The sequence below is a fragment of the Ekhidna lutea genome (assembly GCF_900188325.1).
Classification (GTDB): Bacteria; Bacteroidota; Bacteroidia; order Cytophagales; family Cyclobacteriaceae; genus Ekhidna; species Ekhidna lutea.
In genome coordinates, this window is record NZ_FZPD01000002.1 from 461,371 (window position 1) to 576,713 (window position 115,343).

103 protein-coding genes (2 of these 103 only partly in view) are annotated in these 115,343 nt (G+C 40.7%); 60 read left to right on the forward strand and 43 right to left on the reverse strand.

Annotation, left to right across the window (positions count from 1 at the left end; all coding sequences use genetic code 11):
• Positions 1 to 806 carry the end of a TonB-dependent receptor gene (locus tag CHB71_RS05815; RefSeq protein WP_179213321.1) on the forward strand. It extends 1,564 nt beyond the left edge of the window, so 806 of the gene's 2,370 nt are visible here — the last part of the coding sequence; its start codon lies beyond the left edge, outside the window; the stop codon is at positions 804 to 806.
• A 70-nt stretch (positions 807 to 876) separates the two neighbouring features.
• Complete coding sequence (locus CHB71_RS05820; RefSeq protein WP_245811224.1) at positions 877 to 1,473, forward strand: hypothetical protein; 597 nt, start codon at positions 877 to 879, stop codon at positions 1,471 to 1,473.
• Between the two features lie 71 nt (positions 1,474 to 1,544).
• On the opposite strand, the gene CHB71_RS05825 is transcribed toward CHB71_RS05820, so the two are convergent.
• The 3 genes from CHB71_RS05825 to CHB71_RS05835 form a co-directional block, all read right to left on the reverse strand.
• A complete protein-coding gene (locus CHB71_RS05825; RefSeq protein WP_089355959.1) occupies positions 1,545 to 3,188 on the reverse strand; it encodes an AMP-binding protein in 1,644 nt (547 codons plus the stop codon).
• A 163-nt stretch (positions 3,189 to 3,351) separates the two neighbouring features.
• A complete protein-coding gene (locus tag CHB71_RS05830; protein WP_089355960.1) occupies positions 3,352 to 4,341 on the reverse strand; it encodes a YceI family protein in 990 nt (329 codons plus the stop codon).
• Positions 4,342 to 4,426: 85 nt separating this feature from the next.
• Complete coding sequence (locus tag CHB71_RS05835; protein WP_089355961.1) at positions 4,427 to 5,584, reverse strand: AraC family transcriptional regulator; 1,158 nt, start codon at positions 5,582 to 5,584, stop codon at positions 4,427 to 4,429.
• Between the two features lie 139 nt (positions 5,585 to 5,723).
• Between CHB71_RS05835 and CHB71_RS05840 the strand changes: the two genes are divergently transcribed.
• Positions 5,724 to 7,073: a lanthionine synthetase LanC family protein gene (locus tag CHB71_RS05840; RefSeq protein WP_089355962.1), complete on the forward strand. Its 1,350-nt coding sequence runs from the start codon at positions 5,724 to 5,726 to the stop codon at positions 7,071 to 7,073.
• Here the strand turns inward: CHB71_RS05840 and CHB71_RS05845 are convergent.
• Positions 7,070 to 7,543 carry a hypothetical protein gene (locus CHB71_RS05845; RefSeq protein ID WP_089355963.1) on the reverse strand — a complete coding sequence of 158 codons (474 nt, stop codon included), beginning with the start codon at positions 7,541 to 7,543 and terminating at the stop codon, positions 7,070 to 7,072. The two genes, CHB71_RS05840 and CHB71_RS05845, sit on opposite strands and share 4 nt — an antisense overlap.
• Positions 7,544 to 7,633: 90 nt before the next feature.
• Between CHB71_RS05845 and CHB71_RS05850 the strand changes: the two genes are divergently transcribed.
• The 6 genes from CHB71_RS05850 (at position 7,634) to CHB71_RS05875 (ending at position 12,403) form a co-directional block, all read left to right on the forward strand.
• Positions 7,634 to 8,038 (forward strand): winged helix-turn-helix domain-containing protein, encoded by a 405-nt coding sequence (locus CHB71_RS05850; protein WP_089355964.1) that lies wholly within the window; start codon positions 7,634 to 7,636, stop codon positions 8,036 to 8,038.
• A gap of 98 nt (positions 8,039 to 8,136) precedes the next feature.
• A complete protein-coding gene (locus CHB71_RS05855) occupies positions 8,137 to 9,192 on the forward strand; it encodes a bestrophin family protein (protein ID WP_089355965.1) in 1,056 nt (351 codons plus the stop codon).
• A 153-nt stretch (positions 9,193 to 9,345) separates the two neighbouring features.
• Positions 9,346 to 10,860 (forward strand): FG-GAP repeat domain-containing protein, encoded by a 1,515-nt coding sequence (locus CHB71_RS05860; RefSeq protein ID WP_089355966.1) that lies wholly within the window; start codon positions 9,346 to 9,348, stop codon positions 10,858 to 10,860.
• A 48-nt stretch (positions 10,861 to 10,908) separates the two neighbouring features.
• Positions 10,909 to 11,490, forward strand: a complete 582-nt coding sequence (locus CHB71_RS05865; RefSeq protein ID WP_089355967.1) for a Crp/Fnr family transcriptional regulator — start codon at positions 10,909 to 10,911, stop codon at positions 11,488 to 11,490.
• A gap of 90 nt (positions 11,491 to 11,580) precedes the next feature.
• Entirely contained in the window at positions 11,581 to 11,934 is a 354-nt protein-coding gene (locus CHB71_RS05870; RefSeq protein WP_089355968.1) for a nuclear transport factor 2 family protein, read from the forward strand.
• A 13-nt stretch (positions 11,935 to 11,947) separates the two neighbouring features.
• Positions 11,948 to 12,403 (forward strand): DoxX family protein, encoded by a 456-nt coding sequence (locus CHB71_RS05875; RefSeq protein ID WP_089356338.1) that lies wholly within the window; start codon positions 11,948 to 11,950, stop codon positions 12,401 to 12,403.
• 83 nt (positions 12,404 to 12,486) lie between these two features.
• On the opposite strand, the gene CHB71_RS05880 is transcribed toward CHB71_RS05875, so the two are convergent.
• On the reverse strand, positions 12,487 to 14,268 hold the full coding sequence (locus CHB71_RS05880; protein ID WP_089355969.1) for an acyl-CoA dehydrogenase: 1,782 nt from the start codon (positions 14,266 to 14,268) through the stop codon (positions 12,487 to 12,489).
• Positions 14,269 to 14,450: 182 nt separating this feature from the next.
• On the opposite strand from CHB71_RS05880, the gene CHB71_RS05885 reads away from it, so the two are divergent.
• The gene (locus CHB71_RS05885) at positions 14,451 to 15,617 is read left to right on the forward strand and encodes a PIN domain-containing protein (protein ID WP_089355970.1); all 1,167 of its coding nucleotides are present in this window, start codon (positions 14,451 to 14,453) and stop codon (positions 15,615 to 15,617) included.
• A gap of 153 nt (positions 15,618 to 15,770) precedes the next feature.
• Here the strand turns inward: CHB71_RS05885 and ispG are convergent, their stop codons facing one another.
• The 4 genes from ispG to CHB71_RS05905 are packed head-to-tail and all read right to left on the reverse strand — an operon-like array spanning position 15,771 to position 18,946.
• A complete protein-coding gene (gene ispG / locus CHB71_RS05890) occupies positions 15,771 to 17,714 on the reverse strand; it encodes a (E)-4-hydroxy-3-methylbut-2-enyl-diphosphate synthase (protein ID WP_089356339.1) in 1,944 nt (647 codons plus the stop codon).
• A gap of 10 nt (positions 17,715 to 17,724) precedes the next feature.
• Positions 17,725 to 18,012: a type II toxin-antitoxin system RelE/ParE family toxin gene (locus tag CHB71_RS05895; protein WP_089355971.1), complete on the reverse strand. Its 288-nt coding sequence runs from the start codon at positions 18,010 to 18,012 to the stop codon at positions 17,725 to 17,727.
• The gene (locus CHB71_RS05900) at positions 18,002 to 18,220 is read right to left on the reverse strand and encodes a hypothetical protein (RefSeq protein ID WP_089355972.1); all 219 of its coding nucleotides are present in this window, start codon (positions 18,218 to 18,220) and stop codon (positions 18,002 to 18,004) included. The genes CHB71_RS05895 and CHB71_RS05900 overlap by 11 nt, the downstream gene beginning before the upstream one ends.
• A 12-nt stretch (positions 18,221 to 18,232) precedes the next feature.
• Positions 18,233 to 18,946: an SDR family oxidoreductase gene (locus CHB71_RS05905; RefSeq protein ID WP_089355973.1), complete on the reverse strand. Its 714-nt coding sequence runs from the start codon at positions 18,944 to 18,946 to the stop codon at positions 18,233 to 18,235.
• A gap of 69 nt (positions 18,947 to 19,015) precedes the next feature.
• Here CHB71_RS05905 and CHB71_RS05910 point away from each other — a divergent pair, with 69 nt between their 5' ends.
• The 4 genes from CHB71_RS05910 (at position 19,016) to CHB71_RS05925 (ending at position 25,498) form a co-directional block, all read left to right on the forward strand.
• Entirely contained in the window at positions 19,016 to 19,759 is a 744-nt protein-coding gene (locus tag CHB71_RS05910) for an MlaE family ABC transporter permease (protein ID WP_089356340.1), read from the forward strand.
• Positions 19,756 to 20,505: an ABC transporter ATP-binding protein gene (locus CHB71_RS05915; RefSeq protein ID WP_089355974.1), complete on the forward strand. Its 750-nt coding sequence runs from the start codon at positions 19,756 to 19,758 to the stop codon at positions 20,503 to 20,505. The genes CHB71_RS05910 and CHB71_RS05915 overlap by 4 nt, the downstream gene beginning before the upstream one ends.
• A gap of 107 nt (positions 20,506 to 20,612) precedes the next feature.
• Entirely contained in the window at positions 20,613 to 24,470 is a 3,858-nt protein-coding gene (locus CHB71_RS05920) for a PKD domain-containing protein (protein ID WP_089355975.1), read from the forward strand.
• Complete coding sequence (locus tag CHB71_RS05925; protein WP_089355976.1) at positions 24,467 to 25,498, forward strand: PorP/SprF family type IX secretion system membrane protein; 1,032 nt, start codon at positions 24,467 to 24,469, stop codon at positions 25,496 to 25,498. The genes CHB71_RS05920 and CHB71_RS05925 overlap by 4 nt, the downstream gene beginning before the upstream one ends.
• Here CHB71_RS05925 and CHB71_RS05930 read toward each other — a convergent pair.
• From CHB71_RS05930 to CHB71_RS06025, 20 genes are all read right to left on the reverse strand, one after another.
• Positions 25,495 to 28,953 (reverse strand): hypothetical protein, encoded by a 3,459-nt coding sequence (locus CHB71_RS05930; RefSeq protein WP_179213323.1) that lies wholly within the window; start codon positions 28,951 to 28,953, stop codon positions 25,495 to 25,497. The genes CHB71_RS05925 and CHB71_RS05930 overlap by 4 nt on opposite strands.
• The gene (locus CHB71_RS05935) at positions 28,871 to 32,287 is read right to left on the reverse strand and encodes a sensor histidine kinase (RefSeq protein ID WP_089355978.1); all 3,417 of its coding nucleotides are present in this window, start codon (positions 32,285 to 32,287) and stop codon (positions 28,871 to 28,873) included. Before CHB71_RS05935 ends, CHB71_RS05930 begins: the two co-directional genes overlap by 83 nt.
• A 37-nt stretch (positions 32,288 to 32,324) precedes the next feature.
• Positions 32,325 to 32,675 (reverse strand): DUF983 domain-containing protein, encoded by a 351-nt coding sequence (locus CHB71_RS05940; RefSeq protein WP_089355979.1) that lies wholly within the window; start codon positions 32,673 to 32,675, stop codon positions 32,325 to 32,327.
• A complete protein-coding gene (locus tag CHB71_RS05945) occupies positions 32,644 to 32,895 on the reverse strand; it encodes a hypothetical protein (RefSeq protein WP_089355980.1) in 252 nt (83 codons plus the stop codon). Before CHB71_RS05945 ends, CHB71_RS05940 begins: the two co-directional genes overlap by 32 nt.
• Positions 32,896 to 33,480 (reverse strand): DUF420 domain-containing protein, encoded by a 585-nt coding sequence (locus CHB71_RS05950; RefSeq protein ID WP_089355981.1) that lies wholly within the window; start codon positions 33,478 to 33,480, stop codon positions 32,896 to 32,898.
• Positions 33,458 to 33,883, reverse strand: a complete 426-nt coding sequence (locus CHB71_RS05955) for a hypothetical protein (protein ID WP_144017341.1) — start codon at positions 33,881 to 33,883, stop codon at positions 33,458 to 33,460. The genes CHB71_RS05950 and CHB71_RS05955 overlap by 23 nt, the downstream gene beginning before the upstream one ends.
• Positions 33,884 to 33,887: 4 nt before the next feature.
• Positions 33,888 to 34,217: a cytochrome C oxidase subunit IV family protein gene (locus CHB71_RS05960; RefSeq protein WP_089355983.1), complete on the reverse strand. Its 330-nt coding sequence runs from the start codon at positions 34,215 to 34,217 to the stop codon at positions 33,888 to 33,890.
• A gap of 20 nt (positions 34,218 to 34,237) precedes the next feature.
• Positions 34,238 to 34,981, reverse strand: coding sequence for a cytochrome c oxidase subunit 3 (locus CHB71_RS05965; RefSeq protein ID WP_089355984.1), 744 nt, complete (start codon positions 34,979 to 34,981; stop codon positions 34,238 to 34,240).
• An 18-nt stretch (positions 34,982 to 34,999) separates the two neighbouring features.
• Positions 35,000 to 35,575, reverse strand: coding sequence for a cytochrome c oxidase subunit 3 (locus tag CHB71_RS05970; protein ID WP_089355985.1), 576 nt, complete (start codon positions 35,573 to 35,575; stop codon positions 35,000 to 35,002).
• Positions 35,572 to 36,462 carry a heme o synthase gene (gene cyoE / locus CHB71_RS05975; RefSeq protein ID WP_089355986.1) on the reverse strand — a complete coding sequence of 297 codons (891 nt, stop codon included), beginning with the start codon at positions 36,460 to 36,462 and terminating at the stop codon, positions 35,572 to 35,574. Before cyoE ends, CHB71_RS05970 begins: the two co-directional genes overlap by 4 nt.
• Positions 36,459 to 37,478: a COX15/CtaA family protein gene (locus CHB71_RS05980; RefSeq protein ID WP_089355987.1), complete on the reverse strand. Its 1,020-nt coding sequence runs from the start codon at positions 37,476 to 37,478 to the stop codon at positions 36,459 to 36,461. Before CHB71_RS05980 ends, cyoE begins: the two co-directional genes overlap by 4 nt.
• Complete coding sequence (locus tag CHB71_RS05985; RefSeq protein WP_089355988.1) at positions 37,462 to 39,324, reverse strand: cytochrome c oxidase subunit I; 1,863 nt, start codon at positions 39,322 to 39,324, stop codon at positions 37,462 to 37,464. Before CHB71_RS05985 ends, CHB71_RS05980 begins: the two co-directional genes overlap by 17 nt.
• 6 nt (positions 39,325 to 39,330) lie before the next feature.
• Positions 39,331 to 40,419: a cytochrome c oxidase subunit II gene (locus CHB71_RS05990; protein WP_089355989.1), complete on the reverse strand. Its 1,089-nt coding sequence runs from the start codon at positions 40,417 to 40,419 to the stop codon at positions 39,331 to 39,333.
• Between the two features lie 17 nt (positions 40,420 to 40,436).
• Positions 40,437 to 41,795, reverse strand: coding sequence for a quinol:cytochrome C oxidoreductase (locus CHB71_RS05995; protein ID WP_089355990.1), 1,359 nt, complete (start codon positions 41,793 to 41,795; stop codon positions 40,437 to 40,439).
• Positions 41,796 to 41,802: 7 nt separating this feature from the next.
• Positions 41,803 to 42,429, reverse strand: a complete 627-nt coding sequence (locus CHB71_RS06000) for a c-type cytochrome (protein ID WP_089355991.1) — start codon at positions 42,427 to 42,429, stop codon at positions 41,803 to 41,805.
• 2 nt (positions 42,430 to 42,431) lie between these two features.
• Complete coding sequence (locus CHB71_RS06005) at positions 42,432 to 42,959, reverse strand: DUF3341 domain-containing protein (RefSeq protein WP_089355992.1); 528 nt, start codon at positions 42,957 to 42,959, stop codon at positions 42,432 to 42,434.
• A gap of 10 nt (positions 42,960 to 42,969) precedes the next feature.
• Positions 42,970 to 44,346 (reverse strand): NrfD/PsrC family molybdoenzyme membrane anchor subunit, encoded by a 1,377-nt coding sequence (gene nrfD / locus CHB71_RS06010; protein ID WP_089355993.1) that lies wholly within the window; start codon positions 44,344 to 44,346, stop codon positions 42,970 to 42,972.
• Entirely contained in the window at positions 44,346 to 47,450 is a 3,105-nt protein-coding gene (locus CHB71_RS06015) for a TAT-variant-translocated molybdopterin oxidoreductase (protein ID WP_089355994.1), read from the reverse strand. The genes nrfD and CHB71_RS06015 overlap by 1 nt, the downstream gene beginning before the upstream one ends.
• 22 nt (positions 47,451 to 47,472) lie before the next feature.
• Complete coding sequence (locus tag CHB71_RS06020) at positions 47,473 to 48,765, reverse strand: cytochrome c3 family protein (protein WP_245811225.1); 1,293 nt, start codon at positions 48,763 to 48,765, stop codon at positions 47,473 to 47,475.
• Positions 48,766 to 48,916: 151 nt separating this feature from the next.
• Positions 48,917 to 50,200 (reverse strand): serine hydrolase domain-containing protein, encoded by a 1,284-nt coding sequence (locus CHB71_RS06025; RefSeq protein WP_089355996.1) that lies wholly within the window; start codon positions 50,198 to 50,200, stop codon positions 48,917 to 48,919.
• 31 nt (positions 50,201 to 50,231) lie between these two features.
• Between CHB71_RS06025 and serA the strand changes: the two genes are divergently transcribed.
• The 4 genes from serA to CHB71_RS06045 all read left to right on the forward strand — a co-directional run bounded on the left by serA (position 50,232) and on the right by CHB71_RS06045 (position 54,773).
• Positions 50,232 to 52,124: a phosphoglycerate dehydrogenase gene (gene serA, locus CHB71_RS06030; RefSeq protein ID WP_089355997.1), complete on the forward strand. Its 1,893-nt coding sequence runs from the start codon at positions 50,232 to 50,234 to the stop codon at positions 52,122 to 52,124.
• Between the two features lie 75 nt (positions 52,125 to 52,199).
• On the forward strand, positions 52,200 to 52,586 hold the full coding sequence (locus tag CHB71_RS06035; protein ID WP_089355998.1) for a monothiol bacilliredoxin BrxC family protein: 387 nt from the start codon (positions 52,200 to 52,202) through the stop codon (positions 52,584 to 52,586).
• Between the two features lie 59 nt (positions 52,587 to 52,645).
• Entirely contained in the window at positions 52,646 to 53,716 is a 1,071-nt protein-coding gene (locus CHB71_RS06040; protein WP_089355999.1) for an aminotransferase class V-fold PLP-dependent enzyme, read from the forward strand.
• 148 nt (positions 53,717 to 53,864) lie between these two features.
• Positions 53,865 to 54,773 (forward strand): universal stress protein, encoded by a 909-nt coding sequence (locus CHB71_RS06045; RefSeq protein ID WP_262485920.1) that lies wholly within the window; start codon positions 53,865 to 53,867, stop codon positions 54,771 to 54,773.
• Here CHB71_RS06045 and CHB71_RS06050 read toward each other — a convergent pair whose 3' ends face one another.
• Positions 54,774 to 55,223, reverse strand: coding sequence for a MarR family winged helix-turn-helix transcriptional regulator (locus CHB71_RS06050; RefSeq protein WP_089356001.1), 450 nt, complete (start codon positions 55,221 to 55,223; stop codon positions 54,774 to 54,776).
• Positions 55,224 to 55,359: 136 nt separating this feature from the next.
• Between CHB71_RS06050 and CHB71_RS06055 the strand changes: the two genes are divergently transcribed.
• The 11 genes from CHB71_RS06055 (at position 55,360) to lepB (ending at position 66,101) form a co-directional block, all read left to right on the forward strand.
• Positions 55,360 to 55,896, forward strand: coding sequence for an RNA polymerase sigma factor (locus CHB71_RS06055; protein WP_089356002.1), 537 nt, complete (start codon positions 55,360 to 55,362; stop codon positions 55,894 to 55,896).
• A 35-nt stretch (positions 55,897 to 55,931) separates the two neighbouring features.
• Positions 55,932 to 56,354, forward strand: a complete 423-nt coding sequence (locus CHB71_RS06060; protein ID WP_089356003.1) for a hypothetical protein — start codon at positions 55,932 to 55,934, stop codon at positions 56,352 to 56,354.
• A gap of 2 nt (positions 56,355 to 56,356) precedes the next feature.
• Positions 56,357 to 56,833 carry a hypothetical protein gene (locus CHB71_RS06065; RefSeq protein ID WP_089356004.1) on the forward strand — a complete coding sequence of 159 codons (477 nt, stop codon included), beginning with the start codon at positions 56,357 to 56,359 and terminating at the stop codon, positions 56,831 to 56,833.
• Positions 56,834 to 56,851: 18 nt separating this feature from the next.
• Entirely contained in the window at positions 56,852 to 57,949 is a 1,098-nt protein-coding gene (locus CHB71_RS06070) for a hypothetical protein (RefSeq protein WP_089356005.1), read from the forward strand.
• A gap of 65 nt (positions 57,950 to 58,014) precedes the next feature.
• On the forward strand, positions 58,015 to 59,634 hold the full coding sequence (locus CHB71_RS06075) for a CTP synthase (RefSeq protein WP_089356006.1): 1,620 nt from the start codon (positions 58,015 to 58,017) through the stop codon (positions 59,632 to 59,634).
• 10 nt (positions 59,635 to 59,644) lie between these two features.
• Positions 59,645 to 61,462 carry a membrane protein insertase YidC gene (gene yidC, locus CHB71_RS06080; protein ID WP_089356007.1) on the forward strand — a complete coding sequence of 606 codons (1,818 nt, stop codon included), beginning with the start codon at positions 59,645 to 59,647 and terminating at the stop codon, positions 61,460 to 61,462.
• Between the two features lie 156 nt (positions 61,463 to 61,618).
• Complete coding sequence (locus CHB71_RS06085) at positions 61,619 to 62,395, forward strand: ParA family protein (protein WP_089356008.1); 777 nt, start codon at positions 61,619 to 61,621, stop codon at positions 62,393 to 62,395.
• Between the two features lie 7 nt (positions 62,396 to 62,402).
• Positions 62,403 to 63,293, forward strand: a complete 891-nt coding sequence (locus CHB71_RS06090) for a ParB/RepB/Spo0J family partition protein (RefSeq protein WP_089356009.1) — start codon at positions 62,403 to 62,405, stop codon at positions 63,291 to 63,293.
• Positions 63,294 to 63,352: 59 nt separating this feature from the next.
• Positions 63,353 to 63,931 (forward strand): DUF5683 domain-containing protein, encoded by a 579-nt coding sequence (locus CHB71_RS06095; protein ID WP_089356010.1) that lies wholly within the window; start codon positions 63,353 to 63,355, stop codon positions 63,929 to 63,931.
• Between the two features lie 3 nt (positions 63,932 to 63,934).
• Entirely contained in the window at positions 63,935 to 64,645 is a 711-nt protein-coding gene (gene dapB, locus CHB71_RS06100) for a 4-hydroxy-tetrahydrodipicolinate reductase (protein WP_089356011.1), read from the forward strand.
• Between the two features lie 4 nt (positions 64,646 to 64,649).
• Positions 64,650 to 66,101: a signal peptidase I gene (gene lepB, locus CHB71_RS06105; RefSeq protein WP_221406681.1), complete on the forward strand. Its 1,452-nt coding sequence runs from the start codon at positions 64,650 to 64,652 to the stop codon at positions 66,099 to 66,101.
• 78 nt (positions 66,102 to 66,179) lie between these two features.
• Here lepB and CHB71_RS06110 read toward each other — a convergent pair whose 3' ends face one another.
• On the reverse strand, positions 66,180 to 67,652 hold the full coding sequence (locus CHB71_RS06110) for a S41 family peptidase (RefSeq protein ID WP_089356012.1): 1,473 nt from the start codon (positions 67,650 to 67,652) through the stop codon (positions 66,180 to 66,182).
• A gap of 59 nt (positions 67,653 to 67,711) precedes the next feature.
• A complete protein-coding gene (gene ung / locus CHB71_RS06115) occupies positions 67,712 to 68,374 on the reverse strand; it encodes a uracil-DNA glycosylase (RefSeq protein WP_089356013.1) in 663 nt (220 codons plus the stop codon).
• Between the two features lie 66 nt (positions 68,375 to 68,440).
• Here ung and apaG point away from each other — a divergent pair, with 66 nt between their 5' ends.
• From apaG to CHB71_RS06205, 18 genes are all read left to right on the forward strand, one after another.
• Positions 68,441 to 68,827, forward strand: a complete 387-nt coding sequence (apaG, locus tag CHB71_RS06120; protein ID WP_089356014.1) for a Co2+/Mg2+ efflux protein ApaG — start codon at positions 68,441 to 68,443, stop codon at positions 68,825 to 68,827.
• A gap of 38 nt (positions 68,828 to 68,865) precedes the next feature.
• A complete protein-coding gene (locus CHB71_RS06125; RefSeq protein WP_179213324.1) occupies positions 68,866 to 69,603 on the forward strand; it encodes an O-methyltransferase in 738 nt (245 codons plus the stop codon).
• A 45-nt stretch (positions 69,604 to 69,648) separates the two neighbouring features.
• Positions 69,649 to 70,578 (forward strand): coiled-coil domain-containing protein, encoded by a 930-nt coding sequence (locus tag CHB71_RS06130; protein ID WP_089356016.1) that lies wholly within the window; start codon positions 69,649 to 69,651, stop codon positions 70,576 to 70,578.
• A 126-nt stretch (positions 70,579 to 70,704) separates the two neighbouring features.
• Positions 70,705 to 71,073, forward strand: coding sequence for a 30S ribosomal protein S6 (gene rpsF / locus CHB71_RS06135; protein WP_089356017.1), 369 nt, complete (start codon positions 70,705 to 70,707; stop codon positions 71,071 to 71,073).
• Positions 71,070 to 71,321 carry a 30S ribosomal protein S18 gene (gene rpsR / locus CHB71_RS06140; protein WP_089356018.1) on the forward strand — a complete coding sequence of 84 codons (252 nt, stop codon included), beginning with the start codon at positions 71,070 to 71,072 and terminating at the stop codon, positions 71,319 to 71,321. Before rpsF ends, rpsR begins: the two co-directional genes overlap by 4 nt.
• A gap of 8 nt (positions 71,322 to 71,329) precedes the next feature.
• Positions 71,330 to 71,773 (forward strand): 50S ribosomal protein L9, encoded by a 444-nt coding sequence (gene rplI / locus CHB71_RS06145; protein ID WP_089356019.1) that lies wholly within the window; start codon positions 71,330 to 71,332, stop codon positions 71,771 to 71,773.
• 69 nt (positions 71,774 to 71,842) lie between these two features.
• Positions 71,843 to 72,775: an endonuclease/exonuclease/phosphatase family protein gene (locus CHB71_RS06150; RefSeq protein ID WP_179213325.1), complete on the forward strand. Its 933-nt coding sequence runs from the start codon at positions 71,843 to 71,845 to the stop codon at positions 72,773 to 72,775.
• A 31-nt stretch (positions 72,776 to 72,806) separates the two neighbouring features.
• Positions 72,807 to 73,760, forward strand: a complete 954-nt coding sequence (locus tag CHB71_RS06155; RefSeq protein ID WP_179213326.1) for a GSCFA domain-containing protein — start codon at positions 72,807 to 72,809, stop codon at positions 73,758 to 73,760.
• Positions 73,757 to 75,826, forward strand: a complete 2,070-nt coding sequence (locus CHB71_RS06160; RefSeq protein ID WP_245811226.1) for a thioredoxin domain-containing protein — start codon at positions 73,757 to 73,759, stop codon at positions 75,824 to 75,826. The genes CHB71_RS06155 and CHB71_RS06160 overlap by 4 nt, the downstream gene beginning before the upstream one ends.
• A 10-nt stretch (positions 75,827 to 75,836) precedes the next feature.
• The gene (locus CHB71_RS06165; protein WP_089356022.1) at positions 75,837 to 76,028 is read left to right on the forward strand and encodes a hypothetical protein; all 192 of its coding nucleotides are present in this window, start codon (positions 75,837 to 75,839) and stop codon (positions 76,026 to 76,028) included.
• Entirely contained in the window at positions 76,016 to 76,303 is a 288-nt protein-coding gene (locus CHB71_RS06170; protein WP_089356023.1) for a type II toxin-antitoxin system RelE/ParE family toxin, read from the forward strand. Before CHB71_RS06165 ends, CHB71_RS06170 begins: the two co-directional genes overlap by 13 nt.
• A complete protein-coding gene (priA, locus tag CHB71_RS06175) occupies positions 76,300 to 78,762 on the forward strand; it encodes a replication restart helicase PriA (protein ID WP_089356024.1) in 2,463 nt (820 codons plus the stop codon). The genes CHB71_RS06170 and priA overlap by 4 nt, the downstream gene beginning before the upstream one ends.
• A gap of 11 nt (positions 78,763 to 78,773) precedes the next feature.
• Positions 78,774 to 79,484 carry a hypothetical protein gene (locus tag CHB71_RS06180; RefSeq protein WP_144017342.1) on the forward strand — a complete coding sequence of 237 codons (711 nt, stop codon included), beginning with the start codon at positions 78,774 to 78,776 and terminating at the stop codon, positions 79,482 to 79,484.
• On the forward strand, positions 79,453 to 80,109 hold the full coding sequence (locus CHB71_RS06185) for a DUF6048 family protein (protein ID WP_089356026.1): 657 nt from the start codon (positions 79,453 to 79,455) through the stop codon (positions 80,107 to 80,109). The genes CHB71_RS06180 and CHB71_RS06185 overlap by 32 nt, the downstream gene beginning before the upstream one ends.
• 62 nt (positions 80,110 to 80,171) lie before the next feature.
• Positions 80,172 to 80,882 (forward strand): hypothetical protein, encoded by a 711-nt coding sequence (locus CHB71_RS06190; protein ID WP_089356027.1) that lies wholly within the window; start codon positions 80,172 to 80,174, stop codon positions 80,880 to 80,882.
• Positions 80,883 to 81,611, forward strand: a complete 729-nt coding sequence (locus CHB71_RS06195; protein WP_144017343.1) for a sulfotransferase family protein — start codon at positions 80,883 to 80,885, stop codon at positions 81,609 to 81,611.
• 184 nt (positions 81,612 to 81,795) lie between these two features.
• The gene (locus CHB71_RS06200; RefSeq protein WP_089356029.1) at positions 81,796 to 82,656 is read left to right on the forward strand and encodes a hypothetical protein; all 861 of its coding nucleotides are present in this window, start codon (positions 81,796 to 81,798) and stop codon (positions 82,654 to 82,656) included.
• Positions 82,577 to 83,527 (forward strand): hypothetical protein, encoded by a 951-nt coding sequence (locus CHB71_RS06205; protein ID WP_144017344.1) that lies wholly within the window; start codon positions 82,577 to 82,579, stop codon positions 83,525 to 83,527. Before CHB71_RS06200 ends, CHB71_RS06205 begins: the two co-directional genes overlap by 80 nt.
• Positions 83,528 to 83,531: 4 nt before the next feature.
• Here the strand turns inward: CHB71_RS06205 and CHB71_RS06210 are convergent, their stop codons facing one another.
• The gene (locus CHB71_RS06210) at positions 83,532 to 83,780 is read right to left on the reverse strand and encodes a DUF6899 family protein (RefSeq protein ID WP_089356031.1); all 249 of its coding nucleotides are present in this window, start codon (positions 83,778 to 83,780) and stop codon (positions 83,532 to 83,534) included.
• 78 nt (positions 83,781 to 83,858) lie between these two features.
• Entirely contained in the window at positions 83,859 to 85,913 is a 2,055-nt protein-coding gene (metG, locus tag CHB71_RS06215) for a methionine--tRNA ligase (RefSeq protein ID WP_089356032.1), read from the reverse strand.
• A 98-nt stretch (positions 85,914 to 86,011) separates the two neighbouring features.
• On the opposite strand from metG, the gene typA reads away from it, so the two are divergent.
• From typA to CHB71_RS06240, 5 genes are all read left to right on the forward strand, one after another.
• Positions 86,012 to 87,829, forward strand: coding sequence for a translational GTPase TypA (gene typA, locus CHB71_RS06220; RefSeq protein ID WP_089356033.1), 1,818 nt, complete (start codon positions 86,012 to 86,014; stop codon positions 87,827 to 87,829).
• Positions 87,830 to 87,993: 164 nt separating this feature from the next.
• Positions 87,994 to 89,838: a M61 family metallopeptidase gene (locus tag CHB71_RS06225; protein ID WP_089356034.1), complete on the forward strand. Its 1,845-nt coding sequence runs from the start codon at positions 87,994 to 87,996 to the stop codon at positions 89,836 to 89,838.
• A 44-nt stretch (positions 89,839 to 89,882) separates the two neighbouring features.
• Positions 89,883 to 91,229 (forward strand): efflux RND transporter periplasmic adaptor subunit, encoded by a 1,347-nt coding sequence (locus CHB71_RS06230; protein WP_089356035.1) that lies wholly within the window; start codon positions 89,883 to 89,885, stop codon positions 91,227 to 91,229.
• 2 nt (positions 91,230 to 91,231) lie between these two features.
• Positions 91,232 to 92,602 carry an ABC transporter permease gene (locus tag CHB71_RS06235; RefSeq protein ID WP_089356036.1) on the forward strand — a complete coding sequence of 457 codons (1,371 nt, stop codon included), beginning with the start codon at positions 91,232 to 91,234 and terminating at the stop codon, positions 92,600 to 92,602.
• A complete protein-coding gene (locus CHB71_RS06240; RefSeq protein WP_089356037.1) occupies positions 92,595 to 94,037 on the forward strand; it encodes a TolC family protein in 1,443 nt (480 codons plus the stop codon). Before CHB71_RS06235 ends, CHB71_RS06240 begins: the two co-directional genes overlap by 8 nt.
• Here CHB71_RS06240 and CHB71_RS06245 read toward each other — a convergent pair whose 3' ends face one another.
• The 5 genes from CHB71_RS06245 to CHB71_RS06265 all read right to left on the reverse strand — a co-directional run bounded on the left by CHB71_RS06245 (position 94,038) and on the right by CHB71_RS06265 (position 101,193).
• Positions 94,038 to 96,074 carry a lamin tail domain-containing protein gene (locus tag CHB71_RS06245; protein ID WP_089356038.1) on the reverse strand — a complete coding sequence of 679 codons (2,037 nt, stop codon included), beginning with the start codon at positions 96,072 to 96,074 and terminating at the stop codon, positions 94,038 to 94,040.
• Between the two features lie 180 nt (positions 96,075 to 96,254).
• Positions 96,255 to 97,181 carry an SDR family oxidoreductase gene (locus CHB71_RS06250; protein WP_089356039.1) on the reverse strand — a complete coding sequence of 309 codons (927 nt, stop codon included), beginning with the start codon at positions 97,179 to 97,181 and terminating at the stop codon, positions 96,255 to 96,257.
• A 168-nt stretch (positions 97,182 to 97,349) separates the two neighbouring features.
• Positions 97,350 to 99,101 carry a sodium:solute symporter family protein gene (locus tag CHB71_RS06255; RefSeq protein WP_089356343.1) on the reverse strand — a complete coding sequence of 584 codons (1,752 nt, stop codon included), beginning with the start codon at positions 99,099 to 99,101 and terminating at the stop codon, positions 97,350 to 97,352.
• 75 nt (positions 99,102 to 99,176) lie between these two features.
• On the reverse strand, positions 99,177 to 99,848 hold the full coding sequence (locus tag CHB71_RS06260) for a hypothetical protein (RefSeq protein ID WP_089356040.1): 672 nt from the start codon (positions 99,846 to 99,848) through the stop codon (positions 99,177 to 99,179).
• A 76-nt stretch (positions 99,849 to 99,924) separates the two neighbouring features.
• On the reverse strand, positions 99,925 to 101,193 hold the full coding sequence (locus CHB71_RS06265; protein ID WP_089356041.1) for a hypothetical protein: 1,269 nt from the start codon (positions 101,191 to 101,193) through the stop codon (positions 99,925 to 99,927).
• A gap of 331 nt (positions 101,194 to 101,524) precedes the next feature.
• Between CHB71_RS06265 and CHB71_RS06270 the strand changes: the two genes are divergently transcribed.
• Positions 101,525 to 103,894 (forward strand): ABC transporter permease, encoded by a 2,370-nt coding sequence (locus tag CHB71_RS06270; RefSeq protein ID WP_089356042.1) that lies wholly within the window; start codon positions 101,525 to 101,527, stop codon positions 103,892 to 103,894.
• A 164-nt stretch (positions 103,895 to 104,058) separates the two neighbouring features.
• Here CHB71_RS06270 and CHB71_RS06275 read toward each other — a convergent pair whose 3' ends face one another.
• A complete protein-coding gene (locus CHB71_RS06275) occupies positions 104,059 to 105,420 on the reverse strand; it encodes an NAD-dependent succinate-semialdehyde dehydrogenase (RefSeq protein ID WP_089356043.1) in 1,362 nt (453 codons plus the stop codon).
• An 83-nt stretch (positions 105,421 to 105,503) separates the two neighbouring features.
• Here CHB71_RS06275 and CHB71_RS06280 point away from each other — a divergent pair, with 83 nt between their 5' ends.
• From CHB71_RS06280 to CHB71_RS06305, 6 genes are all read left to right on the forward strand, one after another.
• Positions 105,504 to 106,640, forward strand: coding sequence for an FAD-dependent oxidoreductase (locus tag CHB71_RS06280; protein ID WP_089356044.1), 1,137 nt, complete (start codon positions 105,504 to 105,506; stop codon positions 106,638 to 106,640).
• A gap of 83 nt (positions 106,641 to 106,723) precedes the next feature.
• Positions 106,724 to 107,851, forward strand: a complete 1,128-nt coding sequence (gene hppD, locus CHB71_RS06285) for a 4-hydroxyphenylpyruvate dioxygenase (protein ID WP_089356045.1) — start codon at positions 106,724 to 106,726, stop codon at positions 107,849 to 107,851.
• A gap of 164 nt (positions 107,852 to 108,015) precedes the next feature.
• Complete coding sequence (locus CHB71_RS06290) at positions 108,016 to 109,209, forward strand: DUF4268 domain-containing protein (RefSeq protein ID WP_089356046.1); 1,194 nt, start codon at positions 108,016 to 108,018, stop codon at positions 109,207 to 109,209.
• A gap of 79 nt (positions 109,210 to 109,288) precedes the next feature.
• Entirely contained in the window at positions 109,289 to 109,948 is a 660-nt protein-coding gene (locus CHB71_RS06295) for an FISUMP domain-containing protein (RefSeq protein WP_089356047.1), read from the forward strand.
• Positions 109,949 to 110,000: 52 nt separating this feature from the next.
• On the forward strand, positions 110,001 to 110,330 hold the full coding sequence (locus CHB71_RS06300) for an antibiotic biosynthesis monooxygenase family protein (protein WP_089356048.1): 330 nt from the start codon (positions 110,001 to 110,003) through the stop codon (positions 110,328 to 110,330).
• A gap of 105 nt (positions 110,331 to 110,435) precedes the next feature.
• On the forward strand, positions 110,436 to 111,029 hold the full coding sequence (locus CHB71_RS06305) for a fibrobacter succinogenes major paralogous domain-containing protein (RefSeq protein ID WP_089356049.1): 594 nt from the start codon (positions 110,436 to 110,438) through the stop codon (positions 111,027 to 111,029).
• A gap of 197 nt (positions 111,030 to 111,226) precedes the next feature.
• On the opposite strand, the gene CHB71_RS06310 is transcribed toward CHB71_RS06305, so the two are convergent.
• Positions 111,227 to 111,661 carry a MarR family winged helix-turn-helix transcriptional regulator gene (locus tag CHB71_RS06310; RefSeq protein WP_089356050.1) on the reverse strand — a complete coding sequence of 145 codons (435 nt, stop codon included), beginning with the start codon at positions 111,659 to 111,661 and terminating at the stop codon, positions 111,227 to 111,229.
• A 130-nt stretch (positions 111,662 to 111,791) separates the two neighbouring features.
• On the opposite strand from CHB71_RS06310, the gene CHB71_RS06315 reads away from it, so the two are divergent.
• Positions 111,792 to 114,479 (forward strand): hypothetical protein, encoded by a 2,688-nt coding sequence (locus CHB71_RS06315; RefSeq protein WP_089356051.1) that lies wholly within the window; start codon positions 111,792 to 111,794, stop codon positions 114,477 to 114,479.
• Here CHB71_RS06315 and CHB71_RS06320 read toward each other — a convergent pair.
• Both CHB71_RS06320 and CHB71_RS06325 read right to left on the reverse strand, forming a co-directional pair.
• Complete coding sequence (locus tag CHB71_RS06320; RefSeq protein WP_089356052.1) at positions 114,469 to 115,014, reverse strand: dihydrofolate reductase family protein; 546 nt, start codon at positions 115,012 to 115,014, stop codon at positions 114,469 to 114,471. The two genes, CHB71_RS06315 and CHB71_RS06320, sit on opposite strands and share 11 nt — an antisense overlap.
• A gap of 10 nt (positions 115,015 to 115,024) precedes the next feature.
• A protein-coding gene (locus tag CHB71_RS06325) for an MATE family efflux transporter (RefSeq protein ID WP_089356053.1) crosses the window boundary here: on the reverse strand, positions 115,025 to 115,343 show its final stretch. 1,088 nt of this gene lie beyond the right edge of the window; only the last 319 of its 1,407 coding nucleotides appear in the window; its start codon lies beyond the right edge, outside the window; its stop codon occupies positions 115,025 to 115,027.

The window sequence follows — 115,343 nt, forward strand, 5'->3', positions numbered from 1 at the left end:
ATATCGGAACGGCATGGCGAGCGCCAAACATCAACGAGCTATATAGCTTTGGGAAGCACCAATCCGTATTTGAATTTGGGCTTTGGAGGTATCAGATATATCCGGAAAATGATAGCATTTCTACCAATATTGTGCTGACAGATCTGACCAAAGCGGTCAAAAGCGAAAAAGGGTTAAAGTGGATCACCTCGTTTAGCTATACTAAAAACGGGCTAGGTTTCGAAGTAACCCCATATGTGAATTGGATTCGTGACTACTTCTTCCTCAGACCTCATGGAATCACAGAGACGGTTAGAGGAGCATTCCCTTACTTCATTCATGACCAAACGGATGCGCTTTACTCAGGTGTTGACCTGGATTTTACCAATCAATGGAGTGATTCATTTACTTCAGAACTAAAAGCCTCCTATGTCTATGCGAAAGATACAAAAAACAATCAGCTTTTCGTTGGCATCCCTCCTCTTAATATCATGCTAACACTTGAGAAAAAGATTGGCCTTTTCACTATGTCGTTAAGCCCGGAGTTTGAAGCAAGACAAACGCTCACTCCAGATGTAATAGAACCTGATGCTTTTGCACAAGATGATTTTTCATTCGATCGGTCGGGTACATTTGATTTCATGGATGCACCCAGTTCTTTTTTATTGATGAATGCTTCCATCAACTATCAAAAAAATGACCTCAGCATCAAACTAAAAGGTGAGAATTTGCTAAACAACAGCTATCGAAGATACACAGACAACCTGCGATATTTCGCTGATGATCTTGGTGTCAATGTAGGACTCTTTGCGAGCTACACTTTTTAGTTTTTACAACATTGTTGCATTTAAATAATATCTTATTATACTTGCAATAGTATTGCAAAAACAAAATCAAATGAACGCATTTAAAAATCACTTTCTAATCGGACTAATTTCAACGAGCATGGTAGCCATCAGCTGTAGCGACGATGATGTACCGCCGGAGGAAAACGAAGAAGAGATCATCAACGAAGTAACACTAACCTTTACTCCGGCAGGTGGTGGAGATAATGTAATTGCTACCTATGTGGATGCTGATGGCGAAGGAGCCGGCAACCCTGTTTTATCAGAGATAGAACTTGCAGTCGGAACTACCTACACTCTGGCTATCACCATGGCTAACACCATGGAATCACCAGCGGAAGACATTACTGAGGAGGTGGAGGAAGAGGGTGAAGAGCATCAGCTATTCTTTTCATGGACAGATGGTGTGTTTTCTGATCCATCAGGAACGGGAAATATTGGCGCTTCCGGAACGGTCAATTACAATGATCAGGATGATAGCGGAAACCCTATAGGTCTGAGTACAACATGGACTGCTTCACAGCGTGCCGGTACAGGTGAATTTAGAGTTGTGCTAAAGCATCAACCAGACCTAAAATCAGCTACTTCAACTTCCAATGATGGTGAAACAGATGTAGACATTACCTGGACAATCAATATCAACGAATAGCCAATCTCATTATAGTATTAGGTTAAATATTTTAGGTTGGTTAGAATCCACTCTTATTGGAGTGGATTTTTTTATTCCTCATAAATAACCCTACCCGGATGATCAAACCAGGTAACATACATGGGTTGATGAATGGCTTCTACCCTCGTTCGTCTGATCTTCATGGATGGGGTCATGAGTCCGTTTTCCACGGTCCAGTCTTCCTTCATGATGATTCCCTTAGCTAATTTCTCATGACTTGGAAGTGAAGGGTTTAAATCTGCAATTGATTTAGTGACGGACTCACTGAGTTCTTCTTTACTTTTTGCTCTGCCTGCCTCTGAAGGAACAATCAGTGCCATCGGTTGGGCGATACCCATACCAACCACACAGACATGCTCAAAATCCAGGTTCTTGGCCAGGTTCATTTCGATACCTGACGGAGACACATATTTACCTTTATCCGTTTTAAACTGATCTTTGATTCGTCCGGTAATTGAGAGATAGCCATCGTGATCAAACTCACCAATATCTCCGGTCTTGAGAAAACCATCTTCGGTAAACATTTCTTTGGTTTTCTCAGGCTCTTTATAATAGCCCACCATTAGGCAATCGGATTTCACCTGTATTTCTCCTTCCGCAGATAGCCGAGACTCAACACCCGGTAAAGGCCTGCCTACCGTTCCGAATTTGTTGGTTCCGGGTAAATTGAAATGAGACAATATACAATCCTCTGTCATTCCGTAGCACTGCTTGATCTCTATCCCCAGTATATTATACCATTCCAATTGACTTACTGAAAGTGGTGCTGCACCGGAGAAACAAATAGCATTATTAAGTCCTAGTTTCTTTCGGACTTTCTTCTTAATAAGTCCTCCGATAATAGGCAAAGGCAGCAGTTTATCGAGCTTCTTTTGAGGCAGCTTTTCCAGGATTTTTTCCTGAAACTTCTGCCAGATTCTTGGTACCGCCAGAAAGACATCTGGCCCAACATTTGAAAGATCTTCAGCAAAGGTGTCAAGCGATTCCGGAAAGCTCACACAACCACCTTTGTAAATTGATCCCATTTCGATCCCAATACGTTCGGCAATATGAGAGAGTGGCAGATAAGAAAAGAACTTACCCCTAAGTGGCAATTCCAATGCCTCTGTTCCAATGCTGGTCACCCCGTTGAATGATTTTACCAAATGCATCACTCCTTTTGGGTTGCCGGTAGTACCGGAGGTATACATGATCGTCATCAGGTCATCAGGATTTTGAATGTGTGGGGTGAAAGACTCATCTGACTTTTCAGACAGCTTTTCCCACGAGTGTTGTTCTTCTATACCATAAAGCTCAACGCCAACCCTGATGATGTCCGGGATGCCGGATTTCTGAGCTGAATAGTCATCCAGTTTGCCAATGATGACTGCTTTGCATTCACTATGAATCAGGATTTCATTTATGCTTTTCGCATCCAATGACGGATACAATGGCACAGAAACAAATCCGCCAAGCATCATGGCAAGATCAGCCATAAACCAGTGTGCACAGTTTTTTGAAAGCAATGCAACATGATCTCCCTTTTTCAATCCTTGTGCCTGCAAAGCGGCTGCAACGTTACAAGCCTGTTGGTATGCCTCCTCTCTTGAGTATTCAATGAAGCTTCGATTAATGGGTTGACGAAGAAAAATATATGCAGGCTCTTCCTGCAGCCAGTGCTGGTAAGCCTCCAGTGGGGTATTAAATTTATTCATGAGTTAGGCGATATTAGTGAACTAAGCCCATGAAGATAAGTATTTCTATTCAGACATGCTATCCACAACACTTTCAAGAAGCAAATCAACTCGAATACAGAAAGTATAAGTACACTCTGTATTCGAGATATGATAGTGGGATTTCTATTTACTCAGTAATGGTTCATTTTTCAAGTACTCTTATGATTGCCTTTGCATTCATATTATCCGGATCTAATGCGTAAGCTTTTTGATAATTTTTCAATGCCATTTCGTAATTACCCATGTACAACAGACTTTCCGCATAGGAATCATAGGAATTTGCATCATCAGGAAAAGCTTCAAGATTGCGCTTAAATGCTTTGCTCGCTTCCTCAACCTTTCCTTCTTTCAGAAGCATATACGCTGCAAGGTTTAATGCATTGACGTTTACATTAGATGCTGTATCTGCCAACATCTCATCAAATGCCTTCAATCCTGCTTTTAGTCCTTTATCTTGAATGATACTGTACAGCTTTCCCTGGGGTCTATCCACGTTACTTACCCATCTCCTGAAATTATCTTCGTTTATTCGTTTGCAGAGGATGCTTAGTTCGATATTCACCATATCATCCACTCCTGTGATTCCTTCTTTCACCACACTCCATCGCTCCCCTTTCACGCCATAATCTGTACGATCTATGGTGAGGCTTCCGGTAAATATGACCTGGCTATCACCACGCACGTCCTTCATGATGCCTGATGGTGGATTCATATTAATCACCACCTGCTTTGTAGTTTCCTTTATGGTTAGGTCTCCAGTGATATTGAATCCTTCATTCGTTTTTTCAACGGATGTACTTTCAAAGTACATTTTGGGATACTTCTCCGCATCAAACCAATTATCAGACTTTAAGTCTTTGTCCCGCCATTCGCCATCTGTATCAATGCTCCCCACATCAACAGACATGGTTACACTGGTTTTTTCAATGTCACCGGGATTATACCGAACCGTACCGCTGAAATCCTCAAACCTCCCTCTCACCATGGCATACCCCATGTATTTTATCTGGAAACCGACATACGAATGACTCCTTTCTATGGGGAATATTTCCGTTGGGTCAATCGAATTGACCTGTCCGAATGTTAGTTGAGCGATAAGTAAGCTTGTAGCAATGCTTAATAAATTTTTCATGTTTTTGACTTTTTTGAAGTAATGCTACGATCATTCAAAAAAGAAAACGACAATCCCTATAGGGGTTGCTCAATTATCTGGAATTTTAATTCAATGCAACTTCAATTTGCTTGCGGAAGGCAGACGGGGTTACACCTTCGTGTTTCTTAAAAGCATTGACAAAAGAGGTCTTATTGTTAAAGCCGGAATCAAAGGCTATCCCTAACAATGATTTAAAGTCGGATTCCGACGCGATAAGTTGCTTAGCTCTAGTTACTCTATACCTATTGACATAGTCAAAAAACGTGGTTTTCAGATTATGATTAATGACTTGCGAAAGGTGATGTGGTGGAATTCCAATCGATTCTGCCAAGTCCTGTAAGCGTAACTCATTAATAAGATAAGGCTGCTCATTTTGCATAAACCTTTCTAACTGTTCAGCGTATTTTTTAGCATCACTCGGATCTAAAGATGATTTTTCATATTTAGCCACACCATTGGATGCTCTTGTGGTTACTTGCTTCACATCCGCCATCCGGTAAGCGATGATATACATCAAAACAGCCATCGGAAGTACATACAAGTAATCCATGTGTCTTCGGTAGATTTCCGTGAAAAAGAAGATCAATAGAAACAATGCTACGAAAGCCATGACTATCATTAGGTATATACTAAGGCGTTTTAGCCATTTGGTGTCATGAATTACATGGCCGGAATATTGATTTTTTAATGATTCCTCATGTCTGGAAAGTAGTCGATTACTAACAATCAGATAAGCAATAAAATGGATGAATTGAAAGACAAATAAGTAGGAATAGACATACTGCCAGGTAGAGATTTCCTTATTGTACTGATCAAAAACGGTCAGCATTCCGTAGTGAACCTGGCGGTAGCTCAATATATCGCCGGTCACATTTGGTATGATCAATGTGAAAATCAAAAAAGGAATAGCATGAATCAGGTCTTTTCGGGATAATGAATGCTGATTTACGGTGGCACGGACGAGCCAGTAGAAGAGTGGCCCTAATAGCAGCCATGAGCCGTATCTTGTACCGTAAAAGATACTTACACCCACATCATATGGCCACCGAATGGCCAAAAATTCAAGCTGCAACCAGATCAGAAACAAGATCATTGACAAAAAGAGCCACAAGCTTCCGGATCGCTTTTGTTTCATCACCATAATTGTCATAGTGAATAAGCCTTGTGCTATGCTGATAATGATCAATGTAGACCAAATATTGATGGACGCATCATTTGCCATAAATTAATAATACGTGGATTTTATGGAAATGGCAATGGTCAGGGTAGCTAACCTGTCACCTTTCGTGTAAAAACGTTGGTTTTTGGTTACCCTTTATGGATTTACTCGTTAAGAGCTGAGAACCTACTATTATTTATTCATGCGTCGACACACACTTAACCTCCTATCCTATCTGTTTATTGTCGTTCTAGCCGCATGCTCCTTCACTGACAATACTTCCCTTGAAAAATCTGAAAAAGTAGCGAATTGGTTGAGTCAGCAAAAATTAGCCACAAATAATCATACAATCTGGGTAGATGAGTTAGGTGAAGAAAAAGTCAGTCTTTCTCTCTCATCAGGTGTCTCGGGGAAGGTGCTTTTCTATCTGGATCTGTATTTGTCAACAGGAGAGCAACAATATCTAGATGAGGCCATTATCGGATGCGAATACCTTGTTGACGAACTTCCACAAAATGTTGAGGATGCTAAAAGCATTAGAAATGGTACTAGCCTTTACGGAGACATTTCCGGAAGTGCTTTCATTCTAATGGAAACCTACAAATTAACGCAAGAAGAAAAGTGGAAAACTTCGGTGCTTCATTGCCTTTCATTGCTAGATTCAATGTCCATTCAGCCGGATGGAAGATATTGGAATAACTTTAATGATGTATTGGTAGGAAGTGCCGGGACCGGGTTGCTTCTGCTCTATCTATATGATGAATTAGACGACCCTAAAGCTCTCCAAATAGCGAAAGAAGCTGCTGAGTCACTGGAGCAGAGAGCTGTTCGTAATCAGGACTCAATCTACTGGCACCTTAACCAAAACAACTCATTCAACCTTCCCAACTTCAGCCATGGAGCTTCTGGCATTGGCTACTTCTATGCTCGCCTGTATGAAACAACTAATGATGAGCACTATTTAAATATTAGTAGACAAGTAGCTAAATACCTCGACCTCATTGCATGGAAGCCAGAAAACTCCTTCTTGCTCCCTTATGGATTTCCAGATATCGGCTGGGAACGAGCCTATGACATTGGATGGGCGCACGGACCAGCAGGAACCGCACGGTTTTTCTACAAGCTATGGCAAGTAACAAATGAGGGTGAATGGCTGGAAATAGTGAAGCAATGTGCCAACGGCATACAATATAGTGGAATGCCCGAGCAACCCAATGATCGTTTTGGTGAAGCTCCCTTCCCTATTGATATGCGCTTTGGGACAGGTGGAGTCATTGATTTTTATATCAACCTTCATACTGCTGGACTTATAGAAAATGAAGCGTACATAAATGCATTGTTTATGGAATTGGAAAATCAAGCCGTTCAAGATTCTACGACCCTGTATTGGCCGATCGAGCGATATGGGTTTATGGGCGGAGAAGATGGTTCCATGGCAACATTTACAGGCTACTTTTATGGTGCTGCAGGCTTAGGCCGGCTTTACACCAAAAGGCATAACCTAATCAATGAAAGGGAAAAGGGTATAAAACTTCCCGATGATCCGTTTTAACCAATGGTTTTCTGTACCAAACTCCCATTCCTTACATAGTTGACCAACGTCAGAAAGCACCACACACTAACCCCAAAAGTCAATATGCCGGATAGCTCAAATAGCCAATCGTTGGGAAGCTCATATTTAGGAGGTGGATACATACTCAGCAGGGTTTCCTCAGCAAGTCCGATGAAATAAAGAATATTCTTCAGGATGTGATTGTAAAACCCTTCATATAAACCGATGGCCAGAACAAAGAAGAATCCGGATATAATTGCATAAATCCAACGCAACCAAAGTCGATCCCACCTGATGCATATCAGCAGCAGGACATAGGATACTACCAGCCATGAAGCACCCTGATAAGCAATGTGTGTTCGCCAGGGTGTATCGTACAATACAGCTCCATAAACATGATGAAAAGAGGTGATGAGGTAAACGGCAAGCAGTGTTATGCCTGATCGTATCGCATTTTTATGTTTGTTCATGTGCAACATCTGATTTGATTTCTATTGTCTAATCTACGGCTGACTCGCAACCAAAAGCTGAAAAAAAACCTTGAGAAAACCTTGAGATTTATGGAGCTACATGAAATACATCCGCATTTAAAACTGGACAACACAAAAAATCAACTGGTTAATACAAACACAAACGAGATCATCAAGCTTGAGCCTCGTCTGGTAGAATTACTCCAACACCTGATTGAGGGGCAAGGTAATGTGGTGCCAAGAGAGATACTCATCAAAGCTATTTGGGGGGATTACAATTCCGGAGATCAACTCCTCACCCATTCCATCTCTATCCTCCGCAAAGCGATTGGTTACAACCTTATCAAAACGGTTCCTAAACATGGGTACCTTATTGAAAAGCCATCAAAGAAGTTCACACCTCGAGTTAAATGGAGAATCAGCAACCTCCAGCTTGTCGGATATGTATTGCTGCTCACCTTTGTGATCAAGGTATTGTTCTTCAGTCATCATTAAGATTGACAGCTACCTATTTTCTGATAACCTAACTATCTTAGGTAGTTGAAACCAATCTACCGTTGATGCTTGTTTGAAAGTATCAAAACCACAGACTCATGTACACCCGACGAACCTACAAAGCCTCCGAACTTTTCCTCTGGACCCGATTTGATACGCTGAGAATATTTTTCATCATCACCTTATGGGTGCTGGCGTATTATTTTCTTGATATCGCCTGGCTGCAAATCCCATGGACGCCCATTGCTCTGATTGGTACAGCAGTTGCCTTTATCATCGGGTTTCAAAACAATGCCGCCTATGACCGAATCTGGGAAGGACGCAAAATATGGGGTGGTATTGTAAATACTTCCCGCTCCCTGGGGATGTTTTTGCAAGACATGATCACCAATGAGCATGCGAAAGAAAAGCAAAGCGATGAAGTGCTGAAAGAGGAAGTGAAAACCCTCACCTATCGACATATTGCGTGGATGACTGCTCTCAGGCATGCCATGCGTGTGCCCAAGCAATGGGAAACCACCGTCAACCAAAAGACCAACCAGGAATGGGGCATTCGACCGCCGGAGCATCTCTCAACATTAGAAGATGATCTTAAACCTTATCTAAGCAAAGAGGACATGGAGGATCTTCTGAATAAAGACAATAAGCAGACGGCTCTGTTGTATCAGCAATCACATCACTTGAGGAAGCTCAAAGAGTCAGGACTGATTTGGGAGTTCTCTTTTCTGGAGCTGGAAGGTGTGTTGAAAGACTTATTTGACTTGCAAGGCAAAAGTGAACGCATCAAGAACTTTCCATACCCAAGGCAATTCGCTACACTCAATCATTACTTCATGTGGATTCTGCTCCTATTCCTTCCTGTTGCACTAGTTCCCCAGTTTATGGAGATTGGTGCAGGGCTGGCTAATTCTTATCCAATGATTGGTAACCTGTTTATCTGGTTCGCCATACCTGTGTATACAGCGGTAGGCTGGGTCTTCCACACCATGGAACGCATCGGACGTACTGGAGATAATCCGTTTGAAGGTACTTCCAATGACGTGCCGATCTCCACCATTGCCCGAGGGATAGAAATTGATCTTCGACAAAATCTGGGAGAAGCCAAAGCAGATATTCCGGAGCAGTTTGAGGCGAAGTTCAATGTGCAGTTCTAAGTACAGCATATTAGCACTTAAATACAAAATTTACCTCTAATATGAATAGTAGTTTATAGCCATTATTCACCTATTTTTAGTATCGATCAAATTTCTATAATCATTCCGATTTCGAAAAAATTATAGTCTGACGACAGTTTAAACACAGAAATAATGAAAATCAAACAAACTATATGCCTTTCACTATTGGCGATATTCTTTTCCTGTGGGTCTGATGAGCCGTCAAATGTAGAACCCCTTGATGCTGAAATTATAGCACTAGAGCTGCAAACCGGAGAGGAAACATATGCAACAAGTATTGCTGGGAATACAATTACCACCGAAAACAAAATTTCTTTTTTAGTTTCGGAAGTGAGTATCAAAACCCTTAAGCTGTCGTCCAATGCAACAGCAGATAGAAAAGTGGGTGACAAACTTGTGCTCGATAGTGATCCGATAACGATCACTGTAACAGCAGCAGACCAATCTAAACAAACTACTTATTCCATTGAATTAGTGAAGGATGAGGGGCTTGAACTATCTCCAAATGCAACTATTGAAGTAGGTAGTTCTTATTCATTGCAGACTTCTGATGTTTACGTTGATAGCTGGCAACTTAAAAAAATAGATGGTCTGGAATTTACGCATGCATACGGAGATTTCAATTCAGATGGACACACGGATGTACTTATGGCTGGTGGTAAATTTAAAACGTATGATAGATATCCGATGCATTTATTTCTTGGCAATGGATCTGCAGTAAACGCTGATTATTGTGAGTGTGCCGGAGCGTGCAACACTTCTTGTGATGGTTTTGCGGAATCTACTTCCGCATTTCCGGCAGACTTTGAAGGTATGATCAATGCCCGAAAAATTATAACCGGCGATTATAACAATGATGGATTGCTGGATGCCTTTTCCATTGGACATGGATATGATGACGTACCTTATCCGGGTGAAGCTCCTGTCTTGCTTATGAACAATGGCGCAGGTTTCACACCCACTATCTTCAATGATTTTGTAGGATTCTATCACGGTGGTGCTTCCGCAGACATTGATCATGATGGAGATTTGGACATTATCATGACAGGCTGGCCAATGCCTCAATTCAGCACTGTTATCCTTCTTAATGATGGAAGTGGTAGTTTTTCGACTGCTACCGATCGTATTGACGACTATTTTCTAGATAATGGAGGATACTATACAGCTGAATTTATCGATATAGATAAAGATGGGTTTATCGATTTATTGCTTGCCGGACATGAAGACCCAACTGCTGAAAATGCACCAACACTTATCTTATGGGGGAATAGCTCCGGAAAATATTACCGTGATTTGAGTACCACCTTGCCCACTCTCATTGACTATACTATCGTAGTGGATATTGATGCAGAAGACATAGACAATGATGGGGATCGTGACATTATTTTAAACCGGGTTACGGATGGGAATAAATATGGTTTTTACGAGCGATTTCAACTGCAGGTCATTGAAAATCTAGGAGACCGAACTTTCAAAGATGCTACCTCCGAACGTATTACGAACAATGAAGGTGACACGTGGAGGTTGTGGGTTTATATGCAGGATTTGAATGGTGATGGTACTATTGATCTTTATTATGAACGAGATCATTTTCCTAATTTAAAGTGGATCAATGATGGCAGTGGAAATTTCACGATAGTGAATTAACGTGTGCAGTTTTAGCAAACTATAACTTAGAAGTTAAGGTTAGGAAAAATGGAATTCGAATCTCTAATAAACTATTTAAATCAACACATCGACTTAAGTAGTCATGAGGTTTCCATTTTAAAGGATCAGGCTAAAATAAGGACTTACCTCAAAGGACAATACATTGTTCAGCAGGGAGATATCTGCAAATATGAAAACTTTGTTATTTCCGGTTGCGCCAAGACATTTTTCATGGATAAAGACGGTAATGAACACGTCGTTATGTTCGCACTTGAAAACTGGTGGACTGCAGATCTGGGGAGTTTCATCAGTCAGGAGCCGGCTGATTATAACGTTCAGTGCTTAGAGAAAACAACAGTCATTCAATTTACTCCTGAGGCCCTCGAGCACTTATATTCAGAAATCCCACAACTTGAACGATTCATGCGGATTATCATTCAGAAAGCTTTTGTTGCATCTCAAAAGAGGATTGTTCGCAACCACAGTCTGTCTGCGAAGGATCGGTATTTGCTTTTTAGGGAACAATACCCTGAGATTGAACAACGCGTACCTCAATACCTCATTGCTTCTTATTTAGGAATTACAAAACAATTCTTAAGTAAAATCAGGGCAGAACTAGTGGGTAGTTAATCTAGATTAACCTTCTTTTTACTCCTGGTTGAATTTTTAAGAAAACCCCTTCTCAGAGCTTTGTAGTGTTAAATTTTAAACACAAAGTTCATGAAAAACTTACAAGAAAAAATCAATGATTTAAATGATTTGGTGCTTCAGGGAAAAGCCCTGGATGCATTTGAAAAGTACTATGCTGATGATGTTGTCATGCAGGAAAATGAAGCTGCCCCTACCTTAGGTAAATCTGCAAACAGAAAAAGAGAAATTGAGTTTTTGAACAACATCACTGATTTCAGAAGTGCAATTCCTGCAAAAATCACTGTCGGGGAGAATACCACCATGGTAGAATGGCATTATGACTACACCCATAAAGAATGGGGTGTTCGCAAGTATTCCCAGATTTCTGTGCAGGAATGGGAAAATGAAAAAATCATTAGAGAGAAATTTTACTACAATACTTGAGGGCTCCACAAACATGAAAGAGAAAATATTTAACACAACAGATTCATACGCACCCTTAGCTATTAGAATAATGCTGGGGTTGGTCGTATTTCCGCATGGAGCTCAGAAGCTTTTGGGCTGGTTTGGCGGATATGGTTTTTCAGGTACAATGGGATTCTTTACTGAAACGATTGGCTTACCCTGGATAGTGGGTTTCATCGTAATAATTTTGGAGTCTTTTGGGGCGATCGCTTTAATAGCCGGTTTTGCAACAAGATTGGTTGCTGCAAACTATATTCTGCTAGCACTCGGGATAATCTTTAGTTCCCATATCCAAAATGGATTTTTTATGAACTGGTTTGGGAATCAGGCAGGCGAAGGATATGAATTTTTTCTGCTTTGGATTGGAATGGCTGTCGGCCTGTTAATTACAGGAAGCGGAGCTTATTCTATTGATAAAGATTTGATACTGAAAAATATTGATAATTAATACTTCGGAACTAAGAGCGGTTTAAAAGTGATTCGGCTTTTAAACCGCTTTTTTCAAGTCGAGCCTTGCAAAATTGAGACTACTCAAAACATCTCAGCTTCCATCTTGATCGTGATCTCAGAATCATCACAGATGGTTTTTTGCAATCCTTTGCAACGTGACATCTCATACTTATAGAAGTAGTCCATCGTATGAAGCTTGCTCTGTTTAAAGGCTGCATCCTGATCAAGAGAAGCAATCCCGATCTTCAACCATTGCCAACCAATGACAACCGTACTAAACAAGTCCATAAAAATGGTGGCGTCTGCCAGATAGCGTTCATGGTTTCCTTTCATGGCATGAGGCATGAGGTGTGCCAGACACGTTTCAATCAGCTTTGCTCCTTCTCCCAGACTCATCGCATGCGATTTCAATTCGTTTTTGCTCATAGCCATCTTGATGGTTGATTCAATCTCCCCGGCTAAAAGCTTCAATGCAGCTCCTTCCATCATGGTCACTTTACGACCTAATAAATCCAGAGACTGGATTCCGGTGGTACCCTCATAAATGGAGATGATCCGAATATCCCGCAGGTACTGCTGCAGGATAAAGTCCATCATGTATCCATATCCACCCAACACCTGCAATCCTAAATCCACGGCCTCCTTTCCGGCTTCCGAAGGATAGGTTTTTGCAATTGGAGTAAGAATCTCAGTAAGCAGATGGTAGTTATTCTTTTCCTCTCCTTCAGACACCATTTGCATGTCTACATACCTGGCACACTCAAGGACCAGACTTAAGCTTCCCTCCACGATAGCTTTCTGATGCAACAACATACGCTTCACATCCGGATGATTGATGATTAAAGTTTGCTCCTCGCTTGGATCTTTCTTCCCTGAACTTTGCCGTTTTCTTCCCTGTGGACGCTCCTTTGCATACTGAAGCGAAGCATAATAAGCAGCAGAGGCAATGCCAGTCCCCATGCGTCCCGAAGCGATCCGTGCTTCATTCATCATCTGGAACATGTAGGTTAGGCCTTTGTTTTCCTCACCCACCAAGTACCCAATGCTTTCGCCGCTATCACCAAAAGCCATATGATTGGTGCAGTAACCCCGCTGGCCCAACTTTTCAAACTCCCCTACCACATCCACATGGTTGTAGTCACCCAGACTGCCATCCGCATTTACCCGATATTGCGGCACCAGGAATAAAGAAACGCCTTTGGTTCCGGCCGGTGCACCGTCCACTCGGGCCAAAACCAGATGAATGAAATTATCCGAAAACTGATGATCGCTGGCAGAAATAAAGATCTTTTGCCCTTTGATGGAATAGGTTCCGTCATCGGTTGGTTTGGCCGATGAAGTAATGTCGGAAAGCGAGCTACCTGCCTGCGGTTCTGTCAGGCACATGGTACCGCCCCATTTCATCTCCAGCATCTTTGAAACGTACTTCTTCTTCAGCTCTTCCGTCCCAAAGTTCACAATCAGATTGGCCGCTCCGGCTGTCAGACCTAAATACCCGGTAACGTGGTTGTTGGCTGCTTCCATAATGAAGTACAAGGCATTAAATACCAACAATGGCAGCTGCATCCCACCGTCTTTTTCATCCATAAAAGCCCCAATCAGTTCCATCTCTCCGGCTTTTTGAAAGATGGGCCCAAACTGGTCATGCACGATCACTTTCCCGTCTTTAAAGAAGCATGGCTTTTCATCCATTTCTTTCACGAATGGGTATAGTGAGCTGTCACTGAAATCCTTCACCGCATCCAGCAGCAGGTCTATGGATTGTTTGTCAAAACCAGCGAAGCGTTCTTTCTTTAATAAATCCTCCAGCTTGTGAACATCATTCAATAAGAAGGCGAGGGTTTGTGGATCATAATATTTCATTGGGTGGCGGTTGGGTTAGCCCTTCAAATTAGCAAAAGTGAGGGGAATGGGCAATTGGAGATCCCCACCTATCCCTCCAATGCTTTTATTCCCATATAGCTGGATTAGATGCGAAAACTTATATTTGAAAGTAATTCGGTATAATGTCATTATTCAGATGTTAAAGATAATTTTCACCACCAATGGATAAATTCTATCTAAAAAAAGTATTTCCAGAAGCGGAAAAAATCTTTGAATTTCAATTCAAGGAATTCGATCAGATTAAAGATCAGTGTATCTATGTTTTTGATACCAACGTCTTGTTTGTTCCATTCCTAATTAGTAAGCAAGGTCTTAAGGATTACAAAAAGATTTTTAAAACTCTAAAGACAAAAAAGAGACTGTTCATCCCTTCACGAGTTGCTAGAGAATTTGCAAAAAACAGAGGCGAGAACATTAAATCAATATTCAGGAAACTTCATGAAGCAAGAGATAGAACTAATAAAGGTGGTTTTGATTTAAGCAGCCTCCCAATTTTTGATGAAGATGAGAGTTATAAGAGAATCAAACAGATCGAAAAAGAAGTGTCGATCCTCAAGGATGAGTACCGGGCCAAAATTGATGAATTAGCTGATCATATCAAGGCTTGGAATTGGAATGATCCAGTGAGCACTTTTTATCGTGAACTCTGGAACAAAGATATGATTATAGAGGTCAAAAAAGATGAAGCAGAACTGATTAAGGATTTAGAGTTTAGACAAAACTATCAGATTGCTCCAGGATACAAAGATTCAAAGAAAACTGACAATGGAATTGGTGATCTTATCATTTGGCAAACAATTCTGGAAATTGCTAAAGACAAGCAAAAAAATGTCGTATTCGTAACGAATGAAGAAAAAAGCGATTGGTTCTATTCTGAATTTAATACTACACTTTATCCGAAATTTGAGTTATTTGATAAATTTAGAAGATATACTGGAGGCCATTCTGTGAGTATTGTAAGTTTTGAGAAATTTCTAGTCTCTCAGAACGCTAGTGAAGAAACAGTAAAAGAAATTAAAGAACTTCGAGCTGAAAGTGGATTCTATATTATTGACCGTGAGAAATTCATCTATGAGCTCCAAAGAAGTTTGAAAGTAGCTAAGGAAAAAGATGGCTTTGTCAGTTCCAGATTTTTTGTTGAAACTCTACTTGCTGACAAATTCTTTGATATTGGCAGTAGCTGGGAACTCTGTAACCGTTTAACTGAAGAAGGAATTATTGAACAATATTCACACGAAGACCCAACTGGACTATATCCACCTGTAAGAGCAATTCGTTTTAGAACAGCTGAATCAGCCAAACAAAAGGAAAATGAAGCTGAAGAATAAAATTGAATACCTACAGAGCCAACACCACCGCTCACATCTTCGGATCAAAAGACTAGATGCTTCATGCCTCAGCCTGTCCGCAGAAGGCGGGCATGACACTGTCGCTAAAGCACTATCTATAATCGGAGTGTCATTCTGAACAGAGTGAAGAATCTAAGCCTCCACTCCTTCCGGCTCTACCCATTTACCATGTTCTTTGATCAAGTCTATTAGTTCGTCCAGTGCACGCTCGGATGGTACGCTTCGTTTCACCACTTCCTGACCCTTGTAGAGCGTGATCTTTCCCTTACCAGACCCAACATATCCAAAGTCCGCATCGGCCATCTCTCCAGGACCATTTACAATGCATCCCATGATCCCGATCTTCACACCTTTCAGGTGGTCAGTTCGTTTGCGAATCATCGCAGTGGTCTCCTGCAAATCAAAGAGCGTTCGTCCGCAAGATGGACAGGAGATATATTCCGTTTTAGTGATACGTGTACGAGCGGCCTGCAGGATTCCGAAAGCTGTATTGTTGTACAATCGTAAGGTGTCAACCGAAGGTTTAAAGTTCGGAGATAGCATAATCCCATCTCCAATTCCATCCACATACAAAGTGCCGGCATCCGTGGAAGCATAGATCATCAATTCGTCTTCGGTCAGCTCAGGGTAGACCTGTTTCAATACGACCGGAACCTGAATATTTCGGTTCATCAGCTCCACCACGAACCTTCGGATGCTTGCTGTGGCATGAGACTGCTCAGAATACAGTATAAGCACGGTATTAGTTGTTTTTTCTAGTAAACCAAAGATTGTTTGGTCGTAGTTATCGGCGTTAACTTCTATAAAGTTTAACTTCTCATGAAATGATTCAACCTTTTGTAAATCAGTGATTAAAGGGAATTTATTTCTTTGATCACTGCACGATTGCCAACCCTCGTAATCCATGACCTCTTTCAGGCCATTCGGCAACATGAAATCTATCGGATTTGAACCGGAATAAATGTAATCTGCACCCAGGTCATTCATCCCCCACTTGTCCAACTCCGGCAAATACGAGTGCCCGATTGCTTTCAAATCTTTGGGTTTTACCTCCTCAACTTTAGAGAAGTCCGCAATGACTCTTGGCACATTTTCATGTCCAAAGTTCAGTACTTCTTCGGTTGATCTTCGATGGTATTCAAACGGATGTATACTGTAATTTTCGATTGATTCGATTTTCGATTGATTCGATTTTTTTGACAATCGGTCTACCATGATCTGTGCAACAGGTGCTTCCACTTCCGGCTCTTCCGTGAGGGAAACTCTTACTGTATCTCCCAACCCATCTTCCAGCAAGGTTCCTATCCCAACTGCTGATTTAATTCGGCCATCTTCCGCCTCTCCTGCTTCGGTCACCCCAAGGTGTAATGGGTATGGCTCCAGTCCTTCTTCGTCGAGCTTATTTACCAGCAAACGATATGCTTGTACCATCACCTGTGGGTTGCTACTTTTCATGGAGATCACCAGATCTTTGTAGTCCATCAACTCACAGATGCGGATAAACTCCAACGCTGACTCCACCATCCCTAGTGGAGTATCTCCATAGCGACTCATGATCCGGTCTGAGAGTGAACCATGGTTGGTTCCGATTCGCATGGCAGTTCCATGCTTCTTGCAGATTTCAACCAGGGGAGAGAATTTATCTTCTATCCTTCTGATCTCATCAGCGTACGTCTGATCCGTATATTCAATCTGCTCAAATTTTTTTTTGTCGGCATAGTTGCCCGGGTTCACCCGCACCTTCTCTACAATCGTAGCTGCAAGCTCCGCAGCATTTGGGGTGAAGTGGATATCTGCAACCAATGGGACATTGCATCCTCGTTTGCGCAGCTCATTCTTGATGTTCTCCAGGTTTTGTGCCTCTTTAATGCTGGGAGCAGTAATTCGCACATACTCACAACCTGCCTCTACCATGCGAAGCGTTTGTTCCACTGACCCCATCGTGTCCATCGTGTCAATGGTGGTCATTGACTGCACCCGGATCGGGTTATTCCCTCCGAGTGGTATGTCACCAATGAACACTTCCCGTGTTTTTCGTCGGGAATATTCTGTGAGGCTATTGCAATAACTAATCATTCTTTGATTTTTAATAATCATGATCAGACCTATTATCTATCAATCCAACAATGTAAATCACATTATCAATTAGGGTATAGATTATAGAAGTCTCCTTACTTAATACAGATTTTCTTAATGCTGGCATTTTCGGCGAAGCTATATGCATTTCGGGAAATCGACTCAGCAGCTTCAACCTATTTGAAAGACTGGATTTAAATCTATTCAAAACTATTTCTGACCAGTTGTCTTTCAGGTAATTTTCAATTTTTTCTAAGTCTTCAACAGCTTCAGGTGACCATCGAATTTTATAATCCATGCTTTTTTGCCACCTCTTCGTGAGACATTGATTTTCCTTCTATTATGCTTTTATACCCTTTTTGAATTCGCTTTTGTTGACTTTCTGACAGTCCATCCCACCAATCAGAAGTTTCACTTTTTCTTAACTGATCCAATAGTAATAGAACATCATCATCTGCCTGAAGTACCCACTCAGCTATCTCCTGTCTTTTTGTGTCCTTAATCATACCATTAAGTTATTAAATATCTCCTAATTGAGGTCTGAGAACCACATCTTCAATCACACTACGTTCACTCAACCGATAACTCGTATAGATGGTTTCGGCGATATCTTCCGGTTTCATAAAACGTTCATCCGGAATATCCACTCCATCCCAGCTCGGTGTTCTCACCGCTCCCGCTAAAATGGATGTCACACGTACACCAAACTCTTTTAACTCCTCCCTGATCGCTTGTGAGAAACCATAAAGTGCAAACTTGGATATAGAATACGATCCCCCATTTGGATAGGCTTTCAAGCTTGCAACTGAACAAAGGTTAAAAATATGTCCGCTTTTATTTTGCTTCATGGCCGGCACAATCGCACGCGTAAGATGGTACGCACTATACAAATTTGTGTCGATCATTTGCTCCAAGGCCCCATCAGCTTCTTCCAGTACTGGTCCTGGATTAAACACGCCCGTGTTATTAACCAGGATTTCTACCGGCTTAGCGATCATCTGCACAAACTCAACAAAGTCTTTAACACCTTCCTTTTTCGAAAGGTCAGCTTTAAAAGTATGTATGAGTGTTTTATGCTTTTCACTAATCTCACCTCGTAATGCGTCCAGATCACTCTCATTTCTTGAACAGGTTGCAACCGGCCACCCTTCTGACGCAAATCGATCGACCAAAGCTTTACCAATCCCCTTTGTTCCCCCTGTTATTACCACCAATCTCTCTGAATTATGCATGATTCTTTTTTGATTATTCCTTAAGGTGTTATGTTTGACAAAGCTAACAATCTTAGCGTTCGCAACTTCATGAAGAGTTTAGGGAAATTCATCATCTTTATAGGCCAGTTGTTCGTCAGGAGAGAATCCTTTAAGACGTATGCTGTCAGGACTGTAGACGAAAGCATAAAGGTTGGATACAACTCTGTATTCATTGTTGTAATTGTTTCTGCATTCATGGGAGCTGTTACCACTGTACAAACAGCATATAACCTCATTTCTCCATTAATTGCTGATCCGATCATTGCGCTGGTGGTTCGTGATATGACGCTTCTGGAACTAGCTCCTACCATTACAGCAATTGTTTATGCGGGAAAGGTAGGATCAAACATTGCAGGAGAGCTCGGTACCATGAAAATAACGGAGCAAGTAGATGCACTAGAGGTGATGGGGATTAATGCTACCTCTTACCTGGTTTTGCCTAAAATCATTGGTTCTGTTCTCATGTTTCCGATTTTGGTTATTCTGGCAGGGTTTGTCTCCATATATGGGGGATATCTAACAGCCCTGGTAACCGGAGTGATTTCAGGAACTGATTATATACTTGGTATCCAAATGACATTTATTCCTTTTGCAGTCACATTCGCTCTGATAAAAGCAGTAGTTTTTGGATTCCTTGTAGCGGCAATCAGTTCATACAAAGGATACTTTACTACAGGTGGTGCACTTGAGGTTGGTCAGTCGAGTACGAATGCAGTAACCAGCAGTTGCATCGCTATTCTTGCCGCAGATTATCTTCTTGCGTATTTACTAGCACCACTACTCACTCCATGATTACGGTAAATAACATATCAAAATCATTTGACGATAAGCAGGTGCTCTTCAATATCAACCTGGAGTTTGAACCTGGCAAATCGAATATGATTATAGGTGCAAGCGGAACAGGAAAAAGTGTCCTTTTAAAATGCATCGTCGGGCTTATTAAACCGGACGAAGGGACCGTAGAGTTTAATGGCCGAAGTTTTGCAAACGCAAGTAAAGAACTACAGACAGAAGTGCGACGTGAAATGGGCATGCTTTTTCAGGGAGGTGCACTTTTTGACAGCTTAACTGTGGAACAAAATGTGATGTTCCCGCTGAATGTACTCACAAAGCAATCCGAAGAAGAAAAGCTGGAAAGGGTGAACTTCTGCCTTGAAAGAGTTGGCTTAGAGAATGTAAATCGTAAAATGCCTTCCGAGATTTCTGGTGGTATGAAAAAACGTGTTGGTATTGCTCGTGCTATTGTAACCAAACCCAACTACCTTTTTTGCGATGAACCTAACTCAGGACTCGATCCTCAAACATCGATTAAAATTGATAACCTGATTCAAGATATCACACAAGAATATGGAATTACAACTGTGGTAGTTTCTCACGATATGAATTCAGTACTTGAGATGGGCGATATTGTGAATTTCATGCATGAAGGGAAAATCCTCTGGACTGGACCGAGTAGTGAAATTGGAGATTCTGATGTACAAGAACTCAACGATTTTGTCTTCGCCGGTCGGCTAATGAAAATGGTGAAGGGGGTATAAGACATTAAAATTCTTTTCCTCATTGTAACAATAATGTAAGGCTCTACGCTTTATTAATATCGGTAAGGTTACATTTAATCTACCTATATTTCTATTTTTGTACTACTATGAGGCTAAATCTATCACTCACCACAGCCCTCATACTTTCTGGAATATTGGCATTTGGCCAATGTAATTTGCTAAGCACTGATATCAGCAAAGATTTCAGTGCCAGCGGTGTATGCGCTCCTGTTGATGTTAATACGTTTCGGGTTGTCTATACGTTTAATGTTGCCCAAAATCCGTCTGACATACAAATCGAGTTTAGATGGAATGACCCTGGCAATACCATTGAGACACTGAGCACAACCACAGCCAATTCAATCAATGTTTCTGGAGGAAATCGAATCTATGAGGCATTTGCTACCCCCTTTATGTACCCCGATTCTGGCGATGAGTGCTTTTACGAAGCACAGGCGTTCATAATCGTTGCTGGAGATGTATGTGAAACGTCAGAAGAAAATCAGTTGATCCCTTCCTGGAACATAGATACTGAGAATGGCGGAGAAATAGCATTTGATCCCGGACAGTATGACATTTGTGAGAATACACCATTGACCAATGTGGTGTTTGATGATGCCTCTACTTTCAACTGTAACATCATCGATAACCCTGACAACCCAAACCAAATATCCAGGTGGACTCAATTTGTTTATGGCACGGATGGTGCTCCTGCGGTTGGAAGAATAAGAGACTTAACCGTCAATGATGGCGGAACTGTGGTAGTAACGGATAATGCTGGAAACCTAAGCTCGCCACAAACCCGTGGTACGGGTGCTGTGACTGTTACAGCTGGTCATTTTGGCCCAGTTGAGGAAGTCCCATTTCCAGCCAATGGACCCATTCATTCAACCTTTCCAATATCTGCTCCTGCAAACCCTGCGAATGTCATTGGGACAACTTTTGAGGTTACCCTATACAATTGGAACACCTGTAATCCCTTTAATGGTGACCAAACCGATCCAAACTATGAGGATGCAGTATCCGAAACGGTACTAATAGAAGTCATCCCACCTCCCGAACCGGATTACATCGCTCGACAAGGAGGTCCCGGAGGAGCTACACCAGCTGAATTTTGCATCAATTCTGACATATATTTTGATAATGAAACCCCTGGAGGATCATATACTTTTCAGTGGGAGTTTTATAATGGACCATCAGATACTGACCCGTTGTTAGGAACGTCCAATGCAACAAATCCCACTTTTTCATTTGGCTCAGGTGGTCAAAAGCTGGTCAGACTTATTGCAACCAATCCCAATGCGGATGGGGTTTGTGATGTGATCTATGATGACCTGGTGACCCTCTCTCCTGCTGCTGTTGCTGATTTCGCCTTTTATGATGCAGGTTTTACTACTACCATCAATCCGGATTTTTGTCAGACAGGAAGTGATGTATTTACAGTAGGATTCAGGGATAACACCGTCGACCAGGCGAATACTGAATTCAGGTATGAATTTTTTGACGAAGGAAATAACCTGATAGGAACAGAACCTGCAGATGGCTCTTATTTACCTGATCCGGTACCTGATTTTACCAGAACCTTTTCGACAGAGGAATACACAATCGTGCGATTGGAGGCTCGTAACACCTCCACCCTTTGTGGGAGTTTCAGTGAGGATACGGTCTTTGTTTATGGGGTGCCTCAACCTGAGTTCACTTCCAATGAAGTTTGTGCAGGCAACCGATCCTCCTTTTCTGGAATAGCTGATCCCTCAAGTCTTACTGTGCAAGTAAACAATGATGTCGTCAATTTATACGAATGGGATTTTAGCTATGATGGCTCCTTCAATGTCGAATTATCCCGAACAGATAGCACGCAGTTTGATTGGTATCTGGATGGAACCGATATCGCTAACGGAGTTGAGCCAGGGACTTCTGTTGCAGGGACATACACCGTGGCACTTCGTATGACTACTGAAAAAGGTAATTGCTCTACGGTTGTCACCGGGGACGTAGTTGTTCATCCAAATCCTGACGCTCAGGTTTCTCATGATGCCTCAAGTGATATATGTCCAGGTGAGGAAATTACGTTCACCAATGGCTCCAACAATCCATCCATTCCTACCAGCTATACCATTGAGATAACACATTCCCCTTCGGGTTTCCTCCTTTCTTCCAGTCTTGTCTCACCAGATACTACGCTCACTTTTGATAACCCGGATGATACTACAAGAACCTTCCAGGTACAGTTGATTGCTGAATCAGATGAAGGATGTATTACTTCGAGTAATTATGAACCATTTCGTGTATCGCCAGACGAAGATGCCGGATTCACAGATCCGTCATACGATTTTTTCAACACCAACTGCTCTCCTTGGAACAGTACCATGGTTGTTGATCAGGAAACACAGGATCTATTCGCTGATTCGTATCGATGGACATTGCTTGATGATACTGGCATCATGAGTGGTTATCCGGTGATCAAAAATAGCAGTGAAGCCAACTTTAATCAACTTGATTATCAGATCATTAATACTTCTTCTGCCATTATGAATTACCGAATGGTGCTGGAGGCTGAAAAATCAGGCGTTTGCATAACCAATGATACGTTCAATATCCAGATTAGCCCACAGCCTGATGCCTCCTTTGTAGTGAATCGATCAGAAGATTGTGATGAAGTGAACTTAATACTAGAAGCCTCTCAAAAAGGATTATCCAACTATGATTGGTCTTTTAACCCGGCCCCTGACATTACTACCGGTACTGGAGATGAAATAATGGTAACCTATTTCAGAGAAGTAAATTCAGGCAATGACTTTAATGCTGAAATCACATTGACAACAACTAACCTCGCTTCATGCAATAGTGATCCTGTTACAGAAATAGAGTTGATAGAAAAGCAACCTCCGGCAACCACTGCTGATTTTACCCTTTCAACAAACGACCTGCAGCTACCCGATAATACGGTAACCATCACAAACAACAGCTCAACAGGAGCTGGCTATAGTTATCAATGGGATTTTGGTGATGGAACTTCATTTTCAGGTTATGATCCGGGAACTCATGAATACAATCAATATGGCTCCTATGATATCATTTTGTATGTTTCTAATAGCGGCTGTACTGTACAAACCTCACAAACACTTACCGTTCACCCGGCAGATCCAATTGTAGATTTTGAAGCAGATATACTAGAGGGATGTGCACCACTTACTGTACAATTCACTAACCTCTCACAGTATACTGAACCAGGGGAATACGTATGGGAATTTGGTGATGGAAATATCTCCAGATCCGATAACCCAACACATACCTACTTTGAAAGCGGATCATTCACTGTAAGACTGAGGGGGCAAAATGAAGTGGGGACAGTTGCTGAAACTGTCAAAGATGATTACATCCAGGTTTACGCCCAGCCATTTGCTGACTTTCTTGTTTCAGCCCGTGTTGTTTACATTCCTGACCAGGAAGCTGTATTTAAGAATCTGAGTGAGAATGCCACTTCGTTTCAATGGAGTTTTGGTGATGGCACCACATCAACGGAATCAGAACCCAGACATGCTTATTCTGAAGAAGGATTTTATGACATTACCCTAATAGCTACTAACGAATTTGGTTGTTCAGACACCCTTTATAGAGCTGCTGAAGTTCAAGCCATTGCAGGTGGACAAATCAAAACCCCAAATGCATTTACCCCCAGCTTAAATGGCCCATCTGGCGGATACATTGGCTCTGAAGGTGGCGATCCTTCCCAGATTAATGACATCTTCTTACCACGAATTGAAGGTGTCGAGCGATTTAGAATGCTTATTTACAATAAGTGGGGAGAGTTAATTTTCGAAAGCAATTCTAAGGATATCGGATGGGACGGATACTATCAAGGCAAACTTGCTCCATCAGGTGTATATGTGTACAAGCTTGAAATCCGCTATTCGGATGGAAGTGATTTTACAACAGTTGGAGACGTGACATTGATTAGATGATGAAAGTAAAGCTATATATCGCCATTCTACTGACTTCATTCTGCATAGCAGCACAAGATGCTCAATACTCACAATTTTATTCAAATCCGCTTTACTTAAATCCGGCGTTTGCAGGTACATCGCCGAACACCCGAGCTGTATTTGTTCATCGGATTCAATGGCCCAATCTTCCACAAGCATTCTCCAATTCAACAGCCTCAATCGACTATAATGCCACCAATCTAAACAGCGGTTTTGGCTTGATAATTAGCTCAGACAGTGAGGGTTCCGGAGGTTTGAGAAATACAACCGGGTCATTTGTGTATAGCTATGAAGCCAATATGAACAATAAATTCATTTTGCGCCCGGCTCTTAAGTTTGGCTACACGGTCAGAAACATAGATCGTAGCAAGCTAGTACTTGGTGATCAGGTGGATTTCGGCGTGGATGGAACTCCCTCGCAGGATCCTCAGGTTAACTCTATCAGGTTAAGAAATCATTGGGATATCGGTGCTGGATTTTTGATTTATTCAAAAAAGAGTTGGTTTGGAATGAGCGTAGATCATCTGACTAAACCCAACAGATCAATGATTGAAGGCAAGGACATTCTTCCTTTCAGGTATTCCTTCCACATCGGTAGCCGTTATCCATTAAAAAGACTTGTAAGTACCGGAACAGTAGCCCCATCCATTGCACCAAGCATCCTTTATCGGAAGCAGGGAGAATTTCAACAATTAGATGCAGGAGCTTCTGTCCACCTACAACCCATCATTATCGGGTTATACTATCGGGGAATGCCTTTCATCAAGAATGACTATGATCGGGTAAATCATGATGCAGTGATCATTGTAGCCGGTGTAGAATACAATAACCTGGAGTTTGGTTATAGCTTCGATCTGAATATGACCAAAATAGATCCTGTTACCGGAGGTGGCGCGCATGAGTTTTCATTGATCTATTATTTCAGTATGGCTGGGAACCCACATAAGACCCGAAATAATCAGAAAAAACTGCAATGCCCGGCGTTTGTAAAAAAGTTGAACAATTAAAAAAAGGCGGTCACCTGCACACTACCCGTGTGAATCGCTTCTACATTTTCAGACTTTCTTCCGTTATACAGTAAGGAGACCTGCATGCCTTTGGAAAGTCGTTGCTGCCAGTTGATCTGCCAGGTTTGATTGGTGCCTGGTTGCAAAGCATCTAACAATAAATAGCCAAGATAGGATGATGGATCACCAGTGAAATCAATCTTTACAACGGAAAAGATTCCTCTCAATGACCCTTTCCCCGCTTGATTCCACGTCAACTCAGTCATGTAAACCTGCGAGGTTGCTGATTCATTGCTGGACTCTGAGAATTCATTCATTTTTACCTTTCGCTCATAGCTACCGATGAGTCTAAGCACATTGGTTGGCTGCCAGATCAGCTGAGGCCGATAGGAATTGGACATGATTTCAAAGTTTCTGGAATCCAAAAAATCGGATTGATTCAATGTTCTTCCTACTGTCGAGGTGATTCGAAGCGTGTATTCAGCAGATAAATCCACTTTCGTATTAAATAACCATTCATCTTTCTCCCGCGTTTCAAAACCCTGAACCAACAACTGCTTTGTGTCTGATGTCTGACGGGTGAAGTCACCAGCAAAACCTCTCCCATTCCGATTGTAAAACAGTGTATAACGCTTGCTATCTTTGGCAGAAATCATATCCGGATTTTCAAGATCAAGGCCGAATGGATTCAATCGATCTGAATAATTCGCTGATGTGGTTTTGAAATTTACATTCAGGTTGATATTAGCTGAAAGCTTAGCTGCCTGCTTCATTATTCCTCCTGAGTTTCTCCACTGAGAAGGAGCTTTCAAATCAATGGTGTGTAAATAGAATGTTTGAAAAGAGGTGATGTAGTCATCCGTTGGTGTGAAAATTTTCACATAGCTTCTTTCGTCCGGGTTGATAGCCTCAAAAAACTCATTCAAATCCTGCACTCCGTCCCCGTTCGAGTCCCTCCAGGTGTGGGTCCCCTCTCCCGTGGAAACGGGTAGATAGATAAACGCTCTCCTCAGCTCTCGGCTGTTTCCGGTGGAGAAAGAAAAATTGGAGCGAATATTCCTCTTTAGGAACGATTGAATCCAATTGATTCGTCCATTGATAACTTCGCTTTGCCCAAGGTGCAGCTCTAAATCGTCTTCCACTCTGCGGTAATTAAAATCAGCCCCAATGCTGCCATGCTCACCATTACGCTGGTAAGAAGCTCGGAAGTTTCTCGAAAACAGGTAATCACGCATTTCACCTTCAACTGGCAGCCGATCCTGTCTCAGCTGATAACCAAACCGATAGGTAGCCTTTGCTGTATCGGTACTGGAAACATAAAACTCATGCGCATTGAAATTCATCAATGTGCTCACCACACTGTCCTGTCTTGATATCTCATTTTCGTCTGCTTCGAACACATACCCGGGCGCCCAGCTCCATTTTCTATAACTCAAATCAGACTTTGATCTAAGCCAGCTTGTGGATTGGTCCAGCTGCTCATTTTGAAGTAGAAAATGTGACGAAACCAATTTAAAATCTCCAACCTCCTGATTAAAATCAGCCGCTTGTTGCCAACCATCAATAAAGCCGGAACGTTTCCGTCTGTTCACAGAAAACTCCAGCCGATTTGCTTCATTTTTCTTCAGCCCCCCTTTCAAAAAAACCATCAAATCATCTGATGTTTCGGAACCTGGCGTATAGTTCCAATCACGATCAAACAGAATCGGACGATACCGATCAATGAACGTAAAATCCTGTTCATCATACTCCATAGATGCTGATCCAACCCATTGATAGCCTGAAAGAAAGGACTGTCTGCCCTGAGTTGAAAGCGATGTGAAGTATCCCTTACTGATATTGTCATTATCCTGAAGGTTGGAATATCGGTTTTGATCTGTATTGGAAAAAGCTATCTCCGTTTTCAAAGTTTCATGATCCGATAAGCTCACCTCTCCGCCTATAGTAAACATTTGTCGACTATTTGGGAGTGGAATAAAAGCCCCAGGTTCATAGTTGCCTTGAGAGACACCTCCCTGCGGAGAAACCCACTCATACACCCTCCCATTGGCAGTTGTTTGACTTAAAACATAATCACCATTCCCAAAACCGACATCCGAAAATGTTGGGCTAAAATGTGTCTCCCCTTCATCAGTCGAGTGCTCAAAAATGGTTTGAGTTACTCCATCCTGATCGATAGTATCCTTCTTAATATAAAGAACCCTATTTTCTGAAAATTGCACTGAGTCAAATCCTGTAATAAATGCCTGATCCACACTATCACCGATGGCTCGAAGCTGGCTCAAATCATTCTCATCCACATTAAACCCCAAAGTAGCATTTGGATTATCTTGTTCTCGATAGTAATTGGTGTAAAGCTTTACCTTCTCATTCGAAACAGCTTGATATGCAGAAATATTTGACCGGCTGTAGAATTGCTCCGCATACTCAAAATCCACCCTGATAATCGTAAATTGTGTAATGACGATGTGATTATTGAATGTGATTTCTCCCAAGTTGTAATCAATCACATAATCCCTGTCAAACCCGCGTTCCATCAGTTTTCCATCGATGAAGACTTTCTCTGAGTTTGCCATTACAATGATAAAACGTTCACCATTTGGCCCTCTCAGCTTATAAGGCCCGGATAGACCATCCACTGGTGTCAATAGTGCAGAGTTGAACTTTCCCTTTGAAAGCGCTCCTGAAACCCTGGATTCATGCGTCCATTCTCCGGTTGATCCTTTGTAGCTGGCCTGCAATCCCTGTACGTTTTTATAATACTTAAGAAAGTATCCGTCATCGGGCTGCTGAATGACAATATCGCCAACCGTAACATCAAACTTATCATTATAGAGCTTGATAAAGACATTATCAAAATCCCTGATTTGCTGTGTGTTCCCTTCCGGTTGATAAGGCACGTTTTGATCTGTGATAACAGCTGAGATGTTTAGGTTTTCGTCAAGCTTTCCATCCATTTGGAGGTTGAGTGAAGAGTTTACAAAAAGACTCTGTCTATTTCCAAAGGATACCCCTCGAGAAATGACTCCATACTTTTGAACCCCACCAAAATCAAACAGCTCTTCCTTTTGCACATTAGGTGCAGGTGTAAGCTGGATCGTAGGATTGCCTGAATCATCATAGTCAGCGAGGCTTCTGTTTTGCAATGACTGGGTAAGAAGGCCGGAGAGCACTCTGTAGCAGAGTTCAACACTTTGCTGATTACTCGTGACTGTAATTATCTGAGTTGAGTCATTCCATTCGTATGCCACACCTACCTGAATCGACCCTGGCTCAATCAAAATAGAATCCAATTTAACCTGTTGATTAGTCGGGATTGTTTTGCACCTTAAGTTTTGGGCTTGTATTGCTAAGCCTGTAAGAAATAGTAGGCTAGCTATCAGCCAGTGGCATGGAAATAAAGAAAGTAGTGCCTTCTCCGTGCTTAGATTCAAACCATATGTTTCCTCCCGCATTTTCAATTCCTTTTTTCGCCAGGGCCAAACCTATTCCACTTCCTTTTGATTTAGTACTAAAATAATTAAGGAAAATCTTATCCTTCAATTCATCCGGCACACCCTTTCCATTATCACTTACGGCCAATAAGCCCTTATCCGCTTTCGTTTCCAGCTTTATAGCTATCTCAGCCGGTTTCTCTTCTACCGCCTGAATGGCATTAAGCACGATATTGTTGAGAATTCTTCTAAAAATATCCTTGTCCGCTTCAATCTGTATTTCAGGTTCTATTTCTATGGTGGTTTCGACATCTTCTGCACTGTACAACTCCACAACCTCTTTCACCAACGTTCCCCAGTCAAAAACCTGATTGTCCGGGGCTGGCATCTCCGCAAAAGCTGAAAATGATTCGGCAATCTGACTTAAAGTATCCACCTGTGTTAATAAAGACGACAGTCGCTCATGCTCTTCTGAACCCTCTTTATGTTTTCTCAACATCTGCTGAATTTTAAGCTGCATGGGTGTCAGCGGGTTCTTAATCTCATGTGCTACCTGCTTGGCTATCTCCTTCCATGCCGTTTCCTTCTGACTTTTAGCTAAAGCCAATTTGCTATCTTCCAGTTTCACAAGCATTTGGTTATAATCCTTGACCAGTGAACCAATTTCATCCGAAGATTCATACTCTATCGGCTTATTTACTTCCTGAAGTGTAACCCTTCTGATCTTAGCTGCTACCATCCTCAAAGGATGAAGTAGGTTATTCAATACAGCATTTCCAAAGACAATGGCAATAATGAAAATGACACCAAAAATGGTAATCAGATTACCAAAAACCTCTATTTGCTGTCTTCTCAAATGATTCTTGGAATCGAAAAACGGCATAGCGATAAATCCAGCCACCTGATTGTCAATTGTATTTACCACCGCATAGCAAACCTTGTAATCAAGACTTCCAACCGATTCTTCCGCAATAATGCTTTGATTCTCTTTCGCCACCAATTCTTCAAAAACCATCGGATTGATCAGATTTCCCTGAAGGTTCAGGTTAAATATCTCAGGCTGTGAAGTAGCCACCAGATATCCCGATTCATTATAAAAACTCAAGTCTGATTGAATATAGCTGCTGATTTCTGCAAGACGGGAAGCACCATTTTCATTATTTACTTCCTCGATCTGATTCGAAAGAATTTCTGAGATATACAGTGCCTGCTTAATGTAACTTCGGTTAATCTCTTCTCTGTAAGAGGTATTGAGGGTATTTAGCAAGGCAAACCCCGTAATCAGTAGTGGGATTACAAAGGCCATACCCAGGTACAACTGAATTTTACTGGTGAAATTCAGCTTAAAACCATGTTCGATGATGGAGCTGAGAATACTGAATACCCCGAATGAAAACAGGAGCAGGAGAAAGAAAAAGGAAAAATTGGTTAGTCGATCCCTTGCTTCATATTTATCTGAAATAATCAGAATAGTACGGCCATCATTTGTTTTTACACCGTAGTAGTGTCGTTCATTTTTTTCTATCCCTTTTCTATACAGCTGCTCCTTTTCAAAGTCTTCTTCCTGAGGCCACTCTCCTTGCCCAAACTTGCTCCGATGAAACAAGATATCATCTCCGGCAAATACCGCATAATCAAAATCATTGGTAACAGAGAAATACTTATTGTCTGTAAGAAGTGCCGGATATACACTGGAAGGTACCCTTTTTTTAATTTGAAGTATGATTAAACCGACCAACTCACCCACATTCACCTTGCAGATGTATTTATAATTAGCTCCATCATCTATGAAATAGATGTTGTCATAATCAGATTGATTTTCAGGCGTAAGCAAACTAAACTCCCGGGTGAATCGTGTGTTAAGTTTCAGTTGTTGGTAATCCTGAAACACAATATCAAGATCATACTTATTAAAGTATGGAGTCAAAAATTCACTTCTTATTTGATCTTCAAGCACCTTTCTACTACGTTCACTTGCTATGAGTGCAAGATTTTCATCTTCTGACAATTTCTTGATTGTTTGATCCAAGTAGTACTCTCCCAATACATCCCTTTTAAGCAAAAGGTAATTGGCAAATTTCTTTTTGGAGTCAAGCACTGCTCCTTCTTCATACTTATATATACAAAAGGCTAATACCGCTGATGTGCCAAGCCCCACGATCAAAATGAACAGCAAGTTGGAGTATGTGAATTCTTTAAACGATCGACCCCATTGATATCGAATGGAAATCAGGAGTATTGAAATATGTACTACGCTGAACGTTATTGATAGTAAATCAAGCACACCCATCATTGAAGCAGCAATCAATGCTCCAGCAGTAGCCTGAATGATATAACCACTCCTTCTTACAAGATTTAAAGTGAGGTAGGTAAAATAGAAATAAGATGTGCTTGCCAACAATATGCAGGCGTATGCAACTGATCGGAGTAGATCAAACTGAATGGATTGTCCTACGTCTAATGAGAGTTGTGAGTGACTGATTATGGTCCATGCAACATGTAGAACAAAACCAGTTAAAATGGTATTTATGGCACTTAGTATTCCAACCCATAAACGGGACTTCCTTAAGTTTTTAAGGTATTTGGCAGTAGCCAGAATAATCAAATTCAACAACAAGCAATTGACCAGCAAATCTCCCAAAGTAGGATTGACAACTGAAGATGTATACATCACCGGATTGAATAGTTCGAATCTGAAAATCAGTTGAAAAGCATCAAATTCCAGTGATAAATACCGTAGCAAAACAAGCAATGCATTTGCCTTCCAAAAAGATTGAATGTGCCGCTGACTGTGTCTCCAATATTCAATCAACAATACCACTAGTATTATCATAGTGACCAGGGTATCTATCAACCGACTTGGCATACCGGCAACCCTATAATAGATCAGGTCATGATAACTGTAGCTTCCTGGCTGTATTCCTAGCTCTTTGATTCCAGTATCTAATAAATCACTAAGTCCCTCATCTAAATACTGATTTGAGATTGAGTACCTCTCCAGAAGTTGATGGCAGGAAATATAGGAGCAGTTACTTTCAGAAATTTGTTGCACAAGAAATATTCCGAGCTTATTCTCAACAACCTGGATGGTATCCTCGGATAAACCTGTCACAAATGGGCGGTTGTCGCTCCACGCTTCAAGACGGCCTCTGCAAACGGTGCGCTTTCGAAACAAATCACTTGATTCGTCGCTATTTTTCCAAGCTTGAAGATCCTGATATTGAAGTGAAACAATCTCATCTAAGCTCTTGTGGGCTTTTCGATGAGAAATGGCTTCCCAGTCCACCCACAGGTGGTTGATCAAAAGTGCTACCAGACATGCAGCTAATAATGCAAACGAAAGCTTCTGATTCACAGACTTGAAGTTACAATATTCAAGCCTTTTACCAGCACTAGCTTTTCCAAATGAGGTAAAGGAAAATAACCCTGGAGTATCTGAAATTGAATGGGAAGAGAATCAGTGCGACTAACAAAATACTAATCAGGTACACATTAAGAGCGGGATCGTTAAAGAAATAGTAGAGGACAAAAGCAGTCACTAAAAAGATTCCCGTGGAGATGCCATAGCTCACATACATCGCTCCATAGAAATTGCCCGGCTCCTTCTCATATTTGAGATTGCAACTTGGACAATTGGCATGCATGGAGGCCATTTTCTTTAAGTTCAGAGAAGAATGAGTGAAAATATCACCCTGCTTGCACCGTGGACACCTAGCCCTTAATACGCTCGTTAAGACTGACATGCTTTTTGATTTTACTGTTTCTATACCAGAAAAAAAAGATAGCGAAAACAACCAGATAAGGAGTGAAAAACAGAAACATGATTCCGTTGTTAAGCCCCTCAGCTACGTTGGTTTCTCCAGCACTTACATTGTTCTTGATTTGCGTCCGGCACATGGCGCACTGTGCCCAGTTTATCAATGGAACAAAGAAAGCTAACGTAAGAATTAATATTTTTTTCATCTACCAGAAGTAATAAGGCTTGATCATAAAGTAAACCACCACACCCGTGATAGAAACATATAACCAAACCGGATAGGTATATTTAACCATCCTCTTATGTCGTTCGATTTGATCTGTAAGCGCATAATAAAATGCAAACAGAACGAATGGGACGACCAATATAGACAGTAAAATATGACTTGCTAGAATAACCAAATAAACGACCCTACTGTTTCCTGCCTGAGCCAATTCTTTTTCATTTAATTCACCATCATAATTCAAATCCCCAAACTTGACAGACTCCACGCTTGAATGATACAGGATATAAGACACCAAAAAGAGTACTCCTAAGAAGAGAGAAGCAAACATAAATGAGCGGTGAATTTTGATGTTGCCATTCTTGATGGCTATCAAAGCAGCAATCAATGTCATTACCGTTAATGAGTTGATTGTAGCATGTAATCCCGGTAGTAACCTCACCCAATCGCCGGCAAATGAAAGCTTAGCAGGAAACAAGATCAAAAATGCGACCACAACAGGTATCAGGATTGAAATCAAATAAATGATCCTTAAATAAACTTTATTATCTGCTTGTGCCTTTGCCATATGATTGCTGAAGTGTTAAAATGTCCAGTTCGGTCAGAAGCTGATCTACCCCTTCCCTGTTCAAATTATATGCGCCCCAGAGTCCTTCCTTATTGATTAAAACCAAATCAGCCTCTGGTTGATTAAGACAATCAAAGTATTCCTGACTGTTGTAAATCAAATTGGCTGAACGCTTGTCTGCGCCATAGATCACCCGATTCATGTAGTTCGTTTCAACAACGCTTAACGAATCATCTTTTGAAGCAATGGTTATCTGCTCATATGCAAGACAGCCTTCAGGAACCGGATTCTGCAACTCCAATGAAAAGTTGTTGCTTCCGAATAATTGAAGGAATAAATACCAGACCACTGGTATCAGGAATACTACGAAGAATGCGAGTCGCTTTAGTCCTTTGCTACGCAATGTTTTAAGTCAGTGCTTCTAAGATCGCTCCACCCTGATAAATCATGATAAAGATGAAGAATACTACGAATAGCATCGGTAACACAATAGACATCTTTAATGACTTCTTCTCATGCCCGAGGTGCATGAACTCTGCCACAATGTAGTAAGCTTTCACAATTGTCAGCGCAATGAAAACGATGATTCGAATCCACTTATGCTCGTGTGGCACAGTGAATGCAATACCGAATTCAACAGCAGTAATTACAGCCAGGTAAATCATTACCTTGATGAAATTCTTAACTTTCGCCTTATTTACCGGCTTTACTTCAACTTGTTGGGTTTGCTGCTCCATTTATATTGACAATTATGCTATTATACTAAGTAAAAGAATGTGAAAACAAAGACCCATACCAGATCCACAAAGTGCCAGTAGAGACCGACCTTTTCTACCATTTCGTAGTGTCCTCGTTTCTCGAAAATACCTACTGTAGCCTGATAGAATATGATGAAGTTGATAAGAACCCCACTGAATACGTGAAAGCCGTGAAAGCCTGTAATGAAAAAGAAGAGTGCGGCAAAGTTGGGAGGTCCGTACGGGTTGGAGGTTAATCCCGCTCCCCATAAGAATTTAGTCCCATCCTCTGCTGTCATTTCAACACCATGAATAAAATGACTCCATTCCCATGCCTGACATCCTAAGAATACCAAGCCTCCAAGAATTGTCCAAAGCATCCATTTCTCTACTCCTTTTCTGTCCATTCGCTCGCCGGCTTCCACAGCCAATACCATGGTCACACTACTCACGATGAGGATGAATGTCATAATACCAACGAAAACAAGTGGAAGCTCAACACCATGTAAAAATGGAACAGCCTCAAAAACCTTTTCAGGAATTGGCCACCATTCTTGTGAGAATGTAAAGTTCTCAACTGTTCCTTCATACGCCTGGTGGCTGAAACGGATCAAACCGTAGGTGATCAATAAAGCAGAGAATGTGAAGGCATCTGACAATAGGAAAAACCACATCATCAGCTTGCCGTAGCTTGCTTTCATAGGTGATACACCGCCACCCCAGATATTCTTCTTTTCTTCTACTATTACAGCCGATTCAGCCATTCGTTTAGGTATTTAGGTTTAATTATTGAAAATCAAAAATAAGTATAAATACAACCAAAGTCCACCAAGAAAATGCCAGAAAGTGGTACACATTTCCATACGAACCATACTTTTGGAATGAACCTTATACTTAAATGCTTTTACAAGGACAATAAAAAGGAAAATGATCGCTCCTGCAAGGTGAACAACATGTAATCCTGTGAATATATAGACAAATGATCCCGCAGGATTCCCAACAAAATGATGTCCATTTTCCACGAGTTGACCCCAGGCATTAAATTGACCAACAATGAAGGCGATTGCCAGCATAGCTGTGATCCCAAGTCCTATCCTAATGTTTTTGATGTTGTTTCTTTTCGCAGAAATATACGCAAAGTGCATACTTATACTACTCAACACGATCACAACCGTTGTATACTGAAACAGCGAGGGGAAATCGATATACACCCAATTTCCAACTGACTTCTTCACAATATATGCGCTGGATAGCGAGATGAATATCATCACTACCGATACCAGAAACAACCACATCGCAAATTTCTGCGGATGCATCGACCTTACCTGATTATTCTTCACTTCCATCTCTCCTGTCATAGCTTATCTAATAAAAATGTTATCTGTACGATCGGCAAGTAAATGAAGGACCCGAACATGATCCTTCGTGCTTTCTGATTCGATGTATCTTTCATCAGGCTAAATGTGGTGGCGAGAAATAACACCCCACAAATAGTCGCAACCACTCCACTGGTCAATCCTGTAAGTCCAAACATGGTGGGTAGTAAGCCCAATGGTAATAAAAACAACGTATAGACCATGATGTTTATCGCCGTATTCAAATCTTTTGATCCCCCTCCCGGAAGTAACTTAAAGCCTGCCTTTTTATAGTCTTCGTCCGATACCCAGGCAATCGCCCAAAAGTGGGGAAACTGCCAGATGAATTGAATGCCAAAGATGATCATCGCCTCATATGAAAGCACACCACTTGCAGCAGCCCACCCAATCATTGGTGGCAGTGCTCCAGGGATGGCACCAACAAATACGGCTATTGATCCCACTCGCTTAAGCGGTGTGTACACAAATGCATATAGAAGCAGTGAAAGCAATGATAATGCTGTAGCCAATATGTTTGTGGCAATGAGCATCATTCCCAATCCGGCGACACCTGTGATGATGCTAAACCAAACTGCTTCTGTATCAGTGATTCGATTGGAAGGTATTGGTCTATTCCGGGTACGATTCATGATCGCATCGTACTTTTGCTCTATTACCTGATTGATGGTGACCGACGATCCTGAAACAAGGAATCCTGCTAATAAAAAGAGTACAAAACTTCCCCAGTTTATTGATGACTGACTTGCTAAAGCGTATCCAAACCCGGATGAAAAAACGACCAAAAATGAAAGTCTTGGCTTGAGCAATTCATAGAAGGCTTTCAGTCTGGTAGCCGTTGTAAGATCGATATGTGAAACAGTTGAATTCACTTCTGAAACTTGAGTCGCAAAGTTAAGTAAAACAGGTAGCTAAATATGCCCACAGCTAAAATTAAATGCAGAGGTTGCAGCCAAAAGGGAAAAGAAAATTTAACCATTCCGATTCCGGCAATCATCGCTAAAAAAACAAGGAATACGTTACCCAGTGTGGCATTTACCAACCAAACCTCCTTGGTTTTACGAGCGTAATAAAAGGAGATAACTGCACCAATCATAATCAACCAGGAATAAGATCTGTGAATCTGAAAGTTGGTTGAAAGTTGATTGACCCAACCCTCTCTTCCAATCGTTGAAACAAGCATTTCATCAATGACTCCACGAACTTCGGTCCCAAGGATCAACTGCGGAATAAACAGCACCAATGTAACTGTGCTGATTAGTTTAAGTGGCTTGTGCGTGTAATGAGGTAATTCCCTAACTCTAACATTCATCCATATTAGCAAGGCCACAATCAACAAGGCCAGTAGCATGTGAAACGTGATGAATCCGTGTAGAAGGTTGGTAGACACCACAAGTGATCCAACCCAACCCTGGAAACCCGTTAGTACAAATATCAATACTCCCATCAATGGAATGAAGAATGACTTCTTTCTAAAAGCAAAGGAAAATATCATATTCAGGAAAACCAGGAAACCAATTAATACGCCCACCAATCGGTTTATGTATTCGATCCAGGCTTTGGTCACATCAAACTCCTGCTCAACCAAAACATCAGGATCTTTAGTTATTTGGTCGCTTAGCTTTTCATATCCGAACCGATCAAACATGTTAGCCAATCGCTCATTTTTAGCAATTCGCTGTTCTCGAAAGATATCTTGATAGTTTTCAGGTAATCCCTCCGCAGTAGTAGGCGGAATATACGAGCCAAAGCATTTGGGCCAGTCAGGGCAACCCATTCCGGCTCCCATCACTCTCACAATGCTTCCCACCAGGATCAGTACGAGTACTGATCCTAGCGTGATTGCATTGATTCTTAGAAAATTCCTTTGATTAATTAACTTTTTCAACTCCTGTCAAATCTTCTTCCTTCGTTAGCTCTTCTTCGTGCTCAAGGTTAGATTCCGGAGTGTGTGAGTAAGGTACGGTCTGAGGGATGAAATCATCCTTCGCGCCCGGCTTACTGTAGTCATATGGCCATCTGAATATTTTCGGAATTGCTCCTACCCAGTTCCCGTGACCAGGGAATCTTGGAGTTGTCCATTCCATCGTATTTGATTTCCATGGGTTTGCAGGTGCAAGCTTCCCTCTAAAAATCGAGTAGAAGAAATTGAAGAGGAAGATAAATTGCGCCGCAAAAGTCAAAATAGCTGCAATACTTACCAGCGCATTCAAGTCACCGTAAATACTGAATGTTTCGAATGATGTAAACGAGTAATATCTTCTTGGAAATCCTGCGATACCGATGTAGTGTAGCGGGAAGAATACCAGGTAGATACCTATAAACGATAGCCAGAAGTGAACCTTACCAAGCTTATCATCCATCATTCTTCCGAACATCTTAGGGAACCAGTGATACACACCAGCAAGCATTCCAAAGAATGATGCACTACCCATCACAAGGTGAAAGTGAGCCACTACAAAGTATGTGTCGTGCAAATTGATATCAAGCACGGAGTTTCCAAGGAAAATACCCGTCAAACCACCCGATATAAAGAAGGATACCAAACCAATTGAGAACAACATGGCTGGCGTAAACACAATATTCCCCTTCCAAAGTGTTGTAATATAGTTGAAGGCCTTAATTGCAGATGGAACCGCAATGATCAGGGTCAGAATAGTAAATACCGAGCCTAGGAATGGGTTCATTCCTGTTACGAACATATGGTGTGCCCATACCACGAAAGATAAGAATCCAATACCAAGAATAGATCCAATCATCGCTTTGTATCCGAAAATCGGCTTACGTGCATTAGTTGCAATAATTTCAGATGTAATTCCCAGTGCAGGTAGAATCACAATGTATACCTCAGGGTGTCCAAGGAACCAGAAAAGATGTTGATATAAGATTGGACTACCTCCTACATTCGGTAAGGCTTCACCTGCTATGAATATCTCTGATAGGTAAAAGCTTGTTCCGAAAGATCGATCGAAGATCAGCAACAAAGCTGCTGATAGAAGTACAGGGAACGAAAGCAATCCTAAAATGGCTGTTACAAAGAATGCCCAGATTGTCAATGGCAATCTTGAGAAAGACATACCATGCGTTCGAAGGTTAATGATTGTTGTGATGTAGTTGATACCACCTAGCAATGAAGAGGCGATAAACAACGCCATGGACACCAGCCACATAGTCATACCTGCTGCAGAACCTTTTATGGCCTGCGGTAATGCACTTAATGGCGGATAAACGGTCCAGCCACCTCCTGCAGGTCCCGTTTCTAAAAACAATGAAATGAACATTACTACACTGGAAGCAAAGAAGAACCAGTACGAAAGCATGTTCATAAACCCGGAGGCCATGTCACGTGCTCCAATCTGAAGAGGAATCAAGAAGTTTGAGAATGTACCACTCAATCCGGCTGTCAATACAAAGAATACCATGATGGTACCATGCATCGTCACCAATGCGAGATAAAACTCTGCATCTAGTTTTCCTTCAGGTGTAATCCACTGACCAAGCATAGGTCTCAACCATTCCAGACTCATTTCCGGGAAGCCCAGTTGTAATCTGAAAATGATAGAAAGTCCACCGCCAATAATTGCCCAGAAAATTCCTGTAATAAGGAATTGCTTAGCAATCATTTTATGGTCTGTCGTGAAAATATACTTACTCACAAACCCCTGCTCATGATGCTCATCGTGATGATCGTCGTGAGCTAAATCTTCCTGAAGATGTATATCCGTTACTGACATATCTAATTATTTTGAACTGCTTGCAGCAGATGTAACCTTTTGTTCGTTCTCAATGTTTTCAATTCCTGCAGCAATTTTAGCCGCTTCCTTCAGTTCCTCCGGAACTTCGCTTAGGTAACCAGGATTTTGCTTTAAGAAAGTGTTTTCCTGTGTCTCTTTATACCATGAATCGTATTCATCTTGCTCCAATACTGTGATAAGTCCTTTCATACCGTAATGACTCTTTCCACAGATTTTGTTGCAAACAAGCTCGTAGTTGAATTCAGGGTTGTCTGTGATCTCTCTCATTTCAGCTGTACTTACTGATGGAGTGAACCAAAACTGAGTTGGCATGCCTGGTACCGCGTTCATCTGCATTCTGAAATGCGGATTGTACACACTGTGTATCACATCGCGACCTCTAATTTTTAGCAATACCGGCTTTCCTTTAGGAAGTACCAGCTGAGTAGGCATGAAATCATCATGTCCTCTCTGGTCTTCCAGGTCAATGCCCATTGAGTTAACTGCATCAATTTTTCTGAAGTCCGAGCTACCTAGCTCACCATCCTTACCAGGATATCTGAATGCCCATGCATACTGATATCCCATCACCTCAATCACTTCTGCATTATCAGGAGCTGGACCAGTAATAACTGACCATTGCTTCAATCCTGAGATAATCAACCATGCTAAAACGATAGCAGGTATGATCGTCCAGATCATCTCCAATTTGTTATTGTGAGGGTAATAATGTGCCTGATAATTCTCCTTATGTCTGTACTTGTAGCTAAAGCCAAATAAGAAAATCTGTGTCACGATAAACACAAACACAGTAATCGCCATAGTGATCCAGAAAAGGTTCTCAGTGATCACAGCATGTTCTGAAGCTATTGGAAGATTGTATGTATCATACTCCTTCATTGAGAAGTAGAAAAACGCAGCGATACCTCCAACAAGGAACAATATCATTAGTACACCCTGAAAGTTATTTCCAGGAGGAACGTGACTATCACTCTTCTTTTTCTTTACAACATCAACTAACGTGGTAACACGGTAGGCTGTGAAAATCACAGCTATAATTAAAACGACCGCTATTACAATAATTAAATTAAGCATAACCTATCCCTCACTTATTAAATATGATGATGCAAACTTTCTTTCAACATTGGGTGATTCTTCGCAAACAAAGGAGCTTTCGACAGTGCATTGAATGTCACATAAAGGAAAGCACTTACGTAAACCAGAATCAACCCTATTTCAAGGAATCCAAATCCCCCATTGTCTCCTACTGTTCCCGGAGAAATCATCAGGTAGAAATCTAACCAGTGTCCAAAGACAACAGCTGGACAAACAACTTTCAATATTCTTGTGTGTCTCTTAGCATCCCTTGTCATTAAAACCAGGAATGGAAAGAAGAAGTTTATAATTAAATTCAAATAGAAAACCGGAGCATAATGATCATCTTTCCATCTATCCAGGAAGTATACAGTCTCTTCCGGAATGTGCGCGTAGTAGATCAATAAAAACTGGGAAAACCATATGTATGTCCAGAAAATGGTAAAGGCAAATACAAACTTTCCTAAGTCATGAATGTGGTTTTCATTCACTACTGAAAGTAACCCTTTGTCCTTCAACATAACCACTATAAACAATGACAATGCCAGGCCTGCTACCCACCAACTGGCAAATGCATACCATCCAAACATGGTGCTAAACCAGTGTACATCGATAGACATGATCCAGTCCCATGCTGCCATCGAAGATGAAACAGCAAAGAACACAAGAAAAATGGCAGAAGTAGATCTCAGTTTATACCATTTAGTCGTACCTCCTTCTATATCTTCAGAGAAAGCAAGACTTCTAAGTTTTCTGAATAGTAAATACCAAACAGCGAAAAAGATCACTAATCGGCCTACCCAGAACAATGGAAATGCTCCTCCTTCAAGTGGCCAGAAGAAATAGGGGGCCTTCCCCTTTACAATATCATCACCGCCCTCTGCCGCATAAAGATCTGCATGTATCCAGTGAAAAAGGTCATGTCCACCAACCATAAATACAACGAGCATCAAAACAAATGCAATAGGAAGCCAGCTTCCAAAAGCAAATGGAATCCGCTTCAAGCCGGCTGACCAGCCTGCCTGTGATGCATACTGGATCGCAAAGAAGAATACTCCGATAATTGCCAATCCGGCAAAGAATACGTTATTAATCCATAGGTTGGATAAAAGTCTTTTTACAGAAGGGCTGCTTCCATGATGGGCTTCCTCTTCCCCATGCTCATCTGACTCTCCATGCTCTTCAGCACTGTAAGGCTCTTCGCCATGGCCATTTTCTACTACTTCAGCGTGATCGTCACCTCCATGGCCAGATCCATGATCGCCAGATCCAAGTGTAAAATACCCTAGCACAGATAGCACTACCCCTACCAGCAACGTGATGATCAGGCGCTTCTTCGCGGTAGCCGTAAATTCATATCTTTCTTCTGATATCATGGTCTACTTAATTCTTCTTTTGCAATTCTTTAACATAACGAGCAATTCTCCATCGGTCATCAGGACTAACCTGTGAACCGTGTGCTCCCATCAAACCTTTTCCAAAAGTGATAACATGGAAAATATGACCTTCAGTGATTTCAAGGTAAGCTGCACCATTCAAGTTAGCAACTCCTGCATAAGCCTCAGCCACGAGTCCATCTCCTGCTCCTTTTTCACCGTGACAATGCTTACAGTAGCTATCATACAGAGCTTTACCCTCCTTTACTACACTTTCATCATCAGCTGCAAATGGACTCTCCAAAGTGGTTGCAGCCGTTTCCAGATCATCAATGGTCATGCGTACAGGTAGAGGCTGACCTCTTCTAACCGTATTGGCTACAGGTTCACGCATGTTCATTTTAAATTCATTGTATGGGTTGCTGTTGTAAAACTCCCCATGACCATCTTCGTCATTTGAATCTAACCAGGAACCTGCGTCCTCATTTTGAATCTGCGTTAAAGGCTCATACGGTGTAGAATGATACATCTGAGGTGCATATTCCAATCCAGTGTCATCCACACCGGCAGCACATGAAGCTACGAGTGCTCCTACTGTGATAATCCCTAAATATCTAAGTGTCTTTAGCTTCATTATCAATCAAACTTTTTGTTGTTAACCTCTGATGCTCCACTACTCTGCAATACTTTCTTAATGTCTGCTTCAGATTTATCATTTCGATCCAAATCGATGGCCATTACATGCTTATCATCGGTAATTCGGATATCGTATATTCTTGGCTTGCCCCATGGCTTCAAATTTGAAATCACGAAGAATGTACCAACCATGCCGAAAGAGGCAAGCAATACAGTCATTTCAAATGTTACTGGAATAAAAGATGGGATCGGAATGTAATCTTTACCTCCAATGATCATTGGCCAGTCGATTCCCATCATACCAATCATCATGGTCAAAGCCAGGCATGTACCTGTAATCCCAAACAAGAATGCGGCAATTGATAACCAGCTTCTTTTATAGCCTAGCACGTCATCGATTCCATGAACAGGAAATGGAGAATAAACCTCTTCGATTTTTACACCGGATTCCCGAACTGCTGTGATGGCATCCATCAAAACATCCTCATCCTCATAGACGCCCAGTACGTAATTCGTTCCTTGAGACATAATCTAATCTTTAATTACCCGACTTAGTCGGCTTTTGTCCAGTTGCTTTAATAATACTCTTTACTTCAGCCATGTTAATTACAGGGAAGAACTTCGCAAATAGGAAGAAAGCTGTAAAGAACAAACCGAAAGTGAACACATACACTCCCACATCATACCATGTTGGGTAGAACATCGCCCAACTTGATGGAAGGTAGTCTCTGTGCAATGAAGTCACGATAATTACAAATCGCTCGAACCACATTCCAATGTTTACAATGATTGAAATGACGAAAGTCGCTGCGATGTTTGTTCTGATTTTCTTGAACCAGAACAGCTGTGGTGAAATTACATTACACGTCATCATTGACCAGTATGCCCACCAATAAGGACCTGTAGCCCTGTTGATAAATGCATATTGCTCCGCTTCAACTCCTGAATACCAGGCGATGAAGAACTCAGTGATGTATGCAATACCTACAATCGATCCTGTCACAATGATGATGATGTTCATCAATTCGATGTGCTGAATCGTGATATAATCTTCGAGCTTGTATGCTTTTCTTGTTACCAAAAGAAGCGTTAGTACCATTGCAAACCCTGAGAAAATCGCTCCTGCCACAAAGTAAGGAGGGAAAATGGTCGTGTGCCATCCCGGGATCACTGAGGTTGCAAAGTCAAACGATACAATGGTGTGTACAGAAAGTACAAGTGGTGTAGCTAACCCTGCCAACACAAGAGAAACGGTCTCGTAATGTGACCATGTTTTCGCTCCACCTGTCCATCCGAAGCTAAGTGCTCCGTAAATGGCTTTTGAAATTTTGTTTGTAGCTCTGTCACGAATAGTGGCAAAATCAGGAATCAGACCGATGTACCAGAACACCAATGAAACAGAGAAGTAAGTTGAGATTGCGAATACATCCCAAAGTAGCGGTGAGTTAAAGTTTACCCACAAAGAACCAAATGTATTCGGAAGCGGCAATGCCCAGTAAAACCCTAACCACGGTCGACCCATGTGAAGAACCGGGAACATAGCAGCACAGATTACAGCAAAAATCGTCATCGCTTCAGATGCCCGGTTAATGGACATTCTCCATCGCTGACGGAATAGTAAGAGTACTGCAGAAATCAATGTACCTGCGTGACCGATACCTACCCACCATACGAAGTTGGTGATATCCCAGGCCCATCCTACTGTTTTGTTAAGACCCCACATTCCGATTCCATCCCAAAGAGTAATTGCTACTGCATACCCTCCGGCAAGGAGAAGTGCCAAAGAGACGGCCATAGCCAGCATCCACGTTACCGTAGGTTTCTGCTCTACTCTTCCAGCAATATCCTCAGAAACATCGTGGAGTGTCTTTCCACCCGTTACTAAGGGTATCCGTACTTCTGATTCTGCGTGCATTATGCTTCTATTTTATCGTTTTTGTCTTTATTTCTTACTTTGGTCATGTACCACACATTCGGCATCACTCTCAACTCCTCCAATACGTGGTATGCTCTATCCTCAGTCGCCTCTACGCTCTTCTCGCTGTACTTCAATTTCAATGTTTTCGAAATTCTGCTTTCCGGATCTTTCATATCGCCGAATACCAAAGCATCCGTAGGACATGATTTCGCGCAAGCCGTTTGAATCTCTCCATCTTGTGGTCTTCTGCCCTCTTTCTTGGCATCAAGTTTACCAGACTGAATTCGTTGCACGCAGAACGTACATTTCTCCATCACCCCTCTAGCTCGTACCGTCACATCCGGATTCAATACCATCTTACCCAGATCGTTGTTCATTGGAGTATTCATGTCAAACTTCGCATTGTCATGATACTTGAACCAGTTGAATCTTCTTACTTTATATGGACAGTTGTTCGCACAATACCTTGTACCGATACATCTGTTGTAAGTCATTTGGTTAAGACCTTCGCTTGAGTGTGTAGTCGCAGCAACCGGGCAAACCGTCTCACATGGAGCATTGTTACACTGCTGACACATCATAGGCTGGAATGTTACTTCCGGATTCTCAACCGCTGCAAGTTCCTTCTGCTTCACCTCCATGAGGTTCTTATCATCAGAAGTCAGCTCATTTTCAGGTCTTTCGCTATAGTATCTGTCGATTCGAATCCAGTGCATCTCTCTTCTGTTCAGCACTTCTTCCTTACCAACAACAGGGATGTTATTCTCTGTCTGACAGGCCACTGTACATGTTCCGCAACCTGTACATGAGTTCAGGTCTACGATCATTCCCCAGTGGTGATTCGGATACTCATGTCCTTTCCAAAGTGAAACAGCATGAGGACGTACCTTGCTACCATCTGCCTTAGAAATCATCGGGAAGTTTCTTCCTGCCTGAGGATCTTTTTGGTACTCACCAAGAGTAGTCTCCTGAATGACCGTCTCACGGCCCGCATACGTCTGGCTCGTTTGTGTTTGAGCAACTTTCTTAACCTCACCGGTCAGGTCTAGCGTGGCATTTTTAGCTGAATAGCTCAACCCATTGTCAGAGCTTCCTACCAAAGTGTATGCATTTACTCCAACACCATTTCCTACTTTACCTGCTTTTGTTCTACCGTATCCTACAGCTAAACCAACAGTGCCATACGCCTGTCCTGGCTGAGGGATTACGGGAGCAGTAACTGACTTTCCGTTTACGGTAAGAGTAGCAACCTTGTAATCCATGTCGCCACCTTTCACGGCCCAATCGTTTTCACTTGCCTGCCTTAGGTTAACTGTGAAGTAGTTATCCCAGCAAGCTTTCGTAATTGGATCCGGCATCTCCTGAAGCCACGGGTTGTTGGCTTGCGTGCCGTCTCCTACTGAGTAGTTGGTGTAAATAGCTAGCTCAAGTCCACTTGGCTTAGCTGAATATCCTTTTAGATTACCTGCCACTACAACAGCATCAACCGAAACAGTCTTATCTGCTGCTGGTGCATCTACATTATAAAACCCATCATGCAGACACTTATCGAAGAAGCTGGTCACATCTCCATCAGCAAATGGCTGCCATCCTTCTTTTATGAACTCATAATAAGAAGCGTCATTATCCGCCCATCGTAAGAAAGACTCCTGTGCCTGACGTGTATTAAAAATGTTTTTAATTGTAGGCTGTGAAAGGGTGATGTGACCGGTCACAGGCTCAAAATCATTCCAAGATTCAAGGTAATGGTGATCCGGAGTGATGTACTTAACCGAGCTGTTGGTTTCATCCATTCTATCCGATGTAGAAATGGTTGTTTTCACCTTTCCAAGTGAGCTTACCAATTGAGCACCCATTGGGTGGTCATAAGCCGGATTACAGTTGTAGAATATAACAGAACCAACAGCCCCTCCTTTAACATCACTTACCAACTGAGCAAATGAGTTATCATTCCCTTGTCTTGTATTAATGCTCTTGGACAAATCAATAGTTGATCCGTAGCTCTGAAGCAAATCATTGATTGCGATTACAAGTAGTTGAACGTTCTTATCATTAGAACCACTTACTACCAATGCTTTGCCTCTTGACTTCCAAAGATCGTTTGCTGCTTTTTCAAGCATCACTGTATCTTCTAATCTGGAAGCTCCGATTGTAGCAGCTCCAGCTTTTTGTGCTACCAAATTGTAAAGATTGGCAACAACCAGTCCTTCTTGTGAAGGAGCAATTGGGGATCTGTAATCAGCATTTGACCCTGTCAAAGATAGGTTTGACTCAAATGCATAAAGTCTGGACATCTCTTTCTTGTCCGGACCTAATTTTCTTGTGGAAGCAAATTGCTTGTTGTTCAATGCCTGATTTGGCCATGCGCCTAGGAAATCAGCAGAAATTGAAACGATAGTGCTTGCCTTTGAGAAATCGTGCATTGGGAAGCTTCTAGCTCCGGTTGCATCTCCATAAGCATCTAATAATCCACTTACAGAAACTGGGTCATATTGAATATGCTCAACATCACCATACTTATCTCTTAGTGCTTGAATAGCACGTGCTGTGCTAGGGCTACAGTTGGAATAAGAAACAATAGAAACTTTACCAGCGTTAGCAGCTAGCTCAGTTTTGATTCGACCATCAATTGTTTCCCAATCTGTATCTTCTCCGGCAATTTTAGGGTTTTGAAGTCGCTCACCATCATAAAGAGAAAGCACTGAAGACTCAACCTGAGTGGTTGTTCCACCTTCACTGATCATTGAAAGGTCATTGCCTTCAATCTTGATTGGTCGACCTTCTCGTGTTTTTACAACAACGGAAGCAACGTCGTTACCCATTGCATAGGTGGATGCATAATAGTTTGCAACACCTGGATCAACATCCACAGGCTTATTTACATAAGGAATAGCCTTACGAATAGGTGCCTCACATGCAGCTAAAGAAACTGCTGCTACACCAAAGCCCATCATTTTAAGGAAATCTCTTCGCGACGGATCGCCGTTTTCTCCACCATTGATAGGTAAATATTCCGGGAATTCTTTTGAAGCTCTATCTTGGAAATCCGCAGTGTTTTCCAGTTGCTCCACCCCTTTCCAGTATTTCTTGGTTTCTTTCATTATTAGATCAGCTTTTCGAATATTAATAGTGACACTTCGCACATTCCAGACCACCGATATCTTCCACTTTCATCGGTTCCTTGCTTTGCTCCGAATGAAGCTTCACAAGCTTGTCATAATATTCGTTTCCTTTCGTATTTACATCCGTATCTCTGTGGCAATTGATACACCAACCCATTGTAAGGCTGGAGTATTGATAAACCACTTCCATTTCTTTGATCGGCCCGTGACAGGTTTCACACTCAAGATCAGCTACGTTCACGTGCTGAGAGTGATTGAAGTAAGCCAAATCAGGTAAGTTGTGAATTCTCACCCATTCGATTGGCTTGGTGTTCGTGCCATATGTTTTTGTCTCAGGATCGTAATCGATCGCTGCGTAGATTTTCTGAATTTCTTCTGATTCCGTCTTTACCTGCGTATGACAATTCATACAAATATTAGGTGATGGAATGTTTGCCGATTTTGACTTATTCACACCCGTGTGACAGTACTGGCAATCGATCTCATATTGTCCTGCGTGAATCTCGTGCGAGAACGCAATTGGCTGCTCAGGTTGATATCCTTGCTGCACACCAATGGTGAAGGCACCATCTATTAGCGTCTTCAGCACAAGGATAGTGAAGACAAACACCACGAGTCCAACGAAGTTGTTGCTCTTTAAGAAAGCAGAAACGTCAAATTGTTGTGATACAACTTCTTGTTCAGCTTCATCCAGACCCTTAGCATCTTTCAGATGTCTGACCAGTGTACGTGCAGCAATTATTAAAGCCACAACAGCAAGTCCAAGCACTACAACAAGAATAATGATGATTGACATTAAGTAAGAGGATGAAATTGAATCACCCTCACCTTCAGCAGTTGTAGCAGTTGTATCTTCTGCTGGTGGACCTTTAGCTGTCTCTGCCTTTATATAAGCAAGGATTTCCATGACCTGATCGTCACTGAATGGAAATGCTTGCATCAATGTTTTGTCATATTCCTCATAGAGCGCTACAGCTTCTTCATCACCAGAGGCGATCAAAGCCTGGGAGTTTTTAATCCATGAGTTTAACCACTCAACGGATCGACGCTCGGATACACCGTTAAGTGCAGGTCCAATACGCACTTCCCATATCCTGTGACACTGGGTACAGTTTGCATTGAAGGTTGCTTCGCCGGCCGCTACTACGCTTTCGTCTGTGGGAATTTCCTGAGCATTTAAGCTCATGGTTGTAAAAATTCCAAAGGCAATGCCCAGGAAGATTTTGGTTAGATTCGGTGTTGTTTTAAACATGTATTCCGATGACTTGAGATCAAACGCGTACAAAAGTAACATGGGGTTGCTGTTTTTCAAAGGTAGGCTATAAACCTACCTAACCCTATCTGGTTACTCTTTCGTAACCTAATGAAATTCAGCATATTAAGAATGAATAAAATCGTATAAATGAGCTTATTTAGAATTATTTTAAATAAGTAAAAGCAATTGTTTATTTGGTGTTTCCGACAGGGTCAGTATAAACACTTATTTCAGTGTTGAGGTAATCACTTAGCAATTGATGGATCGTTGGTCTAACATTAAGTTGATAGAGGGCTCGATGTGTTCGGTCAGGGTATACTCGGTTGGTAAGAAAAATAAATACCAGCTCACTATCCGGATCTGCCCAGGCTAATGTGCCTGTATATCCGGTATGTCCGTAGCTTTCGAAGCTGGCGTCTTTTGCAACACTACTTCGAATCGAATCATACTCTAATAATGGCTTATCAAAACCAAGTCCTCTTCGGTTTTCATTATTTGGATATTGAGATGTAGTGAAAAGCCTTATCGTTTGAGGAGATAATATTTGAAGGGTATCGTACTTTCCATTATTGAGAAACATCCGAAATACCTTTCCTAAATCAGTGGCGTTACTAAACAAACCTGCATTTCCTGAAATTCCTTTCATCATAATCGCTCCTTCATCATGTACCTTTCCATGTATTGGGTGCATGCGAAAGAACGTATCTATTTCTGTAGGCACGATCTGGCTTAAGTCATATTTTTTAAGTGGGTTAAAAGTGAGTGTTTCTGCACCCAGTTTATCATAAAAGTGAACATTCAAATAATCCTTATATAAAGTATCCGTAAGACTGTGAACCAGTTCAGGAATCAAATAAAAAAACAATCCTGAGTATCTATATTTCTTCACATCCGAAACGTCACTCTTCCGAATCATCTGCTTGATTTTGTCATAAAAGTCGCTGTGCAAATACAAGCTATCGGAAATGGGGTACCCATAGTCCTCATCTAATTCATTAGTTACCGTATTATTTTTCCATTTACCACTTTTCCGCTTAACCTCAGAATAGTATGGAATCCACGGATACAATCCGCCCTGATGAGCAAGTGCTTCTCGAAAGGTCACCTTCCCAACCTTCCTCCCTATTTTATTAATGTAGTCTCGAATTTCGTCATCCAGATCATAGTGACCATCCTCATATAACTTCATCATAGCAAGCGTACCGCCCACCACCTTCGTTATGGAAGCGATATCGTAAATATCATTTACGGCTACTCTCCTGGATGAGTCATACGTATGAAACCCGTAAGATTTCAATAAAAAAACACTATCCCCTTTGCTAGCATAAATAACACAACCTGGAAAAGCTTCCTCTTCTATTGCATTTGAAACGATACTATCGATTGCCAATTGTAGCTTTTCTATAGACTGGCCTTTTGTGCAAACGATTGCAAAAAAGAAAAGAACTGATAACGTATGTTGAAGCTTTCGCATGTTCTATTTTTGACCCTTATCCGAATTATATATGGAGCAAACCAAGTATTTCATTATTGATTTCGACAGCACATTCACTCAAGTGGAAGCACTGGATGTATTGGCAGAAATCTCTCTCAAGGATAATGAAAATCAATCGAATGCCATTGCTGATATCAAGACCATTACGGATCAGGGTATGGAAGGAGGCATGTCTTTTCGAGAATCATTAAAAAAACGAGTGGATATTCTTCAGGGAAACAAAGAACATTTACCTGAATTGGTAGATCGATTGAGCTCGTTGGTTTCGCCCTCCTTCAAGCGGAATACAGAGTTTATCAATAAGTATAAAGATCAGATTTACATCGTCTCGAATGGCTTCAAAGACTTCATTGTACCGATCGTAAGCAAGTTCGGAATAAAGGAGGAAAATGTCTTTGCCAATGAATTTACCTATGATGATACCGGTAATATTATAGGGTTTGATGAGGGGAACATCTTGTCAGAAAACAATGGAAAGCCCAGACAAATTGAAAGTCTTGGATTGAAAGGTGAAGTGTTTGTGCTTGGAGACGGCTTTACTGATTTTGAAATAAAGAAGGCTGGCCTTGCGCACAAGTTTTATGCATTTACAGAAAATGTGAGAAGAGAAAAAATTCTCAATGAGGCTGATCACGAGGCACCTTCCTTAGATGAGTTTCTGTTCACACAAAAACTAGAGCGCGCCCACTCCTACCCTAAAAACAGAATTAAAGCTTTGCTACTGGAAAACATTCATGAGGGAGCAATCAAGCGACTCAAGGAAGAGGGTTATCAGGTAGACGTTCATCCTGCTGGAATGACCGAAGATGAACTCGCAGAAGCTATTAAGGATGTGAGTTTGCTTGGCATTCGGTCCAAGACCATGGTCACCGAAAAGGTATTATCAAAAGCAAAGAGACTGTTGTCAATTGGGGCTTTTTGTATTGGTACGAACCAAATAGATCTTTCTGCGGCATTGAAAAAGGGAGTGGCAGTTTTTAACGCTCCATTCTCTAATACGCGATCTGTAGTAGAGCTTGCACTGGCAGAAATCATCATGCTGATGCGAAACCTACCTGATAAGATGACTCAAATGCATCAGGGTAAATGGAATAAATCAGCAAGCGGAAGCTTTGAGATAAGAGGAAAAACACTCGGCATTATTGGTTATGGCAAAATTGGCTCTCAGCTATCCGTATTGGCTGAATCCATTGGGATGAATGTGCAGTATTTTGATATAGAAGAAAAGCTTGCTTTAGGTAATGCGACAGCCTGCCCAAGTTTAGAACACTTATTAATGTCATCCGACATCATAAGTATTCATGTAGATGGAAGGCCAGAAAATGAATTTATGATTGCTCATCATGAGTTTGAGCAAATGAAACAGGGTGTGGTCTTTATCAACTTAAGCAGGGGTCACATTGTAGATATTGATGCCTTGGCGAAAAACATTGAAAATGGTAAGATTCATGGAGCCAGTGTGGATGTATTTCCTGAGGAACCATTGAGCAATGATCATCCGTTCAAATCACCGCTGATGGGAATGAAGAACACCATTTTGACCCCACATGTAGGGGGTAGCACATTGGAAGCTCAGGAAAATATTGCAGATTTTGTTCCTTCAAAAATTATTGAATACATCAATACCGGATCCACCACCAATAGTGTGAATTTTCCAAACATTACGCTACCAACATTAAGTCAGGCTCATCGGTTTATTCATATTCATAAAAATGAACCCGGCATTTTGGCTGAGATTAATAATGTACTGGCAAAACATGGCATTAATATTGGTGGACAATACCTTAAAACCAATGATTTGGTGGGGTATGTTATTACGGATATAGACAAGAACTATAAAGAAGAAGTAATAAAAGACCTGAAAATGGTCCGAGGTACCATAAGATTCAGAGTTTTATATTAAGTTTAAACCAAAATAAAGTTAACACCACCCAACCTAGAGAGCTTATTTTAACGTTTATAAGCTAAATTGTAAAGAATGAGTTATCCGCTTAATTGGAAATCGCTTGATACTATAGAGGAGTTCGATCGCCTAGTTGAAACCTCCAGGGATAAACCTGCGCTTATATTTAAGCACAGACCTTCATCTCCTGAAAGTACACATGCATTACAAACGCTGGAAGCCGATTGGTCTATATCTCCTGAAAATCTTGACCTCTACATGGTCGATGTGATGAAAGATAAAGATGTGGCTGAGGCTGTTACAGATATGGCTGGTGTCATTAATGAGTACCCCCAAGTATTATTATTTGCTGACGGTGTTACCATGTATGACGAGTCCAGGGAGATGATCAGTGTGAAGAAGATAAAGCTTGCACTTAAAATCATCAACAGGACATTTAAGTGGATGGAAACAAGGGTTTAAGGAACTAAAATCCGAGTTTAAAAATTATACTTGCTCTTTGACTTCAAAGAGCTTTTTTTATGCCTAATAAAATCTATTTCACTCCAGGGCCCGCACAGCTTTTCTATACATTTGAAGAACACCTGAAAAAAGCCCTTTTTCTGGATATCCCTTCCATTTCTCACAGAAGCAAGACCTTCATTAAGGTTGTAGAAGAGACCAATGAAGCATTGAAAGAACTTCTGGAGCTACCGAATGGCTATGATATCTTCTTTCTAAATTCGGCGAATGAAGCCTGGGACCGAATTATTCAAAACCTTGTCATCAATACATCGCATCATTTTGCTAATGGATCATTCAGTAAGAAGTTCTATGACTTTGCCATTGATCACAATAAGAAAAGCGCAATAACTGAGTCATCCGCAGGAAACCCATTCCAGTCAATGAAAGTGTCTGAAGAGGCGGAACTTATAGGTATTACTAAAAATGAAACAAGTGTTGGTTATACTTTCACAGAGGATGAAATAGCTCAACTGAGGAAAGAAAATCCGGATAAGCTCATTGCCCTTGATATTGTTAGCGCCTCCCCTTCTTTGCCTGTAGATTTCAGTCAGGTAGATACAGCGTATTTCTCCGTGCAAAAGGGATTCGGTATGCCGCCTGGGCTAGGCATTTGGATCACAAATGAAAAATGTCTGGAAAAAGCTGAAGAAAAAGCGAAAACTACCTCACTTGGATCTTATAGGGCGTTACCTAATTTAAAGAAATTCGGTGCGAAAAATCAAACGCCGGAAACCCCTAATATGCTTTTCATTTATATCCTTGGCAAGATTGCGCAGGATATAATTAAGGCTGGTGCGACCAGAATGCGCAACGATACCACCTATAAAGCAACACTTTTGAATCAAGCGATTGAAAATCATCCTTTACTCGATCATTTCGTTTCTTCACAGAAACATCGCTCAAAAACGACAGTCGTAGCTAAAACATCAGAAACTGAAAAGATTTTGAAATTCTTCGAAAGTAGAGGACTTGTCTTAGGAACAGGATATGGAAGTTTTAAGGAAAACCACATAAGAATTGCTAACTTCCCTACTCACTCTAAAGAATCCGTTGAAATGGTGTGTGATTTGATGAAAAAAATAGAATAATCTTCGGTTTGAGTGAAACAATTTCATTGAAATCAGAGTATTTCAGTAAAACTTCACTATTTGAAGAAAAAATATTTTGAAAAATAGAATTTAAGTTATGAAATGATCTTGAATCAATCATAACTTTGCATCTCAAAACACCAGAAAATTGATCGCACCGCTGAAAAAAATTATTGTTTGTCTTGACCATACATCTATGGATCAAGGATTGATTGAAAATGCCTGCTCATTAAGCAAAGTTGCAGGCACTACACAAATCACCTTTTTAAATGTTATAAAGGACTTCAATCTTCCTGACCCTGTCCTAAAGGAATTTCCGGACTTACTTGAAAAAGCTTTGGCAGAAAGAGAAGATGAAATCAAAGGCTTGCTTAAAAAACACTTTAAATGTGATGTGTCTACCAAAATAAGGGTGAGACAGGGCGGTGAAACGAAGGAAATCCTGAAGGCTGCAAGTGAGATTAAATCAGACTTGATTATTCTAGGACGTAAAAAGGTAAGTGATTCGGTACTAAGCACAAGAGTAGCTCGTCGCTCGCCATGTAATCTTTTGCTTATTCCAGAAGGTACAAAGCTGAAATTTGACAACATCTTTATTCCTGTTGATTTTTCAGATTACTCTTCATTATCCCTTAGAAGGACTCTTCTTCTTACAAAAGAACTTAAGTCAAAGATTTACCTTCAAAATGTCTATACAGTTCCTTCCAGCTATAGATACTCAGGAAAGAGCTATAAAGAGTTTTCAGAAATCATGAAGGGTCATGCCAAAAAGGATCTGGAAGTGCTGATTAAAAAAGCCGAAAAACAATCTCAAGAGCTGGTTCCGGTAACCACCCTCGATGAGCATGGCAAGGTTATCGATTTAATAATGACTGAAGCGAGGAAGAAAAAGGTAGACCTGATTGTCATGGGAGCTAAAGGGCGAACAACCGCATCAGCGCTATTTATTGGCAGCAAGTCTGAAAGGATGATTAGAATCAATGAGGACATTCCTTTGATGATCATTCGAAAGAAGGGTGCGGTAGCAGGAATTTTAGAAACCTTAAAAGATCTCTGATTATTCTCTAATCTTATCTAAAAGCGTATTAAGAGTTGAAGCTTCCTGTTCAGTTAGATTGATATTCGAAGCTTGCCACTCTCCCATTTTAATGTCCATTTCGTCTAGTAGTTGAAGTCCCATGTCAGATATAAGAACATCAACTGCTCTTCGATCTTTTGCACATTGACTCCTTTTTACAAGTCCTTTTTGTTCCAATCTATCCACGATTCTGGACGCATTAGAACTTTTGTCAATCATCCTATCAATTAATAAATTAACAGTTGCAGGATTAGGGTGTTGGCCTCTCAAGATTCTTAAAATATTATATTGTGGGGTTGTTAACCCACTTTCTTTAAAAAGTCGAACGTGCTGTTGATTGAGCCAGGAATTCGTGAAAATGATATTCACGATTGCCTTTTCATATTCACTTTTAAACTTCTCCTGCTTGATCTCTTCAGAAATTCCCATGCTACAAATTAAATACGATTACATTAAATGTAACAACACCCTCTAAGAATAGGTGCAAATCCATCAAAATTTCAAACGACATTAAACCATCAGCTATCTTTAGCATCTAAGAGTCAATACCCACCTGAATAGTAAATTGGAAGAGCTGATTATAGAAAAAATCCGTGAAGATGAAACTCGCAACTATGGGTTCAACCTGTTGGTACGTGAATATCAGGAGCGAATTTATTGGCATGTGCGAAAGATGGTTATTGATCATGATGATGCAGATGATCTTTTACAGGAAATTTTTGTTAAAGTCTGGAAGAACCTTTCAACGTTTAGAGAGGACTCCAAACTATATACCTGGGTTTATCGGATAGCTACAAACGAGTGCCTTAATTTTCTAAAGAAGAAAAAAAGAAGGTTTTTCATGCCTATCCATGATTTGGAAGGTGAGTTAACGGAGAAACTTACAAGTAGCATGGAACCAACAGGTGACGAAGTGCAAATGAATCTTCAAAAAGCATTGCTAAAGCTACCCGATAAACAACGAATGGTTTTTAATATGAAGTATTATGATGACATGAAGTTTACTGACATTGCAGACATCACAGGAACTAGCGTAGGTGCATTAAAGGCTAGTTATCATCATGCGGTGAAAAAAATTGAAAATTTTATTAATCCTGATTAAACCATTCAGAGGAATGATTGTCTAAAGCAAACGAGATGAAATACAAACTTGACGATATTGACAAAAATGAGGTTTTCAAAGTCCCAGACGGTTACTTTGAAGACCTGCCTTTAAAGATTCAAAATAGAATCCAGGTAGAGCCACCTGTTAGCCGAAGCAAACGGGCTGTGTGGAGTCTCGCGATGGCAGCATCAATGGCCCTTATAGTCACTTTTGTTTTTATAAATCCAGGTGACGATCCTACAGCAGAGGAATTACTAGCAGAGGTTTCACAAGATGAATTGATTGCTTACCTGGATTATGTTGAGTTAGATGAATACGACATTGCAAGCACTTTTGAAGGAGAGGATGGGATGTTTGAGTTTGAAGACAGTAATGTTTTAGACGGAATAGACTTAGACAATCAGGCACTTGACGATGTGCTACTAGAATACGATTTAGAAGACGAATATTTATAACAATGAAAAAGCTTTTAATAATCATGCTAATGATTGCCAGTGCAATGGCATATGCCCAGAGCCCTGAAGCAATGAAAAAAATCGAAGCTGCAAAAATCGCACTTATTACAGAGCGTTTGGAGCTTAGTCCTCAACAGGCAGAAAAATTCTGGCCTATTTACCGCGAGTTTGGTAATAAGCGACTTGAAATAAGGAGAGAGTTTGACCAGGCAAGAAAAACCTTTGACTCTAATAAAGCCACGGAAGAAGAAAACAAAAAAATGCTTGAAATGGCCAATCAGGTAAAGGAGCGACAATTAAAACTCGAGCGAGCCTATTCTGAGCGAATCCTGAATGTTATCACAACCAGGCAATTAAATAATCTGAGAAAAGCGGAGAATGATTTTAAAGAAATGCTACTCAAGCGAATAAGAGCAGAACAAATGAAACGACAAAAACAACGGAGAAACGATGGAAGACTAAACGATCGACGTAACTAAACCAACCTACCCTACCTGATGCGTCGAACAGTCACTATAGCAATTTTGCTAAGTACGGCTTTTTTATCTTTTTCTCAAGATACTTTAAGCTATGCTGAGCAATTAAGAGCCATTGAAGAGGAGATGGATTCATTATCCATCTTCAATCTGATTGATAGTCTGTTCAATATTGAGACATCTATTTCAAATGAACTTAATGTTCGGGTCGGAGTGACAACCAGTGTGACAAGCGCGGGACGGGATTATAACCTCAATCAATCTGGCGTTTCATCCGGTATTACTTTCTATCATAAAAAAGGATTTTACGGCGACTTGTCTGGCTATTGGAACAGCGGAGTGGAACCGCATTACAATCCTACGGTGCTATCTATAGGTTATCTCGGAAACATTAATCCTAAATGGAGCTATTCCTTTGACTATGAAAAGTGGTTTTTTAACCCTAATGACTCTTCCGAAAATCCATTAAGACATTCTGTAGCTAGTTCGTTAAGCTATGATTTCAATTTTGGATACGCCAGCATTGATTATTCTTTTCTCTTTGGTAGCGAAACAGCACATCGATTGATTGGCAACCTAACAGGAACAATTAATTTAGGAAAGTGGTGGGTTTTTAGGAGTGTTAACATTTATCCCAGTTTCAATATGATGTATGGGAATGCTGATATTACTCAGCTAAGAGTTACACGGGAACAGCTATCTGATGAAAATAAAAAGCGACTTCAATTGCTGATTGAATTTAGCGAGCTCACAAGAGAGCAAAAAATTAAGCTTTGGAATTCCGTAAATGAAGCGTTTGAAAACGGGAGAATAACTGAGCGAAAAAGAGATCAATATAGAAATTTGCTAATAAACTCCAATCAACTAACCGAAGAGGAAAAACAAGAACTTCAGACACTCATAGAAGATGGAATTGAGTATGATGAATATCTGGATGGCAATCAGTTTGGATTACTTAACTATGCTTTTACAATCCCAATATCTTTTTCTACAAATCGCTGGAACATTCTTCTGAGCTACACCTACAGCATTCCTGTAAAGCTTCCTGATGAGTTTTTTGAGGTAGATCCAATCGGATACTTTGGTGCATCAGTTTCCTATAGAATACCTTTCAAATAATCAACGGTATAAAGAATAAAAGCCTACCTTTGCGTCCCGTAACAAGAAATAGGTAAACACTCTTCATGTCTAAAACGAAATACATCTTTGTTACGGGCGGTGTAACATCATCCCTCGGAAAAGGAATCGTCGCAGCTTCGCTCGGTAAACTACTACAAGCCAGAGGCTTATCCGTAACTATTCAGAAATTTGACCCATATATTAATATTGATCCGGGTACATTAAATCCATACGAACATGGTGAGTGTTATGTAACTAACGATGGTGCAGAAACCGATCTGGATCTGGGACATTACGAACGGTTTTTGAGTATTGAAACCTCTCAATCAAACAATGTCACGACTGGTAGGATATACTATAACGTAATTCAAAAAGAACGCAAAGGAGAATTCCTAGGTAAGACCGTACAGGTCATTCCACATATCACCGATGAAATCAAGAACAACATCTACAAGCTGGGGGAAACCGGAAAATACGATGTGGTTATTACTGAAATTGGAGGGTGTGTTGGTGACATTGAGTCCCTCCCATTTATTGAAGCAGTTCGTCAGGCTAAATTTGAACTTGGCTCAAGCAATAGCATCTCTATTCACCTAACCCTTATTCCCTATCTCAAGGCCTCCGGTGAATTAAAAACCAAACCCACACAACATTCTGTAAAAGAATTGTTAGAAGCAGGAATTCAGCCCGACATATTAGTTTGTCGATCTGAGTATCCAATCACACAAGAGATTAGAAAGAAACTAGCCCTTTTTTGCAACGTACCAATCAATTCGGTCATAGAGGCGCTTGACGCACCAACAATCTATGATGTGCCAATTCTCATGCGAAAAGAGAAACTTGATGAGCGTGTGCTTACCAAGTTTAAGATGCCTTATAAGAAGGAACCGAAAATCGAAAAATGGAAAGAGTTTCTTGGTCGCCTTAAAAACCCAACAGATTCTGTAAATATCGGGTTGGTTGGAAAGTATGTAGAGCTACAGGATGCATATAAGTCGATTGCAGAATCATTTATTCATGCAGGTGCAGCCAATGAATGTAAGGTGAACCTGAAATGGATTCACGCGGAAGAATTGGATGGCGACAATGTACAGAAAGAACTTTCAGGACTTGATGGTATTCTTGTTGCTCCCGGTTTCGGTGAGCGTGGCATTGAAGGAAAAATTTATGCAGTGCAATATGCCCGTGAAAATAAAGTACCATTTTTCGGTATTTGTCTTGGTATGCAATGTGCGGTTATAGAGTTTGCCAGAAACGTCATTGGAAAGAAAAAAGCAAACAGTGCTGAAATGGGAAAGACATCCTATCCTGTCATTGATCTGATGGAAAGTCAGAAAAACATCAAAGATATGGGCGGAACCATGCGTCTTGGGGCTTATGTTTGCGAGCTCAAAAAAGGCAGTAAAGCCTATTCAGCATACGGATCAAAGAAAATAATGGAGCGTCACCGACATAGATACGAGTTTAACAATAAGTATCTGGAGGATTATGAAAATGCAGGCATGATTGCAACGGGTATCAACCCGGACACCAATCTTGTGGAAATAATGGAAATTAAAGATCACCCATGGTTTGTCGGTACCCAATACCACCCTGAGTTGAAATCTACAGTGATGGATCCTCATCCACTTTTTGTAAAATTTATCAAAACATCTCTTGATCTGAAGAAGAGTCAGGAAATATAATTCATACTACATGGACAGAAATCAAATTATAGGTCTAACCCTAATGTTTGCCTTATTGGCTGTTTACTTTACCTGGTTCGCGCCTGACGCACCTCAGCCAGAAGAGCTCACCACTCAGCAAGAACCCGCTACTGAGACTATTCAGGAAGCAACCCCAACTGACAGTGTCACTACACTACCAGTAGTTTCAGATTCTGAACAAAACTCACTGAACACCCAGAAATATGGGGCGTTTGCTTTCGCAGCATCCGGAGATGAGTCCATTCAAAAAATAGAAAATGAAGAGCTGATAATCAACCTATCTAATAAAGGGGGAAGAATCAAAGATGTGATTCTTAAAAATCACAAAGATTACCTTGGAAATGACCTGGTTTTGGTTGACGGCTCGAAATCAAAAAGTGATCTTGTAGTTGATCATAACGGCAGAAAAATCAACCTCTCTGAGTTAGCGTTTGCTCCAACGACAAAAAAAATTGGAGATACTACACAAATTTCATTTGTGCTTACGGATGGTAATTTCTCTATCATTCAGAAATACCTAGTCCCTCCAAAAGGATTTGAGATTGCATACAGTATTGAAAGCAAAAACCTGAACACTATCCTGAATCCAACTGATGTCAACTTCAACTGGAATCATGCGATCAATCGAGCAGAAGCTCATTTGGAAGATGGAAGAATAAACAGTAACGTTCGTTATCTTCTTGCAAATGGCGATTATGATGAGCTGTCTGAAAGATCTACAGAATTTGAAGATGAAACTTTGGGGAGTCAGGTAAAATGGGTCTCATTCAAGCAAAAGTTTTTTACGGCTGCCATCATTGCTAAAAATGCTTTCCAATCAGGCTATGTAAATCAAACGGTTGATTTTGGAGATACCACATCTGTTAAGAATCTTTCCATGCAGATGCTGATCCCTTATTCGGATTTTGCAAATGAATTTAAAGCCCGATACTTCTTCGGACCAAACAACTACCGAATACTCAAAAAAGTAGCGCCTGACTTTGAAGAGAATCTGGACATGGGTTGGGGGCCACTACCCCTTGTCAATAAGTATTTGATCATCCCTATATTTCATTTTCTTGAAGGATTCCTCTCTAACTATGGAATCATCATCTTGCTAATTGTGATCGTTATCCGTTTGATTCTAGCGCCTCTCACCTGGAAATCGCACATGTCCATGGCCAAGATGCGGGCGATGAAGCCTGAGCTGGATGAAATCAAAGCGAAGCACGATGGTGATATGCAGAAAGCTCAACAGGAGCAAATGAAGCTCTATCAGCAAGTTGGTATTAATCCTGTGAGTGGGTGTATCCCAATGTTGTTGCAAATGCCTATCCTTTTTGCCTTATTCTTTTTCTTTCCAAATGCAGTTGAACTGAGACAAGAGGCATTCTTGTGGGCACACGATCTATCAACATATGATAGCATCATCAATCTCCCATTTGAAATTCCTTTCTATGGGGATCATGTGAGTTTGTTCACGCTACTGATGACATTATCGACCATTCTATATACCTGGAGTAATAGCCAGATCACAACCGTACAGGGACCAATGAAAACCTTGCAGTACATGATGCCAATCATGTTCCTATTTGTTTTGAATAGCTATGCATCCGGTTTGACGTTTTACTACTTTGTTTCTAACATGGTGACATTTGGACAAACACTTCTTTTTAGAAAAATTATTGATGAAGATAAAATCCATGCCTTGTTGCAGGAAAACAAGAAAAAGAATGCGAACAAGAAAAAGTCAAAATTTCAGCAGCGTTTAGAAGATGCTATGAAAGCAAACCAGGAAGCTCAGAAAAAGAGTAAAAAGAAAAAATAGATTGTTGATAACCGCACCAAAAACCTTGATTCTAAGTTATTGAATCAAGGTTTTTCTTTTTTACACAAGTTATTCACAACATGACTATCTTGAGAACAGGTTGGATATATTTGTGTCCGTTACGCTACCTAAAATCACATTTGAAAAGAAAATTATATGGGTAAGATCATTTCTATCGCAAATCAAAAAGGAGGAGTAGGCAAAACAACTACTGCTATAAATCTAGCAGCAAGCCTCGCAGCTCTTGAATTTAAAACCCTCATTGTGGATGCTGATCCGCAAGCGAATGCTACTTCAGGCGTTGGGGTTGATCCAAAAAGCGTAGAGGTGAGTATATATGAATGCATGGTAGATGGCGAAAGTGCTAAAAAGAGCATAGTAGATACCCAGATTAAATTTCTGGATCTTCTACCCTCTCACATAGATTTAGTGGGCGCTGAAGTTGAAATGGTAAACATTGAAGAGCGAGAAGAAAAAATGAAGCAGGCGCTTGCTGAGGTTAGAGATGATTATGACTTCATCATTATTGACTGTTCTCCTTCCCTAGGGCTGATTACGATTAATGCACTTACTGCATCTGATTCCGTTATCGTACCGGTCCAGTGTGAATACTTTGCTCTAGAGGGTCTAGGCAAACTTCTAAATACCATCAAGATCATTCAGACCCGATTAAATCAGGATTTAGAAATTGAAGGTATTTTGCTTACCATGTACGATGTGAGGCTTAACCTAGCCAACCAGGTAGTGGAAGAAGTAAAGATGCATTTCGAATCACTTGTATTCAGCACAATGATTCCAAGAAACATTAAACTAAGCGAATCACCCGGATTTGGCATGCCGGCCATCACGCATGATGCCGACAGCAAAGGGTCTATCAGCTACCTGAATCTTGCCAAAGAGATCATGGAGCGAAACGAGGTAAAAGCAGCTTGAAGAGAAAATGGCGGAGAGTAAATTCAAAAAGAGATCAGGGCTAGGTCGAGGATTGGGTGCCCTGCTGGAAGATTCAGGAGAAAAGGAAAAAATAAGTGGCTCAGGTGCTACTCCAAAAGGTGCGATCAATGAAATTGAAATCTCACAGATTGAAACCAATCCATGGCAACCAAGATCTGACTTTGATGAAGATGCACTAAATGACCTTGCTGAATCTATTAAGGTTCAGGGAATCATACAACCTATTACTGTTCGCGCTTTAAGCGAGAAAGAATTTCAGCTTATTTCAGGTGAACGAAGACTACAAGCATGTAAAAAAGCCGGTCTAAAAACCATTCCTGCATACATCCGCATCGCCGATGATCAGCAAATGCTGGAAATGGCTTTGATCGAGAACATTCAGCGTGAAAACCTGAATGCGATAGAGATTGCATTAAGCTATCAACGACTCTTGGCAGAGTGTGACTTAAAGCAGGAAGAGCTTGGCGATCGTGTAGGAAAAAACAGAAGTACAGTAACGAACTACCTTCGTCTACTTAAACTACCACCTGATATTCAAATTGCCTTAAGAGATGGAAGGCTGAGTATGGGACATGCCCGTGCACTTATCTCTATTGAGGATGTTTCATTTCAACTTGACATTTTTAACCAGATTATAAAGAACGATCTTTCGGTAAGAAAAGTAGAAGAACTTGTTCGTTCAAAAGGTAAAAAGGAGGAAAAAGAATCCAAGCCTTCTGAGATAGATCCGGAAATCAGGAAATTGCAGGGCAAACTTTCAACGCACTTCGGATCTAAAATTGCAATCAAGTCTAACGAGAAAAACAAAGGAGAAATCAAGATTCCATTTGCCTCTACAGAAGATTTAAATCGTATTTTAGAGATTCTAGACATTTAATTAGATATCTACACTACTTTTCATATTTAGGCGCGAACTTTGCGAAGCAATCGCTCAAGATGAAAAAATTATTGTTCGTACTAAGTATTGTCTGTTTAATTGGTGTTCAAGCACAGGACAAGCCAGTTCTGATAGAAGACTCAACTTTTATTAAGGCGCAGGATGATGCTGAATTATTTCAGGAAGTGTCTGAGCTGGATCCACAGCGAGCAGCATTACTTTCTGCAATATTTCCAGGCTTAGGACAAGCATACAATAAGCAGTATTGGAAAGTGCCATTGGTATGGGCCGGGGTGCTCACTTTTGGTCACTTTATCGACTACAACAACAAGGTTTATCATGGATTAAGAAATGCAGCGTTACTAAATGCTCAAAACCCTGAATTAAATCCATACAAATCACTTATTACCAACGAAAGTGCACTCATACGAAACAGAGATGTATTCAGAAGAAACAGGGATATGTTAATTATAGTAGGCTCGGCATTCTACATACTTCAGATTGTGGATGCTCACGTTTCGGCACACCTTGAGGAATTCAAGCTAAATGACAGTCTTGCATTGGGTATTGAGCCATCTATTCAACCAACTCCATTATTTTCGCAGGCTGTAGGAGTTTCATTCGTATTGAAATTTTAGTTGATGAAAATTGCATTGATCGGATATGGAAAAATGGGGAAAGCCATTGAGCAAATTGCTTTAGGGGAAGGTCACACGATCGATTTTATTATAAAATCACCCAAAGACCTGGCTCATTTAGCTCCCAATTCTGTGGACCTTGCAATTGAGTTTACACAGCCTGAATCAGCGTTTCAAAACCTTTCTCACTGCCTAAAGAATCAAATTCCTGTAATTTCAGGAACTACAGGTTGGCTGGATCAGCTTACTGAAATAGAGACTTTTTGCAAAGAAAAAAATGGAACATTCCTCTATGCATCCAACTTCAGCATTGGTGTTAATCTCTTTTTCGAATTGAACAAATGGCTCGCTGAAAAAATGGCTCAACTTGAGTTTAGACCAGCTATTAAAGAAATCCACCATACGGAAAAAAAAGACAGTCCAAGTGGAACAGCAATTACCTTAGCTGAAGGCATCACCGCCTCTCACCCACTGCTAACATCCTGGGTAAACGAAGAATCCACCGATCATAAAAAATTAGGAATAGTTTCAGAGCGAATTCCCAACGTACCGGGTACTCATACCGTAAGCTATTCTTCTCCTTTAGAGTCTATAGAAATAACTCATACTGCCCATAACAGAAGTGTGTTTGCACAAGGCGTAATGAAAGTAGGAGAATGGATTCACAGCAAAAAAGGAGTTTTTACCATGTCAGATTTTATAAACGATAACTAACCATATGTACTTTCACGATTTTAATCCGGTGTTTGTCATCACATTTCTTGTCCTGTGGTATGTCCTACAGGGTACCGCTTATTACAAGTTTTTTGAAAAAGCTGGTAAAGAAGGGTGGAAAGGGTTTGTGCCTGTGCTTAACTATTACATTCATCTGGAAATAGTAGGCAGACCTAAGTGGTGGGTGGTTCTTCTCTTTGTCCCGGTAATCAACTTCTTCGTTGGTCTAACTATGCACCTTGATCTAATGAAGTCTTTCGGCAAGTACACCTATCTGGATCAGGTGTTAGGGGTGATCTTCGCTCCTATTTACATGAACTATATCGCGTGGACGGACACCAAGTACATTGACAAAGCAACTGAGATTCCTAAGCCTAAGAAATCATTTGGCAAAGAATGGTTTGAAGCAATTGTTTTTGCAGTATTCTGCGCTACGTTCGTTCGCTGGATTTTCATGGAAGCTTATGTAATCCCAACAGGATCGATGGAGCGTTCATTGCTGGTTGGTGATTTCCTTTTTGTTAGCAAAGCGGAATACGGGCCAAGAACCCCACAAACACCAATGCAGGTCCCTCTAACACATCAAACAATCTGGGGAACTGAGATTCCATCTTATATTCCAGGTGTTTCTTTACCAAGTTTACGACTACCTTCATTAGGTAAAGTAGAGCGAAACGATGTGGTTGTTTTCAACTACCCAGTCAATGATCACTACAATCAAAGAAATGATGGAGGGTATCACCCGATGGACCTCAAAACACATTACATCAAACGATGTGTAGCCGTGGCAGGGGAAACACTGGAAATAAAGGCTACTCAAGTGTATATCAATGGTGAGGAACAGGAAAACCCTCCTTTAATGCAACACCAGTATTTTATAAAAACCGATGAGTCGATTCGTGACAGGATTTTTGAAAAGTACAATGTAGACCCACAAAATAGGAACAGGATGCCTGGTGGGTACGTGGCACATATGCCTAGAGATGTGGCAAAAGAAATGGAGAAACTGCAATTTGTTGAGAGTGTTACCCTTCAGCTAATACCTGAAAATCGTTCAGAACAAAACATCTTCCCTGATGCAAGATACTTCCCCTGGAATCGTGATTTCTTCGGGCCTCTTACAGTCCCCGCCACGGGAATGACGATTGAGGTAAATGAAGAAAACCTGGCGATGTATGGCTCCACTATTTCCAATTATGAAGGAAATGATTCAGTCGAAATCGACATTGATAAATTGGTAGTAAATGGTGAAGAGCTAAGCGAATATACTTTCAAGAAGGACTACTACTTCATGATGGGTGATAACCGACATGCTTCTGATGACTCTCGATATTGGGGGTTTGTGCCGGAAGACAATATCGTTGGAGAAGCATCTTTTATTTGGATGTCATTCAACACGAATGGAAGCTTCATCAATAAAATCAGATGGGAACGATTGTTTGATGGAATTGAGTAATAGAAAAATAATTGAAGAAAATAGAGAGGCACTCAAAACTGAGTGCCTTTTTTGTTGAGTTTATTTCCATTGAGAATTTCAGAAAACTCTTTCTGCTGATGTTCTCGTAATCTCTAATTGATCCAACAGAATCGTATTCGTATGTTTTTGTAGAGACTCTGAGTCAAAAAGCACCTTCATCCCCGTGTCAGGCACTCGCTCAGTCCTGGCGACACCCGTTATGATTGCCAGAGCTTCTGCTAACAAAGGTTCAGATGGATCACCAAGCGGCTTTAGGTCTTCGAGGTAGTTTACCTCATCCACTTCTATATTTGGAGAAAATCCGTCTGTATAATCAATGTTCTGAATATTTGTGATTCTACTAATTATTGGTTGCAGTGCGTTTTTATGATTGGGGTTTGTATGGTTTACGGTGCTGCCAGAAGTTGGAGTCTTTTGATAGTTTGGAGAATCATAAATAGTCACTGAGCCAAGGTTTTTGCCTACCGTTTTTGTTCCAATCAATGTAACATCCATATAAGGGTCAAGTCCAGATATAATCAGTTCTGATGCGGAGGCAGTATTCCCACTCGTAAGAATAAACAACCTATTTAAATCAAGTCTATTAAAACTTCCCACATCATCTAATTTGTCAATAAAATAATAATTAAGGTCACTCCCACCCGCGACGAGTATATCCGTGATTTCCTGATTGTATTCAATAGCTGCAAAAACATCACTCGTTCGACCTTTTGAGTAGATCAATGATGCTAATAATTGAGATGTTAGCACTGCCCCACCCGGATTGTAGCGTAGATCTAGTACCAAATCTGAAATTCCATTTGATTGAAACTCACCAAATACCTGATTCATTTCCTGATGGTACGATCTATTATTTACAAACTGATTGTATACCAGATAGCCAACTTTGACTCCATCAACATCAAGTGTTTTTGCCATATGAATCGGATTCTCAGTAAGTTCAATAGAAACTAATTCTACTGTCTCCTGTGTATCAGATACTTTTCCATCCTTAATTTCCCCAAGTGTAAGTGCATATTGATCGCGGGAAAGTAATGCATGAAAATTGTCTCGAGTAAGTGATGTACCATTAACCGCGGTAAAAATATCACCACGAACAAGACCCTTTTGATCAGCTGGTCCAGTAGGCACAACATACTTTATGAAACCAAATACATTATTCGAATCATCAGTGCCAATCAGTCGGTATTCAAAGCCAAAGGATTTGGTGATGCCCTGAAAGGAAGCTTCCAACTCTTCATAATCCTCCACAAACCACGAAAATCGATCTTTTTCGACCGTCAAATCATAAAACAATGATTCCGAGGATGAGTACCCATTCAAAAAAGTGTATAAAGCATTATAGGTAGGGTATTTTTCCAAAGAAAGATCTTCAACCTCATCAACCCAGAAGTAGTAGTCATTCATGGCAAACCACACAAACTCATTAATTTCATTTTGTAAGGTGACATTGATGCCATCGTCTTTTGTACAACCTGACACACATAATGAAAAAACACCAACTATTAGTAGAAATCTTAGACCTTTCATTTACCCTTTTTCCTGTATTAGTCCTCTCAAATATTGCTTAGGAAGCAATTAATGTAAAATTACCATTTTATAGGGGTAAGACCCTTGGATGACAGGTATTGGTTGGTCTTCGAAAAATGATTACACCCAAAAAATCCATTGTGAGCTGAAAATGGAGATGGATGTCTGGCCTTTAGAACCAAATGCTTATTAGAATCAACTAAGGCTCCTTTCTTTTGAGCGTAAGCACCCCAAAGTAGAAACACAATTCCTTCCTTTTCCCTAGATATAGTTTCTAACACAGCATCTGTAAAAGGTTCCCAGCCTTTTCCTTGATGAGAGCCGGGCTTTCTGGCTTCAACAGTTAGCGTGGCATTGAGAAGTAGTACCCCTTGCTTTGCCCACCTTTCTAAATTACCAGACTCAGGTATTGGCTGACCCAAATCGGTTTGAATTTCTTTAAAAATATTTTGCAAAGATGGTGGCTGCCTTATACCATCAGCAACAGAAAAGCACAGACCATTAGCTTGTCCGGGACCATGGTATGGGTCCTGCCCCACGATTACCACTTTCAACTGATCGAAAGGACAATGGTCAAAAGCACTGAATATCAAAGAACCCGGAGGGTATACCTGTTTCAAAGCGTATTCCTTTTTCACAAAATCCGTCAGCTCCTTGAAATAGTCCTTTTGAAACTCTGACGCCAATCTGACCTTCCAACTTTCTTCAATTTTTATACTCATTTTTATATCTTGATCCGGGTTGTTGGTAAAATAAATTGAAATTCTATTAAATTGTCCGCCAGGATTATGATAACTGGAGTCACAAAAGGCATAAAAGTCTCTGTAGAAACGAACTACCAACCGGAGCATTCGCAACCGGCACACGAGCATTTTGTGTTTACTTATCGAATTACCATTGAAAATAATTCCAACAATACCGTTCAGCTGAAAGCCCGTCACTGGGATATTCTGGATGCAGCTCACCCCAGCCATGAGGTTGATGGTGAAGGAGTAGTAGGCAAACAGCCTGTATTAGAGCCAGGAGAGATTCACCAATATGTTTCAGGTTGTAACCTTCGCTCCGGCATAGGTAAAATGAAAGGCTATTATATCATGGAAAGAATCATTGATGGAAGGCTTTTTAATGTCGAGATTCCAGAGTTTCTTATGGTGGTTCCATTCAAACTAAATTAAGCTTGAATTCGGTTTTTTGGTTTAGACTTCAATGTTATTTGAAGTACAAATGGAATGCTGTAGGCCCCCACTCCCTGCATTCACCTTTCCTATTTGATTTATTTAATAAGGCAGTTAAGCCTGCTCGCACATTTCGTTTATCAACGGTAGAAAAACTCAGAAAAGATCTTGAAGCAAATCATGAGGTTATCGATCTATTCGATCTAAAAACAAAGACAAGTTACCGTAGAACCATTAGCTCTATTGCTAAAACATCCTTAAGTAAACCAAAATTTTCAGCGTTCCTTTATAAACTCCTGGAACTTCTTGAAGTAGAAAAAGTGCTTGAAACCGGTACTTCATTAGGTATTAATGGCCTATACATGGCTGGGCCTGAGCGTGTAAAAAAGGTTTGCACTGTTGAGGCCTCTCCTATTATAGCCTCTATTGCTCAAAAACAATTTGCCAAGCTCCTCCAACACAAAATTGAAATCAAACAAGGAACTATCCAGGATACGATTGAGCCACTATTGATTCGGGAACAGCCAGAGTTTTGTTTCATCGATGCTGACCATCGATCATCCGCTGTATTATCATGTGTTGATGCTATCATGAAACACACGCCAAAAATTAAATGCATTGTTGTTCATGATATTTACTGGTCTCCTGATATGAGCTCAGTATGGGATAAGATCACGTCTGATACTCGTTTTGCCCTGACTATTGATATATTTCAGGCGGGGATTATCTTCCCGAATATGCAAATGCCAAAGCAGCATTTTACATTACGTTTTTAATAAGGGGGCATTTTTCTACTTTTGCCGCATAATTTTAATCAAAGAATGGAAGATCAAAACTCATCAGAACAACCAGATTACCTTAAACCAAAGAAAAATCGGACACCTGTTTTTATAGTCATCACATTCCTGCTGCTGGCTGCTATTGTATTCTTTTATTATCAAAATCAGCAACTGGAGGAAGAGCGCGCACAACAGCAGCAGGAGATATCGAACACATACCTAAAGCTGGACTCAGTTTCGAATGAGCTGGAAATAAGAATCCAGACGATCAAAGAACTTGGAGGTAATATCGATACGTTGGAGGCATTGAAAACCCAACTGGAAGCGGACAAGAAACAACTTCTGGTAGATGCGCAATATCAAAGAGGGCAAATCACCAAACTAAATAACAGGGTTGATGGGTACAAAGAGCTTTTACTTCTAAAGGATGAGGAAATTGAACAACTGAAAGTATTGAACGAGCAACTTTCAGAGGAAAATACAACCCTCAAAGTAGAGAAGAACCAATTGAATCAGACGGTTCAGCAGTTGGAGCAAAACAAACAAGAACTGGCAAGTAAAGTGGCGGTTGCTTCCCGTTTAGAGATCGAAGATATGCGCATCAATGCCATCAATGATAATGGAAAGGAAAGAGATGGTGGGGAATATAGAAACAGGCATATCGAACAACTCAAAATTCAATTTACTGTCGTTGAAAATGAAATTGCACCCATAGAAGGAAAAGAACTTCTCTTGAGAGTAATTGCTCCGGATGGGAATGTTTTATTTGATGTAACTCGTGGTTCAGGTTCCTTTACTTTCGAAAATCGAGAGATGTTCTACACCGCAAAGCAGGAAATCTTGTATGATCGAAATAGCCAGCTAGTGACTTTTCTCTACAACAAGGGTTCTGAGTATGCAGTTGGACAACATAAGGTAGAAGTGTACACCGATGATTACCTTATGGGTAAGGGTAGTTTTATGGTGAAGTAAATTCTTTAATCAGCAGTTTTTCCGTCGACTGTTGACTAAAACATTTACATCAATAGTTGCTTTTTAATAGCTATTACCTACTTTTGCACCTCATTTTTAAAACATTAGTTCTTAATTTATTTACACATGACAAAGAATTACGAGACGGTATTCATTTTGACTCCCGTTTTGTCTGAAGCTCAGATGAAGGATACTGTCGGAAAATTCAAAAAAGTTCTAACTGATAACGGCGCAGAGCTTGTTAACGAAGAGAACTGGGGATTACGCAAACTTGCCTACCCTATTCAGCATAAAACCACCGGGTTTTACCAGCTGTTTGAATTCCGATCAGAGCCTGAATTAATCGCTAAGCTAGAGACAGAGTACAGGAGAGACGAGGCAGTGATGAGATTTCTCACCACTACACTTGACAAGCACGCAGTTGTTTACAACGAGCGTAGAAAAAAAGGCGAATTCAATAAGAAGAAAGAAACTAAGAAGGAGGCAGCCAAATGACATTACAGAACGAACCAATAAACAGAGAACAGAAGAAGGAGAAGTACTGCCGATTCAAAAAGAACGGCATCAAGTACATCGATTACAAAGATCCTGACTTCTTATTAAAGTTTGTAAACGAACAAGGTAAGATTCTTCCTAGAAGACTTACTGGTACAAGTTTAAAGTATCAAAGAAAGGTATCTCAGGCGATCAAAAGATCGAGACACCTAGCGTTGATGCCATATGTTGGAGATTCCCTTAAATAAGTACTGACATGGAAGTAATACTAAGAGAAGATATACAAGGACTAGGCTACAGAAACGATACAGTGGATGTAAAGCCTGGGTATGGCAGAAACTTTCTGATCCCGCGTGGGATGGCAATAATCGCAAGTGATTCTAATAAAAAGATGATCAGCGAAAACATTCGCCAGGCTGCTCATAAAGCAGAGAAAGCAAAGAAGGATGCGGAAGAAATAGCCAAGAAAATTGGTGAATTGACTCTTGAGATCAAGACAAAGGCTGGTGAGAGCGGAAAAATCTTTGGAGCTATCACCCCAATTCAGGTTGCAGAAGCACTCGCAGCTAAGGGTCATGAGGTAGACAGAAAGAGAATTTCTTTTGAGCAGAAAATTAAGGAGCTAGGTGAGTACACTGCACTTCTTGACTTGCACAAAGAAGTACATCACCCGATTACGATTCAGGTGGTTGCTGACTAAGCATTTTAATTCTTAGATATATAAGCCCTGTCCCGAAAGGTTCAGGGTTTTTTTATGAAATTTGTTCAAATGAAGAAACAACAATTAACACTTCTGTTCCTTTTCATAGCACTTGCATGTAGCAATAACAACAATGAACCAATTCCTATTCAGGAAGATAAGGAAGAAGAAGTAATTGACTATACCATTACCTGTACAGATGATTCATTTAAAGTTGAGCCTATCCAATGCACCCCTTCGCTTTCAACATCCAACCTGGATGTGGTGACCTGGAACATTGAAAACTTTCCAATGGCGTCCAATACGATTGAGGTTGTTGCTGAAATTATCAGGAATTTAAATGCAGACATTTATGCTATCCAGGAAATTGACGACATAGATGCGTTTAACATGCTTATAACTTCGCTAGAAGGGTATGAAGGTATTGCTTATGATGTAAGAGGTGGAATTGAGTTAGGATATATTTATAAGACAAGCGAGATCGCTAGCTTTGGAACACCCATTGAGCTTTTTGATGGACAGACCAGCCCTTTTCCGCGTGAGCCAGTAGAAGTTGATGTAACTCATATAAATGGATTGACCGTTAAACTGATTAACATCCACCTGAAATGTTGCGGGGGCTCTGAGGATAGGCGAACGGACGCTAGTAAAAAATTGGAAGCTTATATAGATGATAACTTCTCGAAAGAAGAAGTAATCATCCTGGGAGATTGGAATGAGGATTTTGAAACCGGATCATCCTTTACCAATTTTCTGGCAGATACAGACAATTACATATTTGCTGATTATCCTATTTATGCAGGTTCAGGAGATGATTATAGCTACCCTTGTACTGGCGCATCCTATTGCCCAAGTCATATTGATCATATATTAATTACAAATGAATTATGTGATAATCTGGCTTCCACAAACACCGTGAGACTTGATGACTGTATTACCAATTACCTGACACAGGTTTCGGATCATCGGCCAATCATGATCAGCTTAAAAGCAGATAATTAATCTGTCTACCTTTGATGAAAAGGTATTTACTGTGTTTAAGATAGACTTTAATATTCCCGAATCATCCACCAAAATCAACCTCAAGGATTCAATATTCTTGATCGGCTCATGCTTTTCAAATGAGATTGGAAAAACCCTTACAGAAAACAAATTACAGAGTCTTTCTAATCCTTTTGGGACAATCTACAATCCATATTCGATTTTCAACCTTTTATCTAATTCAGCAGAAGCTAATGATGTGATTGAAAGCCAGAGTGTGTTCTATCACTGGGATGCGCATGGGGAAATATCCGGGTTAAGTGAATCAGAAACCATTTCCGTATTTGAAAAGCGAAACAAGGAATCACAGGCGTTCCTCAAAAATTGCAATTGGTTAATCATAACGTTAGGAACAGCGATTGTTTACGAAAATCAGGCAGGCCACATCGTTGCTAATTGTCATAAGGTGCCTGCAGGGAACTTTAAAAAAAGATACCTGAATCAGGAGGAAATCATCAGTCAATATTCAAGTCTTCACTCCTATCTAAATGATATAAATCCAGACTTGAAAATTGTGTTTACAGTTAGCCCGGTCAGACACATTCGTGATGGATTAGTTGAAAACAACAGAAGTAAAGCAATTCTGATTGATGCCATTCATACTATCACATCACAGTACAAAAACACCAGCTATTTTCCATCTTATGAAATAGTGGTAGATGAATTACGAGATTACCGCTTTTTCAAAACTGATCGAGTTCACCCAACTGAAGAAGCAACTGAATATGTATGGAATCAATTTGTTCAAACCTACTTTGACAGTGAAACTCAAGACTTCCTACAAGAATGGAACAAGTTAAAAGCTGCCATTCATCATCGCCCTTTTCAGCCTGAATCTAAGTCTCATCAGGCCTTTCTTAAATCGACCCTGGAGAAGCTAAAAAAACTGAATGAAAAAGTAGATCTGAGTGTTGAGGTTGCTAAAGTGAGTCAACAATTAACATGAGACTTCTATTCATTCTACTGATCATTACAGCAGCCTGTCAATCAAAAAGTCAAACTGAAATGCACGAATACACCAACGACCTGATCGATTCAACAAGCCCATACCTGCAACAACATGCGCACAACCCAGTCAATTGGCAGGAATGGGGTGAAAAAGCGTTGCAACAGGCCAAAGATGAAGACAAACCCATCCTGGTGAGTATTGGCTATTCCAGCTGTCACTGGTGTCACGTGATGGAAAAGGAATCATTCGAAGACACGGCTGTTGCCAAAATCATGAATGATCACTTCATAAACATCAAGGTGGATAGGGAAGAGCGACCGGATGTAGACCAGGTATATATGGATGCTGTACAGGCGATGGGCTTACATGGAGGCTGGCCATTGAATGTCTTTCTTACACCAGATCAGAAACCATTTTATGGAGGCACTTATTTCCCCAAACAAGGCTGGATCAATCTACTTACTAGCATCAATGAAGCCTTTGAAAATAACAGAGTGAAGATCAACGAATCTGCAGAAGCTTTCACACAAAACCTGCAAGCCAAAGAATCAGAAAAGTACAAACTGGAAGGAACGGACCACAGCCTGTCCACAGAAGAAATCAATACGATCTACCAAACGCTGAAAAAGAAATTTGATCGTGTCGATGGGGGCATCAAAAAATCGCCCAAGTTTCCAATGCCTTCTGTGTGGCAGTTTTTAGCTACCTATTATCACCAAACTAAAAATGAAGATGCATTAAAGCACCTGGAATTTACGCTCGAGAAGATTGCAGATGGTGGGATTTACGATCATGTGGGTGGTGGATTTGCTCGCTATAGTACGGATGAAGAATGGCATGTTCCCCACTTTGAAAAGATGCTCTATGACAATGGTCAACTGCTGAGTCTGTATGCCAATGGATTTAAGCTAACCAAAAATCCAAAATTTGAACGAACCATCCTTGAAACCATTGAATGGTTAGAGAGAGAAATGCTGGATGAATCCGGAGGATTCTATTCAGCCTTAGATGCAGACAGTGAAGGTGAAGAAGGAAAATTCTATGTGTGGAGCTATGAAGAGATTGTTGAGCTAGCTGGCAATGACTCAAAAATGATTACTGAGTATTACGATGTGCAACCTGGTGGCAATTGGGAAGGGAAGAATGCATTTAGGGTGGTCGTCGATGAAAAGAAACTGGCTAAGAAATATAATTTAACAAAAGAAGAGTTTCTGAAACGAATAAAGGCCTTTAAGCAAAAAGCTTTGAAGGAACGTGAAAAGAGAATTAGACCTGGTTTGGATGATAAGATCATTGCAGGATGGAACGGGTTAACATTAACTGGCTTGTCTGATGCATATCAGGCCTTGCAAGATTCTTCCATTCTCTCATTAGCTTCAAAAAATGCTTCATTTATCAAGAGTCTCATTAGAGATGGCGAGCTCAAACGATTTCCAAATAAGGAAATGGAAGGCTTCATGGAGGATTACGTTGCTGTAATCCAGGGGTTCATTAAATATTATGAAACTACGTTGGATCGCAAATACCTGGAGCTAGCCAAAGACTTAACACAAAGAGCAGAGGAAGCCTTTTTTGACAAAAGCGAGAATCTCTACTTCTTCGCCAGCGATGATGATGCTAACCTGATAGCCAGAAAGAAAGAACTCTTTGATAATGTGATTCCATCCTCCAACTCCATTATGGCGTGGAACCTGGTTCATCTTGGCACACATTTCTATGATGATCAAATGATTGAAAAAGGGGAATCTATTCTGGCACAGACTAAAAAACTGATCATTCAGGAACCGGAATATTTAAGCAACTGGGGACTCCTGGCATTGGAGCTTTCAGGCAATTTCGCAGAGGTGATCATCGTTGGTCCGAAAGCAAAAGAATACACCAATCAAATCAACCAGTATTTTTTACCAGACAAGATTATTTCCGGAACGCTAACAGAATCAGAAAAGACACCATTTGAACTAAAAACGGCTCTTAATGGTGAAACAACCATCTATGTATGCTACAATAAATCGTGTAAGCGACCCGTAACAACCGTTGAGGATGCTTTAAAGCAAATGGATTAAATTTGATATTATGGATTCAACATTGAGTAAGGCTGAAATCATTGATGGGATAAAAAACATGCCTGATGAATTTACCCTTGATGAATTAATTGATCGCTTCATTTTTATTGAAAAGGTGAAGAAAGGGCTAAAATCAGCTGAAGAAGGTAAGTTGACTTCACATGAAGAAGTTAAAAATATGGTTAGTAAATGGGCAAAATAGTTTGGACTGATGATGCCATAACCGATCTCAAAGAGATACACGATTACATTTCATTAGATTCTTTAACAGCTGCCTCCAGGCTCTCAAATTCTTTAGTTAAGCGAGTTGAAATCCTTCAGAATTATCCTGAATCAGGAAGAGTGGTTCCGGAATTCGGCGATAAAAGAATCCGAGAGCTTATTAAAGGAAACTATCGGATTGTATACCGAATAGTTTCTGAGATTGAAATCAATATTTTAAGAATTCATCATTCTGCTCGTCAACTTCTAAAATGACTTACGCGGAAATCATACTACCCCTCCCCCTTCCGGGCACCTTTACATATCTGGTTCCACCCGAAGATCGGGGAAAAGTTGCAGCTGGATCCAGAGTGGTTGTTTCATTCGGGAAGAAGAAAATCTATACCGGAATCGTACTCAAGCTACATGATCAGTCTCCCGAAGAATATCGGCCAAAGGAACTACTGGAAGTGCTGGACGACAAGCCTATTGTCAATGAACTGCAGTTGAAGTTTTTCCAATGGATGAGTCGATACTACATGTGCTCATTAGGCGAGGTTATCAATGCGGCATTACCAGCTGCACTTAAATTATCAAGTGAGTCATTTGTGGGTATCAATCCTGAAATCAATCCCGATGATGAAGATCTGGACAACCGAGAGTGGGAGTTGCTGCGAGCTTTAAAAACCAACGACCTCACCATGAAAGATGTAAGTGAGGTATTGGGGCTAAAGCAACCTCAGCGTATCCTTAAGCAGCTTTCAGAAAAAGGACTCATTGACCTGTTTGAAAAAGTAAAAGATAAGTACCAACCTAAGAAGGTCAAACGCATTCGGATTGCAGATGACTTCCTGGAAGAAGATATGCTGGAGGCCCTCATCAATGAGTTGGAATCCAGACCAAAACAACAGGATATGATTCTGGCATACCTGCGAGATATCCCTGTATTAGATAACCCAAATAGCAATGCCCGTGGAATTGAGAAATCAACCCTGCTTTCCTCAGACATTAGTCCCTCCTCCGTCAAAACACTTGTAAAAAATAATGTTCTTATCGAATGGGAAGAAGTGGTTTCCAGACTTCCAGCTGATACTTCTGGAATGCAGGGAACTGTTCAGCTAAGTCAGGTGCAGGAATCCTGCAAGCGATCGATCGTACAATCCTTCGAAAAGCATAATACTACGCTTCTCCATGGAATAACCGGAAGTGGTAAGACCGAAATCTTCATCGAATTGATAAAAGAGCAGATAGCTTCAGGTAAGCAGGTGCTCTATTTACTTCCGGAGATCGCGCTCACTACTCAGATCATCGCCAGACTTCACAAGATTTTTGGTGATTCTTTTGGGGTATACCATTCAAGGTATTCAGACAATGAGCGTGTGGAAGTCTGGCAAAAAGTTCTCAAGAAAGAATATCAATTTGTGGTTGGTGTCCGTAGTGCAGTTTTCCTCCCCTTCTCCGACTTGGGATTGATCATTGTAGATGAGGAGCACGAGCCATCTTACAAACAATTCGAACCAGCCCCAAGGTATCATGCCCGCGATTCAGCCATATACCTATCCACTATTCATGACGCACATGTCCTGCTTGGAACAGCAACCCCATCTCTTGAGACCTATCAAAATGCACTGGATGATAAGTATGGAATCGTAGAGTTAACCTCACGCTATGGAGAGGCCTATAATCCAGCCATGGAGTTTGCCAATGTAAATCGCGAGCGAAAACAACGGAAACTCAAAGGAAACTTCACATCTGTTTTGGTGGAGGCCATTCAGGAATCTTTGGACAGAAAAGAACAGGTTATCCTATTTCAAAACCGTCGGGGGTATGCATCCTACATCACCTGTGATAATTGCAGTACCATTCCTAAATGTCCGAACTGTGCTGTGAGCCTCACCTACCACCAATACAACAACAAGCTCGTTTGCCATTACTGTGGATATAATCAAAGCATGTATTCCGATTGCCTCCAATGCGGTAGTACTGAGTTACGAAATGTTGGGTTTGGTACGGAAGAGCTTGAAGAAGAACTGAAGCTTCTATTTCCCCAGGCTATTGTCCAACGGATGGATTTGGATACGACTCGAAGTAAGTATGGCTACCAGCGAATCATTGAAGAATTTGAAGAAGGAAATATTGATATTCTGGTTGGCACACAAATGGTGAGCAAAGGGCTGGATTTTGATCGGGTAAACCTGGTGGGTATTTTCGATACCGATCGCATGATTCACTTTCCGGACTTCCGCTCTCACGAAAGAGCTTATCATCTAATCACACAGGTCAGTGGAAGAGCAGGAAGAAAGTCGAAGAATGGTAAGGTAATCGTACAAACAAATGATCCCGATCAGGAACTGCTCCAGCGAGCTAAAAAAGATAACTACAGGGCATTTTTCCAATGGGAGATCATGGAGCGGGAACGTTTTCATTATCCACCATTTACACGGATCATCAATATCACCTTCAAGCATCGGGAGAAGCATGTTTCTTTTCAGGCTGCCAACTTTTTCGCATCAGATATCAGGAAAAATTTGGGAAATCAACGAATGATCGGTCCGGTAGAACCTCTTATTGGAAAAATCAGAAACCTGTACCTCCACGAAATCACATTGAAAATTGAGAAGCAAGGCATTAACTTGCCGGCTGTAAAAGAATACCTGAAATCTGTGGAAGTCATGATGAAGCAGATGCCGGCTTTTAAAAGTGTTGGCGTGGTATTTGACGTAGACCCGATATAGTGGCGAACCAAGTGAAACAACTACTTAGCATTTTCATTCTTTTCCTTTTGATCGTATCCTGCGATCCGTGTGATGATTGTAATACAGTCAGTTTCGAGCCAACTGTTGCCCTGGTGTTCATAAATCAGGATAGTATTAAAAATTTAAATGACAGTTTAGCTGTATTTGCATTTAATGACTCTGCTTTAAGTGTTCATGAAAGTGCACTTGATACTCTGAGGGATAGACTTGAAGAGGTTCAAAATGGTTTGGATACCGGAAATACATCTCTACAATCCGAGAAAGATAAAATCTTAAAACTCATACCTGAAAGACAAAGCGATAGCACATTTTATGCGACATTAAATGAGGATGCAGACTCTCTAACAGCTGTTTTTAATGCTACCAAGGCTACAATAAATTCGGGCTTGGTTGAACTTGATCAAATTGAGATTCTGGGGACAAGTACAATTTTTACTTATGAGGATAGTGCAACTGTATGGAGCATACCACTCTCCTATAATGAAGAGTTCAATCAGTATGAAATTACAATTGAAGGCATATCTGATATCATAGAGTTTGACTATGAAAATTTTCAGGAGGTAGATGACACAAGGAATGTTCTGATTAGAGCAAAAAACATTCAGATAATTGATTTTACAGAAAATAAAATCGATTCAATTCTTACAAATTGCAATGATAACTGTGTAGATGGTGAAGCAACGTTTACTATTTATTTTTAGCCTTGTGCTTTTAACTGGGGCATGCCTCGCTCAGGAAGCGGAGGTAGATTCCATTGATTATAAGCGAGCAATTACTCCATCGTTATACCTGGACTATGGAAAGCTATTTACTATACCCAGTACCCTTGAAACCAAATATGAGGGAGGACTGGAATTACTCATCAATGAAAAATTTCCATTGATTCTTGAACTAGGCCAAGCTACACTTACTCCTGAAGGTGCTTATTCAAACGGCACCTACGAAAGTGAAGGAATCTATTTTCGGTTAGGTGCGGGGTATGTTAGCCAGTTCAAACCAAAAAATAAAATAGGAATATCCACGAGGTATGCTGCCTCGAAATTTTCTGAGAATGGGCGAATTTTCATTGAGAGCCCATCAGGATCACAAGAAAGCTATATCCAAAACATTAATCGAAAAGACCTCAAAGCCAATTGGTATGAGGTCGTAGTATACTCTGATCGTACCTTATCAGACTTATTCACCATTGGACTTAATTTACGATTAAGAGTTTTGGCTAATTACGATGAACAAGAAGCCGTAGATGTCTATTCCATACCTGGGTATGGCCGTTCATTTGATAAGACTATTCCTGCAGCCAATTTGTTTTTAAAGATCAGTTTTTAAGAAATAAAAAAATTCATTCATTATAGTTTAGCTTCACAGTATTTGTGAAATAAATTTATTTTATGAAACAATTCTTCCTAATCACACTTCACTTAATTGTACTTATTTCGTACAGCCAAAATGTTACTTTAAATAAAAAATGGGTTTGGGATAATAATCCTAATTGCAATAAGCCTGAAGTCTTACAACCACATAAAAATTGGATTTATGACTTTTTAGCTAGTGATACTTTGAAAATAAGTAGATTGTTTCCAGATTATAAATCTTCAAAAGTGTTTAAACTAGATGGGAATAAAATCATCACTCAAGATGTCACGTATCAAATTAAAAAATTAACTACAGACACTTTATTATTACAACTACCCGCCGAAGGCTCTTGCGGCGAAATGCACTTTGTTAGTTATCATTCTTTAATAGATACTCAAAAAGAAAATTACTTCATTCACAATAGTGATACGGTTTATACAGCTACTTTCTACAACTTCCCCTTACTAGATAATATTCATTATAAAAGCAAAGTTGCAACTATTGTAAATCGATTGATCAGGGATACTTCCTGTGAAGTGAATATCTCATTTATTGTTACAAGCGATGGCTACTTAATAGGCAAAAAAGGTAAAACAGACTGTAAAAAAAACACAGATAAATTTATCACAAAGCTTTACGATCTAATCGAAGAAAACTGGTCCCCAATGAAAATAAATGGTAAGCCGGTCAGCACATATGTTAGAGTTGACATAAATAACAAAAAATATAACCTAATAGGCAATTAAGTGAATTCGAACACGAAAAAACATGCAATAATCATTGGTTCTATGAAATCAGGTACCTCTTCCCTTTTCAGGTATTTGGGACAGCATCCTGAGGTATGTCTTTCCAAACCTAAGGAAATCAATTTCTTTTCGAATCAGGAACCCGAAACAAAAACAATTGCTGACTATCAAAAATTATGGCGACCTAACAAAAATCACACTGTTCTTTTAGAGGGATCAACAAATTATAGTAAGCACCCTGCTTTTCCCGGTGTACCAAAAGCAATCAATGATTATCAAATAGATCCCTACTTAATTTACATTGTTCGAAACCCAATTGATCGTCTCGTTTCCCATTATAATCACTCAATTCTTCGTAATAGAAAAATTGAAATACTTGATCAGTATCTGGTAAATGTGAGCAGTTACCACTTGCAGCTAGCGCAATACAGAAAATATTTCAACAAGGAGAAAATACATATCGTTGACTTTCATGAGATGGTTGCCGATACCCAACGGACTGTAAGCCGTATTTTCAACTTCATGAATTTGAAGGACTGCCCTATTCAGGCCGACAAAGTCCACAATAAAACCAGAAAAAAGCTCTTTCAATTCAAGAAAACCAAACCCACCATGAAGTCAGCAGACCTATCGTCTGAACAATACAGTGAATTACAAGATCGTCTGGAGCCCGATATGATCAAGTTTGGTGAAGAGTACGAATTTGATATAAAAAAGTGGGGATTTTAAGTTACTCTACACCAAAACCAATCCTCCATCTCTTTTAAAAAAAGCAGGTTTAGTAGCAATTTTTAATTGCTATGAAATTTTAATTCCTTATTTACACCGGTTCATCGAATAATAGCTGCTGATTTGACACAGTGGTTCAAACATTTTTATCCTTGAACTACTTATATAGGGCTACCCGCTTAAAATGAGATCGTCTAAAAGAAATTTTGAAATGCAAATCTGGCTGATAGCTGTAGTTATCGGCTCTCTTCGTGCGCTCTACGGAGTTATCATGGATTTGATCTCCGCACCAATCATCAAAGAAGAACTAATTGTAGATGGTTTGCTTACGCTGGCATTCGTTTCAATTACCATTGGGATATATAGAGGAGTTATAAAAAAAATTCCCATACTTATAACTATCGTTTTAATTGTGCTTTTATGTATCAATATGGTTCAGTTTGGAGGTGTGGAGGGTATGACGGATTTCAACTTATTTGGTTTAGGTGCATTTATCATCCTTGGGCACCACAAGAAAGACCTCAAATTTCTTCTTCCATTTTATATCACCTGCGTCCTTCTTGTATTACTAGATGGCATTACGATCAAATTTCTGCAGTCAGTATTTTTCATTGAATTACTACATACGAAAGAAGACTTTATCGTGATTACCCTTTCAATAGGGGCTTTGGTTTATTATTTCAAGTATGCCATGGTCAATGAAAATACCTATTTGAGTCAGCAGAAAATAGGTTTAAAAAACAAAATTGAAATAAGAAAAAATCAACTTGAAGCTATCGATAAGCAAAGAAAACAATTGCTTTTACAGGCTGATTCAATAACAGAAGAACTTAATCAACAATCGGATGAATTAAACAAACATCATTCTGCTATCAATAATCACATGAATGTGGTTAAGAAAAAAATGGAACAACCGGTCAAGGAGCTTTTGGAGCTTTGTGAAGAGTTAGTTGAATCTAACCCCTATGATGGAAGCATTCTGCAATCAGCAAAAGAACTTGAAAGAGCTATACATCAATTTGAAAACCCAGGTGATGACAGGTAGTTCACCGGATATACAATCATACGAAAAAGTAGTATTCAAATACTGCTTAAAATTCGCGGTTTTATTCATGGTACTGCGAGTGCTTCACAATGTCTTTTTGGAACTTGACGCCTCTGTGATTTTTATCAACCTGCTGACCATAGGTATTCTAATCGGACTTATGTGGTTTTATAAAACTCATTTCCAAGTGTGTCTCTTGACAATGTATGGTCTCTTGATTTGCCTATTGATTATATCATGGAATTCATTTGGCGGCTGGACTGGTACAGTTCCCTTTTCTTACATGAGCATTTTAATATTTGTTATAATCACCTCGCATGGCTGGCTTAGGTTATTGATTATTGGGGTATTTATCATACTAATTTTTGGGATAGATTACATTTATAAGTCTGATGCAATAATTCCAATAGATGTCAATACGCTTAGCTTCAATTTTTTAATCAACATTATCATTCTTTCCGGACCGATTTATTTCTTCAAGAATGAATTTTTTAAACGGAGAAAGCAGATTGAAGCTACTAATAATGAACTTAAAAAAGAGGAACAAAGACACAGCTATCTAGAAAACATGCTGCATTCTCAAAAAAGTGATTTAGAAGCACTAAAAGAACAAAAGGAATTATTGTTGAAGTCAAAAAAAGAAAAAACCTCAGCCGCAATACAAACTCTGAAAAATTACAGTTTTGCTAACTCACATTTTGTCAAAAATCCCATCTCACAAATACGTCTTATGATTAATTTGATAAAAATGGATGACCCTGAACGAAATACGATATTGAACAAAATCTATCAAAAGACAGATCAACTTAACATCTTAATTGACGAGTTATCTGAGTCAATTCGAAACGATCATACAATTAAGGGAAACTAATACCTCACACATCTCCGTTTTCTCTCATCTTCTCATCTTCATAGGGTGCCAATATTCTCCGTTCAATCTCTGTAGCACATTGATTTAACTCTCCAATGAAGTTTTTATAGTTGTTGTAAGACGGGCTCACATGCCGTTTACAAAAGGCATACAAAAGGTAGTTCAGGTCACCATTTGCAGCAATGCCCGCTTCTTTCATTTGTTCAACTAGTTGATCCAGCTTGGGTCTGTCTTCCTGTTTGATATATGGCATTTGGTTTTCAATTTGGCTCTAAAATAAAAAAGAGCATAGTCACCCTATGCTCTTAGCTTTTAAATTCAGCATACTTTCTTAAGCAATTGTGGCACCATTTTGTGCATCAGCTCCTGGACTAACGGCTACAAGCTTCCCATCAGAATTCTCTGCAAAAAGCAGCATCCCCTGGGACTCCACACCCATAATCTTGCGTGGAGCAAGATTAGCCATCACAGTCACCTTCTTACCTACCATCTCTTCAGGAGTGAAATGCTTTGAAACACCACTTAAAATTATTCGTGTTTCAAGTCCCATGTCAACGGTAAACTTCAGTAGCTTATTAGACTTCTCCACCTTTTCAGCAGTTTTGATCTCTCCTACCCTTAGGTCCATCTTCATAAAATCATCAAAAACGATCTCATCTTTCAGCGCAGGTAAATCAGAAGTTGTATTTTCTTGTTCATTCATTTTCTTCGTTTCCATTAGTTTGTTCACTTGTGCTTCTACATCCTTGTCTTCAATTTTCTCAAAAAGCAGCGTTGCTTTATTCAGTTGATGTCCATTCGATAAGAAGTCAACACCACCTGCTTCAGTCCAGCCTCTCCGTACGGTATTCAGGATGCCTACCAGCTTCTCAGCAGTAAACGGTAGGAACGGCTCGCATACAATCGCCAGATTGGCACTGATCTGCAGTGCAATATTCAGAATAGTCTCCACCCTATTCTGATCTTCTTTTATCAATTTCCATGGTTCAGTATCTGCTAAATACTTGTTTCCAATTCTAGCAAGCTCCATCATCTGGCTGAGTGCCTCCCTAAACTTAAACTGATCCAACGCAACTTCAATCTTAGCTGGAATTTCATTGACAGCTTTTATCACATCCTCATCAATAGGCTGCAATTCATTTCTAGTTGGCACTTTACCATCAAAATACTTGTGAGTCAGTACCACCGCACGATTCACAAAGTTTCCGAAGATGGCTACCAGCTCACTATTATTTCTTGTTTGGAAATCTTTCCACGTGAAATCATTGTCCTTAGTCTCTGGCGCATTGGCCGTTAACGTGTAACGCAAGACATCTTGCTTATCTGGAAATTCTTCCAAATATTCATGCAGCCACACCGCCCAGTTACGTGATGTAGATATTTTGTTGCTCTCCAGATTTAGAAATTCATTTGCTGGCACATTGTCAGGAAGCACATAGCTTCCCTCTGCCTTCAAAAGCGTTGGGAAAATGATGCAGTGAAAAACGATATTGTCTTTTCCTATAAAGTGAAGTAAACGGGTATCCTCAGACTTCCAGTAATCCTCCCAATTTTTACCATTGTCCTTTGCCCATTGCTTAGTGGCAGAGATGTATCCAATCGGTGCATCAAACCAAACATATAGGACTTTTCCATCTCCTCCTTCTACTGGAACTGGGATTCCCCATTTCAGGTCTCTTGTCATTGGTCGTGGGCGCAAGCCATTGTCGATCCAGCTTTTACACTGTCCATACACATTTGACTTCCATTCTTTGTGCCCTTCCAGCAACCATTCTTTAAGCCATGGTTCGTACTTATCTAGAGGCAAGTACCAATGCTTCGTTTCCTTCATTACAGGAACCTCACCACTCAGCATGGACTTTGGATTTTTCAACTCAGTTGGACTAAGTGTAGATCCACACTTTTCACACTGATCGCCATAAGCTTCTTCAAATCCACAATTTGGACAAGTTCCTTTGATGTATCTGTCAGCAAGAAATTGTTGTTCTTTCTCATCGAAAAATTGCTCAGAGGTCTCTACAGCAAACTTTCCTTCAGCTTCCATCTTTTTAAAGAACTCAGAAGCTGTTTCATGATGAAGCTCTGAAGAAGTACGGTGGTAGATGTCAAAACTGATCCCAAACTTCTCGAATGAATCCTTGATTTGGGTGTGATAAAAATCCACGACTTCTTGTGGTGACTTCCCTTCTTTTCTAGCCCTTAATTCAATGGCGACACCATGCTCATCCGAGCCACTTACAAAGGCCACATCTTCGCCCTTACTCCTGAGGTATCTTACGTAAATATCTGCTGGCACATATACACCTGCCAGGTGTCCAATATGAACAGGCCCATTTGCATAGGGAAGTGCTGCTGAGATTGTATGTCTTTTGTATTGTTTGCTCATAAATTCGATAAGAGTCCGCAAATATAAGTTTTGTGTTTACCTCTTATAGTGTATTCCACAATCATTTGGTCTAATTTTGCGCTCGAATTCAAATTGGAATGCAAGAAATAAGAAATATCGCCATCATCGCACACGTTGATCATGGCAAAACCACACTCGTTGATAAAATCATTTATGCAACGCAGGAGTTTAGAGAAAACCAGGAAAAAGGAGAATTGATCCTTGACAACAATGACCTGGAGCGTGAGAGAGGTATTACGATACTCTCCAAAAACGTATCCGCCGAATACAAAGGCGTAAAAATCAATATCATCGATACACCTGGTCACTCCGATTTTGGTGGGGAAGTTGAGCGTGTATTGAAAATGGCTGACGGGGTAATCCTATTATGTGATGCTTTTGAAGGGCCAATGCCTCAAACTCGATTTGTATTAGGAAAAGCACTAGCTCTTGGCCTTACTCCGATCGTTGTAGTAAACAAGGTGGACAAAGAAAACTGTCGTCCTGACGAGGTGCACGAACAAGTATTTGATTTGATGTTCTCATTGGATGCGACTGAGGAACAACTTGACTTCCACACGCTTTACGGATCAAGTAAGCAAGGGTGGATGAGTGACGATTGGAAAAAGCCTACCGACAACATCACTCCATTATTAGACAAAATAATCGAAGTAATACCAGCACCAAAATTCAAAGATGGTGTCCCAGCAATGCGAATCACTTCGCTTGATTACTCATCTTTTACGGGTAGGATAGCGATTGGTCGAGTATGGCAAGGAACGCTAAAAGAAGGTGCTTCACTTGGCATCAGCAAGAAGGATGGCTCAATGAAAAGAGTGAAAATCAAGGAACTACACATATTTGAAGGTCTGGGTAAAAAGAGAGTTGCTGAAGTGAGAGCAGGTGATATCTGTGCAGTTACAGGCATTGAAGGATTCGAAATTGGTGATACACTAACTGATTTTGACAACCCAGAAATCCTGGAACGAATTGCTATTGATGAGCCTACCATGAGTATGCTTTTCACTATCAATGATTCACCATTCTTCGGTAAAGAAGGGAAATTTGTGACTTCTCGACACTTGCGCGATCGTTTGATGAAGGAGCTTGAGAAAAACCTTGCATTAAGAGTGCAGGAAACAGATAAAGAAGATAAGTTTCTAGTGTTTGGTAGAGGCGTGCTTCACTTGTCTGTATTGATTGAAACCATGCGTCGCGAAGGTTATGAGCTACAGGTAGGTCAGCCACAGGTACTTTTCAAAGAAGATGAAAACGGTCAAAAGCTTGAGCCTATAGAGCATATGGTAATAGATGTTCCGGAAGAATATTCTGGAAAAGCGATTGAATTGGTGACTCAGCGTAAAGGAGAATTGAAAGTAATGGAGCCGAAAGGAAATATTCAGCACCTGGAATTTGAAATTCCTTCACGAGGATTAATTGGACTGAGAAACAACATGCTAACGGCAACTGCCGGAGAAGCGGTGATGACACATAGACTTAAGGAATATCAACCATTCAAAGGGAATATTCCAAGTAGAATCAACGGTTCATTGATCTCAATTGAAAACGGTCCGGGAACTGCATATTCTATAGATAAACTTCAGGACAGAGGATCTTTCTTCGTTGACCCTGGGGTAGACTTGTATGTAGGTCAGGTAATTGGCGAGCACTCAAGAAGTAATGACCTTGTTGTGAATATCCAAAAAGGAAAGAAACTCACAAACATGAGAACTTCTGGTACTGACAACAACGCGAAGATTATTCCTGCCAAAAAATTCAGTCTGGAAGAAGCCTTGGAGTACATCCAAAAGGATGAATACGTTGAGGTGACACCAAAATCAATCCGAATGCGAAAGATCTATTTGGATGAAAATCAGCGCAAGCGAATGGCCAACGCAGAATCCGCTATGACATAGTTGATAATATTTCAGCAACACATCTAAAGCCTACTTTACAGTAGGCTTTTTTATTTTACAAACCACAAAACCTCAAACGTTACCATCCATATAAATTAAACACTGATAACAGCTAAACAAGGGTTTAACATTTAAAATTGCATATTCAATAGTTTTAGAGCATTATGAAAAAATTACTCGCTTATTCCCTGCTATTTTCAAGCATATCTTTACTTGCACAGGAAAGCTACAAGATCAATATCGACCTCACTAAAGCAAAAAACGATAAAGTCCCTGTAGAAATAACCCTACCGGAGATTACTGAGGATACTGTAGAATACCACATGGCTAAAGTAGTTCCAGGCACATATAGTATTTCAGATTTTGGAAGGTTTGTCACTGAGTTTAAAGCTTTTGATAAGGAAGGTAATAAGCTCAAGTTTGAAAAAGCCAGCACCAATAGGTGGGTCATCCCTAACGCAAAAGAATTAGCCAAAATTTCTTACTGGATAGAAGACTCTTATGACGACTTTGATGGGTACGGTGATAATAAACTATTCGAACCGGGAGGAATGAGTATCGAAGCTGACAATGGAGTCTATGTGTTGAATACATTTGGATTCATTGGTTATGTTGATGGTTATAAATTCAAACCCTTCGAGCTAACCATAACACATGACGAAGAAATAAAAGGCGCTACTTCTCTAAAGAGATCTAATGAGACTGCAACCAGCGATACATTTATCGCTGACAACTATAATTTTCTTGCCGATGCACCAATCATGTATTCAAAGCCGGATATAGTTACCAAAGAGATTGCCGGTGCTGAGGTGCTGGTATCGGTTTATTCGCCAAATAAGATATTGAGTGCCGCAGACGTGATGGACAACATCGATGAGTTAATGGAAGCCCAGGCCAAATACCTGGGAGGCAAACTACCTGTGGACCGATATGCGTACCTCATCTACCTTTTTGATGGACCTACCATCTCAGGAGCATGGGGTGCATTGGAGCATTCCTATTCTTCCCTTTACACACTCCCTGAAATGGATCCAGCGAGGATCAGTCAGACAGTGAAAGATGTAGCGGCTCACGAGTTTTTTCACATTGTAACTCCACTAAACATACACTCAGAAGAGATTCACGATTTCAACTACATCGAACCCGAAATGAGTCAGCACCTCTGGCTCTATGAAGGTGTGACTGAATATTCATCCCATCACGTCCAGGTTAAATATGATTTGTACGACCTGGAAGATTTCCTCGAACAGATGAAGGATAAAATGAATCAGCAGGATCAATACAATGTCGACATACCATATACAGAGTTTAGTGAAAACATACTTGAGCCTGTAAATGAACGAAGATATGGAGACGTTTATGCCGGCGGAGCATTAATCGCATGGTGTCTGGATTTAACCATCATTAAATCCACCAATGGGCAAAAAGATTTACAAGCAGTCTTAAGAGAGCTTTCTAAACAATATGGACCCAAAAAGGCGTTTAAAGATGAGGAGTTGTTCTCAGAAATTGAGAAAATCACTAACAATGAAGTTGGTGACTTCCTCAGAACATATGTCGGTGGTGCTGAAAAGCTGCCGTACAGTAAGATTCTGGGTTGGGCCGGCATTCGATATTCTCCTGAAAGCGATGAGCAGGTAATTACTGCAGGTAAATTCACTCCTGCATTAAATGAAGAACAAGAAATTTACGTTGCAGGAGTTGATGAGATGAATGAGTTTGGTAAAGATTTAGGATTCAAAGAGGGGGATGTGCTATTGGAGTGGAACGGAAAAGAAATCACGCTTGAAACTTTCTCTGAAGTAATACAATCATTTTATAATGAGACAGAAGCGGGTGATAAGATTACTGTTTTGGTCAGACGTGAAGTAAAAAATAAAATGAAGGAAGTAAAACTTAAGGCGAAAGCAAAAAAAGTAAAATCATCTCAAAAACATTCACTTGAGGTAATTGAAAACCCTTCACCAGAGCAGCAAAAAATCAGATCTTTTTGGTTGGGTACTGAGTAACCTAATGCTCAGTAGAAAGTATATGATAATAGACCTAATGATCAATGAAGAGAAATAATAAACTATTTATAGGCGGTGGTGTCCTCCTACTTGTCATATTGTTCTTCGTGTTTTCAGGAAGTTCATCCGAGACCGGGCCAGAAGTGGTGGTAGAAGTAGAGCAAGGCGAATTCGTGATAGATATAATGACATCCGGATCACTAGATGCTAAAAACTCAGTTCCAATAAAAGGGCCAACTGGTCTACGAAATTATCGAATTTGGAATGTGACCATTCAGGATATTATTGATGAAGGCACGGAAGTAAAAAAAGGGCAATATGTTGCAAGGCTAGATCAATCCGAACTAACCGGAAAAATCAAAGATTCCCAACTCGAAGTAGATGAGACTCAGTCACAATTTACCCAGACAAGACTGGATACTGCGCTAACCATGCGTCAAGCCAGAGATGAGCTCATCAACCTTGAATATACCGTGCGAGAAAAGCAGCTCACGTTGGATCAATCTCAATTTGAACCTCCTGCTACTATTCAGAAAGCAGAGATAGAGCTTGAAAAAGCAAAAAGAGGGTTGCAGCAGGCGAAGGAAAACTATGAAATAAAGCGCCAACAAAATGTAGCAAAAATGCAAGAAGCATCCGCTGAATTACGGGGGGATAAAAACGAACTTGAAGGCTTGATGGCTCTATCACAGGGCTTCACCATTTTGGCACCTCAGGATGGTATGCTTATTTATGAACGCAGCTGGGATGGTAAGCCTGTAAAGGCTGGATCACAAGTTAGTGCATGGGATCCTGTAGTAGCCACCCTTCCTGACCTCACAAAGATGATTTCCAAGACGTATGTCAATGAGGTGGACATCAGAAAGGTGAAAAGAGGACAGAGCGTTGAAATTGGATTTGATGCTTTTCCTGATAAGAATCTAAAAGGAAGAGTCACTAAAGTGGCTAATGTGGGCGAGCAAAGGCCTAATTCAGATGCCAAAGTATTTGAAGTCGAGATTGAAGTTTTCGGAACAGATCCATTGCTCAAACCAGGTATGACGACTAGCAATAAAATCATTACGAAAACAGTAGAGGATGCCCTATTCATTCCGTTGGAATGCCTGCACTCCCAGCACGACTCTATTACCTATGTATATAAGAAAAGTGGAGCATCCACTGTAAAACAAGAGGTCATCATCGGTGATGCAAATGCAGAGCACGTTCATATAATTGCCGGACTAGATGCCGGTGATAGAGTACACTTGTCATCTGTTCAGGGTATGGAAAATAAAGAAGTGATTCTACTTGAAGAGATGAATGGCAAGCGAAACCCACAGAAAGTAGAAGCGGAACCTGAGCCGATTCAAAATGAAAGCCAACAGCCCCAACGTAGGAGAAGAAATAACTAAGCATGGATAAGGAGCGAGTTTTAGCCAACTTATTGATTGCCATAGACGCTGTATTTGCTAATCGTGTAAGATCCATCTTAACTGCTTTGGGTATCATTTTTGGTGTTGCTGCCGTTATCGCCATGCTGGCAATCGGAAACGGAGCACAGCAGGAAATTCTCGAGCAAATCAAACTCGTTGGTGTAAACAATATCATCATTGAGCCCGTTGTAGAGCAAACCGAGGAAAACCTTCAGGAAGAAGACGAAGGTAAGGAAAAGAAGAAGTTCTCACCAGGCCTTACGTTAGAGGACAAAGAATCCATTTTAAAGACCATACCCGGAGTAGAAACGATCAGTCCGGAGGTTTTACTTGAAACCTACATCATTAAGAATGGCATAAGGCGATCAGCCAAACTTGTAGGGGTAGAACCCTCCTATTTTGACATTTTCAATTTTACCCTGGCAGAAGGTAAAATGTTCAATGATGTTCAGCTGGATAAAGGTGAAGCCGTCTGCATCATAGGTAAATCCATCAAAGCAAAGTTTTTTCCTTCTGAAAACCCAATCGGTAAAATGCTAAAATGTGGTCCTAATTGGCTGAAAGTAATTGGTGTTTTAGATGAACGATACATTAGCGAGAGCAGTATCAGCAAACTGGGCATCCGAGATTACAACATGGATGTGTATACACCTCTCCAAACAGTACTTGTTCGTTACAAAAATCGAGCGATGCTTACAGAGGAGATGATTCAGGGGGCTAATCGTGGTTCCTCAGGGATGATATTTTTTGGCGGCAATGGCGGCAGTGGTGAAGATGAAGCACCAAAGCAGGCGGTCAATTATCATCAGTTAGATCGATTGGTAGTACAGGTAGCTCAAACAGAAAAGCTCAACCCAACAGCAGATGTCATTGTGCGGATGCTCGAACGAAAGCATAATGAAGTAGTTGATTACGAAATTGAAATTCCTGAACTTTTGCTTAAGCAACAGCAGCGAACCAATGACATTTTTAGTTATGTATTAGGAGCAATTGCGGGAATCTCATTGATTGTTGGTGGTATCGGTATTATGAACATTATGCTCGCTTCAGTTCTGGAGCGAATTAAAGAAATTGGCTTGCGACTTTCCATTGGAGCTAAGAAAACCGACATCATCAATCAATTTATGTTTGAATCGATGATGATAAGCATTAGCGGAGGCTTCATCGGGATTGTATTGGGCATAATAATGGCTACAGCTGTCAGTCGCTTTGCCGATATTCCCACTGTTATTTCATTTGGCTCTATACTCATTTCATTTGGAGTTGCTACTGCAATCGGATTAATTTTCGGGATTGCTCCCGCAAGAAAAGCAGCACTTCAAGACCCAATCACTTCTCTTAGATATGAATAAAATAGTTATTGCAATTTGCCTGATCGGACTTGCAATCGGTTCACATGCTCAGGTAGTTTATTCCCTTGATAACATCATTAACCTTGCTAAAGGTCAATCTCCGTTGGCAAAGCAGGCAGAGACACGTAAGGAAAACAGGTTTTGGCAGTATCGGTTATTCAAATCAAACTATAACCCTCAATTGGCTTTGAATGGGAATCTACCTGCCTACAGCAATCAATTTATCCCAGTTACACAGGAAGATGGGTCAACGCAATTTAGACCCGTAGAGCAAACAAACTCATCCCTGAATCTTGGACTATTTCAGCCCATCTCTCCTACAGGAGGAAGCGTATCTGTTAACACAAGAGCTAGTCAGTTTCAGGATTTGGTATTCGACGAAACACGATGGAGAAGTACCATAGTTGACCTCACGGTCAATCAGCCAATATTTGCTTTCAATGATTTGAAGTGGGATAAGAAAATTGAACCTATTCGCTATGAGGAATCAAAGCGAGGATATGTTGAAGAAATGGAATTTGTATCAAGAACGGCTGTGGATCGTTTTTTTGATTACCTGGACGCTCAGGTAAACTATCAAATTGCCCAATTCAACCTGGCGAATAATGATACCATTTACAACATTGAGAAAGGGAGGTACAACATCGGGACTGCCTCAGAGGACAAGCTGCTTCAAGTAGAGCTCCAGCTGCTCCGTTCGCAACAGGACTTAGCACAAGCTCAATTAGACTTGCAGACTTCCAGGCTGGCGCTTCGAACATTCATAGGGCTTAATGAAGGTCAATCGTTTGACTTAGCTCTCCCCGAAGAAATTCCCATCTTCCCGGTAAACGAAGATCTGGCGCTCCAATATGCCAAAGACAATCGCTCCGATTTTATTGCCTTTGAACGAAGAAGAATTGAAGCGGATGCTCGAGTTGCTGAAGCAAAGGGAGAGCGTTTTCAGATGAACTTAAATGCGTCGTTTGGTCTAAATAGTGCAGGTGGAGACTTTAACGAGTCATATCAGAATGCACAAAATCAACAATTTGCTAACCTTACGCTAAACATTCCAATCGTAAACTGGGGACGAAACGAAGCACGGATGAAGACTGCATTAGCAAATAAGCAGCTTACCGACTATGTAATCGCACAGGAAGAGCAAAATTTCGAGCAAGAGATCATTACCCAGGTTCGTCAACTTGAGGTGCTCAGGCAGCAAATTGAGATTTCTAAAAAGTCGGATGAGGTCGCTCAAAAGAGGTATGAGGTAGCGCAGAATCGATACTTAATCGGTAAGATTGATATCACAAATCTAAACATCGCATTGACTGAAAAAGATACTGCCAAAAGAAGCTACATTAGTGCGCTACGAACGTATTGGATTGCATATTATGATTTAAGAAGACTTACGTTGTATGATTTTTCTAACAATAGCTTGCTCTATTCAAAATAATTACTTTCTAATAACCCTTAGCTTTTGATGGTAATTAACCGTTTTTACATCAATAAAATATTGCCCTTTTCGAAGGCTTATTAACTGCTGTTCCGCAACGTTCGTCGTTATTTTACCTGAGTATATTATACTTCCCTTTAAATCTTGAATGATGAATTCAAATGCATCAGTCGGAACCGTCAGATGGGCTTGATCGTCAATCGGATTTGGGAATATGAAAATAGAGGCAGCCTCTCCGGTCACATAAATAACTTCAGAACTTTCATACTTTCCATCATAATCGAATTGTACTAGCTGATAATAAGCTGATTGATAAAACTGTTCATCTTCAAATTGATAGTGGATTTTTTCATTTGAATTTCCGGCTCCAACAACGTATCCAATCTTTACAAATATCAAGCCATCTAGTGATTTATGGATTTCAAAACCACTGTTATTTGTTTCAGTAACAGTTTCCCATTCAAGCAGTGCATTCGTATCAATTTGTTCGCCTGTGAAGGACAATAATTCAACAGGAAGTGGGGCAGCATACTGCCCGTCGAGTGGGCTTCCAGAATCACCAGCTGTAGAGTTATATGCATTCGGATCTCCGGAATTTTCATAACCGGATGAGCCAGATGCATCATCCCCACCTATGACAATTCCAGGTGACGCCTTGCTTCCATAGATGGTACTCGATGAATTTTCAGAATATCCCAAAAAAGTACCACTCCCTGGTGAAAGACCACCTGGATAAGCAAGACTCCAAATAGCATCTCCTTCATTATTCGACAAAATAATTTCATCGGCCCCATCGGCAAGTGTAATGCCCAATTGTACAACATGCGCATCTGGAACACCTCCAAGCCATTGTGTTTCAAAATAGGTTTTTGATCTGGTGAGAATCACATAGTCACCCGGATCAATAGAAACAGCACCAATTACATCACTATCTGAATCTTCATCAGAAATCGTCCATCCTGTCAGATCAACAGAATTCAATCCATAGTTAAATAGTTCAATCCATTCATTGGTAGTTTCATCACCTATGGTTGGATCAAGATTATTTGTACCTAAAGAGTTATTCATAAATTCTGTGATGGCAATTAATTCAGGAGGAAAATCTAATTTTATTGGAGTAAACTGAACATTCGGTGTTGATTCATCATCCTGTGCAACCACATATACATCGTAATTGAATCCTTCAATCAATCCGGCTAATGGAGATGAAACCGTCGAAAAAGCAGTTGTTGCAGGAATACTTCCTGAAAAAAGTGTTGTTCCTGCATAGCTTAATGTGGTAATATCCAAAGAAGACGGTGCAATCGCATCATTAGGAATCACTAGGTAATAAATCGTACCTGGTTCATCTATTTGACCAAAGATATCAAAGGATGTACTTGTTAAATTATCTAGATACGGATAAGACGGGCTCCACACAGGAGCAGTGTTATCACCTGCCACTGGCGAATAAGAACCAGTCGGAAAAGGAGTGCTAGAAGTTGAATTAGCTGATTCTCCACTTAAAGCACTAACTCCGCTAAAGTCCCAATTCCCTATACTAAATATTGAACCATCCGGCCCGGTTACATCGTTTCGATAAGCCCAACCATCCGTATATTCCCAAGACTGACCAGTGCCATCCACATTTACATCTCCGAATACATCAATTACCGATTCTAAGCCGGCAAATAATCCCGTTGCATCATAAAATAGCTCTATGGCATCATCTCCATTGATATTTACAGCACTTGAGGTAAAGTCAGGATTAAACCCAAACCAATTGTTAAATTCGGGTGATTCTGTTGCCACATAGATGAAATCACCATTCGAAGCGCTTCCAGTCAGCTCAAATTCAACCCCGTCAGTGCCTCCACCGTTATTTGCAGATCCGATTCCATATAAACTTAAATCAGCAATATCAGCAGTGGCATATAATTCTACTACTTTTGGCGTACCGCCAGCAAGTGGGCCATCAATAACACCAGTAATAATTAAATCCTGGGCGGAACAATTTAATCCAATGGTTAACAATATAGAAGCTATTAGCCTTGACATTTCGCTAATTATTTAAACATTACAACTAACTAAATATTAAATTAATCAGTTGTTTATTAAAAAGCAGAAAAAGAGAATGAAACTTCTATTTATCTGACTTTAGCAAAAGTATTTGACTAAACTTTTTTTAATACTGGAAAAAATCTTTAAAGATTGCTAAGCATTATGCCCACTAAGAACTTAGATTTTAAGCTTCCTCATCCCTTTGAAATACAGCCACATCATCTTCAGCTTTGAACTACCTTTTTTTCTGCCCATCTCCATGGCATCCCATAGTTCTTCCGGTATGGCTTCCAATTGATTGAACTCCCCAGCTCCTTTCAGCCATTCTGCTCCATCAATGGTAATTACTTCTCCATTGATATATGCTGAATAATCCGACACCAAATAAGCAGCAAGGTTGGCCAGCTCTTGATGATCCCCTACTCTACCTAATGGTACCTTCTTAGCAGGGTCATATTTCTTTTTCAAATCTCCGGGTAGCAAACGATCCCAGGCACCTTCTGTAGGGAACGGTCCTGGTGCGATGGCGTTGCTACGAATTCCGTATTTTGCCCATTCCACGGCTAAGGAGCGGGTCATCGCAAGAACGCCGCTTTTTGCACAGGCAGATGGCACTACATAGCCGGACCCAGTCCATGCGTATGTTGTTACAATACTTAAAATATTGCCACCTTGTTTGTTTTCAATCCAGTCTTTGCCAAGTGCGAGTGTGAAATTGTAGCTTCCTTTCAAAACGATATCAACAACCGTATCGAAGGCACGGTGTGAAAGGCGCTCCGTTGGGCTGATGAAATTTCCGGCCGCATTGTTTAGCAGCACATCTACCCTACCAAATTTTTCCTTAGCTTCTTTAATAACTTTTTCAACCTGGTCATAATCCCGAACATCACATGCCACACAATGAACCGGGTATCCACTTTTCGTTGTAATTTCTTTTGCAGTTTCTTCCAGCACTTCCATTTTCCTACTGGTAATGACCAGATTCGCGCCCAGCTCTGAAAAATAGGCTCCCATCGATTTTCCAAGTCCTGTTCCTCCTCCTGTTACAATGATTGTTTTGCCCTTCAGCGATTCCGGGCTTAGCATGCCTTGTGTGTGCGTCATAAAGTATTTGTTTGTGTGGCAATATAGCCAATGGCGCATAAAAAAAGAGGCCCGGATTAAAAGGCCTCTACATTAGGCAGTGAATAGAGCGGTAAGTCTATACATCAAAGTACACAACTTATCAAATGATAATCAATACCCACTTCAGGGTATTTTTTATACCCCATTTTAGTACTTCCACCATTTGAAGATCAGAATAATTGATATTGTAAATAAAGCAATGAAAACAAACCCCACTAAATAGCTATGATAAAGGATATTTCCAATTCCGAAAAGAGCAGAATAGACGCCCACTGTTCCGACAAAAACACTTAGTAGCTGATATTTAAATGAACGAACTGAGCCAGTTTGAAACTGTTTCCATCCTAATTGGGGTTGCACTTTATTCACAAATGATAAAAGATCACTTTTCGCTTCCGGTCTGGTTAGCATCACCGTAACCAGCCATGAAGCAGTAGTAACTCCTGTGGCAATTAGCAATCGCATGGTGAAAGCATCGAAAACCGAATGCGCAAGCATTTCATCAGAAACCCATAGAACAAGAACGAAGGCATTAATAGTGGCTATAGCCATTCCAACAATTTCTGTAATAGCATTTATTCTCCACCAAAACCATCTCAATAAGAAAATCGCACCCGTTCCGGCACCTGATAGTAATAGGATATTGAAGGCTTGTGTCGCATTTTCAAGTACAGTAAGAGCAAGGGCTCCTGCTATGACCATTAGTATTATAGTTGAAATTCTACCCACTGCTACCAACTCTTTCTCTGATGCTTTTGGTTTTACAAACCGATGATAAAAATCATTGACCACATAGGATGATCCCCAGTTTAGATGTGTACTGATGGTGGACATATAAGCGGCAATAAGTGAAGCAACAACTAATCCAAGCCACCCGGGGGATAACAGCGTAAGCATGACGGGATAGGCAATATCGTCTCCAAGATATTGTTCATTGATACCTGGAAATGCTGCTTTAATAGAAGCCAAATCTGGAAATAAAATGATTGATGCTAGTGCCACTAGAATCCATGGCCATGGACGAAGTGCATAATGCGCAAAATTGAAAAACAAGGTAGCCCCTACTGCATGTTTCTCATTTTTTGCAGCTAGCATACGCTGTGCAATGTAACCTCCCCCACCCGGTTCGGCACCCGGATACCATACTGACCACCATTGCACCGCAAGAGGAATGATAAACATTGAAACAATCAATGAAGTATTATTCAAATCGGGAATGATATCCAGTTTACCTTCGAGGGATTCATGAGTCAGTAAACCGGATAAACCACCAACCTTCGGCTGTGATACTGCCACATAAGCAGCATAAACAGCACCGATCAAAGCGATACCAAATTGAAAAAAATCTGTCCAGATCACACCCTTAATACCTCCAAGTGCTGAATATGCAGCCACCACCACTGAAGCGATAACAACAGTATGAAGTGGTTCTATCCCAAAGAGAATAGATGATATCTTAATTGCCGCCAATGTGACAGACCCCATTATCAGGCAATTGAAAAAAATGCCCAGGTAAAGAGCCCTAAACCCTCTAAGAAATGATGCAGCCCTTCCACCATATCGAAGCTCATAAAACTCGAGATCGGTCAGCATCCCAGATCGCCTCCATAATCGGGCATAGATAAAAACCGTAACCATTCCAGTAATCAAAAAAGACCACCAAGCCCAGTTTTTCGCAACTCCTCCCTCACGTACAAAGCCTGTCACCAGATTAGGTGTATCTGCTGAGAAAGTGGTAGCAACCATTGAAACACCCAAAAGCCACCAGGGCATGGATTTTCCAGCCAGGAAATATTCCAATGAACTCTTTCCTGCTGTTTTGCTGGCCGCAAGACCAATGCCTAATACAATGATGAAAAAGGCTCCAATGACAAGCCAGTCGAATGTCGTAAGAATCATAGTGGTCATGTTTTAAATGGAGCCTTGAAAATAGCTAAGTGGCTTGTAACTATCTCAATAAAACCTGACAGAGCTTTAAAATTCTCTGGATATGCCTGCTCTCAAGAAGAAGTTTACAAAAATATCGTCTTCAGTATTGAAGGGTATTCCGTAGTTTGCATCAATTAAAAGGTTATACTTTAATGCCACTTTTTTCTCTATTTCTATCCCAAGAGGCCAACCCAGAGATGTATTTTGATATACTCTATAATTGGATCGGTAATCTGAGATCATATTGTTTTCCAATGAATACTGGTAAATGTCAAAATCCGCACCATTTTCATCACGAATAAACACGCCTGTATACAGAGAAGATTTAAAACCTAGAAATTGGACTACTTCAAAATAGACCATAAATCTTAAATAGTTTGCATTATAGGACTCAAAATGAAAGTCAAGTGCCTCCTCAAAAGTTAGGCTTCTGATATGATCATCAATCTCCTGGGTGACATCATTGTTATCTGCAAATAAAAACGACTTATTGAACATGTCTGTAAAAGTATTTCGCTTCCCAAAACCAAGCCCTATACCAGCAGATAATCTAGGAATTTTCTCAAATTCAAATTTGTAGCCAAATTCAATATTATATCCGTACTCGCCGAAACTCTCTGGATCAATGACACCCAGCTTTAAACTAATCTCTTTTTTCTGTGCAAAAATGGAATTTGCAGAGATTATAATAATTAAAATGCTTAAGAACTTTTTCATAGTTGTAAGAAAAAAGGCTGTTCTAAAAAATTGTAATATCAGACAAATTGATGTTTATAGAACAGCCTATAAAAATTTAATTGTTCTCTCTAATTTCATCAGCTAAGTAAAACGAAACATCGCCAAACCTGTAAATCTGATAATTATTTTTTAACCCAAACCCACCATCTGATGCAATTTCTCCAAGAGTAGCACAGCGATCAAAAGATACATTCATAAGAAAATATGCATGTTTTTCTGATGTAACATGAAATGCAACATCAGTATCTCTTGAAAAATCCTCATCTGTATCCAATGAAACATTGTCTGTATAGCTAATGTCACCTTCTCCGTCATTCCTTGCAGCAAAAATTATCCTTAAGTCCGGTTGACTTTTTTTCCAGTCTTGAACAACAAAGGACATATCAGATCCTACCCAATTTTGATTTTTAGCATTTTTCCTGCTTACTTTAAATCCTTTACCATCTCCCCATGGCTCATTTATATCAGGATCCGTATTTACGACCAACCCATTACTATTTACTGTAAAGTCGCCTCCAGTTATAGCCCAAAAATACAATCTATTGGAGTTAGGCCAATTTCTTGTATTTGAGTGGAGCCTAAATTGGGGCATTTTTATCTTAACTATGGCATCATCTTCCAGGGCTCTGCAATCAATATCTCTCGGTAAACTATCATGATCGCCTGATGACCCTCCACCTGATCCGGGATCACATGGATCTCCAATCGGACAAAGTTCTTCATCAACAGGCATCAATACTAAAGTAGGATGACTGGACGCATACTGATCATTTACAGAAATCAACTCATTAGTTACTCTTCCATTGTTCAGGTCAGTGGATAGTATACCAGGAGTTACGCCACTATCATCAATTCCATCCCACCAGGAAATAGTTAGAGGCTCAGTTGATTCTGAAAAGTCTTCAGCTAGATATGGAGCAGAAATAACATAATGTTCTTCAAGTATGGCCAAAATATCGTCAATGTCGCTATTTTGAGTTCTACAAGAACTACACTTAGCTAGACTACTTTCCAATTTTGTCGCTAATGCAGAGCTTAAACGACCATTGGGGCTTTCCTCAGTAAGCAGATATTTAAATGGTCTATAAACCTCATTATCTGTTCCTGGAGTAGCATAAGAAATAAGTTCAGATCGTACATCATCATCATTGATGAATTCAGTCATTGATATAGCAACTTGCTGAAGTTGATCGTTTGAAAGAATGGCATGCGACATCTCTGGTTTGATAAGTTCATCTTCCGGAGGAAGCATTTCATTTTCCTGGCATGCAATTAAAGCAATTGCAAACCAAATTGGTGCGATTAGGTTTTTAGTGATTTTCATTCTTTAAAAAAATTAGGTGAATAAATATATATATCCCACATAATGTTAGGTTAGCGGGATACAACGGCAATAATAGGTGCGTTCAAGTCTAATTAACAAGATATCAATTGATTTTTTTTCACAAAACGTAATTATTATCAAATGATAACAATGGTCAGTTATAAACTATAATACATATAAGTATAGCATCAGATTAAAAAAGGATGAATGTGAAAATAAATCATTAGTTGCTGGTTCGTCTGTAACTATTTCAATCTGCTTCGGTAATTCCATTATCATGCAACTATTGATAATCAAAAACAGTCCTTAATTACAACTCAACTTTCACGTCATGCTTAAGAACTTTTTCCTCATCTCCATCCGAAACCTGAAAAAGAACGGACTTTATTCAGTCATTAACATCTCCGGTTTGTCGATCGGTATTGTCTGTAGTGTACTCATTTTGCTTTGGGTAGCTGATGAAGTGTCCTACGATAAGTTCTTACCTAAATACGATCGTCTGTATCAGCTTTGGATCAGTTCTGAATTTGACGATAAGGTGAATAATTGGCGATCAGTCCCTCTCCCAACCTATGAGGAGATGAAAGTCATCGATAGCAACATTAAAAACTCAGTAGTAGCCGGATGGGGAGGCAACCGGCTACTTACAGCAGGTGATGTGCGGATAACAAAGCGAGGGTACTATGTCAGTGAAGAATTTTTAGAAATGTTTGAATTTGAGTTGGCTTCCGGTACGCATGAGGAAGCGCTAAAGGATCCCATGTCTATTGTGCTTTCTGAATCCCTTGCTAAGATTCTTTTCGGTGATGAAGACCCCATTGGTGAGCAAGTGAAACTCGAAAATGAAGGTACATTACAAGTCACTGCTATTGTAAAAGACCTTCCTGAAAATTCAAGCTTCCAGTTTGACTATCTCGCAACATGGAAGTACCGAGAATCGGTAAACGAATGGGTAAAGGATAATAAAACCAATTGGGGTAATTATTCTTTCCAGGTATTTGTGGAATTAAATGAGCCATCTCGTGAGGTAGATGTGGAACAGAGTATATATGATCTGGCCATGGAAAAAGATGGAGAACATGGCATGGAGAAACACTATTTCCTACATCCTATGTCTCAATGGAGGTTGTACTCCAACTGGGACGATGAAGGCAAACAGGCAGGTGGTCGAAGTGACTATGTACAACTATTCACAGCCATTGCCATTGTTATCCTGATCATTGCCTGTATTAATTTTATGAATCTGGCCACCGCGCGTTCTGAAAAGCGAGCCAAAGAAGTGGGTATCCGAAAGAGCCTGGGCACCACTCGTTCACGATTAATTTACCAATTTATCTGTGAATCAATTTTCATCACCTTTATAGCTTTTGGAATTGCTGTACTCCTTACCGAACTGGCCCTGCCCGCTTACAACAGCCTGGTTGATAAAGAACTAAGTATCAACTATGCTTCTCCCATATTTTGGTTGGCTGCTGTAGGAATCATCATCGTATTAGGGGTTATCGCCGGAAGCTACCCTGCCTTCTATCTCTCCTCATTCAAACCGGTACAAACCCTCAAAGGAACAGTTAAAGCGGGCAAAGGAGCAACTACACCACGTAAGGTTTTGGTGATCATGCAGTTTGCCTTTTCCATTGTGCTAATGATCAGTACCATCGTCATCTTTCAGCAGATCAACCTGGTGAAAAACAGAGATTTAGGATATGACCAGGAGCGCTTAATCGCAGTTGAACTGACAGAAGATCTGCGAGAAAACTATGATATCGTGAAGCAGGAACTAGAGTCCTCCGGGCTGGTGGAATCCGTTACCAGATCCAACTCACAAATTACCCAGATCAATTCAAATAACTTTCTGGGGTGGCCTGGTAAACCGGAAGATAAACGTGTCATCTTCACAACCATTACCACCACCTATGATTACGCTAAAACAATGGGAATAGACGTACTCATGGGGCGTGATTTCTCCAAGGACTATGGCAGTGACTCGACAGCAATCGTCATCAACAAAGCGGCATTGGACATTATGGGTTTGGAAGATCCGATTGGGACTAATCTGGACTTATGGGGAGATGAACGAAAATTAATTGGAGTGATTGACAATGTGCTGATGGGCTCACCTTATGATCCGGTGAAACCCATGTTTATGATTTTGGATGATTGGGGTGGTTATATCTCCGTACGACTAAAAAAAACAAATGATCTTCAACAAACACTTGCCGGGGTTGAGGAGATTTTCACCAAACATAATCCTGCCTATCCCTTTGAATACAACTTCGCAGATGATGAGTTTCAGCGTAAGTTCACGACCATCAACCTCACCCGAAAGTTGGCTAGCTTGTTTGCTACATTGGCTTTCATCATCACCGGGCTGGGATTATTTGGGCTGGCCTCATATACTGCAGAGCAGCGCATCAAAGAGATTGGCATTCGAAAAGTGCTGGGAGCTACTATCGCCAGTCTGATGAATCTGATGTCTAAAGACTTTGCCAAGCTGGTGATCATCTCGTTTGTTCTGGCCTCTCCATTCGCCTGGTACTTGCTCGATCAGTATTTAGAGCGATACACAATCAGAGTAGGCATTCAATGGTGGATATTCCCTGTGGTAGGAATAATCGTGCTTGTCTTTGCCATCCTGATTGTATCAGATCAGGCGAGACGGGCAGCTAAGGCTAATCCGGTGAAATCGTTGAGGAATGAATGATTAAACACAATTTGTAAAACAATAAGAAGCACAAATCCCCTCCTGGGAGGGGTTGGGGTGGGTTTACAACACATTCATTCAAAAAATGACTTTATGTCCATCACCCACCTCTACCTCCTCCCAAGAGGAGATTGTAAGGTGTCATTTTTTTGAATGAATTGGTCTCACCTCACATAAACCGTCTTCACATTAACAAACTCCTTGATGCCGTGGTGTGAAAGCTCACGACCAAAACCGCTTTCATTGATCCCTCCAAATGGCAAGCGAGGATCTGATTGCACCATGGCGTTTACGAAGCAGGAGCCTGCTTCCAGTTTGGTTGCGGCCAGCACTTCGGCTCGTTTTACATCTTTGGAAAAGATCGCTCCTCCAAGTCCATAGTAGGTATCATTAGCTACCCTCATGGCCTCCACTTCATCTTTTACAGTGATGACAGAAGCAACCGGTCCAAACAATTCTTCTTCATACGCAGGCATTCCTTTCTTTACATCGGTAAGAATGGTTGGTGGGTAATAATATCCGGGTCCGACAGGCACTTCGCCACCCAGCAGACACTTAGCCCCTGCTTTAATACTCCGATCTACCTGATCGGCCAATTGCTCCCGGTACTTCTTCCCTACCAAAGGACCCAAATCGACCCCCGGATTTGTAGGATCACCATATTTGTAGGATTTCATCTCGGCAATCAATCGTTTTTCAAATTCATCTTTAATCGCAACAGGAACAATGAAACGTTTGGCACTGATGCAACTTTGTCCGTTGTTTTTTAAGCGACTGGCTACTGTGGTTTTCACAGCCAGGTCCAAATCGGCATCTTCTAAAATGATGTAAGGATCACTTCCTCCCAGCTCCAGCACACATTTCTTGAGAACAGCTCCAGCCTGTTTGGCCACCGCTTTTCCTGCCCGTGTGCTTCCGGTCAATGTTATTGCTTTTACATGTTTATGAGTGATTACCTCGGAAGCTTGATCATTGGTGATAAACAGGTTGCTGAAAAGATGTTTTGGAAAACCAGCTTCTTCAAAAACAGCAACAATCGCCTCCGCACATCCGGGTACATTGGGTGCATGTTTCAGCAAGGCAGCATTTCCCGCCATCAGGCTTGGTGCTGCAAACCGAAACACCTGCCAGAAGGGGTAATTCCATGGCATGATTGCGAATACAATGCCGAGTGGACGATGACTTACGTAGCTCTTGGAGGCATCCGTTTCTATCACCTCGTCTGCTAAGAAGGCTTCAGCATTATCTGCATAATAATCACAAACCCAGGCACATTTCTCCACTTCTGCTTCACTATTCTTCAAGGGTTTCCCCATTTCTTCGGTCATGATCTTTGCAAAGTCCGCTTTTTTGGAACGCAAAACAGCGGCCGCTTTTTTCATCAACTCACTGCGATAGGAAAAAGTGGTATCCTTCCAGGAGGAGTACGCTTCATGCGTAGCATCAATGATCTTCGCCATTTGACCATCATTGTGATCCGCATAAAATTTCAACAATTCTTCGGTCGCCGGATTGATTGCCTGCATTTTCGTTTTGATTTATTTTAACACTCGTTCGATGATTCTTCCTAACTTATTATTTTACAAGTGATTATGCTGGAAGTATTATCATGATCCATACACAACAAAATGATAGCCGAAGAAATTTCATAAAAAAGCTGGGTGCCGCAGGTTTTTTTATGTCTACCATGAGCTTGCCCTCGTATGCACTCGAGCAAGTATTAAATCAACCCATACAGTATTCTCCGCTGAAGCCTGTGAATGTATCACCGGAGCGCATCATCCGACAGGTCGTTGGTTTGAGGCCATACCGACCTTCCGGTTTCAACCTAAGTGTACAAAAGCTGGACGAGAAAGCAATCATTCATAATTACGGTCATGGAGGCGGTGGCATCTCGCTTTCCTGGGGAACAGCCAGCCTGGCCATTGAGAAAATTGAAGCCTCGCAATCAACTCCAATCGCAGTGTTGGGTGCAGGTGTGATCGGACTTTCCTCCGCTATTCTCTTACTCAAGCAAGGAAGGCCGGTGACTATTTACACTGATCGCCTCCCACCCAATACCACTTCCAATGTGGCGGCCGCCTACTGGGCACCTGTTTCTGTGTTTGAATCAGGTATGATTGCCACAGGGTTCATGGATGAATTTAATCGAGCTTCCATAATCTCTCAGCGAATGTTTCAGGATCTTGTAGGTTCAAGATATGGCGTTTGGTGGATCAAAAGCTTTTTTCTGGGAGCGAGCTTTGATTTCCCGGGTGGGAAAAACCTTTACCCGGACTACAAACAGCACAATTCAACCTCCTCTCCTTTCACTGGTTTTGAAATTAACGATGAAGTATACTCATTGATGATTGAACCGCCTATTTACATGAAGGCCCTTCTGGATGATTTTTACCAGCTGGGCGGAAAATTGATAGTTCGTAAATTCAATGACCTGAATGAACTCAACCAATTGAAGGAACCATACGTTATGAACTGCACCGGGTTAGGATCGCATGACTTATTTAAGGACAAAAGCCTCATTCCTGTACAAGGACAACTGGCAGTACTCCTTCCTCAGGAGGAAATCAACTATGGATATGTGATTCCTACCTTCGATGATCTGTTGTACATGTTTCCTCGCAAAGATGGAATCATCCTTGGCGGAACTTCCGAAAAAGGTAACTGGTCATTAAATCCTAATGATCAGGAGCTTACGAGAATCATGGAGGGTCACAAACGCATCGCTGCTGGTCTTAAACCCTAGCCTTATGCTATTCGTTTGATATTTGTTAATCGATTAGATATTTGTAACTTTGTTGTCACAACAACTAATTAAAAACATTAGTCATGGAAACTACAGCAACAGCAGAAAAAACACAGGAAGCGCAGGACTTCATGCCAATCAATGGCACGGACTATTTGGAATTGTATGTGAGCAATGCCAAGCAGGCCGCTCATTTCTATCGTTCTGCTTTTGGTTTTAAAGCACTGGCATATGCAGGGCTGGAAACAGGCATCAAAGACCGGGAATCGTATGTGGTTGTCCAGGACAAAATCCGACTGGTGCTAACCTCCCCTCTCCGAAGTGGCACGGTCATCGGCGAGCACATCGATAAGCACGGTGATGGCGTGAAAGTAACCGCCCTTTGGGTGGATGATGCAACGCATGCATATAATGAAGCTGTAAAGCGAGGAGCTAAATCCTTCATGGAGCCCAACACCATTGAAGATAAACACGGTAAAGTGGTACAATCCGGTATCCATACCTATGGTGAAGTGGTGCATATCTTTATTGAACGAAATGATTACGATGGGATTTTCCTTCCGGGATACCGCGAATGGAACACCGAATACAACCCTGAACCTGTTGGCTTAAAGTATGTGGATCACATGGTGGGTAATGTGGAGCTCGGCGACATGGATAAATATGTGAAGTTCTACGAAGAAGTGATGGGCTTCAAGCAGATCATGTCATTCGATGATAAAGATATTTCTACCAAGTACACCGCGCTCATGAGTAAGGTGATGAGCAATGGCAATGGGAGAATCAAATTCCCTATTAACGAACCAGCTGCCGGACTGAAAAAATCGCAAGTAGATGAATACCTGGAGTTTTACGAAGGTGCAGGTGTTCAGCACATTGCAGTCGCCACCGATAACATCATCCAGACCGTAACTGATCTTAAAAACAGAGGAATTGAATTCCTGAAAGTGCCAGACACGTACTACGATGCTTTAGCAGAACGAGTAGGTGAAATAGATGAAGACATTGAAGCACTGAGGCCTTTGGGTATCCTGGTAGACCGTGACGATGAAGGCTATCTGCTGCAGATTTTCACCAAGACGGTGCAGGCTCGACCGACCATGTTCTTTGAGATCATCCAGCGAAAAGGGGCTACCTCTTTCGGAAAAGGTAACTTCAAAGCTTTGTTTGAGGCACTGGAAAAAGAACAGGAACTGCGAGGCACACTATAAATATCACTCACTACTAATCACGCTGAAGAAGGAACCTGAGAGGGTTCCTTTTTTTATGGATAATGATTGAAAACGGTATATTTGAATGGTTTATATCACGTACATGTGTGATACATTAAATGTTATGGGCAATAACTTTCTGACAAAAGACTCATCTGAACCTTATGAAACAAACTGCTTACGGTAAACCTCTTTTTCTTAACTCGAACAACGAGGTAACCCATCTGACCAAAGTTGAAGCTGACGATGAACTCGCTGTTCAGGAACTAATTTTCAAAAACCCCGACTGTTTGCCTATTAGCGACATTGATGAATCCTATAATCCAGTTGTTCCAGTTTGCATGGAACTTAACACAACTGTGGGACCATTGGATATTCTAATGGTTTCTCCGAACGGCGAATTAACGATTGTGGAAACCAAACTCTGGAGAAACCCCGAAGCAAGAAGAAAAGTGGTTGCTCAAATATTGGATTATGCAAAGGAACTATCTAACTGGGCATATGAAGATCTTCAACGAGAGATAAACAGACGATTAAACTCCAAGGGTAATACACTCTACAATTTGGTCAAGGAAGCACATGAGGATTTGGTTCCTCAGGAGTCTGACTTTGTAGATTCAGTAAGTAGGAACTTGGAAAGGGGTCGCTTTCTTCTGTTGATTGCTGGTGATGGAATTAAAGAAGGTGCAATTGGAATAGCTGAATTTCTTTCAAGTTCAGGTCACCTGAACTTTACCTTTGCGATGGTCGAACTCAATATCTATTCAGCTGAAGGAATTGGAAATTTGATAGTCCCCAAAACATTAGTCAAAACAACGGAGATATCTAAAATGACTGTTGAAATTCCAAAGGGTTTCGTTCTATCCAAGAGTGATGATTTTGAAACCGTTCCATCCGAACCATCTTCACAAGAAAAAAGTCATGAAAGGAACTTTTACATCTGCTTCTGGAACGAACTTGTGGCTGAACTTAACTTTGATGATCCTGGTCAACCCATGCCTAATCCGGGGACAGCACAGAATCTTTATGTCTATCCCGGAAAAACTAAGAAAGCTTGGATTAGCGCATATTTCGCTAAAAGTCAGAAGAGAGTTGGAGTATATTTTCGAGTCCAGAACGACCATGATGGAAAAAGAATTTTTGAAGAGCTAAGTACCTTCAAAGATGAAATGAAGGAAGAATTTGGAAACGATGCAATTTGGAGTTGGGACGACAATGGAAATGTTTCGACAAGGTTTCCGTGTGACGATATCTTTGATGATTCTAAAAGAGAAGAAATCAAAGACTTTTTTAAGACTTGGCTGAACACATTTGTGAACGTTCTAAGACCAAGAATGAAGAAAATAAGCTCCTATTAAAGTCTGCCAGCACTCCAACCAGCGCCTGAAAAATTGTTAAAATCGGTATATTTGAAATAACAGTCATCCACATACTCAAATGATGGGAGCATTAAAGTTTACATCAGTAGTTGCGTTTTTCTGCCTGCAAGTTTCTTTTCACGCTTTCAGCCAATCAGAAAGCACCATAACCGATGAGCGTGACGGACAGGTTTACAGAATTAAATCCATCAACGGAACGACATGGATGCTCGATAACTTAAATTATCATTCTCAACTTTCATTAGCGGCCGACTCATCAAAAAATCATGCTCCGCCTGGTCGGTTTTATCACCTCAATGAACTTGACTCTGTTTGTCCTCCAAAGTGGATTGTTTCAAGAAAAGAGGATTGGCTTACCTATTTTGAATATATCGTCGATAATTTGGGTGACTCCACCATAAAGATTACTGAGAATAAGATGGATGAGATTGTCGAAATTGATTACTGGGGTAAAATAGACATCTTTAACCTTATTAATCCACTTGAAATCAACCATACCGCATGGGTGGAAGGCGGTCAATGGTTTGATTCTAAGATGATGGAACCCCCAAGTGCTCATTTTTGGGTATTGGAACCTCAGCGAGATGAACCAGAAAGGACGCATGTTCATTTTGATGGAGACATTAGAATCAGAATACATCGTCACAAACATCATTTGAAGCCGAATCAAGAAAAAAAATTACGAAGATTTATGGTTCGGTGCGTCAAGTGTGAGTGAAAAGAGGTGTGCCACATTGTAAAACATAGTTACCACCCCAAGAGAATACCAAATGAAAGAAATAAGCGTAATCAATTCCATTCAAGTTCCCAGTGGACACGAAGAAATGGCAATTAATGTTAGAGATACATACATCAAGTATTTTAAAACCAAACCGGGATTTGTAAGTTCTACATTTTATAAATCGATTAATCCGGATAACACTTTCAATTTTGTTAATATAGTTGTCTGGGATTCACGTGAGTCATTTGAAAAAGCTGTAAACAGTGGGTTTGATAATATAGAGGGGTTGAATGAAGATAATATGAAAGTTTTGGGTAAAGGTTTTCCTTCCCCAATCAAAGTAAATCCCGGTCAATTTGAAACTATAAGAAAGGACTGAGGGACTTGTCTGCGGGGTAGAAGCGTTAGTTTTCCCAAAAACTTTTACAAACGCTTTCAAATTCCGTCCGTATAAAAGCACCATGTCTCACTAACCCGACAATTCATGAATCGTATCCATGCTGCATCCCTCCTTTTGCTTGCCCTTCTGATTAGCTGCCAACCAACCAACAAGAAGTTGGTGGATGTAGATGGAAATCAATATGAAGTCATTCAATTGGATGGTGTTGAATGGATGGCTGAGAACCTGAAAGTGACACATGATCGCGAGGGGAATGAGATTCAATACTTTATTCCTGATGGAGATTCAACCAATATCGTGACTTATGGGTTGCTCTATGATTTTGAGAATGCTTGTAAGGTATGTCCTGAAGGGTGGCGACTGCCAACCAACGAAGAATGGGAAACTCTTTTCAACTTCTCGGGGGATACCAATGCCAGCAACTACAAAGACACCAACTTTTGGAAGGAAGCACAAAACACCAACAGCACGCAATTTTCAGCGAGACCTACCGGCATAGGAAACAACCAGGAGCATCCGAATAATTTTGGGGAGAACACCCTCTTTTGGTCATCTTCGATAGAAGATGAGCATTTCATCTGGACCTATATCCTGGAAAAAGGAAAAAATAACGTCCGCAAAGCTTCTCAACATCCCACCTATGCTTTCTCTGTGAGGTGTGTGAAGGCGAGTGACTAGTTCAATATCGATTTGCGTGCATTGCAAGGTGTGATCATTCCAACAAAAAACATAAAGTATCACTGCTCAACTACTATTTTCAGCCTCAACCAGTCGCTGACTAACCCTGTTAGGGTTTAGAACCCTGACAGGGATTCAGTTTAACTCATCAGCTAATGGCACGACTATAACACGTACTCATTCCAATAAAACAGCCTCTAACTATCCCGCTCACTGTAATTTGTAAAAATTTTATCGAGTGTGGCAATCAGTGTTTCGTATTCCTGATCAGAAAGATTAGTCCAACCAAGCTTACGGGATGCTTCAACTGCCGGTGTTGCTTTGCGTATCACATTGTTCCCTTTAGGTGTGATTTTCACATGATACTTTCTTCCGTCCAATTTATCCCTTATCCGTTCTACCAAATTCTTCTTTACCAGCAGATCAACAATTCGTGAAACAGTCGGTTTGTCTCTGAAGCTCATGCTCGCCAGGTCTGTCTGGAACATATCTTTTTCGCTCAGCTTGTTTAGAATCACCCATTGTTCGGGTGTAATGTCAACACCAGCATTTTTAAATCTATTGATCAAATCCTGCCGTACGACTTTATACGTTCGGTCAATAAACGACCCCAGCTCTTTGTATTGAGACATAATTAGCTAATATATCGCTTTTTCGATTGGTGTATATTGACCCTTTGTGTAAAAAAATAAATTGTAGGTGCAGCTTCCGTACTAATTGGTCAATATCTAAGTTATTTTTGAGACAAATCAACCAATAGCATTGAAGAAACTTCTAATCGTAATTGCTGTATTGCTCCTGCTTGGTGCGGGGTATTTCACGTACGAAAAGTGGGTAAAGCACTCAAATCTTACCACCTGGAGTTTTATCCCTGCAGATGCCGCTCTTGTCCTGGAGGGAACAGTAGCAAACGACCTTGAGACACTTAAGAATTATCCGCTTTGGGAGATTGTTTCTCAGTCATCCGGTTTTGATAATTTAAGAATTGGACTGGCTTTCCTTGATTCCATCAATGGAGAAGGAGGATTTTCAGCCATCTTTCGGGAAGCTCCCACTCTGGCTTCAGCTCATAAAGTTTCAAGCAACAGTATTGATTTTCTCTTTGTTGTTGAGCTACAAAACATCTCCCAAAACACATTCGCAAATGCAGCCATCGGTAGGCTTCAAAACCAGGGATACCGTTTTAAAACACGTAACTACAATGATTTTAAAATCAGTGAGATCAATAAAGATGGAGAGACACTCACTTACATTTTTTATAAGAATTTTTTCCTGGCCAGCTTCACTCCATACCTGGTAGAAGATGCCGTAAGGGCAATTAGTGATACTGAATTACAATCCTTTAAAGAGAAGTTTTCCAAACTGGATCAGGTTGGGACCAACGGTATACTTTCCCTTTTCATAAACTATGAGAAAGGATCTGAACTTTTAAAAGCATTCACTCCTTCGTCGATTGATTTTTCTATCGGAAGTGGTAGCTACGAGTTAATGGTTGACTCTTCCTTCCTTCAACTCTCAGGTTTCTCGCATACAGCTTCAGGCTGGCTGGACACCCATACATCACAACCAACAACTTTTGATATGGCAGAAGTGGTGCCGGAAAATACGGCTTATATCTATCACATCACGTCCTCAGAAATGACGAGCTGGAAAGAAAAGCAAATCGCCCACTTACGTAGCACTGACCCAAAAGCCAAACATTATCAGGATTCGCTCAAGTCGCTATATGATTTCAATGCAGACCAGGTTCTTGATTTGGTAGACAATGAGATTGGGGTGCTCAACCTGGAATCACCGCGAGCAAGAGATCAGCAAAAAATGGTGATCCTGGAAGTGAATGACATGAGTGAGTCAATTAACTTCTTCAGACAGCTAACGGAGCGAATTGCGCTTGCAAGAGGTGACTCTGTTTATACTGAATCATACAGCGAAAATGAAATTCGTTTCTTACCAATTGCAGAATTTCCTTCTACCATTTTAGGTGAACCAGGTCGTGGCTTTAGCCAATGCTTTTATATCAGCTATCGTAATTATTTGATCTTCTCTAATGACCTGCAGGAACTAAAAAACCTGATCACCGCGGTACAAGAAGAAGATACCTGGGGTAAATCCATTCAAGTAAATAATTTTTTGAGTCGTACTAATAACGCAGCGAATGTCAGTCTGTTTATCAATATTCCCCGTGCCTGGAGTACCCTTTTGGACAACTTGAAACCAGAATGGAAAGAACACTTTAAACAAAATGAAAATTCATACAAATCAATTGAGCTTGCAGCCTTTCAATATAGCTACTTAGATGGTAAGTATTATACCAACTATACGCTTTCCCAACCAATACGCAGGAGCAAAAACATCCCAAAAACCAGTGCAGAAGATGGCGTGAGATTCATAAGCAATCTTACCAGTAAACCGATTTTGCTACGAACTCATGCACATAAGGAATTTGATATTCTCGTTCAGGACAGCACTAACACCGTCTACTACATGGATCCTGATCAAAATGCGCTATGGTCGCAGGATGTTGGAGGGCAAATACGCGAAGGAGTTCATGCCATTGACTATTATAAAAACGGCAAAATCCAATATGCATTTGCTACCTCGTCTGAAATCCATATCATCGATCGAACAGGCACTTATATTCCCGGCTACCCAAAATCAATCAGCAATGTGTCCTTTGACCACTTTAATGTGATCGACTATGACAGGAGTAGAAATTATCGTTTTGGTATCACGGATACAGATGGTAACATTTATCTCTCGGATAAAGATTTAAAAGTACTTGAGGGATGGAATCCAAAGAAACTATCCAGACGGGCTCTTGCTCCCCTTAATCATTCGAGGCTTGGAAGACGGGATGTAATGCTGTCATTGCAGGAAGATGGGGTCATCAACCTTATGAACAGAAGAGGTGAAATGATGTCCGGATTCCCATTCGAAACAAAACAATCGATCAGCAAAAACTATTTCATCAGACAATCTAACTCACTTGGAAATTCCTCGCTCACCGTCATTTCCAATGGTGGCGAACTCACTGAACTCACACTTGAGGGAGGTGTGATCAAGCGAGATCAGCTTATCAAAACAAGTGCCGATGCTTCTTTCCAGTTAATTCCTGACACTGGTGGTGATTCATTTATCATCATCCGAAAAGAGGGCACCAGTTATGAAGTCTTAGATGATACCGGGAATCTACTTTTCAAAAAAGACTATCTCTCACAATGGCCTATATTGATCCAATATTATCAATTTGGTGCTGGTAAAGACCTGGTAGTGTTTACCGATACGGCCAATAAGAGTCTATATATTTATGATAAATCCGGGAATCTGGTCACCGGTAATCCGCTGAATTCATCACATGAGATAAGTCTAATTTATTCGAGTGCAAAAAGAGAGTTCCAGGTCTATACCACATGGGATTCCAACCTGGAACTCTATACTTTCAGTTATTAAGCACGTGCCCAACCTCAAAGGTGATTATTTGCATACCATCCGGGTAGCTTTGACAGTAAACCATTTTTAGTTTGGTCTGAACTTTATGCTCTCCAAACAAACGAATACCGCCACCTAAAATGATAGGATTCACTTTTAATTTGACCTCATCTATCAACCCATTTTTCATTAACCAGCCTGCAAAGTTGCCTCCTCCACATAGATAAATTTCACTGCCACACTCCTTTTTGAGTGCTTCTAAGTGGTTGAGGTCCGGAGGTACAACTTTCACCTGATCATTTGCATTATCGAAGCATAAGCTGCTAGAATAAATGAAATGATCCATATGCGGATAGGCCGGCTGTCCCGGCTCTAACCCAAACCGATAGCCAAACTCATAGGTTCGTCTACCCATTATCACAGTATCAAAGGATTGCAGGTCATACATGTATTGCTCCACACCCTCTCCTCCAACGGCAAACATGCTGACATCATCGTTCTCTCCGGCGATATAACCATCCAGAGAAGTAGCTACATAGTAAACGATCTTTCTCATAAATAAGAGGTTATACTTTTACCGTTTTCCACTTCCCTCTTTTGAATATGACCATAGCCACCAAAGCATATAAGCTATGGCAGAAGGCTATACAAAAGAATACACCGTTCGTTTCCCATCCCATAGTGAAAGAAAGGAAATAAGATAGAGGAATCTGGATTAGCCAAAACACGACGATGCTGATATACATAGGGGTTTTCGTATCACCCGCACCATTAAATCCCTGGCCTAAAACCATCCCGTATGCAAAAAACACATAACCAACACATATAATTTTTAATGCATCAGAACCAATATCTATAACTGATTTTGGCTGATCAAATATTGAC

What these genes read in the sequence shown, in the direction of transcription:
- CHB71_RS06085 (WP_089356008.1), top strand. Translation starts at nt 61,619, where the DNA reads ATGGGTAAGATCATTTCTATCGCAAATCAAAAAGGAGGAGTAGGCAAA.
- CHB71_RS05970 (WP_089355985.1), bottom strand. Translation starts at nt 35,575, where the DNA reads ATGACAGGAGAGATGGAAGTGAAGAATAATCAGGTAAGGTCGATGCAT.
- metG (WP_089356032.1), bottom strand. Translation starts at nt 85,913, where the DNA reads ATGAGCAAACAATACAAAAGACATACAATCTCAGCAGCACTTCCCTAT.
- CHB71_RS05910 (WP_089356340.1), top strand. Translation starts at nt 19,016, where the DNA reads ATGAAGAGTTTAGGGAAATTCATCATCTTTATAGGCCAGTTGTTCGTC.
- CHB71_RS05855 (WP_089355965.1), top strand. Translation starts at nt 8,137, where the DNA reads ATGTACACCCGACGAACCTACAAAGCCTCCGAACTTTTCCTCTGGACC.
- CHB71_RS06185 (WP_089356026.1), top strand. Translation starts at nt 79,453, where the DNA reads ATGGTGAAGCAACGTTTACTATTTATTTTTAGCCTTGTGCTTTTAACT.
- CHB71_RS06095 (WP_089356010.1), top strand. Translation starts at nt 63,353, where the DNA reads ATGAAAAAATTATTGTTCGTACTAAGTATTGTCTGTTTAATTGGTGTT.
- CHB71_RS06245 (WP_089356038.1), bottom strand. Translation starts at nt 96,074, where the DNA reads ATGTCAAGGCTAATAGCTTCTATATTGTTAACCATTGGATTAAATTGT.
- CHB71_RS05985 (WP_089355988.1), bottom strand. Translation starts at nt 39,324, where the DNA reads ATGTCAGTAACGGATATACATCTTCAGGAAGATTTAGCTCACGACGAT.
- CHB71_RS05885 (WP_089355970.1), top strand. Translation starts at nt 14,451, where the DNA reads ATGGATAAATTCTATCTAAAAAAAGTATTTCCAGAAGCGGAAAAAATC.
- CHB71_RS05830 (WP_089355960.1), bottom strand. Translation starts at nt 4,341, where the DNA reads ATGAAAAATTTATTAAGCATTGCTACAAGCTTACTTATCGCTCAACTA.
- CHB71_RS06235 (WP_089356036.1), top strand. Translation starts at nt 91,232, where the DNA reads ATGGATAAGGAGCGAGTTTTAGCCAACTTATTGATTGCCATAGACGCT.
- CHB71_RS05965 (WP_089355984.1), bottom strand. Translation starts at nt 34,981, where the DNA reads ATGGCTGAATCGGCTGTAATAGTAGAAGAAAAGAAGAATATCTGGGGT.
- rpsR (WP_089356018.1), top strand. Translation starts at nt 71,070, where the DNA reads ATGACATTACAGAACGAACCAATAAACAGAGAACAGAAGAAGGAGAAG.
- CHB71_RS06025 (WP_089355996.1), bottom strand. Translation starts at nt 50,200, where the DNA reads ATGCGAAAGCTTCAACATACGTTATCAGTTCTTTTCTTTTTTGCAATC.
- CHB71_RS06040 (WP_089355999.1), top strand. Translation starts at nt 52,646, where the DNA reads ATGCCTAATAAAATCTATTTCACTCCAGGGCCCGCACAGCTTTTCTAT.
- yidC (WP_089356007.1), top strand. Translation starts at nt 59,645, where the DNA reads ATGGACAGAAATCAAATTATAGGTCTAACCCTAATGTTTGCCTTATTG.
- CHB71_RS05915 (WP_089355974.1), top strand. Translation starts at nt 19,756, where the DNA reads ATGATTACGGTAAATAACATATCAAAATCATTTGACGATAAGCAGGTG.
- CHB71_RS05870 (WP_089355968.1), top strand. Translation starts at nt 11,581, where the DNA reads ATGAAAAACTTACAAGAAAAAATCAATGATTTAAATGATTTGGTGCTT.
- CHB71_RS05945 (WP_089355980.1), bottom strand. Translation starts at nt 32,895, where the DNA reads ATGAAAAAAATATTAATTCTTACGTTAGCTTTCTTTGTTCCATTGATA.
- CHB71_RS05990 (WP_089355989.1), bottom strand. Translation starts at nt 40,419, where the DNA reads ATGCTTAATTTAATTATTGTAATAGCGGTCGTTTTAATTATAGCTGTG.
- CHB71_RS06255 (WP_089356343.1), bottom strand. Translation starts at nt 99,101, where the DNA reads ATGATTCTTACGACATTCGACTGGCTTGTCATTGGAGCCTTTTTCATC.
- CHB71_RS06090 (WP_089356009.1), top strand. Translation starts at nt 62,403, where the DNA reads ATGGCGGAGAGTAAATTCAAAAAGAGATCAGGGCTAGGTCGAGGATTG.
- CHB71_RS06165 (WP_089356022.1), top strand. Translation starts at nt 75,837, where the DNA reads ATGGATTCAACATTGAGTAAGGCTGAAATCATTGATGGGATAAAAAAC.
- CHB71_RS06210 (WP_089356031.1), bottom strand. Translation starts at nt 83,780, where the DNA reads ATGCCATATATCAAACAGGAAGACAGACCCAAGCTGGATCAACTAGTT.
- CHB71_RS06300 (WP_089356048.1), top strand. Translation starts at nt 110,001, where the DNA reads ATGAAAGAAATAAGCGTAATCAATTCCATTCAAGTTCCCAGTGGACAC.
- CHB71_RS06170 (WP_089356023.1), top strand. Translation starts at nt 76,016, where the DNA reads ATGGGCAAAATAGTTTGGACTGATGATGCCATAACCGATCTCAAAGAG.
- CHB71_RS05860 (WP_089355966.1), top strand. Translation starts at nt 9,346, where the DNA reads ATGAAAATCAAACAAACTATATGCCTTTCACTATTGGCGATATTCTTT.
- CHB71_RS05875 (WP_089356338.1), top strand. Translation starts at nt 11,948, where the DNA reads ATGAAAGAGAAAATATTTAACACAACAGATTCATACGCACCCTTAGCT.
- CHB71_RS06205 (WP_144017344.1), top strand. Translation starts at nt 82,577, where the DNA reads ATGATGGAAGCATTCTGCAATCAGCAAAAGAACTTGAAAGAGCTATAC.
- CHB71_RS06020 (WP_245811225.1), bottom strand. Translation starts at nt 48,765, where the DNA reads ATGTTACTTTTGTACGCGTTTGATCTCAAGTCATCGGAATACATGTTT.
- CHB71_RS06270 (WP_089356042.1), top strand. Translation starts at nt 101,525, where the DNA reads ATGCTTAAGAACTTTTTCCTCATCTCCATCCGAAACCTGAAAAAGAAC.
- CHB71_RS06065 (WP_089356004.1), top strand. Translation starts at nt 56,357, where the DNA reads ATGAAAAAGCTTTTAATAATCATGCTAATGATTGCCAGTGCAATGGCA.
- CHB71_RS06130 (WP_089356016.1), top strand. Translation starts at nt 69,649, where the DNA reads ATGGAAGATCAAAACTCATCAGAACAACCAGATTACCTTAAACCAAAG.
- CHB71_RS05940 (WP_089355979.1), bottom strand. Translation starts at nt 32,675, where the DNA reads ATGTCAGTCTTAACGAGCGTATTAAGGGCTAGGTGTCCACGGTGCAAG.
- CHB71_RS06260 (WP_089356040.1), bottom strand. Translation starts at nt 99,848, where the DNA reads ATGAAAAAGTTCTTAAGCATTTTAATTATTATAATCTCTGCAAATTCC.
- CHB71_RS06225 (WP_089356034.1), top strand. Translation starts at nt 87,994, where the DNA reads ATGAAAAAATTACTCGCTTATTCCCTGCTATTTTCAAGCATATCTTTA.
- CHB71_RS05895 (WP_089355971.1), bottom strand. Translation starts at nt 18,012, where the DNA reads ATGGATTATAAAATTCGATGGTCACCTGAAGCTGTTGAAGACTTAGAA.
- CHB71_RS06035 (WP_089355998.1), top strand. Translation starts at nt 52,200, where the DNA reads ATGAGTTATCCGCTTAATTGGAAATCGCTTGATACTATAGAGGAGTTC.
- serA (WP_089355997.1), top strand. Translation starts at nt 50,232, where the DNA reads ATGGAGCAAACCAAGTATTTCATTATTGATTTCGACAGCACATTCACT.
- CHB71_RS05880 (WP_089355969.1), bottom strand. Translation starts at nt 14,268, where the DNA reads ATGAAATATTATGATCCACAAACCCTCGCCTTCTTATTGAATGATGTT.
- CHB71_RS05925 (WP_089355976.1), top strand. Translation starts at nt 24,467, where the DNA reads ATGATGAAAGTAAAGCTATATATCGCCATTCTACTGACTTCATTCTGC.
- CHB71_RS06265 (WP_089356041.1), bottom strand. Translation starts at nt 101,193, where the DNA reads ATGAAAATCACTAAAAACCTAATCGCACCAATTTGGTTTGCAATTGCT.
- CHB71_RS06230 (WP_089356035.1), top strand. Translation starts at nt 89,883, where the DNA reads ATGAAGAGAAATAATAAACTATTTATAGGCGGTGGTGTCCTCCTACTT.
- CHB71_RS05820 (WP_245811224.1), top strand. Translation starts at nt 877, where the DNA reads ATGAACGCATTTAAAAATCACTTTCTAATCGGACTAATTTCAACGAGC.
- CHB71_RS06295 (WP_089356047.1), top strand. Translation starts at nt 109,289, where the DNA reads ATGATGGGAGCATTAAAGTTTACATCAGTAGTTGCGTTTTTCTGCCTG.
- CHB71_RS06305 (WP_089356049.1), top strand. Translation starts at nt 110,436, where the DNA reads ATGAATCGTATCCATGCTGCATCCCTCCTTTTGCTTGCCCTTCTGATT.
- CHB71_RS06250 (WP_089356039.1), bottom strand. Translation starts at nt 97,181, where the DNA reads ATGACGCACACACAAGGCATGCTAAGCCCGGAATCGCTGAAGGGCAAA.
- lepB (WP_221406681.1), top strand. Translation starts at nt 64,650, where the DNA reads ATGTACTTTCACGATTTTAATCCGGTGTTTGTCATCACATTTCTTGTC.
- CHB71_RS05825 (WP_089355959.1), bottom strand. Translation starts at nt 3,188, where the DNA reads ATGAATAAATTTAATACCCCACTGGAGGCTTACCAGCACTGGCTGCAG.
- priA (WP_089356024.1), top strand. Translation starts at nt 76,300, where the DNA reads ATGACTTACGCGGAAATCATACTACCCCTCCCCCTTCCGGGCACCTTT.
- rplI (WP_089356019.1), top strand. Translation starts at nt 71,330, where the DNA reads ATGGAAGTAATACTAAGAGAAGATATACAAGGACTAGGCTACAGAAAC.
- CHB71_RS06075 (WP_089356006.1), top strand. Translation starts at nt 58,015, where the DNA reads ATGTCTAAAACGAAATACATCTTTGTTACGGGCGGTGTAACATCATCC.
- ispG (WP_089356339.1), bottom strand. Translation starts at nt 17,714, where the DNA reads ATGATTAGTTATTGCAATAGCCTCACAGAATATTCCCGACGAAAAACA.
- CHB71_RS05835 (WP_089355961.1), bottom strand. Translation starts at nt 5,584, where the DNA reads ATGGCAAATGATGCGTCCATCAATATTTGGTCTACATTGATCATTATC.
- nrfD (WP_089355993.1), bottom strand. Translation starts at nt 44,346, where the DNA reads ATGCACGCAGAATCAGAAGTACGGATACCCTTAGTAACGGGTGGAAAG.
- typA (WP_089356033.1), top strand. Translation starts at nt 86,012, where the DNA reads ATGCAAGAAATAAGAAATATCGCCATCATCGCACACGTTGATCATGGC.
- CHB71_RS05850 (WP_089355964.1), top strand. Translation starts at nt 7,634, where the DNA reads ATGGAGCTACATGAAATACATCCGCATTTAAAACTGGACAACACAAAA.
- CHB71_RS05845 (WP_089355963.1), bottom strand. Translation starts at nt 7,543, where the DNA reads ATGAACAAACATAAAAATGCGATACGATCAGGCATAACACTGCTTGCC.
- CHB71_RS06310 (WP_089356050.1), bottom strand. Translation starts at nt 111,661, where the DNA reads ATGTCTCAATACAAAGAGCTGGGGTCGTTTATTGACCGAACGTATAAA.
- CHB71_RS06160 (WP_245811226.1), top strand. Translation starts at nt 73,757, where the DNA reads ATGAGACTTCTATTCATTCTACTGATCATTACAGCAGCCTGTCAATCA.
- CHB71_RS05960 (WP_089355983.1), bottom strand. Translation starts at nt 34,217, where the DNA reads ATGGAGCAGCAAACCCAACAAGTTGAAGTAAAGCCGGTAAATAAGGCG.
- CHB71_RS06005 (WP_089355992.1), bottom strand. Translation starts at nt 42,959, where the DNA reads ATGTCTCAAGGAACGAATTACGTACTGGGCGTCTATGAGGATGAGGAT.
- CHB71_RS06200 (WP_089356029.1), top strand. Translation starts at nt 81,796, where the DNA reads ATGAGATCGTCTAAAAGAAATTTTGAAATGCAAATCTGGCTGATAGCT.
- CHB71_RS06190 (WP_089356027.1), top strand. Translation starts at nt 80,172, where the DNA reads ATGAAACAATTCTTCCTAATCACACTTCACTTAATTGTACTTATTTCG.
- CHB71_RS06110 (WP_089356012.1), bottom strand. Translation starts at nt 67,652, where the DNA reads ATGAAAGGTCTAAGATTTCTACTAATAGTTGGTGTTTTTTCATTATGT.
- apaG (WP_089356014.1), top strand. Translation starts at nt 68,441, where the DNA reads ATGATAACTGGAGTCACAAAAGGCATAAAAGTCTCTGTAGAAACGAAC.
- CHB71_RS05840 (WP_089355962.1), top strand. Translation starts at nt 5,724, where the DNA reads ATGCGTCGACACACACTTAACCTCCTATCCTATCTGTTTATTGTCGTT.
- CHB71_RS05905 (WP_089355973.1), bottom strand. Translation starts at nt 18,946, where the DNA reads ATGCATAATTCAGAGAGATTGGTGGTAATAACAGGGGGAACAAAGGGG.
- CHB71_RS06000 (WP_089355991.1), bottom strand. Translation starts at nt 42,429, where the DNA reads ATGAAGCTAAAGACACTTAGATATTTAGGGATTATCACAGTAGGAGCA.
- CHB71_RS05900 (WP_089355972.1), bottom strand. Translation starts at nt 18,220, where the DNA reads ATGATTAAGGACACAAAAAGACAGGAGATAGCTGAGTGGGTACTTCAG.
- CHB71_RS05950 (WP_089355981.1), bottom strand. Translation starts at nt 33,480, where the DNA reads ATGGCAAAGGCACAAGCAGATAATAAAGTTTATTTAAGGATCATTTAT.
- CHB71_RS06280 (WP_089356044.1), top strand. Translation starts at nt 105,504, where the DNA reads ATGATCCATACACAACAAAATGATAGCCGAAGAAATTTCATAAAAAAG.
- CHB71_RS05930 (WP_179213323.1), bottom strand. Translation starts at nt 28,953, where the DNA reads ATGCGGGAGGAAACATATGGTTTGAATCTAAGCACGGAGAAGGCACTA.
- CHB71_RS05995 (WP_089355990.1), bottom strand. Translation starts at nt 41,795, where the DNA reads ATGATATCAGAAGAAAGATATGAATTTACGGCTACCGCGAAGAAGCGC.
- CHB71_RS06060 (WP_089356003.1), top strand. Translation starts at nt 55,932, where the DNA reads ATGAAATACAAACTTGACGATATTGACAAAAATGAGGTTTTCAAAGTC.
- dapB (WP_089356011.1), top strand. Translation starts at nt 63,935, where the DNA reads ATGAAAATTGCATTGATCGGATATGGAAAAATGGGGAAAGCCATTGAG.
- CHB71_RS06150 (WP_179213325.1), top strand. Translation starts at nt 71,843, where the DNA reads ATGAAGAAACAACAATTAACACTTCTGTTCCTTTTCATAGCACTTGCA.
- CHB71_RS06320 (WP_089356052.1), bottom strand. Translation starts at nt 115,014, where the DNA reads ATGAGAAAGATCGTTTACTATGTAGCTACTTCTCTGGATGGTTATATC.
- CHB71_RS06275 (WP_089356043.1), bottom strand. Translation starts at nt 105,420, where the DNA reads ATGCAGGCAATCAATCCGGCGACCGAAGAATTGTTGAAATTTTATGCG.
- CHB71_RS06290 (WP_089356046.1), top strand. Translation starts at nt 108,016, where the DNA reads ATGAAACAAACTGCTTACGGTAAACCTCTTTTTCTTAACTCGAACAAC.
- rpsF (WP_089356017.1), top strand. Translation starts at nt 70,705, where the DNA reads ATGACAAAGAATTACGAGACGGTATTCATTTTGACTCCCGTTTTGTCT.
- CHB71_RS06240 (WP_089356037.1), top strand. Translation starts at nt 92,595, where the DNA reads ATGAATAAAATAGTTATTGCAATTTGCCTGATCGGACTTGCAATCGGT.
- CHB71_RS06015 (WP_089355994.1), bottom strand. Translation starts at nt 47,450, where the DNA reads ATGAAAGAAACCAAGAAATACTGGAAAGGGGTGGAGCAACTGGAAAAC.
- CHB71_RS06070 (WP_089356005.1), top strand. Translation starts at nt 56,852, where the DNA reads ATGCGTCGAACAGTCACTATAGCAATTTTGCTAAGTACGGCTTTTTTA.
- CHB71_RS06050 (WP_089356001.1), bottom strand. Translation starts at nt 55,223, where the DNA reads ATGGGAATTTCTGAAGAGATCAAGCAGGAGAAGTTTAAAAGTGAATAT.
- CHB71_RS05865 (WP_089355967.1), top strand. Translation starts at nt 10,909, where the DNA reads ATGGAATTCGAATCTCTAATAAACTATTTAAATCAACACATCGACTTA.
- CHB71_RS05920 (WP_089355975.1), top strand. Translation starts at nt 20,613, where the DNA reads ATGAGGCTAAATCTATCACTCACCACAGCCCTCATACTTTCTGGAATA.
- ung (WP_089356013.1), bottom strand. Translation starts at nt 68,374, where the DNA reads ATGAGTATAAAAATTGAAGAAAGTTGGAAGGTCAGATTGGCGTCAGAG.
- hppD (WP_089356045.1), top strand. Translation starts at nt 106,724, where the DNA reads ATGGAAACTACAGCAACAGCAGAAAAAACACAGGAAGCGCAGGACTTC.